Origin of the sequence: Pseudomonas sp. zfem002 (assembly GCF_032621685.1) — a bacterium.
Taxonomy (GTDB): Bacteria; Pseudomonadota; Gammaproteobacteria; order Pseudomonadales; family Pseudomonadaceae; genus Aquipseudomonas; species Aquipseudomonas japonica.
Genome location: NZ_JAVYJH010000012.1, coordinates 1 through 115,343, shown reverse-complemented (window position 1 = coordinate 115,343; position 115,343 = coordinate 1). Strand labels below are relative to the sequence as shown.

Below are 115,343 nucleotides of genomic sequence, written 5' to 3'. Positions count from 1 at the left end.
TCCTGCGCAACCCGATAATCTAGAGCGATCCGCACGGCACGACAACTGACAGAACAGCCAGCTGGCAGGGCACGACTCGCTTCTTAGACTGACTGACATCCCCAGTCGATGGACGTCACCTCATGAGCGATTACCTTCACGACGTCAGGTCGTTCGGTGCCGTCGGCGACGGTCTGGCCAATGACACCCAGGCGTTTCGCAGGACCATCGAGCATGCCACCCTCAACGGCGGCAAGGTCGTGGCCTGCGGGCGCTTCAGGATCAGCGGCTACGTCACCATCACCTGTGACTGTGACTTCTCCCAGGCCACCCTGGTCATCGACGACGCCTGCCTCACCATCGCCCATACCCGCGACTGGCTGGATCAGAACCAGCGCAGGATCACGCTGTTCGACAAAAGCGCGCTGGTCGAACTGCAGTCCAGCCTGCGCGGCGTGCTGGACGACGAGCTGATCGAGGACTTCGAGAACGCCTACGTGCGCATCGACAGCGAGGGGGAAAACGCCATCTATGTCTATCGCTCGCTGGGCAGCAGCACGCAGCGCAAAGGCACGGTTTCCCTGATGAAAAAACATGGGCGCCTGGCCTACGCGCTGAACCACGACTACCGCAATGTCGAGACCGTCACCCTGACCTTGCGCCGCCTGCCGCACAGACGCCTGACCTTCGTCTGCCCGCAGTTCGAGATCCTCAGGCATCCGACCGCAAACTATCTGCTCCAGGTCAGACGCGATCTGGTTTCGGTCATCAACTTCAGCATGACCCACAGCGCGCCCGACACGGATACCCCCACCTACTACGCCATGATCGGTTGCCATGAGTGCTACGACGTCACCTTCGAGCACACTCATACGCCCGGTTACGGCAACCCCAACAACGAACCGGGCGTCGCTGAAAAGGTCCGCTACGACATCATGCTCGGCCATGCCTTGAAGGTGCACTTCGACAATGTCAGTTCCAATACCGGCTGGAGAAGTATCGACGGCAACCACTCCCGCGACATTCGCATCACCAACAGCAACCTGTACGGCGTGCACGGGCATTTCAATCTGGCCGACATCACCATCGAGAACTGCCGGATCTTCAGCGGCGGCATTTCCATCGGTACGGGTGCGCCCGACGCCTGCCTCACGGTGAGGAACTGCGTCTTCACCTCCAAAGGCGGCGGCGCGGTCTCGATGCGCCCCGACTATGGCGAACTGCGCGGGCGGGTGGTGATCGAAAACTGCCAGTTGCTGATGTCCTCGCTGACCGACGAAGGCCGCGTCGCCACCATCCTGAGCCTGGCCGACAGCGCCATCAAGGCGACCGACCAGCCCAATGTCTACGCCCTGCCGACGTCCATCGTGATTCGCGACATCCTGGTGTATTGCAAGGGCGCCTGCTCGATCCTCGCCATCGGTGGCGATGAGTACAACGAACGCCGCCGGCTCAAGGCGCCCCGGGACATCACCATCGAAAACGTCAAGACGATTTCCCGGGACAGGGCAAACCTGCTGTTCGACTATCGCTTCGTGCCCTATGACGCCGAAACGGTCGATCCGACCTCGATCACCCTGAGAAACATCGACAATCTTTCCGGCAAGGTCGTCGTGCAGATGCTGGGCGCGGCCTCCGGCCAGACAACGCACCTGCAGTACCGGCTGCATCTCGAGACGATCAGCAACCTGGCGCTCACCGTGGTGGGCGGTCGTCGCTCGACGCTCGGCGTTCGCGAGTGTTCCTTGCTGCGCCTGGACTGCTATCACGGCGGCCCGGCCTGGTTGAAGGCGCTGTCGGTGAGCGATTGCCGGTTTCACTTCGCGAATGATTTCGATCCGGACGCTACCCTCATCACCTCGAAATACATCCAGAGCATGCGTTTTTCCGGCTGTCTGTTCGATGCCTCGCAATACCGCGCGCAGACCGGCAGGCTGCTGCCCCTCACGTCCTTGACCCATCTGGTCAGCGGCTGCATGAGTATCGACTGCCATGGGGTCAAGAGCCTCGACGAAGGGCGCGGCCTCAAGGAACTGGTGCCCCTGCCAGGCACCGAGAACTGTTTCACCAGCGAGGCCGACGGTACCCTGCGTCCGCTGTCCGCGCCCTGATCAGCGTCGGGTTACCGTTTCATGCAGCGCTGATAACGCTCATCGACCCGCTTGGCGAACCAGGCCGTGGTCAGCTGCCGGGTAATCTTCGGACTCTCCAGGCGGATCCCCGGCAGCACCTCCCGCGGCACGCGCTTGCCAGCCTGCTTGTCCGCCAGGGCGAAGACCTGCTGGTACAGGCGGGTCTCCTCGAACGCCGCCCCCTCGCCCTTCTCCAACTGCTCGCGCAGGGTCGGATTGCGCATGCCGAAGCGCTCGCCCAGCAGCCGCGCGGCTTTCTCGGTACTCCCCGGCAGGATCGAACCATGGGCGATCAGGTCGCCATCCAGTGCCAACTGCGCCCCGGTGACCCGACTCAAGGCGCTCTGGAAGGCCGCGTTGCGACTGGCGTACCAACCGGCATTGAAGTCGGCGAAGCGATACAGCGGCCGCGCATAGTTGGCCGGGTAGCCGAGCAGGTGGGCGATGCCGAAATACATCCCGCCACGCCGGCTGAACACCTCCTGGCGAATGCTGCCGTCATGGGCGTAGGGATAGTCGCGGGCATTGGCCTCGGCGAAGTCGATGCTGACCTGCATCGGCCCGCCGGTACGCACCGGATTGAAACCGCCAAGCAGGGTCTTGCCCAACGGCAACGAGCCGATCAGCTCGCCATACAGCTCGCTCAGTTCACGCTCGCTGCGCACCGCGGCAAGACGCTGGTTCCACGTCTTGCCGTTGCCCGAACGGCTGTCGAGGGCGACATCCACCAGCATTTTGGGAACCAGGGCTTTCGCCGCGCGACGATCGATTTCCTCGCGGGCGATGCGCCCGAGGTTGGGCACTTTCGGATCGGCGCTGAAGGTGGACTCCTGCTCGGTCACCGCCAGCACCGCGCAGATATTGGACTGGCTGGGAGCGAGCTTCTGCGCGGTGAACGCGGCCTGGATATCCCGCGCCCAGCCCGGGCGGTCGGCGACGCTGGCCGGCAGCAAGGCGGCGACCCGGGCCCGCACCTGTGCCTCGGACAACGCCGGCTCCTCGCCGCCGCGCGGGCCGACGCAGCCGGCGAGCAGCGCCAGCAGGCCGAACCCCAACCAGCGGGGCACGCCGCTCAGGGCTGCTCCCCGACCAGGAAGGTCTTGCTGATCTGGCGGAACTTCTCATGGCTGGAGCTGCGCATCAGCTCGAACAGCACCATCTCGCGGGTGACGATCTGCGCGCCGGCGCCCTGCATGCGCTCGAGCCCGGCACTCTTGCTGGCGGCCGTGCGACTGTCGCAGGCATCGGCGACGACAAATACCTGCTTGCCGCTCTCCAACAGCTCCAGCACGGTCTGCAGCACGCAGACATGGGTCTCCATGCCGCAGACGATCACCTGCTCGCGCGCCAGCAGCGACGCCGGCAGGCATTCGCCGGCGACACAGGAAAAGTGCAGTTTCTCCACCACCGTGGCCCCCGGCGCGGCCTCCAGCAGGCTGCCCACGGTAGGCCCGAGGCCCTTGGGGTATTGCTCGGAAATCACCGTCGGCAGGCCCAGCTCGGCGGTGGCGGCGAGCAGCCAGCGGGTCCGCGCCAGGGTACCGGCGGGGTCGCTGACCGCGCCGATGAGTTTCTCCTGGACGTCGATGACCAGCAGCGTGGCCCGGGAAGCGTCGATCAGCATTGCGCAAGTTCCTTGCAGTCGGAAATGCTCCCGACTATGCGGCGCTAGGCGCTCAGACGCAATGGCTGCAGCGCGCCGGCCAGCGCCGCGAGGACGCGCTCCTCCTGCTCGTGGATGAAGAAGTGGCCGCCGGGGAACATCGTCAGGGAGAATTCGCCCTGGCTCTCCTGGCGCCAGGCCAGCAACTGCGCCTCGCTGGCCCGGTCGTCCGCGCCGCCGAACACGTGCAGCGGGCAGCGCAGCGGCGGACGCTGGCGATAGACGTAGCGCCCGCAGAGGAGAAAATCGGCGCGCAGGATCGGCAGCATCAGCGCCATCAGTTCCTCGTTGGCCAGGACTTCCTCGGATGTCCCCTGCAGGTCGCGCAGGTCGCGGATCAGTTCGGCATCGCTCTTCGGCTCGCGCCACTCGGGACCGTCATAGCCTTCACGGCGGCTGGGCGCGGCGGTACCGCAGGCGAACAGCGCCACGGGGGGCGGACAGCCCAGCGCCTGCAGCTCATGCGCCAGCTCGCAGGCGAGCAAGGCGCCCAGGCTGTGGCCGAGGATGGCATACGGGCGATGCGCAGCCAGGCTCTGTTCGCTGGCCAGTTGTCGGGCCAGGGCGGCGAGATCGGTGCTCAGCGGTTCGGCCAGGCGTGCGCCACGGCCCGGCAGCTCCACCGGGCGCACCTCGATCCAGGCCGGCAGCTTGCGCCGCCAGCGGCTGTAGACCATGGCACTGGCGCCGGAATACGGCAGGCACAGCAGCGTCAGTGACGACATCAGGAGGCTGCCGCCGCCATTTTCTGGCGCAGGCTCAGGGGACGCATGTCGGTCCACACCTCGTCGATGTAGGCCAGGCAGTCCTTCTTCAGGCCGCTCTTGCCCACCGCACGCCAGCCCTGGGGAATGGCCTTGTAGTCAGGCCAGATCGAATACTGCTCCTCATGGTTGATCACCACCTGGAACAGGATGTCGTCGCGATCGAAAACGGAAGTCATTGCCGGTCTCCTTCTGAAAAATGGGATTGCCCGTGACGCGGGACAACTGGCTGGATAACGAATCCGCGTCACGGAAAATTAGCCCTTTCGCTCAGGAGAAATGCACCAGGTAGCTCACCGCCAGGTGATCGGACGGCCCGGGGGCCTCCACCACCCCCGGTTGCACCGGTTCGGTGGTGCCGTTGACCAGAGCGTAATCGAGCATGTGCTCGGGCGCCGTGGCCGGGTGGGTATTGCCGCTGGCCGGATAGATGCGCGCCAGGCTTTCCGGCGAGACCCAGTTGCCCCCACCCGTTCCCGGCGGGCGCGGATCGCGGTTGAAGTCACCCAGCACCGCATAAGGCGTGTCGGTGTGCCAACTGATCTCGCGGACCAGCCGCGGTGCGTTGGCGCCGCCGCCGGACAAGGCGTGGACGTTGTACACCGTGACCTCCTGGCGATTCACCGCGCCCTCGCCGCGCCGACGCAGGCGCAGGCCCAGGGCCGGCCGGGCCACCGGCAGCGTACCGGACTCCCACACACCGTCGGCGACCACCCGTACATCGCGTACATCCAGCTGGGCGCTGGAGCGGACCACGATCGCCAGATTCACGCGCAGACGCTGCACGTCGAGAAAATACACCTGGTACGACTCCGGGCGACTGCTGGTGCCGGCGTGCCACAGGTACTGGTCGACCTCCTGGACCATGCCGAACTGATCGGCCACCTGGCTGCGCAGCACCAGCTCGGCGGAACTCGGCGGGGCGCCGGCCTCCTGGATCACCACCACGTCGTGGCGCCGGGCCAGTTGCAGCACATAGGTGCGCCATTTGTTTTCCGCGGTGGCCGCGGTGCCCTGCATGTTCCAGGTGACCAGGCGCAGTTCCAGGCCCACCGAGGCGCTGCGGGCCCGGCCGATCTCGATCAGCGAGGCGCCATCCTGGTGGCGGATGCGGCAGTGATAGTAGTCGCGCAGCCCGCCCTGCAACTGGAGCAACCCCTGCCAGGGCCCGTAGGCGGCGCCGATGATCGACTGCAGGGCGCGCAGCGGGTCGCCGATATCCAGTTCCAGCGGCCCGTTGTCGGCCAGCAGGCCGTTCATGGTCAGCACGTAGTGCATGCGATAGAGCACCAGCAACAGCTCCAGCCCGCGCTCGCGGCGTGGCTGGGCCAGCAGGGCGGCGGTGGCCGGGTCGTTGTACAGGCGACGCAGCAGCGCGCTCATGCGCTGGGCGAAACGGCACTGCTGCGCCTGGTTCGCGCTGCGCATGTACTGGCGGGAAATCACGTACGCCAGGTAGGAGGCCGTGGGCTGCGCGTTGTAGGGCGACGAGGCGAGCAGCTCGAAGATGTCGAGGAGGATGACTTCGGTTTCGTTGATGAATGCATCGTCAGTCAACCTGTCGACCAGGTGGCTGTCGATGTAGCGACGTATCGTGTTGTCGATTGGCATGGGCATGTCCCGTCGGCAAGGGTGGAGTGGTGGCCTGTACGCTTAATCGGGTTTGCCGCGGTAGAGGATGTTGAGCACGCCATCCTGTACCGCGGCGCCGATGCTGTTGGTCGCACCGAGGTGGGTGCTGACGATCGCCGGGCCGAGGACATTGCCGTCGTAGGCATACTGGTGGACGTTGTAGCTGGCACCGGCCTGTTTCGTATCGCCCGCCGCTTCGTTGAAGAACAGCTTGAGCAAGCCGTTGTGCACCACCGCCGCCGGCGGGTCCGGGTAGTCGTTGCCCAGCAGCAGCTGGGCACGGGTCCATTGCCGGATGCCGTCGTACTTGAGCAGGTAGAAGCCACCGGCTGCGTCCTTGTAGATCAGGTGGACCAGCCGCTGGTAGGTGATCGCGGTCGAGTCCAGGCGGGTGGCGATGCTGTAGTTGCCATCACGTTTCACCACCTCGGCGCGGTTCCACTCGTTGAGGTCGAGGGTTGAACGGCACCAGAGGTTCGTTTCGCTGCCGATTGCGTGATAGAAGAGCTGCAGGCGCCCTTCCAGCACCGCCGCCGACGGCGTCCCGGCGAGGTTCAGCGCCAGGGTGCGGGTCAGGACGAACAGCCCCGAGGCCTCGTCCAGGGTCAACAGCAGGGTCGTGCCCAGGGTGCTCGCGTAGATCACGTGCAACTGGTCCCTGAAGACAAAGATGCACGGCTGCGCCCGCGCGGGGGTATCGCTGACCGTGCCGGGTCCGCTCCACAGGCTGGCATTCGACGCCCGGCTGATGAACTTGACCCCGTCCAGGTCGCGCAGCCCATCGATGTAGACACAGTACAGGCGGCCCTTGAAGTGCACGGCGCGACACCCCTCTTCGGTGGTCGCCGCGGTCTTGTAGCTGTGGTCGAAAATGGCGTGGGGGCTCGAGGTGGTCCAGATCTTCTGCATGAGGCAGGCTCCGTCTGTTGGAAGAAGGCTCCACTTCAGCAACTTCGCCGCGCAGCGTCTGTCACCGCCAGGGCCGCCGGGCCATACGACAAGGCCCGTCGCGACAGGACAAAGCGCCGCCTGGCGCCCTTGGCTTTCCAGGGGAGTCGTGGCGCCGCAGGCGCTGTCTACACTGAGCCCACCCCACCTGCGAGCCTTGCCCATGAAACGCCTGGTCCTGCTGTTCTGCACTGCCCTGCTCAGCCTGTCGGCGCTGGCCGCCCCGCGCACGCCCATCCATTTCGGCGAAATCACCTGGGAAAGCGGCAGCTTCACCACCGAAGTGCTGCGCCTGATCGTCGAGCACGGCTACGGCTACCCCACCGATACCCTGCCCGGCAGCACGGTGAGCATGGAGGTGGCCCTGGCGCGCAACGACATCCAGGTGATCGCCGAGGAATGGGCCGGACGCAGCCCGGCCTGGGTCAAGGCCGAGCAGGCCGGCCAGGTGTTCGCCCTCGGCGACACGGTGAAGAACGCCGACGAAGGCTGGTGGGTGCCTGAATTCGTGATCAAGGGCGACGCCGAGCGGGGTATCACGCCGCTGGCCCCGGACCTGCGCAGCGTCGACGACCTCAAGCGCTACGCCGCGCTGTTCGCCGACCCCGAGGCCCCGGGCAAGGGCCGTTTTCTCAACAGCCCCAGCGGCTGGACCTCGGAGACCGTGAACAGCCAGAAGCTCAAGGCCTACGGCCTCGACGGGCTGTACAGCAATTTCCGCAGCGGTTCCGGCGCGGCCCTGGACGCGGAGATCACCTCGGCGATCCGCCGCGGCAAACCGGTGCTGTTCTACTACTGGTCGCCAACGCCGTTGATGGGCCGTTTCAAGCTGGTGCGTTTAGAGGAACCCACCTTCGACCCACAGGCCTGGGCAACCCTGACCGACCCCGCCAACCCGGCGCCCAGAGGCAGCCGCTCGTTACCGGCGAAGCTGTCGATCGGCGTGTCGAAGGCCTTCCGCGAGCAGTACCCGGACCTGGTGGACTTCTTCACCCGGGTCGACCTGCCGATCGACCTGCTCAACGCCGTGCTCGCGCGCATGAGCGAGCAACGCCAGGACCCGGCGCAGACCGCGCGCGCCTTCCTCAAGGACAACCCGCGGATCTGGGGACCCTGGCCGAGCGACGAGGCGCGGCGCAAGGTCGAGGCCTGGCTGGCCGGCCAGTGATCAGCGCCTAAGGCGACGACTCCAGGCGCAGTCCCTGGGCGTGGGTGAGCTCACCGACCAGTGCGGCTTCATCACGCTTGCGCTGCTCGACCAGGGCCTGGATGCGTTCGCTGGTCTGCACCGGCGTGTCGTCCGGATAGCGATCATCCAGACCCAGCACTTCGTCTTCGAAGGCCTCGCGCAGGGCTGTGAAACGCGCGGCATGCACGTCGCGCAGGTAGGCCAGCCAGAAATCCCGCTGCGCCGCGTAGTCCAGCAACGCCTGGCCGCTCTCGCCCTGGCGCACCCACGCCGCAGCGCGATCCAGCTCACCGGGCTGGAGACTGGCGGAACCGGCGTAGAGCATCTGCTCCGGTGCCAGCGGCAGGTCCAGGGTGTTGGCCAGGTTGAGCCGGTAGGCCAGGCGCACCTCCGCCTCATCCCGCGCACCGCTGTCGCGGCGGGCGAGGTTGTCCAGCTCCTGCAGCCGGTACAGGCGGCACATCAGGCGGTACAGCGCCGGCCCGCGCTGCTCGGCAGCCACGGCGCGCAGGGCCTGCTCCGTGAACACGAGGATTTCCATCTGGTTGAACTCCAGGCGGATACCGTCGGGGCAGGTATCGAAATCGCGCAATTGGCGCAGCGGCTCCTCGGCCATGCCATTGAGGATCAGGCGCAGCTCGGCGTCCTGGGCGCTGGCCGTGAGCACCTGCCAGACCCGTTCGAGCAGATCCGGGCGGGTCAGGCCATTGCGGTATTCGGCGGTATGCCGCAGGCGCCCGACCAGCCCCAGCAGATCCTCGGCATCGCCGCTGCTTTCCAGCTGTTGCCAGAGCTGGCGGCGCTGCTCGTTGACGGCGGCGCCCTGCTCCAGCAAGAGATCCACGCTGATCAGGTCCACCACCGAGCCCCCCACCGAACTGCCACCACCGGAGCTGGAGCCGCGCCAGCTGCTGCCGAGCCGGCGCAGATGCTCGGGCAGGTCCAGGTGAAAGGCATAGGGACGCGACAGGCCTTCGGAGAGATGGGCGGAGAACAGGGTTTCCTCGTTCAGGGGATTGCCTTCCAGGGATATTTCCGTGCTGCCACTGGCCGTCTCGGCGTTTTCCAGCAGATGCCCCGGCAGCGTGGTCAGGCGATTGTGGTTGAGGTTCAGCCACTGGATCCGCCCCGGCAGCAAGCCGTCGAGCCAGGCCGGCCAGTGGCTGATCTCCATGCGCTCGAGGCTGAGCAGGTTGAGCGACAGGCGGCTCAAGCGCGAAGCATCGCTGATCTCGCCCAGGCGGTTGCCCGCCAGGTCCAGCGAGGTGAGCCTGGGCATGTCCGCCAGCTCGTCGATGATCCGCTGATCCACCAGCAGGCCGGCATCGGTCAGCGCCAGCTGGCGCAGTTCGGCCAGCCGGCCGAGTGCCGCGGGCAGGCGGTCCAGCGCCGCGTGGGCGATGCTCAACTGCTCCAGGCGGTCGAAGCGCGCGACGAAGGCGTCGAGCTGGGCCAGGTCACCGCCGGGGCGGATCAGTTCCAGGCGACTGATGCGGCTGAAATAGAACCCCGGCAGGCTCGGTGGAAAGTCCTCCAGGCGCAGCTCTTCGAGGACCAGCGAGCGCACCGTGGAGCCATCGAACTGGGTGACCCAGCCCGCCAGCAGCGCATCGCCGAGCGAACGCCGCGGCGCCAGGCGCTCGGCGTTGCCCGCGCGGCTGCTCGCCAGCCAGTCGTCGATGGCATCGGCGAGGGCCTGGCGTTCGCTCATCATGCCTTCGACGATGCTTTCCACCGCCGGCGGAAAATCCATCTCGAAGATGAACCGACGCCCGCCCCAGGCGCTGGCGCGAATGCCGATCAGGGCCTGATGCGAGAACAGATTGCCGCGCAGGGCAAGCGTGGTGCTGTGCGCAGCCTGCGCGGGGTTGACCCGCAGCGCCGCGGGCAGGCCGGTGAGGCGGTTGTCGCGCAGCGACACCCGGCCGATACCCTCGAGGACATCGCTGTCCAGCCACTCAGGCCAATGCTCCAGGCCAAGGCGATCGAGGCCGAGGAAGTCCAGGTCGAGGCTGTCGACCAGGCGCACCGGCAGGTGGCTGAGACGGTTGCCGCTGAGGTCGAGGTGGCGCAGCTCGCCGAGCCGGCACAGCTCGTCCAGGAGCTCCTGCGCCAGCGGCAGGTGCAGATTGATCAAGCGCAGTTCGGCCAGGCGCGGATAGGCCCCGACGACGATGCGCGGCAGGTCGAGCAACGAGTGGCCCTCCATGCCATCGATCTCCAGCGCGGTGACCCGCGGGAAGGCGCGCAGCAGTTGCTGCAGGCGGTCCTCGTAGCGCAGCACCCCCGCGTCGTCGGGCAACAGGGTCGCCGGCGGCACCGTGACGCCGGACAACTCCAGGGCCTGCACACGGGCGCGGAAGAACGCCGGCAGCTGGCTCGGAAACGCCTCCAGCGACACCGCGAACAACCTCAGCGGCACGCCGCTGCGGCCGATTTCCGGGAGCAGGTTGTCGCGCCAGTGCTGCCAGAGCGACAGTTCGATCAACTGGCGGTCGCTGAGTAGCGTCGTGCTGTCGGGCGCAGGCCGCGGCGCCTCGCCCAGCGGCAGCAGGTCGCGCAACTGCTCGCGCTCGTCGAGCAGGGTCTGCAGGCGCGCATCGATCGCCTCGGGGCTCAAGCGCAGCGCACGCAACTGCTGCAGCAGGTCGCGGGGGAACACATCCGGCAGCTCCAGCAGGCGAATCTGGTCGAGCAATGTGTTGTCGCTGACCAGCGGGGCCAGGCGCCCGCGCCCGCTCAGCGGATAGCCGGCCCGGCCATTGGCCAGGCGCATCGGCGAGCGCATGGCCGGCCTGACCGGCTGCATGTGCAGCACCCGGCGCAATTGCCGGCGCTCCAGCGGCGACGCCAGCACCCTGCGCCGCAACGCCGCACCGTCCTGCCCCGGTGCGATACCGAGGGACGCACGCTGCGCCACGGTCAGGGTGCGCAGCACGACATCGAACAGATCGCCGGCGGCCCGTTCCGGCTCCTCCGCGGTGCGATAGCCCTCGACCGTCTTCACCAGCACCCGTTGATGCACCGCCGGCAACGGGCCAATGCTGTCGAGCAACGGACCGTTGGCGCGCAGCGCGCGGATCTCGATGCGGTATTGCTCGGCCCAGCCCGGCAGCGCGGCAAGACTGTGAAGGATCAGCCGGGTGCTGTCGTTGTTACCCAGCGGGCTCAGGTACAGGCCTTCGTAGGCCCGCGCCAGGCGCACGCTCTGCAGGTACAGGCGCGCCTCCTCGGCCAGCCGTGGCGGTACCCGTTGCGTCTTGAGCACGGCCCGCTCCGCCGCGCTGGCGTGGGTCAGCAGTTCCTGCACGATGCGCCGCGGCAACCCGCCGAAATCGCGCAGGATGACCAACTGCTGAGCACTCGGCGGCGCTCCCGGGGTGCGGTAGCGCTCGTTGAACCAGTGCACCTGCTGTTCGTTGCCGAGGACCTCGCCGCTACGCAGCAGGCTGCGATGGATCTGGAAGCGCTCCAGGCAATCGAGGAGCAGGGCCGGCGGACGCTGGCCATCGACCAGGGCCTGGCGCAGCTCGGCTTCATGGCAGCCGCTGATGACCAGCAGTTGCCGGGCCTGGACCTCGTCGAGCCCCTCGGCCAGCAGGCCGAAGCGCTGGAACAGCGCCAGACCCGCCCACTCCCGCGGTCGGTCGAGCTCGTGCAGCCAGACCCCGCCACCGTGGTAGCGCACCGCCGGGCGGTAGGCGTCGAGGCGCCAGGGGTGCTCGAGGTAGGTGCTGCCATCGGCCCGGGCGGCCACCGCGTGACAGCGCCCGTCCAGCATCAGCCAGCGCTTGCCCTGGTAGGTGTAGAGGCCGCGCGCATCCACTGTCGACTCGGCCGGCAGGCTGAGGTCATGGGCGAACGAGGTCAGGTCGCGCGACCACAGGCGCGTCGCGCCGTTGTCCAGGCGCACCGGATGCAGCGCCTCGGGCAGCGCCGGCAAGGCGCCGCCGGGGCGGCCCGGGACAGGTGTGCCAAGCGCGCCGAGGGCGGCCACCAGGGCGAGATTCTCCACCACGTCGAGCAGGTAGACCCAGGCCTGCTCGCGCTCGTCGCGGGTCCAGTCGCCGATGCCTTCGTAGACCTCATGGGCCAGCTGCGCGGTACCGAACACCAGCATCGCCGCGCCCACCACAGGGACCGCGAAGGCCAGCGCATTGAGGGCGACCAGGCCCGCCTGGGCGAAATAGGCGAGCTTCTGCTCCAGGCTCTTGTGGTCCTGCGTCGCCGTCGGCACCGCGAGAAACAGCCCGTCGTCCTTGAGCCCGGCGATTTTCCGCTGCAACAGTGCGGTCATCAGCGGTGTGCCCAGGTTGCCCTCGCGAAACGGCAGGCTGGCCTGGCGGTCGAGCACCTCCTCGTACCAGCCACCGGGATTCCACACCTTGGGGTGAAACGCCTGGCGCAGCTTCTCCAGCAACTGCGCGCGCTCGCGCAGCGGCATGAAGCGCTGGAAGAACGTCAGGTAGTCGGCCTGCAGCAGACGGTCGCGCAGGCGTGCGAGGAAATCCTGGAACGAGGCGTGTTCACGCAGCGGCTCGAGCGGATCGTCAGGGATGTACACCACGATCGGCTCAGGTGCATCGCGCGACGTACGATCGCCGCCGAAGACCACGATGCCGCGCAGCTCGACCCCCCACAGGGTCAGGCAGTCCGCATTGAAGGCGACGTCGGCGACCGTCGCCGCGCGCCCCTTGGCCAGTTGCCCGACCGCCTGGTACAGCACCTCGCCGACCTTGCCCTGCAGGCGTGCCAGGTGCAGCAGCAACAGCAACCCGGACTGTTCGTGACGCTTGAACAGCTGCTGTCTCGCGGCCTGCGCCGGTCCATCGCCCTGGCCGTTCGCGCCCTGCTCGGCGAAGGTCTGGCGGATCCGCTCCTGGTACAGGCGCCCGAGATCAAGCTCGCGGCACAGCGCGGCGAACGCCTCGGGGGCGATGGCCAGGTCGCTGCCCTCCCAGAGGGACTGGCCCGGCGCGACGGTGAAGATGCGCGCCTTGGTCAGCGCCAGATCCATGCCACCCGGCGCGCTTTCCCAGGCCTCGAAATTCTGCAGGGCGACCGTCAGCAACGGCTGGCAGGCCAGGCGAAATGCCTTGAAGTTTTCCACCGCCCAGTCCCGTGACGCGGCAAGAAACGAGTCGTCCGAGTACATGCGCCGTGGGTTGAACAGCCAGGTTTGCCGCAGGTCCAGGTCGAGACCGAAGCGCTCCCGCAGGGCCGCCTCGAGCAACGGCGCGGCGAAGCGCTGCGGGTCGCTCAGGTCGTGCAGCCAGGCCGCGACGCGAACGTCGAGGGCGGCATGTTCGCGATAGTCGTCGTGCAGGTGCGCGACCACCTGCGGCATCTCGCTGATGGCCCGACTCACCCAGGGGATCGCTTCCCGGGCCTGCCCGGCCAGGCCGCGCCGGGCCTGGCTGGTGGTCTGCAGCAGCCAGGACGGAGCCCGGTCGGCTATCGCAGCATACGCCTGCCGATCCCGGCTCGCGCGTTCATCCGGCAGCGCCGGGGGTCCTTCTGGTATCGCCATGTCAATCACCATCCTTGCTGATCGGGCGCTCCAGACTAGCCAGCGGACAGCCGCGCGAACACCGCGAAATTCTTGTCGGCCAGGCCCTTCGGCGATCAGCAATTCTGGCCTATAAATAACACCCTTCCCCGATCCCTCCCGGAGTCACGATGAATCTGCAACGCGCCATTCCCGTCCTGCGCATGTTCAATGTCGAGCAGAGCAAGAACTTCTACCTCGATTTCCTCGGTTTCAGCCTGGAATGGGAGCACCGCTTCGCCACGGACCTGCCGCTGTATGCACAGATCCGCCGCGACGACGTGGTGCTGCACCTGACCGAGCATTACGGCGATGCCACGCCGGGCTCGACGGTGTTCCTGCCGGTGGCGGACATCGCCGCGCTGGAGCGCGAGCTGGCCGACAAGCGCCATGGCTATGCGCGGCCGGCGGCGACGGAGGTGGGCTGGGGATGGCAGATGGAAGTGGCGGACCCGTCCGGCAACCGCCTGCGTTTCTGCCAATTGAGCGATTGAGCGCCGGGACGACTCTGGCCCCGGCGCCCGCCGCGGCTCACGCGGTGTTCATCGCGTACTCGAGGGTGAGGTGTTCGAGCAGGGCCTGCTCATCCTGCTTGAAGGTCTGTTCCAGTGCCGCGATGCGCGTCGACGACTGCTCGGCGCTTTCGTCCGGGTAGGCATCGATGGCATTGAGGACCGCCGCCTCGTAGGTCTGCCTGAGCGACTTGAAGCGCTCGGCGAAGGTCTCGCGCAGGTAGGCGACCCAGAAATCGCATTGCCCGGCGAAGCGCTGCAGTTCCGGCCCGGCCTCCTCCAACTGCAGGCGGGTCATGGCCTGATCCAGCTCACCCGCGGCCAGGTTGGCCGCGCCGCGATACAGCATGCTGCGTGGCGGCGCCGGCAACTGCAACGCTTCGGCCCAGCGCAGGCGATAGGCCAGGCGCACCTCGGCTTCATCGCGGCCATTGCTCTGCTCGCGGGCGATGCGGTCCAGGGTCTGCGCACGAAAGATGCTGCGCATCAGGCGGAACAGGCTGGGACCGCGGTCTTCGTCGCTGACCTCGCGCAAGGCCTGGCGCGTATGGACCTGGAACTCCATCTGGTTGAACTCCAGGCGAATGCCGTCCGGGCAGGTTTCATGGCTGTGCGCTTGCTGCACCGGTTCCTCGGCCATGCCGTTGAGGGTCTGGCGCAGCTCGGTATCCCGCGCGGCCGCGGTGAGCACGGTCCAGACCCGCTCGATCAGTTCGGGACGGGTCACCATCGAGCGGTAGTCGGCACTGAAGCGCAGCTGGTTGACCAGCCCAAGCAGCGATCCGGCATCGCCGCGCGCGGCCAGGCCACTCCAGATCAGCTGGTTGCGCAGGTCCTGGTCGACCCGGCCGGTCTCCCAGGTGGCGTAGGGATCGTTGTCCGACATCGGGTCCTCCTCCACCAGGTCGCTGTCTTCGGAATCGGAGGTATGGATTTCATACTCCATCGCGGCGATGTCCTCGGGCAGGTCGAGGGTGAAGGAATAAGGCCGGTCGAAGTGCTGCGAGGTGTGCGCACGGATCAGGGTTTCCCGGGTCAGCGGATTGTTGCGCAGGGAAATCTCCACCGAGCCGGTCACCGTGCGGCGATTCTCCAGCAACGGTTCCGGCAGCAGGCTGAGCTGGTTGTCATCCAGGCACAGCAGCTCGATCACATCGGGCAACAGCGCGCCGAGCCAGGCCGGCCAGGTGCTGATCTGCATCTGCGCCATGCTGAAGAAGCCGAAGAAACGCTGGCTGAGCATGGAGACGTCAGTGATCGCACCGAGGCGGTTGCCGTCGAGCTGCAGCGAGGACAGCAAGGGCATGCGGCTGAACGCCTCCATCGCTGCCTGGTCGATGGTCATGCCCATGTGCACCAGCGCCAGCTCGCGCAACTGGCTGATCTGCTCGAGGTACACGGGCACCTCCTGCAGGGCCGACTCGCCCCTGATCAGCGACAACTCGCGCAGTTGCGGGAACTGGCGGATGAAGCGCTCCAGGCTCGCCGCGCCGCCCTGGAAACGGGCCAGGTCCAGGCGCTGCACCCGTGCCCCGAAGAACGCCGGCAGATTGCCGGGAAAATCATCCAGCACGATGTTGTTCAGGCTCAACACCGCGGTACTGCCGCCGCGCACCTCCTCGCGCCAGTGGTTCAGCAGCTCGCCGGCGATGCGGTGACGGTAGGTCAGTTGCTCGGGCTCCTGCATGGCCGGCGTCAGGGCCGGATCGACCCACAGCTCCAGGGCCGATTGCAGTTGCACCCGCTCCATGACGCGCTGATGCAGCACGTCCGCGAGCCCCGGGGACAGGTTCAGGTCGAAGCTGAAACGGCCGCGGAAGCGCTCGGCCAGGAGCATGTCGAGCAGCGCCTGGTGGCCGAACTGATTGCCCTGCGCAGCCACCCGCAGCGGCCTGGCCTGGGTGCCGAGCTCGGTGAGGATGCGCAGCGGCACCTCGCTCAACTGGTTGCCCACCAACGACAGCTCGCTGATCCGCGCCAGCGCGATGTTGTCCAGCCATTGCGGCCATTCCTGCAGGTCGAGCCAGTCCAGGCCCAGGTAGTCGAGATGGGCGCCGTGCAGCGTCGCCGCGGGCATGTCGCGCAAACGGCTGCCACGCAGTTCCAGGCGCCGCAGCTGCGGCAAGCTGACCAGCGCGCGCAGGTCCTGGTGCCCGAGCATGCCGTGCAGCTCGCGCAGGCCCACCGCCGCGAGCTGCGGCCAGGCGCGCGCGATCCATTGCGCCAGGCCGCTGCTCCACTCGCCGCCGCGGATATCCAGCGAGACCAGGTTGGGAAACTGCCGGGCCAGGGTCTGCAGACCGGCTTCGCCGATCGTCCGCTGCGCGCCATCGCCCTCGCGCAGGATCGGGTCGTCCAGCAGCACCGCGCGCACCCGCTGGCGCAGGAAATCCGGCAGTTCCAGGGGCAGCTCGGCCAGTTGCACCTGCCACAGGATCAACGGCACCAGGGGCCGCTCGATCTCCGGCAGCAGGGTGTCGCGCCACTGCCCCCACAGCGCGTTGGCGATGCGCTCACGGCTGCGTGAATCGCTCTCCTCCAGGGGTGCGCCGTTGCCTTCGCGGGTCCAGCGTTCGAGGTATCGCTGCAGCTCGTCGCGCTCTTCGAACAGCTGGTTCAGGCGCGCATCGATCGCATCCCGGTCCAGGCCGCTGCGGTGCAGGGCCTGCAGGGCCGTCCCGGCGAAGCCCTGGTCCAGTTCCAGCAGGTCCAGGCGATCCAGCAGGTCTCGCCAGGAACTGGTGGAATCGTCGTCCGACGCCGCCCCTTCCGGCTCGGGCGTGTTGGGTGGCGCACCGTCGCCCGGGGTGATCGGCCTTTCCATCGCGGCGACGTCAGCGGGCAGGTCGAAGATGAACAGGTAGGGACGCCCGGGAAACTGCGACAGATGGGCCTGGATCATCACCTCGCGCGGCAGGGGATTGCCGCGCAGGGAGATCTCCACCGCCCCCGTGCCCAGCGGGCGATTCTCCAGCAGGTGGGCGGGCAGGCCGTCGATCTGGTTGTCATCCAGGCACAGCAGGCCGACGCTGTCGGGCAGCAACGGGTCGATCCACGCCGGCCAACGATCGATCCGCATCTGCGCCAGCCGCAGCGTGCTCAGGTAGCGCAGGTTGAACCGCGAGACATCGCTGATCGCGCCCAGGCGGTTGCCATCCAGGTGCAGCGAGGACAATGCCGGCATCCGCGCGAACACGTTCATCGCCGTCTGGTCGATGCTCAGGTCCATGTGCAGCAGCGCTACATGGCGCAGATAGGCGAACGAAGCGAGGAACCCGGGGACGCCGGTGAGACCGGCGTCCCCATTGGCCAGGGTCAGCTGGCGCACCTGCGGGAACTGCCTGAGCACGCGTTCCAGGGTCCCTGGCCTGGCGCTGAAGCGGCGCAGTTCCAGACGCTGGACACGCGGGGCGAAGAACGGTGGCAGGTTGCCCGGCATGTCCTCCAGCACCAGGTCTTCGAGGACCAGCCCGGCGGTCTGCGTGCCGCGCACCTCCTCGCGCCAGAACTCCAGGTAGACGCTGCACAGCCGCTGTCGATAGGCCTGGTGCTCGGCCGACAGCGACGTCGACGGCTGGACCGGTTCGGCCCAGTCGTGCAACACCGCCTGCAGTTGCGCACGCTCCAGCACACGCTGGTAGAGCGCGTCGGTCATGTGCGCGGAAAGGTCCAGTTCGAAGATGAAGCGGCCCTGGAAACGTTGCGCCAGGGCCATGTCGAGCATCGCCTGCTGATCGAAACGGTTGCCCTGGAGAAAGATCCGCATCGGCCTGATGACCCGTTCGCCGTCGGCAAGGATGGCCGCCGGCACCTCGCGCAGGGCGTTGCCGACCAGCGATACCTCGCCGATCCGGTCCAGCGCCAGGTTGTCCAGCCACTGCGGCCACTCCTCCAGGCCGAGCAGGTCAAGCCCGAGATAGTCCAGGACCATGCCGTTCAACGCCGAGATGGGCATGTCGCCGATCCGGCTGCCGCGCAGCGACAGGCGCCGCAGCCAGGCCAGCGTGGCCAGCGCGCGCAGGTCCTGGTGACTGATCACCTGGGCCAGCTCGCGCAAGCCCAGGGCCGTGAGCCGCGGCCAGGCATGCGCCACCGCCTGCGCCAGGCCCGGCGCCCATGCGCCGCTGCGGATGTCCAGCGAGGTCACCCCGGGGAACTGCCAGGCCAGGGTGCGCAGGCGGTTGCCATCGATGGCCCGCGCATCGTCCTCGCCGTCCTGTTCCCAGACATCGTCCAGCAGTACCTCGCGCACCCGCTCGCGAAAGAACGCCGGCAGCTCCGTCGGCAGGTCCGCCAGCTGCACCTGCCACAGCGTCAGGCGCGGCGTCGGACGGCCCAGCTCGGGCAGCACGCCGTGCCGCCAGACGTCCCACAGCGCCTGGCCGATACGCTCGCGCCCGCGCTGGCGCGCCTGCGCCAGGGCCTGGCCAGCGGAATCCAGGGCCCAGCGATCGAGACAGGTACGCAGTTGCAGCATCTCGTTGAGCAGGCGATCCAGGCGCGTGTTGATCAGCGAACGGTCCATCCCGGCGCGGTACAGCGCCTGCAGGGCATCCTCGGCGTAGAGGTCTTCCAGCTCCAGCAGCCGCAGCTTGTCGAGCAGTTCGTCCTCGGTGAAGAACGGATCGCCGCGCCCGCTGAGGGGATAGCCAATGCGTCCGTGCGCCAGGCGCATGGGCGAGCGGAATCCCGGCTTGAGCGGCTGCATGCCCAGCCATTGACGCAAGCGCTGCTGCGCGGCCAGCGGCTGTTCCTGCAAGGTGGCGCGCAGGGTGGCGGGCGTGTCGAAGCCGAAGGTCGTGCGGGTCTCGGCAGGGATGGCGTCGAACAGGACCTGGCAGAACTCCCGCGGCCTTTGCCCGGCCCAGACGATCCGGGTTTCCTCGCCCTGCCCGCTGCCGATGGCCGCCAGCCGCCGGCCGCCGGCCCCGCCCTGGTACAGCCCGATGCGCAGCTCGCCCGGCCAGTGCGCCAGGGTTTCCAGGCCATGCAGCATCAGGCTGGCGCTGTCGGCACTGGCTTGCGTATCCAGGTAGAGGCCCTCGCAGGCACGGGCGATGCGCAGCTGTTGCTGGTAGACCCGCGCTTCTTCGGCCAGGCGCAGCGGTACGCGCCTGGCGATGGCCATGTCGTCGAGCTCATGCCCCGTGGCGCCGGCGATGATCTCTTCGACCACGCCGTTCGGCAGGCTGGCGAACTGGCCCTGCAACAGTTGCCCCGGCGTCGACAGCGGCGGCTGCAGGTCACGGTAGGCAAGCTCGAAGGCGTTGCCGTCGAGGCGGCCGGCGGCGTCCAGGCGCTCGCCCAGCTCCAGGCGGCGCAGGGTGTCGGTGAGCAGCGCCGGCGGGCGCCGGCTGTCCTTCAGGCTTTGCCGCAGCTGCGCCTCGCTGACGCCACTGATGCGCAGCGCACGCCGGGCCATGTCTGCGCTCACCGTGGCCTCGCGATGCCCCTGGCGGCGGAACAGCTGCAGGCCGTGCCACTGCTCGGGCGTGTCCATTTCGTGCAGCCAGCCGCCATTGCCGTTGTGCCGCAGCTCCGGCTCGTAGGCCCAGGAGCGCTCGGGGTGTTCCAGGCGGTAGCCCTGCTCCGCGCCCATCAAGGTGCGCACCGAGTAGTAGCGTCCCTCCAGCGCCAGCCAGTCGCGCCCCTGCCAGTCGTACAGGCCATTCGCGCCGGGGCTCAGGTCGGTCGGCAGGCGCACGCTGTAGGCGAACGGCGCGAGGTCCGGCTTCCACAGGCGCACGCTGCCGTCGGCCAGGGTCACCGGGCGCATGCTGCGTACCGCCAGCGGCAGGTTGACCTCGAAGCGATGCGCCGCGGCCCCCGCCGCGCCCAGGGCGGCCATGATCGCGAGGTTTTCGCCGACGTCCATGAAGTAGCCCCAGGCCTCTTCCCGCTCGCCTCTGGACAGGCTGTCGAAACCTTCGTAGACCTCGTAGCCGAGCATCGCCGCATTCACCGCCAGCATCGCCTCGCCCAGCCCCGGGACGACGAACGCGGCCACGTTGAGCACGTTGAACGCGGCACCGAGGTAGTAGTTGACCTTGTCCCGCGCCGACTTGTGGTCCTCCTGCGCGGTGGGGACGGCGTGAAACAGGCCGTCGTCCTTGAGCACGGCAATCTTGCGTTGCAGCAGGTAGTCGAACAGCGGCCCGGAAACCGTTTCCCGGCCCAGCCGCAGGATGGCCTCGGGGTCGGGACGTTCCTCGTACCAGCCGCCCGGGTTCCACACTTTCGGATTCAGCGTGCGGTGGATCCGCTGCAACAGGTGGTCGCGCTCCCGGGCCGGGACGAAACGCAGGAAGTACGTGCGCCAGGTCGCGTCGCGCAGACGCTCGCAGAGCGAGCGATTGAACGCCTGGATCGACTCGAACTCCTCGAACGGCTGGCGCGGCTCGTCGGGCATGTACACCAGCAGGCGACCCGCCAGCGCACCACCCGGCTGCAGGCGGAAGAACAGCACGATGCCATTGAGCTGCACCTCCCACAGCTTCAGCGCGGCGCGCTTGAGTTCGCCCTTGGCCGGGCCATTGTTCGCCACCGCCTGCAGTTCGTCGTAGAGGTCCTGGCTGATCCACGACTGCAGCCAGGCCAGGTGCAGGTTGAGACGGAAGGTCGACACCTCGAAGCGCTTGAAGTAGTCCTGGCGCCGCGCCACCGCGACCTGCTCGCTGTTGCCCACCTCCGGCCGCGGGCGGAACAGCGCAGCGATCTGCTGCTGGTACTGGCCGCCGAGGTCCAGTTCGCGGCACAGCGCGGCGAAGCGCTCGGCCGGCAGATCCAGCTCGCGGGCAGGTTCCAGGAGCTGGCCGGTGCTGCTGCTGAAGATCGTCGAGCGGCGGTGCTCGTCGCGCATGCCGCCCTCCTGCGCCTCGAAGGCCTCGAAATTCTGCAAGGCCGCAGCCAGCAGCGACTGGGTGGCGGCTTTCACCACCTGGAACGCCCTGACCACGGGATCGCCGTCGTCGATCAGGGCCTCATCGATACGGGCGCGGGCGGCGTTGAACAGAAAGGTCCGGCGTACATCCAGATCGAGGCCGAAGCGCTCCTTGATGGCGTTGCGCAGCAGCGGCTCGGCGAACGCCTCGACACTCGGCAGCGCCTGCAGGGCGGCCTCGACCGCGCGGGCCAGGACGTGCTGGCGCTGCCCCTCCTCGCGCAAGGCGGCAAGCGCCTCGGGCAGGTTCTGACCGGCCTCGGCCAGCCAGGGCATCGGCCGCGGCACGCTGGCGCGCAGGGCCTGGCGCTGTTGCGGCGTGCTCGCGATCAGCCATTGCGGGACGCGCTGGCTGACCGTGCGGTAGTGAAGATCGCCTGGGGTTGCGCTCGGTTCGGGTGTATCGATAGCGGGTAGATCGGCCATGTGCAGCCCTCTCGTCCTTGAATCGGGCGTTCAGGCTAATGACCGTCGGCGGGGTAGAAAACGGTGAGTCTTTCCCGCGCCATGCCGGACCCGCGACGCCGGGGCACGAGGCCCCGACGCCGGTGGCCGTCAGAACGACGAGAGCATGCGCTCGAGGGTCAGGCTTTCGAGGAGGGTCTGCTCGTCCTGCTTGAACTTGTCTTCCAGCAACCTGATGCGCCACGAGGCTTGCTCGGGGGTCTCATCGGGATGAGCGTCGGTGGCGGCCAGTACCGCCGCCTCGTAGCCATCCTTGAGCGCCTTGAAGCGCTCGGCAAACGCTTCGCGCAGGTAGCCGCTCCAGAAATCGCACTGCGCGGCGAAGGTGAGGAACCCGGACCCGGCTTCCTCCACCTGCAGGCGGGCCAGCGCCAGGTCCAGTTCGCCCGGGGCGAGATCGGCCGTGCTGCGATACAGCATGCTGCGCGGCGGCATCGGCAGTTGCAGTTCCTCGGCCCAGCGCAGGCGATAGGCCAGGCGCACCTCGGCTTCGTCACGACCATTGCTCTGCTCGCGGGCGATGCGGTCCAGGGCCTGCGAGCGGTACAGGCCGCGCATCAGGTGGAACAGGGCTGCCCCGCGATTGTCCTCGGGGATCTCGCGCAAGGCCTGGCGGGTGTAGGCGTGCAGTTCCATCTGGTTGAACTCCAGGCGGATACCGTCCGGACAGGTCTCCTCGTTGGCCAGTTGCTGCAGGGGTTCCTCGGCCATGCCATTGAGGGTGTGGCGCAGTTCGACATCGTCCACGGCCGCCGCCAGCATGTTCCACACCCGCTGTATCAGTTCGCCACGCAGCGTCGGCGAGCGGTAGTCGGCGCTGAAACGCAGGCGGGTCACCAGCCCCAGCAGCGACTCGGCATCGCCCTGCGCGCCCAGGTGGTTCCAGATGGCCTGGTTGCGTTCATCCTGCTGTACATCGCCGGTTTCCCAGGTGGTCAGCGGGTCGTCGTCCGACAGCTCGGGGTGGTTGCCGGCCGAGCCCTCGTCGGTATCCGAGTCGTGGGGTTGGTACTCCATGGCCTCGATATCGTCGGGAAGGTCCATGGCGAAGGTATAGGGCCGATTGAAGTGCTGGGAGGTATGCGCGGCAATCATGGTGTCCCGGGTCAACGGGTTGTTGTGCAGCGAAATCTCCACCGCGCCGTTTTCGCTGCGCCGGTTATCCAGAATGTGCTCCGGCAGGTCGGTCAGGCGGTTGTCCTCCAGCGACAACAGCTCGATACCGTTGGGCAGCAGGGTGTCGAGCCAGGCCGGCCAGGTGGCGATTTCCATCTGCGCCAGCCCGAGAAAACCGAGGAAGCGGCCGTTGAACATCGAGACATCGGTGATCTCGCCGAGGCGATTGCCGTCCAGTTGCAGCGACGACAGCTGCGGCATGCGGCCGAAGGCCTCCATCGCCGCCTGGTCGATGGTCATGCCCATGCGCACCAGCGCCAGCTCGCGCAGGTGGGCGAAGCCGGTGAGGAACTCCGGTACTTGCGTCAGCGCCGGTTGCCCGTTGATCAGCGACAGCTCGCGCAGCTCCGGGAAGCGTCTGAGAAAGCGTTCCAGGGTGTCGGCCGCCGACCCGGCGTTGAACCGGGTCAGGTCGAGACGACGGACCCGCCCGGCGAAGAACGGCGGGAGGATGTTCGGAAAGTCGTTGACCCGCAGATCGTCCAGTGCCAGCAGGGACAGGCCGGTACCGCGCAGGTCTTCCCGCCAGAAGGCCATGAGTGTCCGCGAGATGCGCTGGCGGTATTCGAGCTGCCCCGGCGCCAGCGGTTCCAGCAGTTCCTCCGGCTCGGCCCAGAGCTGCAAGGTCGCCTGCAGACTGGCGCGCTCGGTGATGCGCTGGTTCAACAACGCCTCCAGGGCCGGCGAGAGGTTCAGCCTGAACCTGAAGCGGCGATGGAAGTGCTCGGCCAGCACCAGGTCCAGCAGCGCCTGATGACCCAGCGGGTTGTCCTCCAGATTGATCAGCGTCGGCCTGGCCACGGCGCTGAGGTCGCCGAGGATCACCGGCGGCACCTCGCTCAACTGGTTGCCGGCCAGGGAAATCTCGCCCAGGCGCATCAACGCCGCGTTGTCCAGCCACACCGGCCACTCCTGCAGACCGAGCGCGTCCAGGCCGAGGTAATCGAGGGCAAAACCGTGGAAGGTCACGGCGGGCAGGTCGCGCAGCACGCTGCCGCGCAGCGACAGGCGGCGCAGGCGCGGCAGGCCGAGCAAAGCGCGCAGGTCGTGCTCGCCGAGCATGCCCTGCAGCTCGCGCAAGCCCAGGGTGGTCAGGCGTGGCCAGCCCTCGACAAGCGCCTCGGTGAAGTCGCTCCCCCAGGCACCGCCGCGGATATCCACGGCGGTGAGGTTGGGGAACTGCTGGGCGAAGGCCTGCAACTGGCGCTTGCTCACGATCTGCTGGTAACCCTCGCCTTCTTCCTGGATGACATCGTCGAGCAGGATGTCGCGCACCCGCTCGCGGAAGAACTCCGGCAACTCCGGCATGTCGCGCAGTTGCACCTGCCACAGGATCAGACGCGGCGCCGGCCGGCCGAGCTCCGGCAGCAGACTGCGCCGCCAGTAGTCCCACAGCCCATAGCCGATGCGCTCGCGGCTGCGCTGGCGGTCCGCGCTGAGGTGCTCGCGCGAGGACGCCTGGGTCCAGCGATCGAGGCTCTGGCGCAGCAGTAGCAGTTCGTCGAGCAGGCGGTCGAGGCGCTCGCTGATTGCTGCGCGATCCAGCCCGCGGCGATACAGGGCATGCAGCGCGTCCTCGACATAGACATCGTCCAGCTCCAGCAGACGCAGCTTGTCGAGCAGTTCGTCCTCGGTGAAGTACGGTTTGCCGCGCCCGCTGAGGGGATAGCCGACACGGCCGTCCGCCAGGCGCATGGGCGAACGGAACGCCGGCTTGACCGGTTGCATGCCCAGCCACTGGCGCAGGCGCTGGCGCGGGGCGAGCGGTTGCTGCCGCAGCGTCTCGCGCAACGCCGCGGCGTCGTCGAGTTCCAGGCGTGCCCGGGTCTCGTCCGGTATCGCCTCGAACAGGCGCTGGCAGAACGCGGTCGGGCGCTCCCCGGCCCAGACGATCACCGCTTCCGCCGCCTCGCCGCGGCCGATGCTGGCGAGCCGGGTGCCGTCGGGCGCGCCATCGTACAGGCCGATGCGCAGGTCCGCCGGCCAGCCCGGCAGCTCGCCCAGGCCATGCAGCAGCAGGCGCGCGGTGTCGGGATTGGCCGCGCTCTCCCGGTACAGCCCTTCGCAGGCGCGGGCGATGCGCACCTGCTGCTGGTAGACCCGCGCTTCCTCGGCCAGGCGCAGCGGCACCCGCCCGGCCGAGGTCAGTTCGGCGAGCTCCGCGCCGCTGGCGGCGCCGATGATTTCCTCGATGAGCCCCACGGGCAGGTCGAACTGCCCCTGGAGTACCCGCCCCGGCGCCGAGAGGTTCGGCTGCAGGACCTGGTAGGCCGCATCGAAGGCCTGCGCATCGAAGCCGCCGGAGACCTCCAGGCCCTCGGCCAGGGTCTGGCGGCGCAGGGTATCGGTCAACAGGGCCGGGGGCCGGCGAGCATCCACCAGGCTCTGGCGCAACTGCGCCTCGCTGACGCCACTGATGCGCAGGGCGCGCCGGGCGGTGTCGGCGCTCACCGCGGCCTCGCGATGGCCCTGGCGGCGGAACAGCTCCTCGCCCTGCCAGTGCTGCGGGGTATCCAGCTCGTGCAGCCAGCCGCCGTTGCCGTTGTGGCGCAGCGTTGGCTCGTAGCGCCCCGCCCCCGCCGGATGCTCCAGGCGGTAGCCCTGCGCCTCGCCCAGCAGGCTGCGCACCGAGTAGTAGCGGCCGTCCAGCGCCAGCCAGTCGCGCCCCTCGTAGCGGTAGAGACCGTTCTCGCCCGGACTCAGGTCGGCCGGCAGGCGCACGTCGTAGGCGAAGGGTGCCAGGTCCGGCTTCCACAGGCGCACCTTGCCGTCGCCCAGGGTGACCGGACGCATGCTGCGCACCGCCAGCGGCAGGTTGACCTCGAAACGCTGCGCCGCAGCCCCCGCCACCCCCAGCGCGGCGATCAACGCGAGGTTTTCCCCGACATCCATGAAGTAGCCCCAGGCCGCCTCGCGCTCGCCCTTGGCCAGGCTGTCGAAGCCTTCGTAGACCTCGTAGCCGAGCAGCGCCACATTGACCACCAGCATCACCTGGCCCAGCCCCGGCACGACGAAGGCCGCCACGTTGAGCACGTTGAAGGCGACGCCGAGGAAGTAGTCGATCTTGGCCTCGGCCGACTTGTGGTTCTCCTGCGCCGTGGTCACCGCGTGGAACAGACCGTCGTCCTCGAGCACCGCCATCTTGCGCTGCAGCAGCCGGTTGAACAGCGGTTCGGCAAAGCGCTCCTCAGCGAGCGGCAGCACGGCGTTGCGGTCGGCCTGCTCCTCGTACCAGCCGCCCGGATTCCACACCTGCGGATTCAGGGTGCGGTGGATCCGCGGCAGCAACCGCCCACGCTCGCGGGCCGGCACGAAGCGCAGGAAGTAATTGCGCCACGTCGGGTCGCGCAGGCGCTCGCGCAGCGAGTCCTGCAGCGCCTGCAGCGAGGGGAACGCCTGGAACGGCTGGTGCGGCTCATCCGGCATGTACACCACCAGGCCACGGGCAGCGGCGCCGGGCGGCGCGAAGAACACCACGATGCCGTTGAGCTCGACCTCCCACAGGGTCAGGCTGGCCCGCCCGCCATCGGCCTTGGCCTTGCCGTTGTTCGCCACCACCAGCAGGTCCTCGTACCAGGCCTGGTCGATCCACGAACGCAGGCGGGCCAGGTGCAGGTAGAGGCGAAACGCCGACTGCTCGAACAGCTTGAAATGCGCCTGGCGATTGTCTGCCGCCGCCTGCACGCTCTCTTCGGCCCGCGGCGGCGGCGCGAACACCGCGCGGATCTGGCGCTGGTAGCGCGCGCCGAGGTCGAGCTGGCGGCACAGGGCAGCGAAACGCTCGGGGGCCAGGTCGATGTCCTCGCTGGACTCCAGCGTCCCGCCGCTGTCACTGAGGAAAATCCGCGCCGGGCGGCGGCCGTCCTGCATGCCGCCCGGCTCGGCCTCGAAGGCTTCGAAATTCTGCAGCGCGGACTGCAGCAGCGAGCGGGTCGCCACCTTCACCACCTGGAACGCCCGCGCCGCCGGGTCGCCGCTGCTCAGGTGGCTCTCGGCGAGGCGGGCGCGGGCGGCGTTGAAGAGAAAGGTACGGCGTACATCGAGGTCGAGACCGAAGCTGTCCTTGAGCGCCTGGCGCAGCAGCGGCTCGGCGAACGCCTCGGCGCTCGGCAGCGCTTGCAGGGCCTGGGCCACGGTGTCGGCGTGGCGCTGATGGCGTTCACTCTCCTCGCCCAATGCCGCGACCACCTCGGGCAGCCGGGTGGCGGCCTCGGCCAGCCACGGCAGCGCTCGCGGCGGCGTCGCGCGCAGGGCCTGGCGCTGCTGCGGCGTGGCCTTGAGCAGCCAGCGCGGAACCTTGGCGCTGACCAGTTGGTAGTGGGGATCGCTGGGTGCGGCGGTGGGGTCGGTGGTTTCGAGATCCTGTGTTGCGGCCATGATTGAGCCCTGTCGTCCATGAATGGGGCATTCAGGCTAATGAAGGGATCCTGTTTTAAAAATGGCAAATTTCTTATGGAAAACACGTAAATACGATCAGAACTTCAAACCTGAAGAAGCCATATGTACCACCTGGCGCAGGCAGCGGAGACAAGCTCCGCTGCCTGCTGGCGGTCAGGGACGGGAGAGGGATTGCTCAAGGGTCAGGCGTTCCAGCAACGCCTGTTCGTCGCTGTTGAATTTGTCCTCCAGGGCGGCGATCCGCGTCGCCAACTGCTCGGACGATTCGTCGGGATGCGCATCGGTGGCCCGCAGCACGGCGGCCTGATAGGCGTCCTTGAGCGCCTTGAAACGCTCGGCGAAGACCTCACGCAGATAGGCGGCCCAGAAATCGCATTGCGCGGCGAAACGCAACAGGCCCTGGCCCTGCTCTTCCTGGCGCAACCGCAGCAAGGCCCGGTCCAGCTCACCCGCGGCAATGTTGGCCGAGCCCTGGTACAGCATGCCCCGCGGCGGCATCGGCAATTGCAGCTGCACCGCCCAGCGCAGGCGGTAGGCCAGGCGCACCTCCGCTTCGTCACGGCCATTGGCCGCCTCGCGCGCGATGCGGTCCAGGGTCTGCGCGCGGAACACCCCACGCATCAGGCCGAACAGTACCGGCCCGCGGTTTTCATCGCTGACCTGGCTCAATGCCTGGCGGGTGTGGACCTTGAGTTCCATCTGGTTGAACTCCAGGCGGATGCCATCCGGGCAGGTCTCGTGGCTGTGCAGTTGCTGCAGCGGCTCCTCGGCCATGCCATTGAGGATCTGGCCCAGGTCCTGGTCCCGCTGCACCGCCGACAATACCGTCCAGACCCGCTGCACCAGCTCGGCACGGGTCGCCGCCGAGCGATAGTCGGCGCTGTGGCGCAAGCGCATGACCAGGCCCAGCAGGGACTGGCTGTCGCCGCGCTCCACCAGGGTGTCCCAGAGGTGCTGGTGGCGTTCGTCCTGTTCGCTCTCGCCGGTCTGCCAGGTGCCCATTGGATCCTCGTCCGACAGCTCCTGATCACCCGGCGAGACCGCCCCGGGGTCGGATTCCGAATCCGACGAGTGCGATTCGGTGAGCATCCGGGCGATGTCGTCGGGCAGGTCCATGACGAAGGAATAGGGCCGGTTGTAGTGCTGCGAGGTATGCGCCCGGACCATGGTGTCCCGGGTCAGCGGATTGCCGCGCAGGGTGATCTCGGTCACGCCTTCGGTGTTGCGGTGGTTGTCCAGCAGGTACTCCGGCAGCTCGGTGAGCAGGTTGTCCTCGAGCCCCAGGCGCTCGATGCCGCTGGGCAGCATCTCGTCGAGCCAGGTCGGCCAGGTCGCGATCTGCATCTGCGCAAGGCCGAGATAACCGAGGAAACGCTGGCCGAACATCGACACATCGGTGATCGTGCCCAGGCGATTGCCATCCAGCTGCAACGAGGAAAGCATGGGAATACGCGCCAGGGCGTCCATCGCGGCCTGGTCGATGCTCATGCCCATCCGCACCAGCGACAGTTCGCGCAGGTGGGCACAGCTTTCCAGCCACGCCGGCACGCTGTCCAGCGCCTGCCGGCCCTCCACCAGCGACAGCTCGATCAACTGCGGGAACTGCCCGATGAAACGCTGGAAGGCGGCGGCGTCGCAGGTAAAGCGGGTCAGTTCCAGGCGGCGCACCCGCAGGTAGAAAAACGCCGGCAGGTCCTGCGGAAGATCGCCCAGATCGACATCCTCCAGGATCAGCAGGGTACTGCCGCTCTCGTACACACTGCTGCGCCAGTACTTCAGCAGGACCCTGGCGATACGCTGGCGATAGTCCACCTGATCGAGGCTCAAGGGCGTCGACGAGGTCGCCGGATCGATCCAGCTGCCCATCGCCGCCATCAACTGGCGGCGCTCGCCGACCCGCTCGCCGAGCTCCTGCTCGAGCGCCGGGGTCAGTCCCAGATCGAAGCTGTAGCGCTGCAACAGGCGCTCGGCCAGACGCAGGTTGAGCAGGGCTTCGCGGGAGAAACTGTTGCCATGCAGGGAGATCCGCAGCGGCCTGGTCACCGGCTCGGTATTGTTGAGGATGTCCGCGGGAATTTCGGACAGATGGTTGCCCACCAGCGACAACTCGCCGATGCGTCCCAGGGCCGAGTTGTCCAGCCAGTCTGGCCAGCTCTGCAGGTCGAGCCAGTCCAGGCCCAGGTAGTCGAGGGTCAGGCCGTTCAAGGCCGTGGCGGGCATGTCGCGCACGCGCATGCCGCGCAGGTCGAGCCAGTGCAGGGTCGGCAGCGTGGACAGGGCGTTCAGGTCCTGATGACCGATCATCACATTGAGCTCGCGCAGGCCCAGGGCGCCGAGCCGCGGCCAGAGCCGGGCGACCACCTGCGGCAGGCCCAGGGTCCACTGTCCGCCACGAATGTCCAGCGAGGTGATGTTGGGAAACTGCTCGGCGAAGGCCTGCAACTGGTTTTCGCCGACGACCTGCTCATAGCTCTCGCCCTCCTGCTGGATCACTTCGCTGAGCAGCACCCCGCGCACCCGCGCGCCGAAGAACGACGGCAGGCGCGGCAGGTCCGCCAGTTGCACCTGCCACAGAATCAGGCGCGACGCCGGCAGGCCCAGTTCGGGCAGGATGCTGCGACGCCAGTGCTCCCAGACCGCCAGGCCGATGCGCTCGCGGCTGAGCTGACGCGCCTCGCTCAGGGTCTCCGTGGTCGAGGCCATGACCCAGCGGTCCAGGCAGGCACGCAGCTCGAGCATTTCGCCGAGCAATCCATTCAGCCGCGCGTTGATCGCCGCGCGGTCCAGCCCGCTGCGATACAGGGCCTGCAGGGCGTCCTCGGCATACACCTCCTCGAGTTCCAGCAGGCGCAGCTTGTCGAGCAGTTCGTCCTCGGTGAAGAACGCCTGGCCGTTGCCGCTGAGCGGGTGACCGATACGCCCGTCCGCCAGGCGCATCGGCGAGCGGAACGCCGGCTTGAGCGCTGGCATGCCCAACCACTGGCGCAACTGCTGGCGTGACGGCAGTGCCTGGGCCTGCAGCTTCTCGCGCAGGGCCGCCGCGTCGGCGATACCCAGGGCGTCCCGGGAAACGTTCGGGATCGCCTCGTACAGGGCCTGTAAGAACGCCTGCGGCAAGTCGGTACGCCACAGCACGGCGACGGCCGGTTCCTGCTGCGGGCCGATACTGGCCAGCAAGCGGCCGTCGAGCGTGCCCTCGTACAGCGCCAGGTGCAGCGTTCGCGGCCACTGCGGCAAGCGCTCCAGGCTGTGCAGCAACAGCCGCGCGCTGTCGAGACTGGCCCGCAGGTCGACATGGAGCCCCTCGCAGGCGCGGGCAAGACGGACCTGCTGCTGATAGAGCCGCGCTTCTTCGGCCAGGCGCAGGGGCACCCGGCCGCTGTGGGTCATTTCGGCGATTTCCTGGGCCGTCGCCGCGCCGATGATCTCCTCGAGCACGCCATTGGGCAGTTCGAAGTGCCGCCCCAGCAGCCGCCCTGGCATCGACAGCGGTGGCTGCAGGTCGCGGTAGCGCATGTCGAAGGTCATGGCGTCCGGTGAGCCGAGGCTTTCGGCCAAGCGCAGGCGCTGCAGCGTGTCGCTGAGCAATGCCGGTGGCCGCCGGCAGTCCACCAGGGTCTGGCGCAACTGCGCCTCGCCGATGCCGCTGATACGCATGGCGCGCTCGGCCATCGGCGCGGAGACCTCGGCTTCCACAGGCCCCTGCCGGCGGAACAGTTCGAGGCCGCGCCACTCTGCGGGAGTGTCCAGCTCGTGCAGCCAGCCGCCATTGTCGTTGTGGCGCAGCGTCAGCTCATGGTTGCCGGGGCCCGCGGGATGTTCCAGGCGATAGCCCTGCGCTTCGCCCAGCAGGCTGCGCACCGAGTAGTAACGCCCTTCCAGCTTCAGCCACTGGCGCCCCTGCCAGTCATACAGGCCGTTGGCCCCGGGGCTCAGGTCGGCCGGCAGGCGTACCTCGTAGGCGAAGGGCGCCAGGTCCGGCTTCCACAGGCGCACGCTGCCGTCGGCCAGGGTCAGCGGGCGCATGCTGCGCACTACCAGCGGCAGGTTGCCCTGGAACCTTTGCGCCGCCACTCCGGCCGCGCCCAGGGCGGCGATCAGCGCGAGGTTTTCCCCGACGTCCATGAAATAGTTCCAGGCCTGCTCGCGCTCGCCCTTGGCCAGGCTGTCGAAGCCCTCGTAGACCTCGTAGCCGAGCAGCGCCGCATTCACCGCCAGCATCACCGGCCCGAGGCCCGGCACGACGAAGGCCGCCACGTTGAGCACGTTGAGCCCGACGCCGACGAAGTAATCGATCTTCGCCAGGGTCGACTTGTGGTCCTCGGCCGCCGTGGTAACCGCGTGAAACAGGCCATCGTCCTTGAGTAGCGCCATCTTGCGCCGCAGGAGCAGGTTGAACAGCGGTTCGGAAAACGCCTGCTCGCTCAGGTGCAGCGAGGCATTCGCGTCGAACTGCTCCTCGTACCAGCCGCCCGGGTTCCAGACCCTGGGGTACAGCGCACGGTGGATGCGCTGCAGCAGCGGCTCGCGCTCGCGCGCCGCGACGAAACGCAGGAAGTAGGTGCGCCACGCCTGGTCCTTGAGCTTGTCGCGCAGCCAGGCGTGGAACGCCTGGGTCGAGGTGAATGTCTGAAACGGCTGTTGCGGCTCATCCGGCAGGTACACCACCAGCCGCTGCGCCGCGGCGTCCTCGCGCGGGTCGAGGAACGCGACCATGCCATTGAGCTCGACGTCCCACAGCTTCAGGACGCAGCGCTGCAGATCGCCCCTGGCCTTGCCGTTGTTCGCCACGTCCAGCAAAGCGTCGTACATCGGTCGGTCGATCTGCGCCTGCAGGTAGGCCAGGTGCAGCGCCAGGCGAAACGCCGACTGCTCGAACAGCTTGAACCAGGCCTGGCGATTGGCCGCGGCGGCCTGGACACTTTCATTCGGCCTGGGCTCAGGCTGGAACAGCGCATCGATCAGGCGCTGGTAACGCCCGCCCAGGTCCAGTTGCCGGCACAGGGCGGCGAAGCGCTCGGGGACCAGGTCGAGTGTGCGTTCGGGCGCCAGGGTCTGCCCGCTGTCGCTGGTGAAGATCGACGAGGAGCGCCGTCCGTCACGCAGGCCGCCCTCCTCGGCCTCGAACGTCTCGAAGTTCTGCAGCGCGGCGTGCAGCAGCGAACGGGTGGTGGCCTTGACCACCAGGAAGGCCCTGACCGCCGGATCATTCCCGCCCAGGTGCGACTCGGCGATGCGTGCCCGCGCGGCATTGAACAGAAAGGTGCGGCGCACATCGAGGTCAAGGCCGAAGGTCTGCTTGATGGCATCGCGCAGCAAGGGTTCGGCGAAGGCCTCGACATCCGGCAGTTGCGCGAGGAACGCGGTCATCTGCTGCGCATGGGACTGGTGACGCTGCCAGGTGTCGCTCCAGGCCTGGACCACCTCGGGGTGCGCGGCACGCGCCGCGACCAGCCAGGGCATCGGCCGCGGCACGCTGGCACGCAAGGCCTGGCGCTGCTGCGCCGGGCCGCGGACCAGCCACGGCGGCACCCGCGCGCTGACGGTCTGGTAGTGGATATCCGCGGTGCTGCTCTCTACATCCTGTACATCGGCCATCTGCAGGCCCTCTCGTCCATGAATCGGACAGTCAGGCTAATGGCGCCAACACCTATTAAAAATGGCAAATTACTCATTGAAAAAGCGCAACTTCGATCAGAACTTCAAACCTGAAAAAGCCCTATGTACCACCGTCCGGGAAAAACCCGCGAAAGCCCTGCCAGTCCCCTGCTGCAAATGGACGACGAGATGTTCCGGCGAATCTGCCGACAGGCGTTTCCGATCCGCACTGGATGTATTATCGTGACCCCCTTGCGCGCGATGCGTGGCCTGTACTGAACAGGCATTTGCCAAACCGATCGAGGGTGCCATGAGTAACGAAAGCATTAACTGGGACAAGCTGGGCTTCGACTACATCAAGACCGACAAACGCTACCTGTCCGTGTGGCGCAACGGCGAGTGGGACGCGGGCACCCTGACCGAAGACAACGTCCTGCACATCAGCGAAGGCTCCACCGCCCTGCACTACGGCCAGCAGTGCTTCGAAGGCATGAAGGCCTACCGTTGCAAGGACGGCTCGATCAACCTGTTCCGCCCCGACCAGAACGCCGCGCGCATGGCCCGCAGCTGCGCGCGCCTGCTGATGCCGCAAGTGCCGACCGACGTCTTCATCGAAGCCTGCAAGCAGGTGGTCAAGGCCAACGAGCGTTTCGTCCCGCCCTATGGCAAAGGCTCCCTGTACCTGCGTCCGTTCGTCATCGGCACCGGTGACAACGTCGGCGTGCGTACCGCGCCGGAGTTCATCTTCTCGATCTTCGCCATCCCGGTCGGCTCGTACTTCAAGGGCGGCATGACCCCGCACAACTTCATCATCTCCGACTACGACCGCGCGGCCCCGCAAGGCACCGGCGCAGCCAAGGTCGGCGGCAACTACGCGGCCAGCCTGATGCCGGGCTACGAAGCCAAGAAGGCCGGCTTCGCCGACGCCATCTACCTCGACCCGCTGACCCACAGCAAGATCGAGGAAGTCGGTTCGGCCAACTTCTTCGGCATCACCGCCGACAACGAATTCATCACCCCGAAATCCGCCTCCGTGCTGCCGGGTATCACCCGTCTGTCGCTGATGGAACTGGCCGCCTCGCGCCTGGGCCTGAAAGTGATCGAAGGCGACGTGCGCATCGACGAGATCGGCAAGTTCAAGGAAGCCGGCGCCTGCGGTACCGCCGCGGTGATCACCCCGATCGGCGGCATCCACTACAACGGCAAGCTGCACGTGTTCCACAGCGAAACCGAAGTCGGCCCGGTCACCCAGAAGCTCTACGCCGAACTGACCGGCATCCAGAGCGGTGACGTCGAAGCCCCGGCGGGCTGGATCGTCAAGGTCGCCTGATGTCTCTTTGGGGCTGCTTTGCAGCCCTTCGCAACGGTTCGGCGCCCCGACAAGCTCGCTCCCACAATGTAAAGCGCAATCCTGTGGGAGCGAGCTTGTCGGGACGCCGAACCGTCGCGAAGGGCCGCGAAGCGGCCCCAATGGGTTTACCTCCTCCCAGATGAATTTCCTTTAACCCGGGCCTTGCCTATTCTTTGGCACAATCGAATTTCAATTCGCCGCCCAGGTAAAAGCATGCCCCGCGTACTGACAATCGAAGACGATGCCGTCACCGGCCAGGAAATCGTCGCCGAACTCTCCAGCCATGGTCTCGACGTCGACTGGGTCGACAACGGTCGCGAAGGCCTGGCCCGCGCCATCGCCGGTGGCTACGACCTGATCACCGTCGACCGCATGCTGCCGGAAGTCGACGGCCTGACCATCGTCACCACCCTGCGCAACCTGAAGATCGCCACGCCGATCCTGATGATCAGCGCCCTCTCCGACGTCGACGAACGGGTCCGCGGCCTGCGTGCCGGCGGCGACGACTACCTGACCAAGCCGTTCGCCTCCGACGAGATGGCCGCCCGCGTCGAGGTGCTGCTGCGGCGCAACAGCGTGCCGATGACCCAGACCCGCCTGCAGGTCGCCGACCTCGAGCTGGACCTGATCAGCCATGAGGCGCGGCGCGGCGAGCAGACCCTCAACCTGCTGCCCACCGAGTACAAGCTGCTGGAATTCCTCATGCGCCATGCCGGCCAGGTGATCACCCGGATGATGATCTTCGAGGAGGTCTGGGGTTATCACTTCGACCCGGGGACCAACCTGATCGATGTGCATATCGGTCGCCTGCGCAAGAAGATCGACGCGCCCGGCCAGTCGCCGCTGATTCGCACCGTGCGAGGCTCCGGCTATGCCATTGCCGAACCCGCATAAGGGCTGGAGTTCGTCCACCAGCCGCCTGCTGGCGCTGTACAGCTTTCTCTTCGTGGCCTGGAGCAGCATCCTCATGGGGGTGCTGTACCTCGAGGTGTCCAGCTACCTGAACAAGCTGACCCGGCATTCCCTGCTGCAACGCCAGCACCTGTTCGCCCACATGAGCGGCAAGCAGCTGGACGATGCGCTGATCGCCAGCCAGGCCTTCGAGGAGCGCAGCTTCGACGCCTACGGCCTGTTCGACCGGCAATTCAACCCGCTGGGCGGGCAGATTCGCCAGATGCCCAGCGGCCTGGGCCTCGATGGCCGGATCCACGAGCTGAAACGCTGCCTCGACGCCGACGACCCGCGCCTGCCGGCGGACAGCTGCGACGGCGTGGCGCTGAAGGTGCCGGATGGCCGCTGGCTGGTGCTGGTGCGCGACAACGGCTCGCTGTTCGTGGTCACCCGGATCATCCTCCACGCCCTGCTCTGGGGCCTGTCGCTGACCATCATCCCCGGCATCGCCGGCTGGTACTGGCTCAGACGCCGACCGCTCAAGCGCATCCGCGCGATCCAGGCCACCGCCGAGCAGATCGTCGCCGGCGACCTGACCCGGCGCCTGCCGCTGTCGCCGCGGCGCGACGAACTGGACATGCTCGCCGCCATCGTCAACGCCATGCTCGACCGCATCGAACGGCTGATGCACGAGGTCAAGGGGGTCTGCGACAACATCGCCCACGACCTGCGCACCCCGCTCACACGCCTGCGCGCGCAGCTCTACCGCATCCGCCAGCAGGCCGGCGACGACGCCCCGCAGGCCGAGGCGATGGAACAGGCGATCGCCGAGACCGACACGCTGATGGCGCGCTTTCGCGGGCTGCTGCGGATCAGCGAACTGGAAGACCGCCAGCGTCGGGCCGGCTTCGTCGAGCTGCAACCGCGGGGGATTCTCGAAGAGCTGCACGATTTCTATCTGCCGCTGGCCGAAGATGGCGAGATCACCCTGCGCCTGCAGGTCGACGAGCCGCTGCCGCTGCTGTTCGGCGACCATGAACTGCTGTTCGAGGCACTGGCCAACCTGGTGGGCAACGCGATCAAGTTCACCCCGGCGGACGGCCAGGTGCGCATTGCCGCGGCAGCCGACGAAGATGGCCTGCATATCGCGGTGGAAGACAGTGGGCCGGGGATTCCGGAGGAAGAACGCGAGGCGGTGCTGAAGCGCTTCTATCGCAGTGACGAAGGGCACCGGCATGCGGGGTTCGGGCTGGGGCTGTCGATCGTCGCGGCGATCGTCGATCTGCACGGGTTCGGGCTGGAGGTGGGGCAAAGCGAGCTGGGGGGTGCCCGGCTGGTCGTGCATTGCAGGCCCCCCCTGTAGGAGCTGGCTTGCCTGCGAAAGGACCGCGCAGCGGTCCCCGACCGAGGTGAGGTCCGGGACCGCTACGCGGTCCTTCGCGGTGGTTCGTCACACGACAAGCCACGCTCCTACAACAGAGGCGTGGCAATCAGCGTGTTCAGTCAGCCAGACGCCAGGTGGTCTCGCCCTTCTTGTCTTCCAGCACCACACCCATGGCCGCCAACTGGTCGCGAATGCGGTCGGACTCGGCCCAGTTCTTCTCGGTCCGCGCCTGCAGGCGCGCCTGGATCAGCGCTTCGACCTCGGCCGCATCGACCTTGCCCTCGGCACCGGCACGCAGGAAGTCGTCGGCCTCCAGTTGCAGCACGCCGAGCAACCCGCCCAGCTCACGCAGGCGCGCCGCCAGACCGGCCGCCGCCTGCGCATCGCTGTCGCGCAGACGGTTGATTTCACGCACCAGGTCGAACAGCACGGCGCAGGCTTCCGGGGTGCCGAAGTCGTCGTTCATCGCCGCGGCGAAACGCTCGACGTAGGCCTCGCCACCCTGCGGCACCACCACCGGCAGGCCACGCAGCGCATGGTAGAAACGCTCCAGCGCACCCTTGGACTCGCGCAGGCTGTCCTCGGAGTAGTTGATGGCGCTGCGGTAGTGACTCGACACCAGCAGGTAGCGCACCACCTCCGGGTGGTACTTGTCGAGCACGTCGCGGATGGTGAAGAAGTTGTTCAGCGACTTCGACATCTTCTCGCCGTTGATGCGGATCATCCCGCAGTGCATCCACGAATTGGCGTACTGCTTGCCGGTCGCGGCCTCGCTCTGGGCAATCTCGTTCTCGTGGTGCGGGAACTCCAGGTCGCTGCCGCCACCATGGATGTCGAAGCTCTCGCCCAGGCAGCAGGTGGACATCACCGAGCACTCGATGTGCCAGCCCGGACGACCGGCGCCCCACGGCGATTCCCAGCTCGGCTCGCCCGGCTTGGCGGCCTTCCACAGGACGAAGTCCAGCGGGTCCTGCTTGGACTCGTCGACCTCGATCCGCGCACCGATGCGCAGGTCTTCGATCTTCTTGCGCGACAGCTTGCCGTAGCCGACGAACTTGCCGACCCGGTAGTACACGTCGCCGTTGCCCGGGGCGTAGGCGTAACCCTTGTCGATCAGGGTCTGGATCATCGCGTGCATGCCCGGGATGTGCTCGGTGGCACGCGGCTCCAGGTCCGGCGGGAGGATGTTCAGGCGGCGCTCGTCCTCGTGCATGGCATCGATCATGCGCGCGGTCAGGGCGTCGAACGCCTCGCCGTTTTCATTGGCGCGGTTGATGATCTTGTCGTCGATGTCGGTGATGTTGCGCACGTAGGTCAGGTCGTAGCCGCTGTAACGCAGCCAGCGGGTGACCAGGTCGAAGGCGACCATGCTGCGGCCGTGGCCCAGGTGGCAGAAGTCGTACACGGTCATGCCGCAGACGTACATGCGCACCTTGTTGCCGTCCAGCGGTTTGAACGCTTCCTTGGTCTTGCTCAGGGTGTTGTAGATGGTAAGCACGAAATTTCCTCAGCTGCCCCAGGAATCACGCAGGGACACGGTGCGGTTGAATACCGGTTGGCCTGGACGGGAGTCTTTCAGGTCGGCGCAGAAGTAGCCTTCGCGCTCGAACTGGAAGCGGTCTTCAGGCTGGGCGTTGCCCAGCGACGGCTCGGCACGACAACCACGCAGCACCTGCAGCGAATCCGGGTTGATGTTGTCGAGGAAGGTGCCGCCATCGGCGGTCTTTTCCGGGTTCGCCGCCTTGAACAGACGGTCGTACAGGCGCACTTCGCACTCGACGCTGCCCGCGGCCGGCACCCAGTGGATCACGCCCTTGACCTTGCGGCCTTCCGGGTTCTTGCCCAGGGTGTCCGGGTCGTAGGAGCAGCGCAGCTCGACGATGTTGCCGTCGGCGTCCTTGATCGCCTCGTCGGCGCGGATCACATAGCTGCCGCGCAGGCGCACTTCACCGGCCGGCTCCAGGCGCTTGTAGCCCTTGGGCGGCTCTTCCATGAAGTCGTCGCGGTCGATGTACAGCTCGCGGGCGAACGGCAGGACGCGCACGCCCATGTCTTCCTTCGGATGGCGCGGCAGTTCCAGTTGCTCGACCTGGCCTTCCGGGTAGTTGCTGATCACCACCTTCAGCGGGCGCAGCACGCACATGGCGCGCGGGGCGTTGCGGTCGAGGTCGTCGCGGATGCTGAATTCGAGCATGGACATGTCGACCACGCCGTCGGAACGGTTGGTACCGATCATCTCGCAGAAGTTGCGGATCGATGCCGGGGTGTAGCCGCGGCGGCGGAAGCCGGACAGGGTCGACATGCGCGGGTCGTCCCAGCCTTCGACGTGCTGCTCGTCCACCAGTTGCTTGAGCTTGCGCTTGCTGGTGATGGTGTAGTTCAGGTTCAGCCGGCTGAACTCGTACTGGCGTGGCGTGGCCGGCACCGGCAGCTTGGCGAGGAACCATTCGTACAGCGGACGGTGGCTTTCGAACTCCAGGGTGCAGATGGAGTGGGTGATGCCCTCGATGGCGTCCGACTGGCCGTGGGTGAAGTCGTAGTTCGGGTAGATGCACCACTTGTCACCGGTCTGGTGGTGGTGGGCATGGCGGATGCGGTAGAGGATCGGGTCGCGCAGGTTCATGTTCGGCGACGCCATGTCGATCCTGGCACGCAGGACGCGCTCGCCATCCTTGAACTCGCCGGCCTTCATGCGTGCGAACAGGTCCAGGTTCTCCTCGACGCTGCGCTCGCGGAACGGGCTGTTGCGCCCTGGCTCGGTCAGGCTGCCGCGGTATTCACGGGCCTGCTCCGGGGTCAGGTCGCAGACGTAGGCATTGCCCGACTTGATCAGGTCCACGGCCCAGTCATGCAGCTGATCGAAGTATTCCGAGGCGTAGCGCACCGGGCCGGTCCACTGGAAGCCGAGCCACTTGACGTCTTCCTGGATGGCGTCGATGTACTCCTGGTCTTCCTTGGCCGGGTTGGTGTCATCGAAGCGCAGGTGACAGGCACCGCCGAATTCCTCGGCCAGGCCGAAGTTCACGCAGATCGACTTGGCATGGCCGATGTGCAGGTAACCGTTGGGCTCTGGGGGGAAACGGGTGACGATGCTGCTGTGCTTGCCCGAGTCCAGGTCGGCCTGCACGATCGGGCGCAGGAAGTTGACGGGGACGGCGGGCGCGCCTTTGGCGGCATTGGGAGCGGTGTCAGCAGTGGGCTTGCTCATAGGATCCTTGGAATTCCGGTGTTCGGCCCGGGTAGGCCGCGTCAAACAAAGCGCTTATCATAGCCGAAGCCGTCGCGCCGCCGACAGCACCGCGCCGACAAACCGGCGCTAATATCGGCGGCGCATGGCAAAAAAATCATCGCGATGAACGTATCGCCGACGTCCTGCCGGGCGTCAGGGTCTGTAACGTGCGAGCGCACCCTTCTTTTCCCCTGCCTTGAGAGAGCGAATTCCAGCATGGCCAAAGTCAAACTGAGCACCAACCACGGCGACATCGTCCTGCAACTGGACAGCGTAAAAGCCCCGAAAACCGTGGAAAACTTCGTCCAGTACGTGAAAGAAGGCCACTACGACGGCACCATCTTCCACCGTGTGATCAAGGGCTTCATGATCCAGGGCGGCGGTTTCGACCAGAACATGAAGCAGAAAGGCACCCGCAACAGCATCCAGAACGAAGCCGACAACGGCCTGCCGAACAACAAGTTCTCCATCGCCATGGCGCGCACCCAGGAGCCGCATTCGGCCTCGGCGCAGTTCTTCATCAACGCCAGCGACAACGACTTCCTCAACCACAGCGGCAAGAACATCCAGGGCTGGGGCTATGCGGTGTTCGGCGAAGTGATCGAAGGCAAGGAAGTGGTCCAGGCCATCGAAGGCGTCGCCACCGGCTCGCGCTCCGGCCACCAGGACGTGCCGAAGGACGACGTGGTCATCGAGAAAGCCGAGATCATTGAGTGATCCTGCTGATCTCCGATCTGCATCTGCAAGAAGAACGCCCGGACATCACCCGGGCGTTTCTTGATCTGCTGGCCACCCGCGGTCGTGCCGCGCAGGCCCTGTACATTCTCGGCGACTTCTTCGAAGCCTGGATCGGCGACGACGGCATGACGCCGTTCCAGGCGTCCATCTGCCAGGCCCTGCGCGCGCTGAGCGACAGCGGCACGCAGGTGCTGCTGATGCACGGCAACCGCGACTTCCTCATCGGCAAGGCCTTCTGCAAGGCCGCCGGCTGCACCCTGCTCAAGGACCCGTGCGTGGTCGAGCTGGGCGGCGAGCCGGTGCTGCTGATGCATGGCGACAGCCTGTGCACCCGCGACGTCGCCTACATGAAGCTGCGCCGCACCCTGCGCAACCCGCTGAGCCTGTGGATCCTGCGTCACCTGCCGCTGTCCACGCGGCGCAAGCTGGCGCGCAAGCTGCGCAGCGAGAGCAAGGCGCAGACGCGCATGAAGGCCAACGACATCATCGACGTCACCGCCGAGGAAGTGCCGCGGGTCATGCAGCGCTACGGCGTGCACACCCTGGTCCACGGCCATACCCACCGCCCGGCGATCCACAAGCTGACCCTCGACGATGGCAGAGCCGGCCGGCGTATCGTGCTGGGCGACTGGGACCGTCAGGGCTGGGCCCTGCAGGTGGACGAACAGGGCTTCCAGCTGGCCCCGTTCGATTTCGTCTAGAGTCCCCGCCGCCTGAAGGTTTCCGACGGCAACTCGCCGAAGCGCTGGCGATAGCCCTCGGAAAACCGCCCCAGGTGCATGAATCCGTAATCCATCGCCAGTTCGGTGACGCTGCGCACCGCGCACGTCGGATCGCTCAGGCATTGCTGCAGGCGCTCGAACTTGCGCTGCAGCACGTACTGCTTGGGCGTGGTGCCCAGTTGCCGGTCGAACAGCGCATAGAACGAGCGCAGGCTCATGTTGGCCTGCTCGGCGAGGACCTCGGCCGGCAGCTCCAACTTCAGGTTGCGCTCGATGTAGTCGAGGATCCGCTCCAGGCTGGCGCCGTGCGAACCCAGGCTTTCGCGGCGGATATTGGTGCTCGGCAGGGTCAGCAGCTTGCTCGCCAGGATCTGGCTGTAGTGCCCCTGCACCCGTGGCAGCGGATCACTGGCTTCCGCCTCCTGGCAGACCATGGCCAGCAGGCTGACGAAACCTTCCAGCTCATCCAGCCGGTAATGATTGCGCAGGAAGCGCACGCCACTGCTGGGGCGCTGCCAGCGCTGCTCGTCGCACAGGGTGTCGAGCAGGCGGGTGGGCACCTTGAGGATGAATTTCTCGCAGTCCTGCGAGTAGGTCAGGTCCACCGGTTCGTCCGGGTTGATCAGCAGCAGCTCGCCCGGCAGGAGGTAGCGCTCGCTTTGGCTGCCACGGCGCCACAGGCAGTTGCCGTTGAGCAGGACCTGCAGGTGATAGATGCTCTCCAGCGCCGGCGAGGTGACCCGCACGCTGCCGCCGTAGCTGATGCGGCACAGGTCCAGTTCGGCGAACTTGCGGTGGCTCAGGCTGGCCTGGGGATGAGTGCTGCGCGACAGGCCGATGCAGTGCTGGCCCACGTGCCGGTTGACGTAGTCGGACACGGCGTAGGGGTCGGCACGGTGGAACACGCTACTGCGCTCGCTCAGCAGGCGGCTTTCCATAGGCAAGGCACTCGTTGTCGTTATTGTTCTGGCGCCGCTGCCTGCCGCGCGGGGCGCGGCGGCGACGGTCGTTCACGGTGGTTCGATTCTAGCGCGTGGCCGGTTTTTTCCGTCGGCAGGCGACCATCGGCGAATAGCCTCAACACTAAGCCCCACCCGCGGGTGGGGCAATGTCGGCCGACGAAAGTCGTGCGGATAACGGACAGGCCGACGGCCGCCGCGTGCGATCAGCGCACAGTCTCAGAACAGTTGCCACGTATAGCTCAGGATCAGGCGGTTCTCGTCGATATCGCTTCGATAGTTCGAGCGTGCCATGGCATTGCGTACACGGATGCCCAGGCCCTTCAGCACGCCGCTCTGCACCGCGTAGGTGAGGTCCAGGTCGCGCTCGCGGTCCTTGCCTTCGAAGCCCTGGCCGGTGCTGACGTTGTCGCCGCTGATATAGCGCACCGAGGCGGTCAGGCCGGGAATGCCGAGGGCGACGAAGTTGTAGTCGTAGCGCAGCTGGTACGAGCGTTCGTCGGTGTAGGCGAACTCGTAGGTCGGCACCTCGTTGCCCAGCGGGGTGATATTGGCGAAGACCCGCGGGAACGGGCTGTCGCCATGCATCGCCTGGTACCCGGCGTACAGCGTGTGGCCGCCATGCCGGGCGCTGAACAGGGAGAAGAATGCCTGGTTGTCGATGCGCCCGAGCAAGGCCTCGCCCTCCTCCTTCGCGCTGAACCAGCCGAGGTTGGCGCCCAGCACCCAGGCCCCCAACGGCTGGCTGTGCTTGAGGCCGACGAAGCCCTGGCGGTAGATGTCCTCGAGCTGCCCGTACCACAGGCTGGCGCTGCTCTGGCCGCCATTGAAGGCGTAGTCGCCGCCCAGGTAATCGAAGGCGTCGCTGGTGGCCTGGCGCTGTGGCACATGGCCGAGCATCGCCATCATCTTGCCGTCGCCGGCCTCGTTGCGCAGGTGGGTCGAGCGCAGGTGCCCGGCCTGCACGGTCAGGCCGGCGATCTCGCTGGAGCTCAGGCTGATGCCCTGGTAGCTCGGGGGCAACAGGCGGATATCGCTGAAGCTCAGCACCGGCAGGTTGGGCTGCAGCTCGCCGACGCGCAGTTCGCTCTGCGCCAGGCGCAGCTTCAGGGTCGGCGCCAGGCGGCTGTACTCGCTGGCGGCACGGCCATCGCCGTGCACCGGCAACAGGCCGGTGTTGACCCGATCCGGGCTGCTGTCCAGGCGCACGCCGAGCAGGCCCAGGGCATCCACGCCGACACCGATCGGGCCGGGGGTGTAGCCGGACTTGAAATCGAGGATGAAGCCCTGGGCCCACTCCTCCGCCTTCGATTGCTGGCTGGCGCCGACGATGTCGGAGAAATCGCGGCTGAAGTAGTAGTTGCGGGCGCCGAGGCTGGCCTTGGCATCCTCGAAGAAGCCGTGTTCGGCGGCCAGCAGGGGTTGGCTGAGCAGGCTGATGCCCAGCATGACGCAAGGGGTGTGGTTCATTCCGAAGCTCTCTTGATCTTGTTGTTATGGGTAAGGCGCTGGAATACGGGGCGGGTCGAACGTGGCGAATCTCCTTCAGTTGTCGCGGCGCAGGGCCGCACCGGGTTGGGGTTTGCGCAGGCGCAACAGGCCGTGGGCGACGAGGCCGAACAGCAGGCCCCAGAAGGCTGCCGACAGACCAAGGAAGGACACCCCGGAAGCGCTCACCAGGAAGGTGAACAGGCCGGCATCGCGCTCCGTCGGCTCGGCCAGGCTGCGGCTCAGCGCCTCGCTGATCGCGCCGTACAGGGCCAGGCCGGCCAGGGCGGCGATCAGCGCGGCGGGAAAGGCGGCGAACAGCGCCATCAGGGTCGCGCCGGCGATGCCCAGCAGCAGGTACAGGGCGCTGCCGGACAGTGCGGCGATATAGCGCCGACGCGGGTCTTCGTGGGCTTCGCGCCCGGTGCACAGGCTGGCGGTGACCGCCGCGAGATTCAGGCCATGGCAGCCGAACGGCGCAAGGAGGATGCCGCCGATGGCACTGGCGCTGATCAGCGGGCTGGCCGGGGTGCGGTAGCCGGCGCTGCGCAGCACCGCCATGCCCGGCATGAACTGGCCGGTCAGCGCCACCAGCACCAGCGGCAGGGCCAGGCTGAACAGCGCCGACAGGCTGAACTGCGGGCTGACCAGCTGCGGCGAGGCCAGCGCCACGACCAGTGCTTCGCTGCGAAACTGCCCGCTGGCCACCGTCACCAGCGCGCCCACCAGCAGCACCGCCGCCACCGCGTAGCGTGGCTGCAGCCGGCGCATCGCCACGTAGCTGACGAACATCGCCGCGACCAGCAGCGGCTGCACCGGCAAGGCGCGGAATACCTCGATGCCGAAGCTGAACAGGATGCCGGCCTGCATGCCCGCGGCGATGGCGCCTGGCAGACGGGCAATGAGGCGGTCGAAGGCGCCGCTGAGGCCGATCGCCAGGAGGATCAGGTTGGCCAGCAGATAGGCACCCACCGCCTGCTCCAGGCCCAGTTGCGGCAGTGCGCTGACCAGCAGCGCGGAGCCGGGGATGGACCAGGCGATCACCACCGGGACGCGGTAATGCAGGCTGAGGACCGCGCCCAGCACAGCGCTGCCCAGGGACACCGCCCAGACCCAGGAGGACAGCTGGTCGTGGGACAGACCGGCGGCCTCGGCGGCATGGAAGATGAGCACCAGCGGACCGGCATAGGAAATCATCGTGGCGATCAGGCCGGCGATGACGGCGGACAGGGAGCAGTCCTTGATCAGGGTGGGCATGATGGGTGCTCGCAAGGGGTTGGCCGGCGCCCGGCTCTGGTTGTGGTGTCGCCCCGATCGCGGGCAATGCCCGCTCCCACAAGGTCCGCGTACACCGCAGAAACCTGTGGGGGCCAGCTTACCGGCGATGAGGCCGGCACTGTCGATCAGGCCTCTTGCAACGCCCGCGGCCGTTTGCTGCGCGCTTCGGCATCACCATCCACGGCCTGCTGCAGATGGAAATCGAACACCAGCTCGGCATACCGCCCCGCCACACCGCGCGCACCGTCCTCGCGGAACACCACCTCACCCACCAGCCCGTCGCGGGTGGCATAGGCGAAGTCGTCCCACAGGTACTGGTCCCCGGACAGGTTGATCTGGGTGGTCAGGTGCCGGTGTCCCGGCGCCGAGATGAAGAAGTGCACATGGGCCGGACGCTGGCCATGCCGGCCGAGCAGGTCCAGGCATTCCTGGGTCGGGCCCTGCGGGTCACAGCCATAGCCGGACGGCACGATGCTGCGCGCGCGGTAGCGCCCGTCGCGGTCGGTGACGATGCGCCGACGCAGGTTGTACGCCGACTGGCTCTGGTCGAAGAACGAATAGGTGCCACGGGTATTGGCATGCCACAGGTCCACCGTGGCCCCCGCCAGCGGCCGCCCCTGGGGATCGAACACCCGGCCTTCGAGGAACATCGGCGTGGCGACCTGCTCTTCGCTGCCGTCGTCCATGCGCACCTGGCCCTCGGCCAGTGGCGCGCCGGCCACGTACAGCGGTCCCTCGATGGTCCGCGGGGTACCGCCGCTCAGGCCGGCCTGGAGGTCCTTGGCGTCCTGCAGCAGGTCGAGGAAATGCTCGATGCCCAGTCCCGCCACCAGCAGCCCGGCCTCGCCACGGCCACCGAGGCGGTTGAGGTAATCGACGGCATGCCAGAACTCGTCCTCGCTGATCTCCAGGTCTTCGATCAGGCGCGCGGTGTCCTGCAGGATGCGCTGCACGATGCGCTTCAGGCGCGGGCTGCCTTCGTCGTTGCGAAAGCCTGCGGCTTCTTCGAAGAACGCCTGGAGGGCGGGGGTCTGGGAAATCGTCACGGTCATGATTGCGGTCCTCTTGTGTTTTCTTGAAATGGGGGTAGCGCCCGACACCCGTCAGGACGAGGCAGCCGGCAACACCGCCGCACGCCGGCCGCTGGCCAGGTGCACGGCCATGGCCAGCGCGGCGACGGCGCCAGGGATGGCGAAAGCGAGGAAGTTCAGTTGCAGCGGCAGTTGCATGCCCATCAGCACGCCGCCCAGCAGCGGCCCGACGATGGCGCCGTTGCGGCCGATGCCGGAGGCCCAGCCAAGGCCGGTGGAACGCACCGACAGGCCATACAGCTGGGCCGCGCCGGCATACAGGAGGATCTGCGTGCCAATGGTGGTGGCGCCGGCGATGAAGATCAGCAGGTACAGCACCGGCATCGGGCTGTTGACCCCGAGCAGGCTGATCGACAGCGCCGCGCCGAGGAAGAACGCCACCTTGACCTTGACCAGGTTGTAGCGGTCGCCCAGCCAGCCACCGAGGATGGCCCCGGCCATGCCGCCGAAGTTCAGCGCGAGCAGGAACGACAGGCTCGAACCCAGGCTGTAGCCGGCGTTGGCCATCAGCTTGGGCAGCCAGGAACTGAGGGCATAGACCATCAGCAGGCAGCAGAAGAACGCCAGCCACAGGGCCAGGGTGCGCACCGCCAGGCCGTCGCGGAACAGTTCCAGCACCGAGGTGCCCTTGCCCTTGCGTTCGACGGCCTGGAGCTGGTCATCGGCCTGCACATCGCACTGCGGATCGAGGCGCTTGAGCAGCATCCGCGCCTCTTCCGTGCGGCCCTGGCGCACCAGGAAACCGATGGACTCCGGCAGGTAATGCAGGATCACCGGCAACAGCAGCAACGGCAGCGCGGCGACGAAGAACATCGACTCCCAGCCAAAGCGCGGCAACAGGAAGATGCCGACCCCGGCCGAAAGCATGCCGCCCAGCGAGTAGCCGCTGAACATGATCGCCACCAGGGTGCTGCGCAAACGCTTGGGTGCGTACTCGTTCATCAGTGCCACGGCGTTGGGCATCAGGCCGCCGCAGCCGAGCCCGGCGATGAAGCGGTAGATGCCGAACTCGCCGGGGCTGCTGGCGAAGCCGTTGAGGATGGTCGCCCCGGAGAACAGCGCGAAGCAGATGGCGATGCCTTTCTTGCGCCCGATGCGGTCGGCCAGGCTGCCGAAGGCCAGGGCGCCGAACATCATGCCGAACAGCGCGTAGCTGCCCAGGGCTCCGGCCTGCAGTGGCGTCAGGCCCCATTCCTTCATGATCACCGGCAGCACCACGCCGTAGATGAACAGGTCGTAGCCGTCGAAGATCAGCAGCAGGCCGCACCAGGCCATGACCATCCAGTGGAAGGGAGAAAAGCGTGCGTTATCGATGATCGGGTGGATATCCAGGGTTCGCATGGCATCTGTCTCGGTTGTTTTTGTTGTTCGAGGAAAACCTTGCCGGGGGCGGCGCTCAGCCGAGGTCGCCACCGCCTACCGGCAGGGTCGTGCCGGTGATGTACGACGCCTCGTCGGAGGCCAGGAAAAGGATCGCGCCGACCTGTTCGTCGATGCTGCCGTAGCGGTTCATAAAGCTGCTGGACAGGGTCTGGTCGACGATCTGCTGGTACCAGGCCTGCTCGTCCGCGCTCTGCTCGGCGGCGTTGCGCGGGATGCGCCGCGGTGGCGCCTCGGTGCCGCCGGGGGCGGTGGCGTTGACGCGGATGCCGCGCCCGGCGGTCTCGAAGGCCAGGCACGCGGTGAGCGCGTTGACCCCGCCCTTGGCCGCGCCATAGGGCACGCGGTTGACGCCGCGGGTGGCGATGGACGAGACGTTGACGATGGCGCCGCTGCCGCGTTCGAGCATGTATGGCAGTGCCGCGTGGCAGCACCACAGGGTGGGGAACAGCGAGCGGCGCACCTCGGCCTCGATCTGTGCCACCTCGTAGTGCTCGAAGGGCTTGGCCCAGATGGTGCCGCCGACGTTGTTGACGAGGATGTCGAGCTGGCCGAAGGTCTCTACCGCCGTGGCCATGACCCGGGCGCAGTCGTCGTGCTGTTCGAGGTCGGCGGTGAGGGTCAGCATGCCCTCCCCGGCCAGTTCGTGGACCAGTTCGGAACGGTCCACCGCCACCACCTTCGCGCCCTCGGCCTTGAGCCGCCAGCACACGCCGCGGCCGATGCCCTGGGCGGCACCGGTGACCAGGGCGACCTTGTCTTGGAATCTGTTGTTCATGTTCATCTCCTGAATCTGCTGTGTACCCACCAGCCGCGCGCGCTCCTGTAGGAGCTGGCTTGCCTGCGAAGGCCTGCAAAGCAGGCCCGAATCCTGAGTCCGGGTTTTGCCTGACACACCACACAGGATGGTTTTGGGACCGCTACGCGGTCCTTCGCAGTGGTTCGTCACACGACAAGCCAGCTCCTACAAAAGCCGAGTGCCAAGCCAGCCTGGCGTCAGGCTGCCGCCGCGAACTTCTCGAAGTAGAAATTCACCGGCTCGATCCCCTGCTCACCGAGGTACCGGCTCACCGCCTCGACCATCGGCGGCGGCCCGCACAGGTACACATCGACATCGCCATCGTTCAGGTGGCCCGGCTCGATGTGCTGGGTGACATAGCCCTTCTGCGGGTACTGGCTCTCGGGATTGGCCACGCAGGCGCTGAAGGTGAAGCCGGGAATCCGCGCGGCGAAGTCGTGCAGGCGCTCCAGCTCGACCAGGTCGAAATCGTTGGTGACTCCGTAGATCAGGTGCAGCGGATGCGCGCTGCCCTGCTCGGCGATCTTCTCCAGCATCGCGGTAAACGGCGCCAGCCCGGTGCCCCCGGCCAGCAACAGCAGCGGCCGCTGGATCGGGCGCAGGTAGAAACTGCCCAGCGGCCCGGCCAGGGTCATCGGGTCGCCGGCCTTGGCCAGGCCGGTGAGGAAGCTGCTCATCAGGCCACCCGGCACGTTGCGGATCAGGAAGCTGACCTCGCCGTCGCGCTGCAGCGAACTGAAGGAATAGGCCCGGCTCTGCGCGCTGCCCGGCACCTGCAGATTGACGTACTGCCCCGGCAGGAAGGCCAGGCGATTCAGGGCTTCGCCCTTGATCGACAGGGCGATGGTGCTGGCGGAGAGCTGGCGCACGTCGCTGATGGCCGCCTCGAAACTGGCCTGCTCGGTCTTGCACAGCTGCGACGACGCCGGGATGCGCACCACGCAGTCGCTCTCGGCGCGCATCTGGCAGGTGAGCACGTAGCCACGGGCGATTTCGTCCTCGCTCAGGGCATCCTCGATGAAGTTGTCGCCGAGGTCGTAGCGCCCGGACTCGGCCTGGCACTTGCAGGTACCGCAGGCGCCGTCGCGGCAGTCCAGGGGGATGTTGATGCCCTGGCGATAGGCGGCGTCGGCCACGGTCTCGTGACCTTCGGCGTGGATGAAACGGGTGACCCCGTCCTCGAAATTCAGTGCGATCTGGAAGCTCATGTGGCACCTCGCGGGCGAAGCGCGGCACGGCGCGCCTCAGGGCACACCGGGCGGTCCTCGCCGTGACGTCAGATGTGGTAGATGTCGATGACCTGGCGAACGTAGTCGTTCTTCAGCACCACCTTCTTCGCCAGGATCAGCGGCGTCTCGCCGCGCAGGTCGAGGGTGTAGAAACTGGTGCCGAAATAGCTGTCGGTGGTCTTGTAGCGGAAGCTCAGGGTGTGCCAGTTGAAGCGCACCCGGCACTGCCCGGCGTCCTGCTCGACGATCTCGATGTTGCTGAGGTTGTGCGAGGTGCGGGTGTCCGGCACCGTCGCGCTGGAGCGCTCGGTCTTGATGCGGAAGACCCGGTCTTCCAGACCGCCGCGGTTGCCGTACCAGATCAGCGAGATCTCGCTCTGCGGGTCTTCGGTCAGGCGGTCGTCGTCATCCCACGACGGCATCCAGAAGGTCGCGTCGGCGGCGTACAGCTCCAGCCACTGGTCCCACTGGGCATCGTCCAGGTAGCGCGCTTCGCGGTAGAGGAAGTCGCGCACGGTGTCATGCAGGTTCATTGCACGGCCTCCACGGGAATCAGTCGCTGTTCCTCTTCGAGGGCCTTGAGCAGGGTGTCCTGCCAGTACTTGTGCTGCAGCACGAACAGGCCCTCGTCCTCGGTGCGCACGCCCGACAGCAGCGGTGCCAGCTGGATTTCCCGGGCGGCCGCGTCGGCGCCCTCGATCCAGTGCGCCGCGCCGCGCGACATGTCGTTCCAGCCGGTGCCGGCGCCATAGCCGGTCTGGCAGGAACGGAATTCCTCGAGGTCGTCGGGGGTGGCCATGCCGCTGACGTTGAAGAAGTCCTCGTACTGGCGGATCCGCTGGGCGCGGGCCTCGGCGCTTTCGCCCCTGGGCGCGATGCAGTAGATGGTGATCTCGGTCTTGTTCACCGAGATCGGCCGGGCGATGCGGATCTGCGAGCTGAACTGGTCCATCAGGTAGACGTTGGGGTACAGGCACAGGTTGCGCGAGTTCTCGATCATCCAGTCGGCGCGGGCCTGGCCATGGTCGGCGGCCAGTTGCTCACGACGCTCCCAGGCCGGACGGTCCTGCGGATTGGCCCAGCGCGTCCACAGCAGCAGGTGGCCGTGGTCGAAGGAGTAGAAGCCGCCGCCCTGCTTGGCCCAGGAACCGGCGCTCATGGTCTTGATCTCTTCGCCGGCCTCGCGCTGCTTGCGCTGGTTCTGGGTGGCGGCGTAGTTCCAGTGCACGGAGCTGACGTGGTAGCCGTCGGCGCCGTTTTCCGCGGTGAGTTTCCAGTTGCCTTCATAGATGTAGGAACTGGAGCCGCGCAGCACCTCCAGGCCTTGCGGCGACTGGTCGACGATCATGTCGATGATCTTCGCCGACTCGCCCAGGTGCTCCACCAGCGGCTTGACGTCCGCGTTGAGGCTGCCGAACAGGAAGCCGCGATAGGACTCGAAGCGCGCGACCCTGGTCAGGTCATGGGAGCCGTCGCAGTTGAAGCTGTCGGGATAGCCGGCGTTGCTCGGGTCCTTGACCTTGAGCAGTTTGCCGCTGTTGTTGAAGGTCCAGCCGTGGAACGGGCAGGTATAGCTTGAGCGGTTGCCGCGCTTGTGCCGGCAGAGCATGGCGCCGCGATGGCTGCAGGCATTGAGGAAGGCATTCAGCTCGCCGTCCTTGTTGCGTGCGATGAAGATCGGCTGGCGGCCCATGGTCAGGCTGAGGAAGTCGTTGTTTTCCGGGATCTGGCTCTCGTGGGCCAGGTAGATCCAGTTGCCCTCGAAGATGTGCTTCATCTCCAGGTCGAACAGGCGCGGATCGGTGAACATTTCCCGCTTGCAGCGGTAGACGCCGGATTCCCGGTCGTCCTCGAGCATGGCATTGAGGTAGTCGAATCCCAGGGACATGGCCAGGGCCTCCATTGTTATTGTTCAGGCCAGGTCAGGTTAGGGGTGCGGGGAGCGCGGCAATATCCGGATCGTGCAGAGTGCTATCCAGTTTGTGCAGGCAGCAACGCCCGTCATCGAGCGGTCATACCAAATAGCCAACCACTTACATTTCTTATGGATTAATACCTACAGACAGTATGATTGCGAATGATATCGTATAGCCATTATGTGAACTGGATCACAGATGAACAACACGAACATGGATGCCGGAAACCATTGAAATAGACGGGGCGCAGTCCGAAAAGCCAGACGAGTAGGAATCTTATAGGGAGATATACCGCATGACCGCTCAAGAGCAATTTGTAGGTGGATGGACCCCTTATCACCCACTGACCGCCCAGGACAAGGCAGTCTTCGAAGAAGCCCTTGCCGGGTTCGTGGGTGTGAATTACCAGCCTCTGGAAGTGTCGACCCAGGTGGTCAACGGTACCAACTACCGCTACCTGACCAATGCCAGTCTGCCAGGCGCCAGCCAGGTGGTATGGCGCGCAGTCGTGGAAATCTACGCGCCGATCAATGGCAAGCCGCACATCACCCAGATCCACCGGATCTGAGTGGACCCAACCCACGGGCGCGCAGCCACTGCGCCCCGGGGGTACCCGCGACAACCCCCGCTCAATGCCCCGCCGATGCCGGCCCCGCCTTCGCCGCGAACGGCGGCTTCGCCAGCCACACCAGCAGAATCAATCCGGCAAACACCCAGCCCATCAGGGTGAAGTAGTCCACCGTCGACATCATGTACGCCTGGCTGCCGAGAATCTGCTCCAGCTGCCGGTACGACGCGCCCCCTGCCCCGCCCAGTTGCTGCAACGCCTCGCGCGTCGCCGGCTCGTAGGTACTGATGCTTTCGCTCAGGTAGGCATGGTGCTGGTCGGCGCGACGAATCCAGATCCAGGTGGTCAGCGAGGCCGCGAAGCTGCCGCCCAGGGTCCGCAGGAAGGTCGCCAGGCCCGAGCCGTCGGCGATCTGCTGCGGCGGCAGGTCGGAGAGCAGGATGCTCAGGGTCGGCATGAAGAACAGCGCCACGCCGATGCCCATGAACAGTTGCACCAGGGCCACGTGCTGGAAGTCCACTTCATGGGTGAACTGCGCGCGCATAAAGCAGCTCAGGCCGATCGCCAGGAACGCCAGGCCGGCCAGCAGGCGCAGGTCGAAACGGTGCGCGTACTTGCCGACGAATGGTGACATCAATACCGGCAACAGACCGATCGGCGCCACCGCCAGGCCGGCCCAGGTCGCGGTGTAGCCCATCTGCGTCTGCAACCACTGCGGCAGGATCAGGTTGATGCCGAAGAACCCGGCGTAGCCGCAGACCAGGACGATGGTGCCGATGCGGAAATTGCGGTGGACGAACAGGCGCAGGTTGACCACCGGGTGCTTGTCGGTCAGCTCCCAGATGATGAACACGGCGATGAACACCGCGGAAATCAGGCTGCCGACGATGATGAAGTTCGACTCGAACCAGTCCAGGTCGTTGCCCTTGTCGAGGACGATCTGCAAGGCACCGACCCCGATGACCAGGCTCAGCAGGCCGATGTAGTCCATCGGCTGACGGCTGGTGTGCACCGGCCGCGCGCGCATCTGCTGGCGCACCACAGCGGCGGCGAACAGGCCGATCGGCACGTTGATGAAGAAGATCCACGGCCAGCTGTAGCTGTCGGTGATCCAGCCGCCGAGGATCGGCCCGGCGATCGGCGCCACCACTGTGACCATGGCCAGCAGCGCCAGGGCCATGCCGCGCTTCGCCGGTGGGTAGACGGCGATCAGCAGGGTCTGGGTCATCGGGTACAGCGGCCCGGCGACCACGCCCTGGAGCACGCGGAAGCCCACCAGTTCCGGCATCGACTGCGAGATGCCGCAGAGAAACGAAGCCAGGACGAACAGCAACGTCGCCCAGATGAACAGCTTGACCTCGCCGAAGCGCCGGCTCAGCCAGCCGGTCAGCGGCAGGGCAATGGCGTTGCTCACGGCGAACGAGGTGATCACCCAGGTGCCCTGCTCCGAACTGACCCCGAGGTTGCCGGAAATGGTCGGCAGGGCCACGTTGGCGATGGTGGTGTCGAGCACCTGCATGAAGGTCGCCAGGGACAGACCGACCGTGGTCAGGAGCAGGCTCGGCGGGGTGAACGAGGCCTGGTTGCTCATCGTTGTGCGGTCTTGTCGCTGGCGCTGTTGTCGTGGATCAGGCGGGAGATCAGGGTGTCGGCCTCGACCAGCTGGCGGTCATATACCTGGGTGGCGAAACTCGCCTGCTGCGCCGGCTGCTGGGCCAGCACCGGACCGCTCTGGTCGTGCAGGTCGACGTCCACCGTGGTCGACAGGCCGATGCGCAGCGGGTTGCGGGCCAGTTGTTCGGGGTTGATATGCACCCGCACCGGCACGCGCTGGACGATCTTGATCCAGTTGCCGGTGGCGTTCTGCGCCGGCAGCAGGGCGAAGGCACTGCCGGTACCCGCGCCGAGGCTGTCGATGGTGCCGCTGTACTTCACCTCGTTGCCGTACAGGTCGGTGCTGATCTCCACCGCCTGGCCGATGCGCATGTTGCGCAGTTGGGTTTCCTTGAAGTTGGCGTCGATCCACAACTGGTCCAGCGGGATCACCGCCATGGTCGCGGTGCCTGGTTCCAGGCGCTGGCCCAGTTGCACGGTGCGCTTGGCGACGTAGCCGGTGACCGGTGCCACCAGGGTGGTGCGGGCGTTGCTCAGGTAGGCCTGGCGCAGCTCGGCGGCGGCGGCCTGGACTTCCGGATGCGACGAGACCACGGTGTCGTCGACCAGCGCGGTGGTGGTGTTGAGTTGCTGCCTGGCGTTGGCCAGGGCGCCTTGCGCCGAGGTCAGGTCGTCGCGGGCGTGGGACAGCTCCTCCTGGGAAATCGCCCCGCCGCCGGCGAGGATCTTGCGGCGGTTGTAGTTTTCCTGGGCTTTCTGCAGCTCGGCCTTGCGCGCCTCGACCTGGGCCTTCATGCCGTCGACGTTGCTGTACAGCCCGCGGACCTGGCGCACGGCGCGGGCCAGCTTGGCCTCGGCGGCCTGCAGGCCGACCTCGGCGTCGCTCGGGTCGAAGCGGATCAGTTCCTGCCCGGCCTGCACCAGGTCACCGTCGTCGGCGCCGATGCTGATCACCGTGCCGGTGATCAGCGGGGTGATTTCCACCACGTTGCCGTTGACGTAGGCATCGTCGGTGCTTTCGCTCCAGCGCCCGTAGCGTTCGTGCCAGAACCAGGTGCCGGCGCCGAGGGCCAGCACCACGAGCGCCAGGCCGACCAGCCAGGTCTTGCGCTTGCGCTGATTGTTGACGTCCTGCTCGTTGGCGGCAGTGTCCGAAGAAGTGGCCATGGCGAATACCTTATGGATGACGGGTGGCCGCCAACGTTGCCGCGGCCTGCTGTTGTTGGGGGGCGCTGTTCATTTTTGCCCCACCCGCAGCAGGGTCAGGGCATCGCCGGCGCTGACCAGGACCTTGGTGAGGATGGCGGTGAGGGTCGCCAGTTCCTCGGGGTCGAGGACATCGAGCAGCTCGTTCATCGCCGCCGCGCCGATATGCGGCAGGCGGGCGGCCAGGGTGCGGCCTTCGTCGGTGAGGCCGACACGGACCTGGCGCCGGTCGTCCGGGCAGCGGCTGCGGGCGATCAGGTCTTTCTGCTCGAGGCGGTCGAGCATGCGGGTCATCGAACCACTGTCCACACCGAGGTAGCGGCACAGCTCCGCCGGGGTATCGACGGCGTACTGGGCGACGATGATCAGCACCTTGAACTGCGCGGCGGTGACGCCGAAATCCTCGAGGTGACTGTCGAGAATGCGGTCCTTGACCAGCGAGGCACGGCCCAGAAGCATGCCGATGGTGCAGCTCTGGAAATTTTCCGGGGTGAAATGGGACATCGACGAGAAACCTGCTCAGGCAGCAATGTAAACAAATATGTCTGCCCAGGCATTGATTGTCCAGGCATTTATTAGCTTGCTTTGTATTTTGCCGATAGGAGGGCGTCGATCCGATCAGCCCGGTGCAGGTGGGTGAACGGCTGGCGAAGTTGATCGCGGATGCCCGGCTGGTGGTGTTTCCCGAGGCCGGGCATGACCTGGGGCCGAGACATGCCGAAGGGGGTGGCGGGGTTGCTCGATGAGCATCTTCGTCGGTAGTGGCAGATTGCGGCATTCAGAAATACCTGACAGAAACCGCCTAAAAAACCGTTCTCGCCCTCAAACTTCCCCGACAAAACTTCCCCGTCATCCGACTTTCACGTAGGCAATTTCCCAAGCATACTTTTCCGCCTGATCAACCGTTGCGCTCTTGAAATCCGCTGCCTAACCTTCGCCGGTCGCTGTGATCCGGCGACCGGGTTTGGTAGCCCGATGAATCAAGACGCACGGAATCCCCTCGAACAGCGTGTGCTTTTCAGCATCCGCCGTTTCCTTTCATGGGGGCTGTGCGTGGGGCGCCTTCGGGTGCGCCGGGTTCCTTGATTCCCGGTCTACCAACCTGCGCACAGCCGCCACCCAATCGTTTGGTAGCGACAGGTGACGGTTTCACCAATCAAGGAAACCGCAAATGAAAAAGATCGTTCCAGATCCACCTGTTTCACCACCGACCACCGCGCATACCCACTTCGGATCGTGTAATGGCACGCATCCGCCGCTATTCAGCGTTTGCGCGGGCGCCAGCATGGAAGACGCCTTGGTGCATCTCTCCGCGTCGCTGGCTTCGGCTTATGAAACCAACTTCCAGGTATGTGAATCGGCGAACAGGCCGATGCAGGGAATGGCCTGGGCGACTCAGCATTCGCTGGAGATTTGCCGGGCGTTGGTTGAGTCGTTGTTGAGCACGAGGGAGAGGCAGTAGGAGTTGGGTTAGAGGAGTTGCACGGGGCGGTTCTTTTCTCTGTAAAGGATGAAAAGCCGCCTCACGTCTGGTCTGGAAGTGCTGACGCCTTTCGACCCAAAACTGCCCTTGGCGGAGGGCAGCTAACGGCCAATTGCGGCCTTTCGCAGTCGATGCCTATGGGTCAGACGGCCGTTCGTTTCCCGCGAGAAGGTGGTCGTGCAGTACACCAATGGCGCCTTAGCGCCATTTTGAACGCTATCGCTGAGGCTGAAAATATATTCTCCGCCAAATTAATAGTCTAGTCTTATGTGATCCGAAATTTAGGAGTTTCCTATGGCAACCGAATCAACTGCTCGCATAGCCTTTGCAGCAATCGTTTCCATTGTAGGTGGTTTATTTCTGCCAATGGCGGCTTTTAATAGCTTAAATAGAGCCATTCTGCTTTGGGTGTGCATCTGCGTTGCAATTGGGCTAATTTTAGGGGGTGTACGCGAGCAGAAGCTACGTACTTCGATTGCATCTAGCGCATTGACTGCCGCTATAATTCCGCTCGCAAGCATTGGATTTTACTGGGCTCGGTGGCTCGCAACCTGGTTGAAAGATCCAGAAAACCCAGATGTTTTACTACCTCTTTTTTCAGGTATGGTTGGCCCAACCGACTCGCTCGTCTTAATGGGGCTTGGCTTAATAGCCGCAACAGCGTTCATCGCTTCTTCAATTTCCATATTTCTCGCCAGCCTTGCTACAGATCCTCTTACCAGTTTTTTTCAAAAAATGTTCAGTTTCGGCCCGGAAGGGTTTAATCGAATTAATCAAATGCTCATTGCTGTTGTAACCGTAATCGGATCAATTGTAGTTTTGTTCTCAGCTCTTGGCGCAGCCTGAGCCTACGTTGCGGGAATACCTAACCAGCATCAGTAGGAATGTTAAGTCCTGTAAGAAAAACAATTCCATAAATATCTTTCCGCAGGTCAATGTGACCACGGCGGTGAAAAATTTCGTGATTTTTTGATAGCATGCACCCAAGCTGCTGACGCTCGCCACCGGCCGCTATTGGTCGTGAGCGGTCACTCGCGAACGGCTGAAAACAACCCAGAGTGGCCGTTTGCTGCTGGCGACCTTACTCCCGAGCGGGTTCTAAACCCCGCTGGGAGTTGTAACGTTTAGGAAGACTTGGCAGTCTCCAACGCTCTTGTCCAAAGCAGATGAACCCCGTCAATCAACTCCTTGGCAATCGCCGCCTGAATTGCGGGACTGCGTAACCCTTCTAGGTCCTGTCGCGTGGGGGAACGGAGATCAAGATTGTGGGTTGGATAGCGCCAAAATAGTTCATCAGCTTTGCCTGCGCTGTTTGGTACATCTTTACTGAGGTCCAATAATGCCTTGCGATCTGATTCTCGTTCGTGCTCATCAGTGCAATAGCCGTAGTAAAGGCGATGATCCACTTGTATGTAGGCATACCCAGGAAATCCGGCAAGTGGGAAGTACAAGCCGTAAAACCGATTGTTCTTTGACTTTGTGTAATAGTTACGAATACTATCGCGATCAGCTGTATCTTCGGCTGCGGGCATCTCTGGATATACTTCCTGCCGGTAAGCCCGCATGCGCTCCCACAGATCTTCCTGCAGATCTACCAGCACCTCTTTGTAAGCCTGTTCAATGTCCGACACCAAAAACAAGTTGTCGTCTTCTCGCAGCCGCTTTTTCAGCTCTTCCATGTATTTTCCTCCTTGGTCTGTAGATGTAAGTTTTTGCAGCAACTCGATGTACTGGAATACACCCTCCCGCAAGCCTGCATCGCGGGCAACGATGGGCACACAAAGTTCCAGCCACCGTATAATGTCGGTCTCGTAACTGATAAGGGAAACCTGCACATCCTTTTTGCTGTGTTCCGCTGGCTCCGAACCGTCCAGCGTCAGATAAAGGTTCGTGATCTGTTGGTAACCTTCTTTCTTTACCAACTGATCATAGCGATAGAGTTGTTCGTAGGCATCTTGGGCATAGATTTTGTTTTCAACGATAATCGCTTGCCCTTTGGTGTTTCTGATGAAGATATCAATGCTTTTGTATTCTGTCTGGACGGTGGTGGTCTCGACCTCAAAGTCATTGATTTTCATCACATCCAAAAAGACCTGGAGCAACCGGCTACCGCAAGCATGGGAGCCGTTGGGGTCTAATAGGAAAGCCAAAAAGCGGGAGTGCAGATAAACTTCATCGCTCTCAGTTCGCAGCACCGAAAATAGGTTGAAGCCGGGCTCCTGATGGTGGGTGGCACGCAAGAGTGCGGCATGATGGAACAGGTCACTCATCGTTTGATTCCTTTTAACCATGAAGGCGCAAGGATAATGCTATTTTTACATCTCTGTGCCAACTGCGTTACGTTTCAACCTGCAAACTAAAGGGCGAATACCATCCTTTACTGTTGATCAGCCCCTCCAACTGACCAATGAACTCAATCACAATCCTCGCTGTCCCCCAGTGACTAAAGTTGTGACTCCGGCGATGCTTAGATATCAATCTTAAGTGCACGATTCGAATCGTCATTAATTCTGGTAGCACATTCGAGCGATCGCTTCTGGCTGATAGCTGCACTTGGTGAAGGGCGGCTATGGGTCGATAGCTGCCCTTGGCAACTCACCGCCTTCACCCCGTCGCAGCGTCCCGAGCAAACACATTTGCCTCAACTACCCTATTCCAGCGAGCACGAAGCTAAGAACGAGGTCAGGGAATGACAGTTGGTCGTAACAATGATCTTGCCTACTCCATCCTGCTGATCAGCCCTGTGCTCCTTTACGCAAACATGGGTGCCGACCCGCTGTACACAGGTATCTGGTACCTCCTGGGTATGCCTGTGGCGATGCTCCTGCCGGGCTTGATCCTGCGAGCCCCCGCGTTGTTTCTCACTGGAACGACAGCAGCGGCGATAGCGAGTCTGCTGATCTACGCAAAAATCATGTTCAGCCTGGCTCGCCCGGATGGGTTGCTTGTACTTGGGCACCTGTTTTCCACTCCCGACATGTTGGTGGGGACAGGAATGTCAGCCTGGCTATTGAGATACCGCGTCAAAGCAAGTTTGCCATGGCTCGTCGCGGGCATTGGTTTTCTGGGGGCCGCCCTGGGATTTATGATCGCCCAGATGATCGTGTGCAGCACCCTTATGTATTGCGGTGTGCTATCGATTGGGATGTAAAGGTGATCGTAGAAGGTTGGATCAAGCACCACCCTCATCCGAACGAGAAGTGCTTTGTCACAAGCGCCGAAGCCGAGCCACAGCTCGTTAAACCGCCTGATCACGCACCAGGCCATCCAGCAAGGTCGTCAAGGCATCCTGAATCGCATGGTCGCCGACCTTCGCCGGCACCAACCGGCTATCGATCGAAAGCAGGGTCAACCCATGGAGGTGGGCCCAGCTGGCGGTTGCCTGTCCCAAGGCGGAACGGGCACGGATAGTACCTTCCTCCTGACCTCGTTCCAGTACCTCGATCACCAGGCAGAACGGCGCCTGGGCTCGAGGATCGACATGGATCTGCGCGGGATCTCCCGCCTGTGTCGAGAACATCAACCGGTACAGATCCGGATTTTCCTCGCCAAACGCCAGGTAGGCATAGGCCATTGCCTGCAAGCGCTCCGGTGCCGACATCGCGGGCTCCATCGAGTCCTGCATCGCCTGGTGCAATCGCTCGAAGCCCAGTAGCGCCAACTCGTTGAGCAGCGCCCCCTTGTCCGGAAAGTGCCGATACGGCGCCGAGTGACTCACTTCGGCTCGCCGGGCTATTTCGCGCAGGGTGAATTGCCAGCCCTGCTGTTCTTTCAGGGTCGCCAAAGCGGTGTCGATGATGGTGCGACGCAAATCGCCATGGTGGTAGGGCTTTGCTTCGCAAGGTTCATCGGTTGACATACGGCTGCTCCCCTCATGTTGACAGTGAACACATTGTCTTCCTATGATCGGCGCAAATCAAGTTTACAGTGTCTACATTGCAATGACCCTGAGAGGTGCAAGATGACCATCGCCGCAACATCCATCCCCGCTATCGACCCCGCACTGACGCTGGAACAGCAGCGCCGCGCGTTTCTCAATGACGGGCCGCCCGGCATCGAGCTGCGCAAAGCCAACCTGATCAAGTTGCGTGCAACGCTGCTTGCCCACCGCCGCGCTGTGGAGGAAGCGATCAGCGCCGATTTCGGCAACCGCTCAAGGCATGAGACAGACATCATGGAACTGCTTGGCGTGGTCCAGTCCATCGATTACCTGGTGCGGCACCTGCGCCGCTTCATGAAGTCCGAGCGGCGTCACGTCGCGGCGTTTCACCGTGCCGGCCGCGCCTATGTGGAGTACCAGCCCAAAGGGGTGATCGGGGTCATGGCACCGTGGAACTACCCGATAGCCTTGACCTTCATCCCCTTGGCCACCGCGCTGGCGGCTGGCAATCGGGTGATGATCAAACCCTCCGAACTGACGCCGCGCACCAGTGCGCTGATTCAGCGCATGCTGGCGGACAGTTTCAGCGTCGATGAGGTGGCGGTGGTACTCGGCGGCCCCGAGACCGGCGCACACTTCAGCGCGCTGCCCTTCGACCACCTGTTGTTCACCGGCAGTACACAGGTTGGCCGAATGGTGATGCGGGCGGCCAGCGACAATCTGGTGCCCCTGACCCTTGAACTGGGCGGCAAAAGCCCTGTGGTGGTGGCCCCGGGGCATGCCGTGCGCAGCACCCTCGACAGCATCGTCTTCGGCAAACTGGCCAACGCCGGCCAGACCTGCGTGGCACCGGACTACGCCCTGGTCCATGAGGATGACCTGGGGGAATTCATCTCCCAGTATCGTGCGGCTGTCGCCCGTGGCTATCCGCAAGGCCCGACCAGCCCGGACTACACCTCCATCGTCAGTGACAGGCATTACACGCGCTTGCAGTCACTGGTCGAAGACGCCCGCACCAGGGGCGCCAGGGTGATCGAGGCCGGCGTGACGCCGGAGCGCGCGGCAGAGCGACCGCGGACACTGGCTCCGACACTGATCGTGGGGGCTGATGACAATGCACTGGTCATGCGCGAAGAAATCTTCGGGCCTTTGCTGCCCGTGCGCACCTACCGCTGCCTCGACGAAGCGATCGGCTACATCAATGCCAGGCCACGTCCGCTGGCGCTCTACTACTTCGGCACTGTGGGCGCCGACAGCGAAGCGCTGCTCAAGTGCACAACCTCCGGCAACGTCGGCATCAACAACACCCTGATGCACGTCGCTGTGGACGACCTGCCGTTCGGCGGCGTGGGTCCCAGTGGCATGGGGGCCTACCACGGTATCGAGGGTTTTCGCGCGATGAGCCATGCCAAGGGTGTGTTCGTGCAAGGTCGCTGGAACCTGCCAAGGCTGCTGCGGGCACCTTTCGGGAAGCTGGCCGATCTTGCCCTCGCCTTCACCCTGCGGTCCCGGCGCTGACAGCACGTCCTGCTGCTGAAAAAGCGGATCATTGGCACCTTGACATTAAAGTTAAGTTTAAGGTTAGGGTGCATGGGCAAGATCCACTTGGTTCGGCGCCAGGCGAGCTGCCTGGTCGCATTCATCAATGCGTGATGCAATTCACCGGAGAGACTGAAACGTGAAACTCGGAACCGTCGTCGCAGTGGCAGGTGCACTCCTGGCGCTCATTGCCAACTCCACCCTGGCGGACACCAGCGGCATCCCCAGGCATGGCGAAACCACGATGATAGATATCGCAGGCCAGCCGGTACCCGTCGTCAAAGGCGGGTTGTACGACCGTTACCGCTCCAACCCTCCCCTGTCGGTGATCCAGGCCGAAGCGCCAGGCGTGGACCTGAGCTGGTTCAAAGGCCTGGAAAAAACCAAGGTCGACATGGGCTTCGAGTCGTACTCGCCCAACTTCTACTACAAGAACAGCCGGGTTACAGCCGTTTACACGGCCGACCTCGAGCGCCTGCGCGCGTTGATGCCCGCTGAAGTACTCGAACACGTGCAACCCCTGCAGGTATGGCCAGGCCGCGGCCTGATCGCGTTCACGGCCTACACCTACGACTATTGCGACAACGACAGCTACAACGAGATTGCCCTGTCGATCATCACCAACAAACCGGGTAAATCCAATCTCGGGCCATTCAGCTTGATCGGACAATCCATGTCCAAGGACTTCTGGGGCTACGTGCTCAAATTGCCGGTGAATACCGAGCTTGCCCGGGTCCGGGGCGTGGTGGGCTACAACCTGCCGAAGTGGCTGACGCCGATCAACCGCAAAGAGGACGCCACGAGCGTGTCCTATGACATCGTCGACGCCCAGACTGGCAATACCGATGTGATCTTCAAAGCCAAGAAACTTGACGACGTATCCAGTGAAGTCGGCCTGGTGACCAACAGCTTTACCAACCTCGACCATGCCGGCCAGCCGAGCTATGGCTACGCGACGTCTCGGCAGACTCGCCATGGGTCGAGCATGAGCGCTGACTCGGCGAACCTGGTGCTCGGCGACGGCAGCCTGTCGACCTATATCCGCTCCTTGAAGCTGGGCAAGATGGTGAAGTACGAGTACGTGCCTGAATTCCAGAGCGCCCTCTATGCTCCGAAGCCGCTGGCAGCATTGCATAGCGGTGACTGAACGCTCCATCGGCGCCGGCCCCTGAGCCGGCGCTCCACGTCGCATCGGGCGTTGGCCTTGTTCACTTGGCAGGTGAAGCGCCGCCCTTGTTCAAGGCGATATCTTCGCGCAGACGGTCAAGCACACGCTGGGTGTTATCCACGCACGGCATGCCGTCTGGCTTGCTTTCAATGCCGTCGATCACCATCAACAACTGCTCCTTGTTGCGAGCCAGGCGCTGCTGCAGCACCTCGATTTCCTCGACCTTGCGCTTCAACCCGAAGATCAGTTCGTCATGCCGCCACCCTTGCGAACTCACCGGCAACAGGTGCCGGATTTCGTCCAGGGTAAAGCCTGCCAGCTGGGCGCTGGTGATCATCTCCAGGATCCAGACTGCATCGTCTGAATAGTCGCGGTAGCCATTGGCCTTGCGCTCGACTGATTGAATCAGTCCGCTTGCCTCGTAGAAACGGATGCGCGAAGGGGCAAGGCCCGTGATTTTCGCCAGTTCTCCAATCCTCATAACCACACCTTCACGGACGTTAGACCTTAAAGCTCACTTTAACCCCATGGACACCACAGAGCCAACCACGGCTCTCAAATCGCAGGCCTGATCAGGCCCAACCAATCATCCTGCGCCTACGCTGATCCTGGGATAGGTACAGCAAGGGCTTGACCTTAAAGTTCACTTTAATCCTAAGGTAAGTGCCTGGGCTACGGCAGCCACAGCGTCGCGCCCGACACACGTAAACGGGCAACCTTCTACCGAGATTTCCAGGAGACCCAATGCAAACCGTTCTAGGAGCAACTGGCCAGATAGCCATAGAGTTGGCACGGGAACTGAACCGGGCATTTACCGAGGACATCAGGCTGGTCAGCCGCAATCCGCGCAAAGTCAGCGACTCTGACACACTGGTTGCGGCTGACCTGCTCGACGCCAGCCAGGCCGCCAGGGCTGTAAAAGGCAGCAGCATCGTTTATTTCACAGCCGGCCTTCCGCCCGATACCCAGCTCTGGGAAACGCAGTTCCCCGTGATGCTGCAAAACGCGCTTGATGCGGCTCGCGCCTCTGAAGCCCGCTTCGTCTATTTCGACAACACCTACATGTATCCGCAGGATGATCGCCTGCTGACCGAGAACACGCCCTTCGAGCCGGTCGGTCGCAAAGGGCAGGTTCGTGCGCGAATGGCATCGATGGTGCTGCAGGAGATGGCGCGCGGTGACATTCCTGTCGTCATCGGGCGAGCTCCGGAGTTCTATGGGCCAGGCAAGACGCAGAGCATCACCAATACCCTGGTCATCGACAACCTGAAGGCTGGCAAGACACCCCGCGTCCCGGTGCGGGACGATACTCGGCGAACACTCATCTGGACGCCGGATGCAAGCCGGGCACTGGCAGCCCTGGGGAACACGCCGGACGCATTCGGGCAAACCTGGCATCTTCCTTGTGACGATGAGCGGCTGACCTACAAGCAATTTGTCACGCTGGCTTCGCAGATCGCTGGCAAGGACGCGACTTACAAAATCCTGGGTAAATTGACCCTGACAGCTGCAGGCCTGATATCCAGGCAGGTGCGTGAGCTGCGGGAACTGCTGCCACGGTACGCGCACGACAACCTGTTCGACTCCTCGAAGTACAAGCAGCGTTTTCCCGAATTCAAAGTCACGACCTACCGTCAAGGCCTCACTCAAATCCTGAATCCGTCTGGTAGCCGCTGAGACGAACCTGAACCGCCACATTGAGCCAGGCCGTTTGGCCGATGTGTGGTGCCAGGGCGGCTTTCCCCGCTGATCTATCCTCAATCTGGCCTTTGGGGCTTGACCTTAAAGCCAACTTCAACCTTACAGTGATCAACGGATGGATACGTTGATCGCCCAAGGAAGGCTCCCTGACGATTCACACCGGACTCTCACAATTGATCGTCCGCTGGGCAGGCTCAGGGGCATGAGAGGAAAAAGCTGAACACTGCACCAAGAGGCTCTGGCAAGCAGCATGAGTGCTGCTCATCGAACTCCACCGAACGCAGGAGACGCAAACATGGGATACGTCACGACACAGGACGGCGTTGAAATCTTCTACAAGGACTGGGGCCCCAAGGACGCCCAGGTAATCCACTTCCATCATGGTTGGCCGCTCAGCGCTGATGACTGGGACGCGCAGATGCTGTTTTTCCTCGCCAACGGCTTCAGGGTCGTTGCCCACGATCGACGGGGTCATGGACGCTCGAGCCAGGTCTGGGACGGTCACGACATGGACCATTACGCCGACGATGTGGCGGCGGTGGTCAATCATCTCGGTACCCAGGGCGCCATTCATGTCGGGCACTCCACCGGCGGTGGTGAAGTGGTGCACTACATTGCCCGCCATGGTGAAGACCGCGTCCTCAAGGCGGCCATCATCAGTGCGGTACCCCCACTGATGGTGAAAACCGAGAGCAATCCGGGTGGCTTGCCGAAGCAGGTTTTCGACGATCTCCAGGCTCAGCTCAAGGCCAATCGCGCGCAGTTCTACCATGACGTCCCGGCAGGACCGTTCTATGGCTACAACCGTCCAGGCGCCAAGCCCTCGGAAGGCGTCATCCGGAACTGGTGGCGCCAGGGCATGATGGGCTGTGCCCAGGCTCATTACGACGGCATCGTCGCCTTCTCGCAAACGGACTTCACCGAAGACCTGAAGAAGATCACCCTGCCAGTACTGGTCATGCATGGTGACGACGATCAGATCGTTCCATACGAGGCTTCGGGCGTGCTTTCGGCAAAGCTGCTGCGCAACAGCACGCTGAAGATCTACCCAGGGTATCCCCACGGGATGCCAACCACTGAAGCCGATACGATCAACGCTGACCTCCTGGCCTTTATTCGAGGCTGATCAGGCCTGGGAGCCAGGTCGTTATCCTGGCTCCTTCCTGGCCGTTCCGACCCGTTCCTCAGCGCTTCAGGCAGGTATCGATATTCCACCCATACAACCACTGCACCGCATCATGGAACTGCTCCTGCGAACGCCCTTCCCATAGCTGGTTTCGCACTATCCGCTCGACGCCCTTGGCGTGGTACAGCCGCCCCATTTCCCGCGCCGACCACAACACCCGCGCGGTGCGCGGAATACGGATCGACTCGTACAGGCGAAACGCCGCCTGCAGGTCATGCTCGCAGGCTTTCACCGCCTGCCCCAGTACCACCGCATCCTCCAGCGCCATGCATGCGCCCTGGGCCAGGTACTGGGTCATCGGGTGCGCGGCGTCGCCCAGCAAGGTTGCCCGGCCTTCGCCCCACTGCTCCACCGGGTCGCGGTCAGCGGTGGCCCAGCGGCGCCAGGAGGTCGGCCGGTCGAGCATTTGCCGTGGCCGCTCGTGGATGCCCTCGAAGTACGACAGCACCTCTTCCTTGCTGCCATCGCTCACCCCCCACTGCTCCTCGTTGCGGCTGTGGAAGGTCACCACCAGGTTGTACTGCTGGCCGCCACGCAACGGGTAATGCACCAGATGGCAGCGCGGGCCGGCCCAGAGCATCGGGGCATTGACGCGCAAGTCCTCGGGCATGTTCTGCACATCGACCACCGCGCGGTACACCACGTGCCCGGTCACCCGCGCCGGGTCGCCGATCATGCGCTCGCGAATCACCGACTTGACGCCGTCGCAGCCAATCACTGCATCGGCCTGGTAGCGGTTGCCTTTGCTGTCGGTCAGGGTCACGCCGTGATCGTCCATTTCCAGGCCGGCGATATGGGTAGAGGTCTGGAAGCGGATCAGCGGGTTCTGTTGCACCGCCTCGAGGATCGACAAGTGGATGTCGGCGCGGTGGATCACCCCGTAAGGGTTGCCGAAACGCTCGCGGAAGCGCTCGCCCACTTCGATGCGCCCGACTTCATGGGCATCGATGGCGTCCATCATGATCAGGTGGTCGGTGAACACCGAGCGATTGCGCGCCGCATCGCCGGCGCCCAGGGCATCCAGCGCGGCATAGGCATTGGGACCGAGCTGGATACCGGCACCGATTTCAGCGATGTGGTCGGCCTGCTCCAGCAGCAGCACCTGGATACCCTGGGCGGTCAGGGCCTGGGCGGCGGCAAGGCCACCGATACCACCGCCGACAATGATGATTTTCTGTTGTTTGCCAGTCATGGTTGGGGTCTCCGTACAGGCTGCGGTTCTTATTGGATGAAATCGGCCTGGCGGCCGGGGGCGGCGCGCTGGAAGGCCGGCTGGGCCTGGCAGTGGTCGTACACCGCCATCACCCGTGGGTACGCCTGCAGGTCACAGCCCATGCGCTCGGCGTTGGCCACCTGCGGCACCAGGCAGCAGTCGGCCAGGGTCGGCTGCGTGCCGAAGCAGTACGGGCCATCGCCATGGCGTTGCAGCAGGACTTCGAGCGCGGCCAGGCCTTCGGCCGCCCAGTGCGCATACCAACGGTCTTTTTCCTCGGCCCCGACTTCCAGCACGCGCTGCAGGTAGCCGAGCACGCGCAGGTTGTTCAGCGGGTGAATATCGCAGGCGATCAGTAGCGCGACTTCCAGCACCCGTGCGCGCAGCAAGGGTTCGCTGGGCAGCAGCGGTACCTGGGGATAGTGCGCGTCGAGGTAATCGATGATCGCCAGCGACTGGGTCAGGCTGACGCCATCGTCGTCTACCAGCACCGGTACGCCGCCGAGGGGGCTGAGTTCACGGTGCTGCGCCTGGCGTTGTTCACCGGCGCGCAGGTTGACGCCGTGGTAGTCCACCTCCAGGCCTTTGAGCGCCAGGGCAATGCGCACCCGGTACGAGGTGGAACTGTTGAAAAAACTGTAGAGCTGCATGGCAAGGGTCCTGCTCGATCAAAGCGTGGTGTGGGGGTTGGCGCGCAGCGCGATGGCCGGCCGCGCACCCTTGAAGAAGATCGCCGCGGCGGCCAGCACGGCGGGCAGCATGAGCACGCCGAACAGCACCTCGAAGGACAGCCCGGCGTCCATCAGCAGCGCGCCGCCGAAGGTGCCGCAGACTGAGCCGATGCGCCCTACCCCATGCGCCCAGCTCACCCCGGTGGCGCGGCTGCTGGTGGGGTAGAAGGCGGCAGCCAGTGCATTGGCGCCGACCTGCGAACCACTGATGCAGAAGCCCATGCCGGCCACGCTCAGGCCCAGCAGCACGTAGTCGCCATGACTCTGGCCGATGGCGAAAAGGCAGCCGGCGCCGCCGAGCAAGGCCAGCACCAGCACCTGGTGCGGCTCGAAGCGGTCCATGGCCGCGCCCAGGCACACGGCGCCCAAGGTGCCGCCGATCTGGAACAGCGCGCTGATCAGCGCCGCCTGGCTCAGGCTCAGGCCGGTGTCACGCACCAGCAGCGGCAGCCAGTTGGTCATGCCGTAGATGATCAGCAGGCTCATGAAGAACGCCAGCCACAGCGCCAGGGTGCCGCGGCGCAACGGCGCGGCGAGAATCTGCCGCACCGGCGAATGGCCTTCGACCACGTCGTCGATGAGCACGCCCTGGCACTCCGCCGGCAGTGCCCCGATACGCCGCAGGATGGCGAGCGCCCTGGCGTCGCCCGGCTCGCGCCGCGCCAGAAAGCGCACCGACTCGGGCAGCGCCAGCAGCAGTACCGGCAGCAATGCCAGGGGCAGCACGCCGCCAAGGGCCAGCACACTGCGCCAACCGAACACCGGCAACAGCTGGGCGGCGACCAGCCCGCCCAACGCCGAGCCCAGGGTGAAGCCGCAGAACATACCGGTGACCATCAGCGAGCGGCGCCGTTGCGGGCAGTACTCGGCGGTCAGGGTAATGGCGTTTGGCATTGCCCCGCCCAGGCCCAGGCCGGTGAGCAGGCGCAACAGCGCCAGGCTGTGCAGGTCCTGGGCGAACGCCGCGGCCAGGCTGAAGACACCGAAGCAGGCCACCGACCACAGCAGCACGCGCTTGCGGCCGAAACGGTCGGCCAGCGGCCCGGCCATGAACGCCCCCAGCATCAGACCGACCAGCGCGGCGCCAAGCACCGGGCCAAGGTCGGCGGCACCGATCTGCCAGTGCTCACGCAGCGCCGGGGCAATGAAGCCGATGGCGGCAGTGTCCAGGCCATCGATGGCCGTGACCAGAAAACACAGCAACAGGATGCGCCACTGGAAGCGGCTGACCGGTTGGCTGTCGATAAAGGCTTGTACATCCACGGTGTTGTTCTTGTCGGTGGAAGACATGAGCGAAACCTCCGGGCCGGCGCCGGGCGCGGCCACGTGTAGAGCCGGGAGGAAGGGCCGACTGCGCCGGCCCGGGGCAATCAGATGACGCGGACGTGGATTTCGCCCAGGCCATCGACGCCGCCCACCATCAGCTCGCCGGCCACCACCGGGCCGACGCCTTCGGGAGTGCCGGTCATGATCAGGTCACCGGGCTGCAGTTCGAAAAAGCGCGACAGATAGGCGATGGTTTCCGGTACCGACCAGATCAGCTTGTCGATGTCACTGCGCTGGCGGTCCGCGCCTTCGACCTGCAGCCAGATGCCGGCCTGTGCCGGGTGGCCGACCTGGCTGGCCGGGTGCAACGGTGCAATGGGCGCGGAGGCGTCAAAGGCCTTGCCGATTTCCCACGGGCGGCCCATTTCGCGCATCTGCATCTGCAGGTCACGGCGAGTCATGTCCAGGCCCACGGCGTAACCGAACACGTGCTGGCTGGCCTGATCCAGCGCAATGTCGCGCCCGCCTTTGCCAATGGCCGCGACCAGTTCGATCTCGTAGTGGTAGTTGCTGGTTTGCGTCGGGTACGGCAGCTCCAGGGTCTGGCCGTCGGCCACTGGCACCACGGCATCGGCTGGCTTGCAGAAGAAGAAAGGCGGTTCACGATCGGGGTCGAAGCCCATTTCGCGGGCGTGGGCGGCGTAGTTGCGGCCCACGCAGTACACGCGGCGGACCGGGAAGCGCTGGTCGCTTCCGGCAATCGGCAGGCTGGTGGTGGCGGCAGGTTCGAACAGGTAAGTCATGGCAGGGGTTCCTTGGTTCAATGGTGTTCGCGGGCTTCGCGCAGCAGCCCGAGGGCCTCCTGCACAGGCCGGTCGGAATAGCTGAACAGCACGCACTCGTCGTCGGCCTGCAGGCTCAAGGCCGCCCAGCTCGGCACCACGAAGGTGTCCCTGGGCTCGAAGTGGAAGGTCTGCCCGCCGATGATGGCGCGACCACGGCCCTCGACCACCGAGTACACGGTGGCATCGGTGCAGCGGGCCGTCTGGCCGACGAAGCCGCGCGGCAGCAGCTGCATGCAGGTGCCGATGGTGGGCATGGCCCAGCCGCCGGTGGCCGGGTTGACGTAGCGCAGTTTCACCCCGTCCCAGGCATCCACTTCACCCTGGCGCTCAAGGGTGGCCAGGGCTTCGCGGGTGCGGGCGTAGGGGTAGCTGAAGATCGGCGAGGTGGCGCCTTGCACCTCATGACGCAGCGGCAGCATGTTGGCGCCGTAGCGGGCCAGGCTGTTGCCCTCGGGTCGGCTGACGGGCTGTACTGCTTCGGGATAGTTCTCGGCAAAGCCGGCGCCATAGAAACGCACGGTGGGAATGTCCAGGCCATCGAGCCAGATCACCGGTTCGCCGCCTTCGGCTTCGCTCGGGTTGCCGTGGTCGTGCCAGGTCCAGGACGGGGTGATGATGAAGTCCCCGGGGTGCATGGTGGTGCGCTCGCCATCCACTGCGGTGTAGGCGCCCTTGCCTTCGACCACGAAACGCAGTGCCGACTGGCTGTGGCGGTGGCTGGGGGCAATCTCGCCCGGCAGGATCAGCTGCAGGCCGGCATACAGGCTGGGGGTGATCGAGGCCTGGCCGCGAATACCCGGGTTCTCCAGCACCAGTACCCGGCGCACGGCTTCTTCGGCGCTGATCAGCTGGCCGGCTTCCATCAGGTACGGACGCACTTCGCTGAAGCGCCACAGGGCCGGCACGCAGGGGGTGGTGGGCTGCGCCGGCACCAGGTTGTGCAGTTGCTCCCACAGCGGGAACAGTGCCTGGCTATCGATGCGTTGATAGAAGTCGGCACGGGCCGTGCCGATGTTGTCGTTGTTATTCATCGCTTCACCTGTGGTGGGCTGTGAAGGGGCGGATGGCGGTGGCAGCGCCCCGTTGTGGAGCCGATTAAACGCCCCCTTCCCATACAAAAAAAATGATATTTTCATATGCAGCCATATGAAAAATATGATGGGAGATAGACCATGCACTGGACCCGCCGCCTGCGCCCGCGCCACCTGCAACTGCTGGTGACGCTGGCCGAAACCGGCAACCTCAGCGACACCGCCCGGCAGGCCTATACCACTCAGCCGGGTCTGTCGAAGTTCCTCAAGGAGCTGGAGGAAGATGCCGGTGCGCTGTTGTTCGAGCGCCATGCCCGCGGCCTGCGACCAACCGCCGAGGGCACCCTGCTGGTCAACCATGCGCGGCGCATCCTCAGCGAAATGGAACGGGCGCAGAGCAACCTCGATGCCCTGCGCGAAGGCAACACGCCCAACGTCGCCATCGGCACCTCGCCCGCCTCGGCGCCGAGCCTGGTACCCGACGCCATCCTGTACTTTCTGCAAAAGCACCCGAAGGCGCAGATATCCCTGCAGGAAAGCACCATGGATGTGCTGCTCAAGCGCCTGCAGCTGGGCCAGCTGGATGTGGTGGTCGGGCGCATCGACAACTACCAGCCAAGCCAGGCCCTGCACAGCGAGATGCTGTTCCGCGAACCGATGCAGGTGGTGGCCCGCCCCGACCATCCACTGGCCCAGCGCACAGGGCTGGGCTGGGATGACCTGTATCAGTACGACTGGCTGCTGTGGCCACCGGCCACGCCGATCCGCAACCGGCTGGACACCGCCCTGACCAATGCCGGGCGCAAGCCGCTGCCGTGCCGCATCGAATCGTCATCACTGATGGCCAACCTGTGGTTGATGCAGAACAGCGACATGCTGTCGGTGGCGTCGGGGCGAGTGGCCGAGCATTTCCATGGGCGCGGTTTGCTGCGGCGGCTGGATTTCGAACTGGAGGCGGAAGGGTCGATCGGCATGTGCTGGCGGGATGAGCCACTCATCGAAGGGGCGGTGCTGGATCTGCTCGAGAGCCTGCGTGAGGCCGCCCGCTCACCCATTCGCAAACCCTGATCCGCGGCGTGAGCGGGCCGCTGACGGCCCGCTTCAGGCGTCAGATGAAGTGTGTCGACACCCGGCCGACGCCACTGATCTGCGCCGTGAAACTGTCTCCACGGTTGACCGGGACCATCGGACCGAGCGCGCCGCTGAGGACGATATCGCCCGCCTTGAGAGGCGTCCCCGCCCTGGCCATGACCCGGGCAAGCCAGACGACCGCATTGAGCGGGTGACCCAGGCACTCTGCCCCCGAGCCGGTGGATACCGTTTCGCCGTTGCGTGTCAGGCTCATCCTGCCGTCGAGCAGATCCAGGTTGCCAAGCTGTCGGACCGGGCCACCCAGCACGAAGCAGCCGCAGGAAGCGTTGTCCGCCACGGTATCGGTAAAGCGGATATTCCAGTGTTCGATACGACTGTCGACGACTTCCAGCGCCGGTATGACCCAGCGGATGGCCTCGAATACATCGCCGTGCGTGGTATCGGCATGCGGAAGGTCACGCCCCAGTTGAAAGGCAATCTCAGCCTCGATCTTGGGCTGGATGAAACGTGCGAGGTCCAGGGGCTCGTTGTCGCCGTAACACATATCGGCGAACAGCGTACCGAAGTCGGGGCGATCGACACCCAGTTGGCGCTGGACAGCGGGGTTGGTCAGGCCGATCTTGCGGCCGATGATACGCCGCCCGGCGGCAACGCCCTTTTCAACGTTGATTTGTTGAATGCGGTAGGCGGCCTCACTGTCTCCGTCGCTCAGTCGACTACGAATCGGCGCGATTGGCCGACCGCTTTCCTGAGCCTGCATAAGGCTGTTGGCCAGGTCATTCAGGTCTGTCACGTTCTTGTACCTTGTGGTTTTCGAGGGGCCTGCAAACACATCCCGGGCGCAGCAGGCTGATGGCGACTTTTTTCAAAGTCGGCAACGCACCGGGGCTTGTTCAGAGGTCCCCTTCTTGCAAATGGAAGTTGTTTTAAACCTGTTGCTGATGCCGGCTGATGTCAGGGGCGTGCTCAAGGCACCCGGCATCGGCGACGGTCAGAACAGCCAGGCGATACCGACCATCGGACCGGTGAGCGTCATGTCCGGCTCAGCATCCAGGTCCTGTTCGAAACGCCGGTAGGACACCATGGCGCCCAGATGTGGCGTGAGCATGGTTTTCAGGCCGACGCGAACTTCCCTGGCGCTGCTGTGCTTCAACTCGAAGACACCGAGATCGCCGAAGACAACCAGCGGGAACTTATCGGCAAGCAAGGTCACCAGGTAATCGCCGCCGACGTGAACACCCACGCCGAAGTCGCTGCCATCGGCAGGCAGGTTTTGAAACTTCAACTTCTGGCTGAAGCGCTCGACACCGACGAAAGCCTGCCCCCGCTGAAAGCGCTTGCGTGCCCCAACCCCCAGGCGCAGTTCTTCGGCCTCCACGCGCTCTTTGACGCCAGGCGCAAGTTTCAGGTCGAAGCGGGGTTCCTCGTACTGGAAATAAGCGTACAGCCAGTCCTTGCCCAACTCTCCGACCAGGCCACGCGCATGGCCTTCGCCATCGGGTGCGGCCCCTGCATTGTTCACATTCGCATCCGTGTAATAGGCACCTAGCATGCCGGTTAGCGGCGCTTGTTCTGCAGCGGCTGCCTGCCCGAAAAGTCCTGCCAGCAAGAAAACAGAAAGAAATTTTGTCATTGTTATGCCTTTCTTTATTTAGGTTGAGGGTGCAGTGCTTTATTTCCGGGCCAGCAGATCCAGTGTCACGTCGACGATCATGTCTTCCTGACCGCCGACCATGCGCCGCTTGCCAAGCTCGACGAGGATGTCGAGTGTCTTGAGGCCGTATTTGGCCGCCGCCACTTCGGCGTGGCGCAGGAAGCTCGAATAGACCCCGGCATAACCCAGCGCCAGCGTTTCGCGGTCGACCCGCACCGGCCGATCCTGCAGCGGGCGGACCAGATCGTCAGCCGCGTCCAGCAAGCGATACAGGTCCGTGCCGTGGTTCCAGCCCATGCGCTCGGCAGCGGCAATAAACACTTCCAGCGGCGCATTGCCGGCACCGGCGCCCATGCCCGCGAGGCTCGCATCGACGCGATCGCAGCCCTCTTCCACCGCCACGATGGAGTTGGCCACGCCCAGGCTCAGGTTGTGGTGGGCGTGCATGCCGGTCTGCGTATGCGGGTCAAGCACCGCCTTGAAGGCACGCATGCGCTCACGGATGTCGGTCATGTTCATCGCGCCGCCGGAGTCGGCCATGTAGATGCACTGCGCGCCGTAGCGCTCCATCAGCTTGCCCTGGGCCGCCAACTGCTCGGCCGGGATCATGTGGCTCATCATCAGGAAGCCCACCGTGTCCATACCCAGTTCGCGGGCATATTCGATGTGCTGTCTGGAGACGTCGGCCTCGGTGCAGTGCGTGGCCACCCGTACCGAGCGGGCACCGGCGTCGTAGGCCTGCTTGAGGTCGTGGACGGTGCCGATGCCGGGTATCAGCAATACGCTGATACGCGCATGTTCGATGACGTCGGCAGCGGCTTCGATCCATTGCAGATCGCTGTGGGCGCCAAAGCCGTAGTTGAAGCTGGAACCCTGCAGGCCGTCACCGTGGGTCACTTCGATGGCATCCACTCGCGCCTTGTCCAGCGCGCGGGCGATGTCCTGCACGTTCTGGATCGAGTACTGGTGGCGAATCGCGTGGCTGCCGTCACGCAGGGTGACATCGGAAATGTAGAGCTTCTTGCCGGGATCAAAGGTCATGATCGGTTCCCCTGCCGTTGATCATCGACAGTGCCATGCGCTCGGCGGTGGCCAGCGCTGCCGAGGTCATGATGTCGAGGTTGCCGGCATAGGCCGGGAGGTAATGGGCGGCACCTTCGACTTCGAGGAACACCGAGGTCTTCAGGCCCGAGAATTGGCCGTGCCCGGGGATGTTCAGCGGTGCGTTGTCCGGGATCACGTCGAACTGCACCTTCTGCTTCAAGCGATAGCCCGGCACGTAGGCCTGCACCGCAGCGGCCATTGCTTCGATGGACGCTTCGACCTTTGCCTGATCGACCGCTTCGGACAGCACGAACACGGTGTCGCGCATCATCAGCGGCGGCTCGGCCGGATTCATGATGATGATCGCCTTGCCTCTGGCCGCCCCGCCGATCACTTCGATGGCCCTGGAGGTGGTTTCGGTGAACTCGTCGATATTGGCCCGGGTGCCCGGGCCCGCCGATCGACTGGCGATCGACGCGATGATTTCGGCGTAATGCACCTTGGCCACGCGGGATACGGCGGCGACCATCGGGATGGTCGCCTGGCCACCGCAGGTCACCATGTTGACGTTCAGCTGATTCAGGTTCTGCTCCAGATTGACCACCGGCACGCAGTACGGGCCGATGGCGGCCGGGGTCAGGTCGATCAGGCGGATGCCCGGTTTGATCGAACGCAGAAAAGCATCGTTGCGGACATGGGCGCCGGCGCTGGTGGCATCGAAGACGAAATCGATGTCGGCAAATTCCGCCATGCGGGTCAGGCCTTCCACGCCGTCGTGGGTCGTGGCCACGCCCATGCGTGCGGCCCTCGCCAGACCATCGGAGGCCGGGTCGATCCCGACCATCACCGCCATGTGAAGGTGCTGCGAATTGCGCATGACCTTGATCATCAGGTCGGTGCCGATGTTGCCGGACCCGACGATGGCCACGTTGAGTTTTCTATTCATCGTTTATCTCTCTTGATCGAGAAACGCTTGCCTGGGGCGCGTACGAGTGCGATACCCCGGTGTTTTCCGGGGCCTCGCCGTCACGCGCGTCAGTGCCCCTTGATGAAGGTGGTCACCAGATCGTTGAATTCCTCTGCGTGCTCGATCATTGCCCAGTGCCCGCAGCGATTGAGCAGGACCAGACGGGAATCGGGCACATGGGCGGTGAGCAGCAGCGAGGTTTCGTAGGACACCACACGGTCGTCACGACCGTGGATGAACAGCGAGGGAACCTTGATGTCACGCAGTTTGCCCAGGTCTACCCACTTGGGCAGAGGCGCGCCCTTGGGCAGCCCTTCGACGTAGTTCCTGAGGTGTTCCGGGCGTGCGAGGGCGGCATCGGAGCGCGCTTTGCACAGTTGCGGCGTGGCGAAGCGGGCCTTGTCGAAGCACATGATCTCGACCAGCGATTTCATGTTTTCCGGGCTGGGCTCGCGGTAGGCATCGATCAGCACCTTGAGTCCTTCCGAGGGACCGTCGCCCGCCCCGAACAGCGTCGGAAGCTTGCCCACTGGAGGCCCCATGGTGACCAAATGGCTGATGCGCTCCGGATGCTCGGTGGCCAGCCGCAGCGAGGTCTGGCCGCCCATGGAGTTGCCGACGAAGGCCGCTTTTTCGATACCGAGGGCATCCATGAACTGAATGGCGGCACTGACATGGTCGAGCTGATCGACCGTCGCCGCATCCGACTCGCCCCAACCGGGCATGTCGACGGCGTAGACGTGGAAATGCTCGGCCAGCGCAGCGATATTGGCCGAGAAGTTGCTCCAGCCGGTGGCTCCAGGGCCGCTGCCATGCAGCAGGATGACCGGGTGCCCTGCTCCCAGTTCGTAGTAGCGCAGGTTCCAGTCCCGGGTGCGAATGCTGCGTGCGAGATCTTGCTGGGTGAACGAGGTGGACATGATGGCAATCCTTATGGTTTGAGAGGCGTGGCGGCGCTCAACAGCGCGGAAACGACTTCCGGCGGTCGGTGGCCCCAGCTGTGCAGCCTGTCGAGGGTTTTCACCTCCCAGGTGGCATCGTCGACCCGCAGGCCGCCCCACCCGTATTCGAGGCTGAACCCCGAGGGCGTGAGCACGTAGAAGCTGAGCATCTGGTCGTTGGGATGCTGGCCCAGGGTCATTTCGATCGGTTGACGGGCATCCAGGCAGCGATCGTAGGCAGTACCGACATCGCAGTAGTCGCTGACCTCGACCATGATGTGGTGGATGTTCTTCGCCAGCGGTATCTCACCCAGGGCCAGGCTGTGATGACGCTCATTGCAGCGCATGAAGATCAGGTCGGCGAAGATGCCGGGCGCCACCTCTTCGATGATGATGTCGCTGGTCCTGAAGCCCAGCAGCTGCTCGTAGAACGCCAGGTAGGTTGCGCGGGAAACACCATGAGCCGCGAGCACTTCGTGACCGGCGCCGCCGGCGCCGGTCACGAACCGGCCCTTGAGACGGGTAGACGCGAAGGGGGTGTCGGCATCCGCGAAGCCGGTGACCAACTCCACCCGGTTGCCCATCGGGTCTCGGGTATGGAACAAGCGCTTTACCTTGCGCCGCCTCAGCAGCGCCGGGTCGCCTTGCGTCACATCGAATCCGGCGTCGCGCAACTGCGCCACCAGTTGATCGAGCGCAGCATCGCTTGCCACTTCGAATCCACTGGCCACCAGGTCTTCGGCAGCGCCAGCCTGGATCATCCAGCGATAGGCCTTGTGGTCCATGCGCAATGCGAGGCTGTCGTCAGCACGCTCGGCGAGCTGCATGCCGAGCAACTCCGTCGCGAAATGTTCCCATGCGTCGAGGTCGCCGGCTTCGAAGACCACGTAGGCCAGTTCTTTGATATGCGCCATGTCAGGGGGCCTTGAGAGTGTTGTTATGTTCAGGCGATCTCGGGCACAGCAAGGCCGTGCGCGTCGTCGGCAGCGACGAATTTGTCCGGGCGAACGGCAATCACCTTGGCGCCGTAACGGGCCATCCAGGGCAGGATCACCTGATCCAGGTCCACCAGCTCATGGGGAGCCTGGGTGTACTGGTCTTTCGAGCGGATCGGAATGTAGCGAGCGCCCAGGGCATCCCAGCCGCGCTTTTCATCGGCGCTCAGTACGCTGAGGGGATCCACATCCGCGCCGAGCAGGACAAAACCTGGAGGAATCAGGCAGTCCGCTCGGGCAACGCGACCGACGTTGTCACCCATGACCGGCTGCGGCAGCATGCGGCCAATGATGCTGGTGCTGCCGCGCTCGCCGCGCAGCCAGCCCGCCTCCAGCACCGGCGGTGCAACCAGTGGCGATTCATGCAGCGCGACCTGGCCTTCGGGTACCCGGTTGATGGCCTGGATTTCTTCCGGCGAGGCTTCCTGCTTGATGACTCGACCCAGGGCGACGGCCAGGTTGGTGAAGAACGTCACATTGGGGCGGCGCTCGGTTTCATAGGTATCCAGCCACGCTTCAGGCAGATCGCCCTTGATGACCGCGGCCATCTTCCAGCCGAGGTTATGCCCATCGCGCATGCCACTTTGCATGCCGGCGCCCGCCCATGGCGGCATCAGGTGGGCAGCATCGCCGGCCAGGAAAATCCGGCCACGGCGCCAGGTTTCAGCCATCCGGACATGGTGCTTGTAGAAGGCGTGCTGATGGATCTCCACATCCGCCTCTGTAACATTCAAGGCCTGCAGCAAGGGCCACACTTCTTTCGCGGTGGGGTAATCGGCGGGGGTTTCACCGGCACGAAGCGGGATCTCCCAGCGGTGATTGCCAGCCGACAGGGCGATGTCCACCACGGGGCGGTCCCGGTCTGACCAGAACGTGAGAAAGTCCCGATCCGGCCACCAGCGTTTCACCCGGCAGTCGATCACCACCCAGGTCACGTCATTGGTATCCCCATCGAGCTGGATATCCAGCAGGCCGCGGCAAACGCTGGAACCGCCATCGGCGGCAATGGCGTAGCGGGCGCGTGTAGTCTTTTCCTCACCGGTCTCGACATGACGGCTGGTAATGGTGACGCCATCGGCGTCCTGGTCGATGCCAACCACCTCGAAGCCAAAGTTGACCTGCAATTGCTGAGCGTATTCATCGGCACAGCGGCGCAGCTCTGCTTCCATGACGGGCTGATAGATGTTGTAGAAGCGCGGCTTGGTGTTTCGGGTCCCCAGGGTGCTGGGCGGATGCATGATCCGCATGATTTCCTCGCCGGCATAGGTTTGCCAGCGCAAGCCCCGCTGGGCTTCGATGACGCTTTCGATGCGATCGTCGATCCCCAGCTCCTGGAAAATACGCATGGTCCAGTCGTTGACCGTTACCGCCCGGGCGCGGGGGTAGATCGATTGTTCGCGCTCGAAAGCGACTACGTTCACACCATGCCTGGCAAGTGTGAGGGCACTGACAATACCGGTGGGACCGTAGCCGATGATGGCTACATCGGTGTCGTACCGGGTGGAAGCGTCTTGTTGAAGCATGTCATCACTCCGTCGGCGGCTTTGCTTTGTTTTTGTACCGATCGTTCGGTATATAAATACTAGACATGATTTTTCCGGGATTGCAACACCCGGCAGACGGGCGTGCCGATGCAACACGGCAGCTGTCCAATCGCGCGCGGAAAGGTAAAATTCGGAGTGATCACCACAAATTCCCGACCAGATCGGGAACGCTGCTGTCGATGGAGGGGCTGGCGAGTCGCCCCGGTCTTTAAAATTTTCTTTGGCGATACGCTATCGCCAGGTGGAGGCATGTCGACCAATGAGGTCAGAGAAGATCGTTCGTACGAATAACCGCCGAGGACAACGCTCACGCGAGGAAATCCTGGATGTCGCCTCTCGACTCATGGCGCAACAGGGCTATGCAGCTACTTCCCTTTCGACGCTAAGCAGTGAGACAGGGCTTCCCAAGAGCGCTATCTACCATCATTTCGAATCCAAGGCAGGACTGCTTTCCGCCGTCATGCTGCACAATGCCGAGCGCTTCTTCGCTGCGCTGGCCGAGGCCTATGCTCATCCGCCAGGCAGTGGCACAGCGCATGAACGACTGAGCTGGCATCTGAAGCGCACCGGTGAAGTCTTCATGGCTCACCCGGATTTCCTTCGCCTGCATCTGATTCTGATCATGAGCGCCGAAGCGAAGGAGGCCGAAGTCGATGCGCTGATTGCCCAGGTGCGCCTGGAGGGTCGCGCCCACATGCACAGCATGATTTCCTCATCCTTCGCCGCGTACGGCGAGGAGGTCGCTCAGGTCATCGCCGACAAGCTCACGTACTTTGCCATTGCCGGTTTCGATGGCGCCTTCGTGGCCATGCAGGCAGACCCGCAGCGTCATCTTGCAGCGCAAATGCCGCAGCTCGCGCAAGCCATGGTTGTCTTGGGCGAGATCTATGCCGCCGAACTTCGTGGAGAGGCCTGAACATCTTCCGTCCTGATGCCCTGTTGAAAGGCTGGCTCGGCACGAATAGTTGATGCTCGCGACGGCTGCGGGGCACCTTGTTGAGTGAATCACCCGTAGTTCAACATCGACTGCGTTGTGCCATCTGCACTTTTCGCTTGGCCGCGGACGGTCAACGGTTCTGATCAATCGCTACAAATTCACGACGAGTGTCATGACCCATGAGAGTTATTCGCAGCAAGGAATTCACCGCCACTCGCGCCTGGGGCGCGGACGACATAGCCAACATGGACGGCACCACCGTTCGACTGCACTGGACCGACCAGCCGTACAAATGGCATGTCAATGATGGCGAGGAGGTATTCGCCGTCCTCGACGGCATCGTCGATATGCACTATCGCGAGTCCGGCATTGAACACCTGGTGACATTGACGGTTGGCGACGTGTTTTTCGCGGGAGTTGGCTGCGAGCACGTCGCACATCCTCGCGGAGAAGCGCGGATTCTGGTCATCGAACGTGAGGGCAGCGTTTAGGTTGCCTGGATGGCCTGAATAACGGTCATTTCCAGGCAACCAGACGCTGACACTGCTCAGAACACGAGTGATTCCCTGCCTCGATCATTCTTCAGGGCCGCAATATGGACATACCGCCTCGCTTCATCATTCATGAGTCATCGCACTGGGTGTTGAACCAGCGCATTGACAGTGCGTTGCCTGGCTATCTGATACTCAGCGCAAAGCAGATGACCAACTCGTTGGCCGCGCTGTCGGAGCAAGCGCTCGCAGAGTTGGGCCTGCTACAGGCAAGAACCCAACAGGCCATCGAAACGCACCTGCATCCACACCGTCTGTACATCAGCCGTTTTGGTCATGATGCCGGGCACTCCATCCATTTCCACTTCATCCCGATCTACCCCTGGATCGAGACCCTGTTCTGGCAAGACGACAGATACAGGTCGCTCCAGGCTTTTGGCTCGATCGACAATAGCGTGCCTCAAACGGACGGTGCAGAACTGACCCTCTTTGTATGGCGAGAGTTTTGCGAGCGGCCTGATCCACCGGCGGTACAGGGCCCCTCCATCAACCAGACCATTGACTTGATGCGCACGGTGTTTGCGAGCTCAGCGTCTCGCTGAACATCCACAGCACAGTGCGGCTGCCTGGCTCGAAAACAGCCCCTCGGCCCAGGCCGCCCCATCAATCCCCCTGATGATCACTATCGAACCGCCCGTCTGTCGGCCGCCCAACCCCGACTCCTATAATCGCCCCCCGTTTTTCCCATCCCCTCGCCTGCTCCAGGCGCCCTCCTTGGAACCCAAGACCATGCCAAGCCCCAGCCAGGCTTCTCGAAGCCTCGACGACCCGAACCAACGCAGCCTCACCCAACAATGGCTCGCCATCCTCTCCGTAGCCATCGGCGCCTTCGCCCTGGTCACCAGTGAATTCCTCCCGGTCGGCGTGCTCAACGATGTCGCCGCCGATCTCGGTATCAGCGCCGGCCAGGCCGGCCTGATGGTCACCCTGCCCGGCATCATGGCCGCCCTCGCCGCGCCGCTGCTCTCGGTGGGCATCGGTGCCCTCGACCGGCGCTACCTGCTGGTCGGCCTGACCCTGATCATGATCATCGCCAACGCCGTGGTGGCCTTCGCCAGCGACTTCAGCCTGCTGCTGTTCGGCCGCGTGCTGCTGGGCATCAGCATCGGCGGCTTCTGGGCGACGGCGATTGCCCTCAGCGGACGCCTGGCGCCCAAGGGCGTCGGCGTGGCGCAGGCCACGTCGATCATCATGGTCGGGGTGACCCTCGCCACCGTGCTCGGCGTACCCGTCGGCACCTGGCTGAGCGGCCTGATGGGCTGGCGCATGACCTTCCTCGCCACCGCACTGGTGGGCGTGCCGGTGCTGCTGGCGCAGATCTTCCTGCTGCCACGGCTCAACCCGGAAAAGGCCATTCGCGTCAGCGACCTGCCGGCGCTGTTCGTCAATCCGCAAGCGCGGATCGGCCTGATCGCGGTGTTGCTGATCGGCCTGGCGCACTTCGCCGCGTATACCTATGTCGCACCGTTCTTCAAGGAAAGGGCCGGCTTCGACGGTCCGACCATCGGTTCGTTGCTGCTGCTCTACGGCATGGCCGGGGTCGCCGGGAACATCTTCGCCGGCTTCGCCGCCAACCGCAGCGTGCGCCACACCCTGCTGCTGGTGGCGCTGCTGATCGGCATCAGCACCTTCCTGTTCCCCTACTTCGCCACCAGCCTGACCGGCGCGGCGCTGCTGATCGCACTGTGGGGCTTCGCCTTCGGGGCGTTCCCGGCCTGCGCCAGCATCTGGATGTTCGTGGTGGCGCCCAAGGATGTCGAACGCGGCATGCCGCTGTTCGTCGCAATGTTCCAGGTGATCATCGCGCTGGGCTCGTTCTTCGGCGGGCGCATCGTCGACCAGCTCGGCAGCCCGGTGCTGATGAGCCTGGCCACGGCCCTGGTGGGCTGCGGCTTCGTGACGGTGCTGCTACTGGGGCGCAAGGTCAGCAACCGGTTGGCCGTGCAACCCTGCTGAGCCCTGATCCAGCCTGGCGCGAAGCGATCTTCGCGCCAGGCTGGATCAGGCCGGAACGCCGCTGTGGAAGCGCAATTCCTCGTCCGCGGAAAGAATCAGTTCGACCTCGACTTCGCGCACCTTGTCCACGGTGCGCTGGACATCCTCGGCATCGCCGTACTGCAGGGCCAGCTTCAGGTAGCCCTGGTAGTGCCGCGCCTCGCTCTTGAGCAGGCCGTGGTAGAACTTGCCCAGTTCCTCGTCCAGGTGCGGCACCAGCGCGGCGAAACGCTCGCAGCTGCGTGCCTCGATGAAGGCGCCGATCACCAGGGTGTCGACCAGCTTGGCCGGTTCATGGGCGCGGGCCACGCGGCGCAGGCCCGAGGCGTAGCGACCGGCGGACACCGGCCGCAGCGGGATCCTGCGACGCTTCATCAGGCGCAGCACCTGCTCGTGATGGACCAGTTCCTCGCGGGCCAGACGCGACATCATGTTGATCAGGTCGATGTGCGTGTTGTACTTGGCGATCAGGCTCAGGGCGGTGCTGGCAGCCTTGAACTCGCAGTTCTTGTGGTCGATCAGCAGGGTTTCCTGGTCGGCCAGCGCCGCGTGCACCCAGGCATCGGGGGTACGGCAACCGAGGAAGGCATCGATTTCGGGGATGAGTTGCATGGATTCACGAACGGCATGAGGCGACAGGGGCGGCGATTATACCGGCGTCGGCGGCGATCACCAGTGACTATGCTTTGATATGCATCAAGCCACATCGCCCGGACCGCCGACTATAGTCAGGCATTGCTCGCCATTTCCCCAAGGGAGTTCACGCTCATGCAAGCCGTCCGCAGCATTCTGGTGGTCCTCGATCCCGACCACGCCCACAGCCGCGCCCTGACCCGGGCCAAACTCATCGCCGGCGCCACCGGCGCGCGCCTGCACCTGCTGATGTGCGACCGCAAGCACGACCACAGCGCCCTGCTCAGCCTGCTGACCAGCCAGTTGCACGACGATGGCTACGACAACGTCACCTTCGAGCAGGCCTGGCACGACACCCTGCACGAGTCGATCATCGATGTGCAGCAGGCCGAGGGCTGCGACCTGGTGATCAAGGAACACCGTCCGGACAATCCGCTGAAGAAGGCCCTGCTCACCCCTTCCGACTGGAAGCTGCTGCGCCTGTGCCCGGCCGCGGTGCTGATGGTCAAGACCGAGCGGCCGTGGGCCGGCGGGGTGATCCTCGCCGCGGTGGACGTCGGCAACCATGACCAGGACCACCGCGTCCTGCACGGCGACATCATCGACCACGGCTACGCCATCGCCGGCCTGGCCAAGGGCGACCTGCACGTGATCAGTGCCCATCCGTCGCCGATGCTCTCGGCAGCGGATCCGGTGTACCAGTTGAAGGAAACCATCGAGCAGCGCTATCGCGAGGAGTGCGCGGCGTTCCAGGCCGAGTTCGATATCAGCGACGAGCGCCTGCATGTCGCCGAAGGGCCGGCGGATGTGCTGATCCCCTACACCGCCAGCAAGCTGGACGCCGTGGTGACGGTGATCGGCACCGTGGCGCGCAGCGGGATCACCGGGGCGCTGATCGGCAATACCGCGGAGGTGGTGCTGGATTCGCTGGAAAGCGACGTGCTGGTGCTGAAGACCGCGGCGGTGGCGTCGCAGTTGAACGAGCTGGCGCAAGGCTGAACGCTCGCGCTGGCCGGGCAGTCCCGGCCAGCGCGAGTGGCGGATCAGCGACGCGCGGCAATCGCGCTCGCGCCATGGGCAATGCTGTCAGCGTTCCGCATCGCGACCTGGGTCCGCAGCAACGGCCGGGTTTCGAACTCGTTGCGTGCCTGCCGGGGGGTCATGAACTGGAATTTCTGCTGGTGGGTGTAGGTCATGAGGGTGTCGTCCACCTGCTGCACCGCAAAGCCGTCAAGCTCGGCAATCTCATTGAACAGGCCCGCGGTATCCGTAATGTCGCTGGTCGCCAGCACACCCCGGTTGACGATCTTGTCCGAGTCGTGCCGTGGATCGTCCTCCGCCAAATAGAAGAAATCCCGCGTTCCTGGCCCCTTCACATTGACCTTCGATATGTCGCGCAGATGGGAGAACTCGTGGATGAGCGTCACGGCCCGGTCCTGCAGTGACGTCCCACTGTCGAAGAAGGCGGTATCGACCAGCACCTTGCCGTCCGCATCGTCGCTGTTGACCGCGGCATATTGCTCCGGATCGGGCGACAGGATGCGCTGGAATTTCTCGTAGCCAGGGGTGGGTGAGCGGTAGATCACCATCAGGTGCGCGATCCTGTCCCAGGTGAGTACCACGTTCCAGGTCTGCATGCCGTGGGCGGGGCCGAACCAGGTCCGCATTTCATCGGCGGGCAGCGGCTCCGGCTGGGTTGCCTTGAGCATGATGCCGCTGGCCTCGTCCAGTGCTTCGAGCACCTGGTGTCGCTCCTGGGAGGGAAAGCGGGTCAGACCGGTGGTCAGGATGGCGTAGGGGGGCGTGGCGGGTCGCTTGCCAGTGGCGTGCGGCGAGCGCTGCATCAGGCCGTCGCTGTCGAAGAAACTCACCGGGTTGTTGCCGACCATGACGTACGCATTGAGTCCGTCCGCGGTGCCCGCCGGATCCGCGCTCGACCAGCGCCCGACCCAAGGCTGGTAATAACGCTGGCCGAAATAGTAGAGGCCGCTGGCATCGCGTTCCTTGCCCGAATAGCGCAGCGTCTTGTAATCCGCCTCCACGGCGTTGCGCGCCGTCCAGATCGCCGTGCCGCCGTACGGGTAATACTCCTCGCGACTGATGATGGCACCCTGGCCATCCAGCTCCAGCCCGCAACTGCCGGTCAGCGTGGTGTAGCTGTAGCGCAGCAGGTCGTTGTCGATGTCCTGCGGCTTGCCTTCTGTCCAGTGCAGGACGCGGGCCGCGTCCACCCGAATGACCTGCAGCTGCTCGCCCGGCACATCGCCGCTGCTGGAGCTGCGCAGTTCCAGGCCGGGCAGATAGAGCACCCGCTGCGTGCGGTTGGCGTGCCGGGTGAATTTCAGCACCCGCTGGCTATCGGCGTCGTAGCGATAGTGCTCGTGATCCGTCGTGCGGCCTTCCTGCGTGGCCAACACGACGCTGCGCAGCTGCGCCCGGGGCGTCCACTGCAGCGCCTGGCCCGGCTGCAGGCTGCGCTGGCCGCCAGCGGCCGAGAACAGCGCATCCACTTCCTCTGGCGTGGCGGCGAGGCTGCTGAGCACGGCGCGGCAACTGCGTTCGCTGACGGTGATATCGACGGTGTGACCGCTGGCCGCAGCAGGTGCGCTGTGACGGATCTGCGTGAGGTTGGCGCCGCTGTCGTAGTGGTAGCTGCGGGTATAGCGGGTATAGGTCGCGTCATCCAGCGCAACCGGGCCCGAAACCTGACGCCCATCCTGACAGCGAACACTGGCCATTTCCCGGCCCGTGGCCTGAATCAGGCGATAGAGGCTGTCATAGCGGTAGGTGCTCTCCGGTAGCACCTCCTGGTTGCGCCAGAAACGCCGGCTTTCGGCCAGGTTGTCGATGCGCGTGACGTTGCCGACCGGATCGTACTCGTAGCGCAGATCCTGCAACAGCGCGGCGCCCAGCGGATGTCCGGCGGGACGCTCGACGCGGATCGCGGTCAGACGCCGGGTCTGCGCCTCATATGCCTGGCTGACCTGCACGCCATTGCCATGAACCTCGTGCAACAGGCCGCCAACGGCATCGTAGGTGCGGGCATCGGCGATCGTTCGTTCGGCGCCATCCTTCAGGGTCAGCCAGCGGCCCTTGACCTGGCCGGCCACGTCATAGGCAATGCGCTGGCAATGACCAGCCGCATCCGTCGAAGTGAGCGGCGCACCGCTGGCATCGGTGCGGCTCAGACTCGTATGGGATGGGCTGTCCGGGCGCGGAAAGGCCTCCGGGTCCTGCCAGTCGACCTCGGTCTCGACATCATCGGCGGCATCGAGCAGGAAGCGGGTCAGCGACAGCGGCACGCCAGTGAGTGCCACCTGGTCGGTCACCCGCAGGCCCGCCGGATCGTAGTGCCTGACACAACGCCCGGCGAGATTCAGCGCCTGCTCCGCGGGGGTGGCGCCAGCGTAGACAAAGCACTCGGTGATTCGCGCATCCTGACCAACGGCCTGCTCGCTCAGGCGCAGCGGGCGCCCCGGCAATTGCGCGTCCTCGTAGACCCAGCAGCGGGTGACGATCTCGGCCTGGTCCTCGCTGTCATCGGCGAGCAGGCGAATATGATCGAAACGCACCGCCGGCCGACGGGCGGCATCGTTGAGGACCAGGGCGACACCGGCATCGGCGCTGCGGGTACACAGTACCTGGCCGGCCAGGTCGGTGTGCTGGCGCAGGTTGCACAGGCCCGACTCGTGCAGCCGCGGATCGGCGCTTTGCACCAGAAAGCCGCGGGCGTCCCATCGATGCCGGGTGATCAGGCTGCTGGCCTGGAGATCGTCGGGATGACGCAGGTAGGCGACTTCGCGCACCACCAGGCCACGCCCATCGAAGGCCTGGATATCCGGCGTATGGCGGTGCACGGCGGCCGCGGCAGTGTTCATCGTCAGTCTCCCTGAAGCTGAAACCACTGCTGATCTGTTTCGCCAATGACCGAATCGTTTCCTTGAGCATAAGAGAGCACCGGGAAAACGCCGTGGCGCCGGACGAGCTGCGACCTAGCCCAAGGCGTCCTTGAGAAAGCCCGGGGCGATATAGCGCTGGTAATGGGCTTCGGAGAGCAGGAAGAACTCGGTGTCGATGGCATCGCGCAACTGCGGCAGCTCCCAGTCGCGGAACTCCGGCAACAGCACCAGCCCGTAGGCTTCCAGCTCGCGAATCACCCGCGCGCCGCGGGCGATCAGTTGATAGGCCCAGCAGTATTCCGACTGGTGGGCCACGTAGCGGATCTTGCGCTGCTCCAGTTGCTGGCGCAGGCGCTCGACGTCGAACACCTCCAGCTTGGCCGTCATCACCTGCACCAGCAGTAGCTCCAGACGCAGCCAGACGGCGCGTTTCTCGTCGTCGTTGTAGCCGTTCCAGTGGATCACTTCGTGGTGGAAACGCTTGCAGCCGCGGCACACCGTGTCCCCGTAAACCGTGGAACAGAGGCCGACGCAAGGCGTCTTGATGGACTGATTGGACATGAAGAATCGACAGCGTGGCAGCGAGACAAGCGGCCATGTTAGCCCTTTGTCTACCCAGGGTCACTCGTTAAAGTCTTCATCGTCGCCTTACCTTTATCTGGAAATTGCCGTAGAATCACACCGCCTTTTTAGGCACCAATGTCCGTTAGAAGCTGTTTTCAAAGCGTCACGAGCACAGTTCATCCGGTAGAACGGCGTTGGTTCGGAAGATTCATCCCTGAATGTTCCGAACCAGCCCTCATCAGCCTCCGTTCTACAGGCGTAAAACTTTGAAAGCAGCTTCTGTAAGGATTTCCTGCAACTCTGGCTACGCGGCCCAAAAAGCCGTATTTGCGCATGAGTGCGGATTTTCTGGATGAGCGTCCCGGACACCCATTTGGGACCACTGATGAGGGTAAAAACTGTGCTTGAAGCCTACCGCAAACATATCGAAGAGCGCGCAGCACTGGGTATCGTTCCCCAGCCGCTCAACGCCGAACAAACCGCAGGCCTGGTCGAGCTGCTGAAAAACCCGCCGGCCGGCGAAGAAGCCTTCCTCGTTGAACTGATCACCGACCGCGTTCCGCCAGGCGTTGACGAAGCCGCCTACGTCAAGGCCGCCTTCCTCTCCGCCATCGCCAAAAACGAAGCCAAATCCCCCCTGATCGACCGCAAGCGTGCCACCGAACTGCTGGGCACCATGCAGGGCGGCTACAACATCGCCACCCTGGTCGAGCTGCTGGATGACGCCGAACTGGGCGCCGTCGCGGCTGAACAGCTGAAAGGCACCCTGCTGATGTTCGATGCGTTCCACGACGTGGCCGAGAAAGCCAAGTCGGGCAACGCCCACGCCAAAGCCGTCCTGGACTCCTGGGCCGCCGGCGAGTGGTTCACCTCGCGTCCGGCCATCGCCGAGAAATACACCCTGACCGTGTTCAAGGTGCCTGGCGAAACCAACACCGACGACCTGTCCCCTGCCCCGGACGCCTGGTCGCGCCCTGACATCCCGCTGCACGCCCTGGCCATGCTGAAGATGGCCCGTGACGGCATCGAGCCTTCGCAGCCTGGTTCGGTCGGCCCGCTGGCGCAGATCGAAGCGGTCAAGGCCAAGGGCTTCCCGGTCGCCTACGTCGGTGACGTGGTCGGTACCGGTTCCTCGCGCAAATCCGCAACCAACTCCGTGCTGTGGTTCTTCGGCGACGACATCCCGTACGTGCCGAACAAGCGCGGCGGTGGTTTCTGCTTCGGCACCAAGATCGCCCCGATCTTCTACAACACCATGGAAGACGCCGGCGCCCTGCCGATCGAATTCGACTGCACCAACCTGGCCATGGGCGACGTCATCGACGTCTACCCGTTCAAGGGTGAAGTCCGTCGTCACGGCAGCGACGAACTGGTCACCAGCTTCGAGCTGAAGACCGAAGTACTGCTCGACGAAGTCCGCGCTGGCGGCCGTATCCCGCTGATCGTCGGCCGTGGCCTGACCGAGAAGGCGCGTGCCGAACTGGGCCTGGGCGCTTCCGACCTGTTCAAGAAGCCAGAGCAGCCAGCCGACACCGGCAAGGGCTACACCCTGGCGCAGAAGATGGTCGGCAAGGCCTGCGGCGTGACCGGCGTACGTCCGGGCACCTACTGCGAGCCGAAGATGACCACCGTCGGTTCCCAGGACACCACTGGCCCGATGACCCGCGACGAGCTGAAGGACCTGGCTTGCCTGGGCTTCTCCGCCGACCTGGTCATGCAGTCGTTCTGCCACACCGCTGCCTATCCGAAGCCGATCGACGTCAACACCCACCACACCCTGCCGGATTTCATCCGCACCCGTGGCGGTGTATCCCTGCGTCCAGGCGACGGCATCATCCACAGCTGGCTGAACCGCATGCTGATGCCTGACACCGTCGGCACCGGTGGCGACTCGCACACCCGCTTCCCGATCGGCATCTCGTTCCCGGCCGGTTCCGGCCTGGTGGCCTTCGCTGCCGCCACCGGCGTCATGCCGCTGGACATGCCGGAGTCGATCCTGGTTCGCTTCAAGGGCAAGCTGCAGCCTGGCATCACCCTGCGCGACCTGGTTCACGCCATCCCTTACTACGCGATCCAGAAAGGCCTGCTGACCGTCGAGAAGAAAGGCAAGATCAACGCCTTCTCCGGCCGCATCCTGGAGATCGAAGGCCTGAACGACCTGACCGTCGAGCAAGCGTTCGAACTGTCCGACGCCTCGGCCGAGCGTTCCGCCGCCGGTTGCACCATCAAGCTGCCGGAAAAGGCCATCGCCGAGTACCTGCAGTCCAACATCACCCTGCTGCGCTGGATGATCGGTGAAGGCTACGGCGACGCCCGTACCCTGGAGCGCCGTGCACAGGCGATGGAAGCCTGGCTGGCCAACCCCGAGCTGCTGTCCGCCGATGCCGACGCCGAATACGCCGAGATCATCGAAATCGACCTGGCCGACGTCAAGGAGCCTGTGCTCTGCGCGCCGAACGACCCGGACGACGCCCGTCTGCTCTCGACCGTACAGGGCGAGAAGATCGACGAAGTGTTCATCGGTTCGTGCATGACCAACATCGGTCACTTCCGCGCTGCCGGCAAGCTGCTGGAGAAGGTCAAGGGTGGCATTCCGACCCGTCTGTGGCTGGCTCCGCCAACCAAGATGGACGCCCACCAGCTGACCGAGGAAGGCTACTACGGCATCTACGGCAAGGCTGGCGCGCGCATGGAAATGCCAGGCTGCTCGCTGTGCATGGGTAACCAGGCACGTGTGCAGACCGGTTCGACCGTGGTCTCCACGTCGACCCGTAACTTCCCGAACCGTCTGGGCGACGCCACCAACGTGTACCTGGCTTCGGCCGAGCTGGCCGCGGTCGCTTCGATCCTCGGCAAGCTGCCGACCATCGAGGAGTACATGGAGTACGCGAAGAACATCGACAGCATGGCTGCCGACGTCTACCGCTACCTGAGCTTCGACCAGATCGCCGAGTTCCGCGAAGCGGCTGAGAACGCCAAGATCCCGGCCGTTCAGGTTTAAGCTGTAACTGCGTTGAAAGAGCCCCGCCTTATGGCGGGGCTTTTTTATGCGCGGTGGTTGCGGGCAAGCCACGCTCCTACGAGGTATCGCAGGTATTTCGTAGGAGCGTGGCTTGCCCGCGAAGGCCTGCAAAGCAGGCCCAGAAACAAAAAAGCGGTGTCCGCCTCACGACGAACACCGCTTCTCCAGCAGAAGAAAGTGCCTTAGAACGAGTCTCCCGGCACCCTCACCCAGCCTTCCATCAACACCCGCGCACTGCGGCTCATGATGGCCTTGGTCACCGTCCACTCGCCGTTCACCTGCTGCGCCTGGGCACCCACGCGCAGGGTTCCGGAAGGATGACCGAAACGCACGGCCTCGCGCTCGCCACCACCCGCCGCCAGGTTCACCAGCGTGCCCGGAATCGCCGCGGCGGTGCCGATGGCCACGGCCGCGGTGCCCATCATCGCGTGGTGCAGCTTGCCCATGGACAACGCACGCACCAGCAGGTCGACATCCCCCGCCGCAACCTGCTTGCCACTGGACGCCAGGTAGTCCGTCGGCGGTGCGACGAACGCCACTTTCGGCGTGTGCTGACGCCCCGCCGCTTCGTCCACATGCTTGATCAGGCCCATGCGCACGGCGCCGTGAGCACGGATGGTCTCGAACCGTGCCAGCGCCTCGGCATCGCCGTTGATCGCTTCCTGCAGCTCGGTGCCGGTGTAACCGATGGCCTGGGCATTGACGAAGATGGTCGGGATGCCGGCGTTGATCAGGGTCACGTCAAGCGTCCCGACACCCGGTACCTCCAGGCGATCCACCAGGTTGCCGGTGGGGAACATCGAACCGCCGTCGCCGTCTTCGTCGGCCGCCGGATCGAGGAATTCCAGTTGCACCTCGGCCGCCGGGAAGGTCACGCCGTCCAGTTCGAAATCGCCGGTTTCCTGGACTTCACCGTTGGTGATCGGTACGTGGGCGATGATGGTCTTGCCGATATTGGCCTGCCAGATGCGCACGGTGGCGATGCCGTTGTCGGGGATGCGACTGGCCTCGACCAGGCCCGCGCTGACGGCGAAGGAACCCACCGCCGCCGACAGGTTGCCGCAGTTGCCGCTCCAGTCGACGAAGGCCTTGTCGATGGAGACCTGGCCGAACAGGTAGTCGACGTCATGGTCCGGCTTGATGCTGCGCGACAGGATCACCGTCTTGCTGGTGCTGGAGGTGGCCCCGCCCATGCCGTCGATCTGCTTGCCGTAGGGATCGGGGCTGCCGATCACCCGCAGCAGCAGGGCGTCGCGAGCGGCACCCGGCAGCTGCGCGGCGTCGGGCAGGTCCTGGAGATTGAAAAACACACCCTTGCTGGTGCCGCCGCGGATGTAGGTGGCGGGGATCTTGATTTGCGGTACTTGGGGCATGGATAGGTCCTGTCAGTTGAATAGGTGAAACCCCAATCGCTGGCAACGCCAGCTCCCATAGAGATCGCGTCGATCACATTTCCTGTGACCGGCAGAAAACCCTGTGGGAGCTGGCATTACCAGCGATGAGGCCCGAACAGACAACATCCCTGCTCGGGCCTCGCCGATATCAGGCAGTCCCTTCCAGGAAGTCCTGGGCAAAGCGCTGCAGCACCCCGCCCGCCTCGTAGATCGACACCTCTTCGGCGGTATCCAGGCGGCAGGTCACCGGCACCTCGACGCGCTCGCCGTTGCGACGGGTCACCACCAGGGTCAGGGTCGCCCGCGGTGTGCGCTCGCCGACCACGTCGTACAGCTCGCTGCCGTCCAGTTCCAGGGTCTTGCGGTCGGTCCCCGGCTTGAACTCCAGCGGCAGCACGCCCATGCCCACCAGGTTGGTGCGGTGGATGCGCTCGAAGCCTTCGGCAACGATCGCCTCGACCCCCGCCAGGCGCACGCCCTTGGCCGCCCAGTCACGGGACGAGCCCTGGCCGTAATCGGCGCCGGCGACGATGATCAGCGGCTGCTTGCGCTCCATATAGGTCTCGATGGCTTCCCACATGCGGGTGACCTGGCCTTCCGGCTCGATCCGCGCCAGCGAGCCCTGCTTGACCTTGCCGTTCTCCTGGACCATTTCGTTGAACAGTTTCGGGTTGGCGAAGGTGGCGCGCTGGGCGGTCAGGTGGTCGCCGCGGTGGGTCGCGTAGGAGTTGAAGTCCTCTTCCGGCAGGCCCATTTTCGCCAGGTATTCGCCGGCCGCACTGTCCATCATGATGGCGTTGGATGGCGACAGGTGATCGGTGGTGATGTTGTCCGGCAGCACCGCCAGCGGACGCATGCCCTTGAGCGTGCGCTCGCCGGCCAGGGCGCCTTCCCAGTACGGCGGACGGCGGATATAGGTGCTCATCGGACGCCAGTCGTACAGCGGCGCGACTTTCGGGCCCTTGTCTTCCTCGATGGCGAACATCGGGATGTACACCTGGCGGAACTGCTCCGGCTTCACCGAAGCACGCACCACGGCGTCGATTTCCTCGTCGCTCGGCCAGATGTCCTTGAGGCGGATTTCCTTGCCGTCGACCACACCCAGCACATCCTTCTCGATATCGAAGCGGATGGTCCCGGCGATGGCGTAGGCCACCACCAACGGCGGCGAGGCGAGGAAGGCCTGCTTGGCGTACGGGTGGATGCGGCCGTCGAAGTTGCGGTTACCCGAAAGCACGGCGGTGGCGTACAGGTCGCGGTCGATGATTTCCTGCTGGATCTTCGGATCCAGCGCACCGGACATGCCGTTGCAGGTGGTGCAGGCGAAAGCCACCACGCCGAAGCCCAGTTGCTCCAGGTCGTCGGTCAGGCCGGCTTCGTCGAGGTACAGGGCGACGGTCTTCGAGCCTGGTGCCAGCGACGACTTGACCCACGGCTTGCGGGTCAGGCCGAGCTTGTTGGCGTTGCGCGCCAGCAGGCCGGCGGCGATGACGTTGCGCGGGTTGCTGGTGTTGGTGCAGCTGGTGATGGCGGCGATGATCACCGCGCCGTCCGGCATCTGCCCGGGGACTTCCTCCCAGGCGCCGGCGATGCCCTTGGCCGCCAGGTCGCTGGTGGCCACACGGGCGTGCGGGTTGGACGGACCGGCCATGTTGCGCACGACGCTGGACAGGTCGAAGCTCAGCACGCGCTCGTAGACCGCGTTGGCCAGGCTGTCGGCCCACAGGCCCGCTTCTTTGGCGTAGGTTTCCACCAGCTTGACCTGCTGCTCTTCGCGGCCGGTCAGCTTGAGGTAGTCGATGGTCTGCTGGTCGATGGCAAACATCGCCGCGGTGGCGCCGTATTCCGGGGCCATGTTGGAGATGGTCGCACGGTCGCCGAGGGTCAGGGCGCGGGCGCCCTCGCCATGGAACTCCAGGTAGGCGCCGACCACCTTCTGCTTGCGCAGGAACTCGGTCAGGGCCAGCACCACGTCGGTGGCGGTGATGCCGGGCTGCGGCTTGCCGGTCAGCTCGACGCCGACGATTTCCGGCAGGCGCATCCACGAGGCGCGACCGAGCATGACGTTCTCGGCTTCCAGGCCACCGACACCGATGGCGATCACGCCCAGGGCATCGACATGGGGGGTGTGGCTGTCGGTGCCGACGCAGGTGTCGGGATAGGCCACGCCGCGCTCGGCGTGGATCACCGGGGACATCTTCTCCAGGTTGATCTGGTGCATGATGCCGTTGCCCGGCTGGATCACGTCGACGTTCTTGAACGCCTTCTTGGTCCAGTTGATGAAGTGGAAACGGTCTTCGTTGCGGCGATCCTCGATCGCGCGGTTCTTCTCGAACGCCTGTGGATCGAAGCCGCCGCATTCCACCGCCAGCGAGTGGTCGACGATCAGCTGGACCGGCACCACCGGGTTGACCTGGGCCGGGTCGCCGCCCTTGTCGGCGATGGCGTCGCGCAGGCCGGCGAGGTCGACCAGCGCGGTCTGGCCGAGGATGTCATGGCACACCACGCGGGCCGGGAACCAGGGGAAGTCGAGGTCGCGCTTGCGCTCGATCAACTGGCTCAGGGAGGCATTCAGGGTCGCCGGGGCGCAGCGGCGCACCAGGTTTTCCGCGAGGACGCGGGAGGTATAGGGCAGGCGGTCGTAGGCGCCCGGCTCGATCGCATCGACCGCCGCGCGGGCGTCGAAATAGTCCAGGCCGGTGCCTGGCAGGGACTTGCGGAATTCGGTGTTCATGGTCAGGTCGGCTCGGTCACGGATTCGGTGAAAAGGCTGCGCTTCTCTTTTTCTGTTGCACCGCGGTCCTTGTGGGAGCTGGCGTTGCCAGCGATGGGGTATCAGCAGCAACGAGGGTGTCCCGTCTGGCCTCATCGCTGGCAACGCCAGCTCCCACAAGGTTACGCGGTGTTCCTTCGATCAGCGCTGTTCGATCGGCACGTACGCGCGCTGTTCGACGCCGGTGTACTCGGCACTCGGACGGATGATGCGGTTGTTGGCGCGCTGCTCGAAGACGTGCGCCGCCCAGCCGGTCAGGCGCGAGCAGACGAAGATCGGGGTGAACAGCTTGGTCGGGATGCCCATGAAGTGGTACGCCGAGGCATGGTAGAAGTCGGCGTTGGGGAACAGCTTCTTCTGCTCCCACATGGTCTTGTCGATAGCTTCCGAGACCGGGTACAGCACGGTGTCGCCCACTTCGTCGGCAAGCTTCTTCGACCAGCCCTTGATCACCTCGTTGCGCGGATCGGACTCTTTGTAGATCGCGTGGCCGAAGCCCATGATCTTGTCCTTGCGCTCAAGCATCTTGAGCAGTTCGGCCACGGCTTCCTGCGGGTTCTGGAAGCGCTCGATCAGCTCCATCGCCGCCTCGTTGGCACCGCCGTGCAGCGGGCCGCGCAGCGAACCGATGGCCGCGGTGACGCAGGAGTACAGGTCGGACAGGGTCGAAGCGCAGACCCGCGCGGTGAAGGTCGAAGCGTTGAACTCGTGCTCGGCGTAGAGGATCAGCGAGACGTTCATCACCTTGACGTGCAGCTCGCTCGGTTTCTTGCCGTGCAGCAGGTGCAGGAAGTGACCGCCGATGGTGTCTTCGTCACTGGTGCAGTCGATGCGCACGCCCTCGTGGCTGAAGCGGTACCAGTAGCACATCACCGCCGGGAACAGCGCCAGCAGACGGTCGGTCTTGTCACGCTGCTGGTCGAAGTTCAGTTCCTGCTCCAGGGTGCCAAGCACCGAGCAGCCGGTACGCATGACGTCCATCGGATGAGCGTCGGCGGGAATGCGCTCGAGCACTTCCTTCAGCGCCTGCGGCAGGTCGCGCAGGGTTTTCAGGCGGGCCTGGTATTCGGCCAGTTGCGCCTTGTTCGGCAGTTCTCCATAGAGCAGCAGGTAGGCGACTTCCTCGAACAGGGCGTTGGCGGCCAGGTCGCGCACGTCGTAGCCGCGGTAGGTCAGGCCGGCACCGGCCTGACCGACGGTCGACAGTGCGGTCTGCCCGGCCACCTGGCCACGCAGGCCGGCACCGCTGAGTACTTTTGCTTCGGCCATGGGATATCTCCTCTCTTGAATTTGTTATGCAAGCTTCTGGCTAATCGTTATCCGCTACAGAGACGCTGCGCTCAGCCTTTCTTCTGGGCGAACAGGGCGTCGAGGCTCTGCTCGAAGGCGTGGTAGTTGATGGCGTCGTACAGCTCCATGCGGGTCTGCATGGTGTCGATCACGTTCTTCTGCGTACCGTCGCGGCGCAGCGCGGCGTAGACGTTCTCGGCGGCCTTGTTCATGGCGCGGAACGCCGACAGCGGGTACAGCGCCAGGGAGACGTCGGCCGAAGCCAGTTCCTCGGTGGTGTACAGCGGAGTCGAGCCGAACTCGGTGATGTTGGCCAGGATCGGTGCGCGCACGCGGTCGGCGAAGGTCTTGTACATCGACAGTTCGGTGATGGCTTCCGGGAAGATCATGTCGGCGCCGGCCTCGATGCAGGCGGCAGCGCGGTCCAGGGCGGCTTCCAGACCTTCGACCGCCAGGGCGTCGGTGCGCGCCATGATCACGAAGCTGTCGTCGGTACGGGCATCGACGGCGGCCTTGATGCGGTCGACCATTTCCTGCTGCGAGACGATTTCCTTGTTCGGACGGTGGCCGCAGCGCTTGGCGCCGACCTGGTCCTCGATATGGATGGCGGCGGCGCCAAACTTGATCATCGACTTCACGGTGCGGGCGACGTTGAACGCCGAGGCGCCGAAGCCGGTGTCGACATCCACCAGCAGCGGCAGGTCGCAGACGTCGGTGATGCGGCGCACGTCGGTGAGCACGTCATCCAGGCCGGTGATGCCCAGGTCCGGCAGACCCAGGGAGCCGGCGGCGACACCGCCACCGGAGAGGTAGATGGCCTTGAACCCGGCGCGCTTGGCCAGCAGGGCGTGGTTGGCATTGATCGCACCGACGACCTGCAGTGGGTGCTCGGCGGCTACCGCGTCGCGAAAGCGCTGGCCGGGACTGCTTTTCTGACTCATGACTCACCTCGTGGGCTAGTGGCGTCCAGGTAATGACGCTCGATATTGCGTTTGGAAGCGCCGATGTGACGGCGCATCAGGAGTTCCGCCAGCTCGCCGTCACGGTCGGCGATGGCATCGAGAATCCGGTGGTGTTCGGCGAAGGCCTGGCGCGGCCGGTTGGGCGTCGCCGAGAACTGGATGCGGTACATGCGCACCAGCTGGTACAGCTCGCCGCAGAGCATCTTGACCAGGGTCTTGTTGCCGCTGCCCTGGATGATCCGGTAGTGGAAGTCGTAGTCGCCTTCCTGCTGGTAGTAGCCGACCCCGGCCTGGAACGCGGCGTCGCGCTCGTGGGTGTCGAGCACCCGGCGCAGTTCGTCGATCTCCGCTACGCTCATGCGTTCGGCGGCCAGGCGACAGGCCATGCCTTCGAGGGATTCGCGGATTTCGTAGAGTTCGATCAGCTCGGCATGGCTCAGGGATACCACCCGCGCCCCGACATGCGGTACGCGCACCAGCAGGCGCTGGCCTTCCAGACGATGGATGGCCTCGCGCAGCGGGCCGCGGCTGATGCCGTAGGTGCGCGCCAGTTCAGGTTCGGAAATCTTGCTGCCGGGGGCGATCTCGCCCTTGACGATGGCCGCCTGGATGCGCCGGAAGACGTTTTCGGAGAGGGTCTCCGATTCGTCCTGGACGATTCCGGGCGCTTGCACTGTGTCCAGCATGATTGTCGACACCTTTGAAAATCAATGCGACAAAACTAGCCAAATCACCCGCCTTAGTCAAAGACAAAATGAATATTGTCGACAATCGTCTAAGAGCGAACTTCAGGGGTCACGGCGTTGTCAGAGTGGCGCGGCTGGCGTTGCACTATCACCGTGATAGAATGCCGCCGCCTCATTTTTTGTGGCATGGATAGTGTGTCTGTCATTCATTTGTGCCAGACGAACGAGGAGCTAGCGCAGAAACTGCCGGTGGCCTTGCCCGTACACCCCACAGCATTGCGCCAGGATCTATGAGACTTTCGCCACTTCTATTGTTGCTCAGCCTCTGTTTGTCGCCCCTCATGGCCCAGGCGACGGGCAAGACCGTCTATGGCCTGAACGAATACGCCCGGCTCGGCGACATCGACCTGGAAGTCGCCGCCAAACTCGACACCGGGGCCAAGACCGCCTCCCTCAGCGCCCGCGACATCAAGCGTTTCAAGCGCAACGGCGAGTCCTGGGTGCGTTTCTACCTGGCGATCGACGCCGCCCATTCCCATCCGATCGAACGCCCGCTGGCCCGCGTCAGCAAGATCAAGCGCCGCGCCGGCGACTACGACCCGGACGAAGGCAAGGCCTATACCGCCCGTCCGGTGATCGCCCTGAACATATGCATGGGCAATGCCCTGCGCGAAATCGAAGTCAACCTCACCGACCGCAGCGCCTTCCAGTATCCGCTGCTGATCGGTTCCGAGGCCCTCAAGCACTTCGACGCCCTGGTCGACCCAAGCCTTAAATACGCTGCCGGCAAACCTGCCTGCGCCACTGACGCTCACACCGCAGAGTAACTCCGATGCGCTCTCTTACCCTTCATCTGAAAGTCCTGATCACCGTGCTGGTGCTATTGGGCGTGCTGATCACGGCCTATCAGATCTTCTTCCTCGGCATCCCGGTGACCGAAGACGAAACCGACGACCTGTGGAACATCGACGCCAAGGTCGAGTTCGTCGCCAGCCCGAAAGACCCGGTGAAAGTGCAGATGTACGTGCCGCCGCTGAGCCATGACTACGTCAGCCTCAACGAGAGCTTCATCTCCAACAACTACGGGGTCAGCGTCAACCGCGTCGACGGCAACCGCAAGGTGACCTGGTCGGCACGTCGCGCCAGCGGCAACCAGACCCTCTACTACCGCCTGGTCCTGACCAAGCGCTACAGCAGCGAGAAGCCCAAGATCAAGGGCCCGACCTTCCGCGACAGCCTGCCGGTGGAAGGCCCGGAAAAGATCGCCGCCGAAGCCCTGATGGCGCCGATCCGCCAGCACTCGGCGGACGTCGAGACCTTCGTCAGCGAGACCATCAAGCGTGTCAACAATCTCAACGACGACAACGTCAAGCTGCTCCTGGCCGGCGACACCTCGGTGCAGAAGAAGGCCAAGGTCATCGACCTGCTGCTGTCCATCGCCCACGTGCCGCTGGAGCGCGTGCAGACCATCCGCCTGGTCGCCGACCAGCCGCAGACCCCGGAACTCTGGCTGCGCAGCTTCAACGGCAACGAATGGCTGTACTTCAACCCGGACACCGGCGAACAGGGCCTGCCCAGTGACCGCCTGCTGTGGTGGACCGGTGACGACAACCTGATCACCGTCGACGGCGGCAAGAAGGTCAACGTCAGCTTCAGCCTGAACAACAGCGAGATGAACGCCATCCGCCTGGCCAAGCTGACCGACGAGAACACCGACGCCGACTTCCTCGAATACTCCCTCTACGGCCTGCCGCTGCAGACCCAGCAGACCTTCATGATCATGGTGATGATCCCGATCGGCGTGCTGGTGATCCTGATCCTGCGCAACCTGGTCGGCCTGCAGACCCTCGGCACCTTCACCCCGGTGCTGATCGCCCTGGCCTTCCGCGAGACCCAGCTGGGCTTCGGCATCGTCCTGTTCACCGTGATCACCGCCCTCGGCCTGTCGCTGCGCTCGTACCTGGAGCACCTCAAGCTGCAGATGCTGCCGCGCCTGTCGGTGGTGCTGACCTTCGTCGTGGTGCTGATCGCCGCGATCAGCCTGTTCAGCCACAAGCTGGGGCTGGAGCGCGGCCTGTCGGTGGCGCTGTTCCCGATGGTGATCCTGACCATGACCATCGAGCGCCTGTCCATCACCTGGGAAGAGCGCGGCGGCGGCCATGCCATGAAAGTCGCCATCGGCACCCTGTTCGCCGCCTCCCTGGCGCATCTGCTGATGAGCGTGCCGGAGCTGGTGTACTTCGTCTTCACCTTCCCGGCGGTGCTGCTGATCCTGGTGGGCTTCATGCTGGCGATGGGTCGCTACCGCGGCTACCGCCTGACGGAGCTGGTTCGTTTCAAGGCTTTCGTGAAGGCTGACGCCTGATGTTCGGACTCTGGAAAACCTGGAAGGCCCTGGAAGCCCGGGGCATCATGGGTATCAATCGGCGCAACGCGGACTACGTCCTGAAGTACAACAAGCGCCACCTGTACCCGATCGTCGACGACAAGATCATCACCAAGGAACGGGCGATCCGGGCCGGCATCCATGTGCCGGAGATGTACGGGATCATCTCCACCGAGAAGGAGATCGAAAAACTCGACGAGATCATCGGCGGTCGCAGCGACTTCGTCATCAAGCCGGCCCAGGGCGCCGGCGGTGACGGCATCATGGTCATCGCCGACCGCTTCGAGGACCGCTACCGCACGGTCTCGGGCAAGATCATCAGCCACGAGGAGATCGAGCACCAGATCTCCAGCATCCTCACCGGCCTGTACTCCCTGGGCGGTCACCGCGACCGCGCGCTGATCGAGTACCGAGTGACCCCGGACCAGATCTTCAAAAGCATCAGCTACGAAGGCGTGCCGGACATCCGCATCATCGTGCTGATGGGCTACCCGGTGATGGCCATGCTGCGTCTGCCGACCCGCCAGTCCGGCGGCAAGGCCAACCTGCACCAGGGCGCCATCGGCGTCGGTGTCGACCTGGCCACCGGCGTGACCCTGCGCGGCACCTGGCTGAACAACATCATCAGCAAGCACCCGGACACCACCAACGCGGTGGACGGTGTGCAACTGCCGAACTGGGACGGCTTCATGAAGCTCGCCGCCGGCTGCTACGAGCTGTGCGGCCTGGGCTACATCGGCGTGGACATGGTCCTGGACCAGGACAAGGGCCCGCTGATCCTCGAACTCAACGCCCGCCCCGGCCTGAACATCCAGATCGCCAACGACTGCGGCCTGACCCAGCGCACCCATGCCATCGAGGCGCACCTGGAAGCGCTGGCCAAGGATGGCAAACAGGAAACCCCGGAGGAGCGCGTGCGCTTCGCCCAGCAACTGTTCGGTCACGTCCCCTCGCGCCAGTAACCTCGACGCCCCGCCGCGCAGGCGCGCGGGGCGCTGGTTTACCCCTAGGAGCAATCGTTTCGGGGGTCTACAATGCCTGCCCCGCCTAGCGACCCGTCCAGACGAATGCCGACCTGCACCGTTGTTCCCCTGCCCTACCTGCCCGACCCGGCCGCCTATTTCGCCCGCGTGCGCCATGCCCCCGGCGCCGTGCTGCTCGACAGCGCCCGTCCCGGCGCCGAGCGCGGACGCTTCGACCTGCTCAGCGCCTGGCCGCTGCGCAGTCTGGTGGCGCAACCCGGCGAAAGCGGCACGGCCTTTCTGCAGCGCCTGCGGGACGGCCTGGGCGAATTGGGCGAAGCGCAATTGCCCGCCGGGCTGGAGCTGCCTTTCGCGGGCGGCCTCATCGGTTACCTGAGCTACGACTTCGGTCGGCGCCTGGAGCAGTTGCCGCACATCGCCCGCGATGATCTCGGCCTGGCCGATGCCACCCTCGGCCTGTATGCCTGGGCGCTGATCAGCGATCACCAGCTGGGCACCAGCCAGTTGCTGTTGCATCCCGCGCTGCCGTCAGACGAACGCCAGCGCCTGAGCGAACTGTTCAGCCAGCCGGCGCCGCGCGATGCCGGCGCCGGCTTCCACCTCGACGCGCCGATGCGCGGCGACCTCAGTCCCGACGACTATCGCCAGGCCTTCGAAAGGGTCCAGCAGTACATCCAGGCCGGCGACTGCTACCAGATCAACCTGACCCAGCGCTTCCGCGCGCCGTGCCAGGGCGATCCCTGGAATGCTTACCAGGCCCTGCGCGCAGCCTGCCCGACGCCGTTCTCGGGGTTCCAGGTGCTGGACGATGGCAGCGCCCTGCTCAGCCTGTCGCCGGAGCGTTTCATCCGGGTCAGCGCCGGCCAGGTGGAAACCCGCCCGATCAAGGGCACCCGGCCGCGCAGCGCCGATCCGATCGAGGATCGGGCCAATGGCGAGGAACTGCTGGCCAGCACCAAGGACCGCGCCGAGAACCTGATGATCGTCGACCTGCTGCGCAACGACCTCGGCCGGACCTGCGAGATCGGCTCGGTACGGGTGCCGGAGCTGTTCAGCCTGGAGAGTTATCCCAACGTGCACCACATGGTCAGCAGCGTCACCGGCCGCCTGGCGCCGGGCAAGGATGCGCTGGACCTGATCGCCGGCAGCTTCCCCGGCGGCTCGATCACCGGCGCGCCGAAGATCCGCGCGATGCAGATCATCGACGAGCTGGAACCGAGCCGGCGCGCGCTGTATTGCGGATCGTTGCTGTATGTGGACGTGCGCGGCGAGATGGACAGTTCGATCGCCATTCGCAGTTTGCTGGTCAAGGATGGCCAGGTGTGTTGCTGGGGCGGCGGCGCGGTGGTGGCGGACTCGGAGTGGGAAGCGGAGTACCAGGAGTCGATCACCAAGGTGAAGGTGTTGCTGGAGACCTTGCAGGGTCTGTAAGAACCCTATCGCGGGCAACGCCCGCTCCCACAGGATTCGCGGCGCATGCAATCCCTGTGGGAGCGGGCGTTGCCCGCGATGAGGCCCTCGAAGGCGCTAGAGACTCAACGTCCGGTTGGAAGCCTTGATGAACTCCCGCTTCAACGCCTCGAAATCATGCACCGCCGGGAACTGCGGGAACTCGCGGATCACGTTGTCCGGCGCGTGGAACAGGATCCCCGCATCCGCCTCGCCAAGCATGGTGGTGTCGTTGTACGAGTCGCCTGCGGCGATCACCCGGTAGTACAGGCTCTTGAAGGCCAGTACCGACTGCCGCTTGGGATCCTTCTGACGCAACTGGTAGCTGACCACGCGATCGGTCTCGTCGGTGATCAGGCGATGGCACAGCAGGGTCGGGAAGCCCAGCTGACGCATCAGCGGCTGGGAGAATTCGTAGAAGGTGTCGGACAGGATCACCACCTGGAAGCGCTCGCGCAGCCAGTCGACGAACTCCACCGCGCCGTCCAGCGGCTTGAGGGTGGCGATCACCGCCTGGATGTCAGACAGCTTCAGACCGTGCTCATCGAGGATACGCAGACGCTGCTTCATCAGTACGTCGTAGTCCGGAATATCACGGGTGGTGGCCCGCAGCGATTCGATTCCGGTTTTTTCCGCGAAGGCGATCCAGATTTCCGGGACCAGTACGCCTTCCAGATCGAGACAGGCAATTTCCACAGCACACTCCTCGAACAACGCCAAAAATGGAAGGCGCACTCTAAGCGCAGTGATGCGACCCGTCTACCCGGCATTTTTTGGTAACATCTGCCTTATTACGAGCGCCAAGCGCCATTCAATGACCGGAAGCCGCCTGATGAGCCAACCCTTCGACGTCGCCGCCCTGGCCGCGACCTACGCCAACAAATCCCCCCAGGACATCCTCAAGCTCGCCTTCGAGCATTTCGGTGACGACCTGTGGATTTCCTTCAGCGGCGCCGAGGACGTGGTGCTGGTGGACATGGCCTGGAAGCTGAACAAGAACGTCAAGGTCTTCAGCCTCGACACCGGGCGCCTGCACCCGGAGACCTACCGCTTCATCGACCAGGTCCGCGAGCACTACAAGCTGCCGATCGAGATCCTCTCGCCGGATCGCGACAAGCTCGACCCGTTCGTCAAGGAAAAGGGCCTGTTCAGTTTCTACAAGGACGGCCACGGCGAATGCTGTGGCGTGCGCAAGATCGAACCGCTGCGGCGCAAGCTGGCCACGGTCACCGCCTGGGCCACCGGCCAGCGCCGCGACCAGAGCCCGGGCACCCGCAGCCAGGTGGCGGCCCTGGAAATCGACAGCGCCTTCTCCACGCCGGAGCGCACCCTGTACAAGTTCAACCCGCTGGCGCAGATGAGCAGCGAGGAGGTCTGGGGCTACATCCGCATGCTCGAGCTGCCCTACAACAGCCTGCACGAACGCGGCTTCATCAGCATCGGCTGCGAACCCTGCACCCGTCCGGTGCTGCCGAACCAGCACGAGCGCGAAGGTCGCTGGTGGTGGGAAGAGTCGACCCAGAAGGAATGCGGGCTGCATGCCGGCAACCTGATCAGCAAGGGCTGATCGACAGAAACGAAAAAACCGGCCGCGGCCGGTTTTTTTGTGGGTGGAAACAACCTGCCTCAGTGCACCGGCAGCTCGACGCCCTCGAACAGCTCTTCCAGTTCCTGCTTGTTGTGGCACTGGATCGCCTTGGCCATCACTTCGCGGGTCAGGTGCGGAGCGAACTTCTCGATGAAGTCGCACATGAAGCCACGCAGGAAGGTGCCGCGACGGAAACCGATCTTGGTGATGCTGGACTCGAACAGCTCGCTGGCATCGAGGACCACCAGGTCGCTGTCCAGCTTCGGATCCACCGCCATCTTGGCGACGATGCCGACACCGAGGCCCAGGCGTACGTAGGTCTTGATCACGTCGGCGTCAGCGGCGGTGAACACCACTTTCGGCGTCAGGCCGCGATGGCTGAAGGCCTCGTCCAGCTTGGAACGGCCGGTGAAACCGAAGACGTAGGTCACGATCGGGTATTCGGCGAGGACTTCCAGGGTCAGCTTCGGCAGCTTGGTCAGCGGATGGCCCTGGGGCACCACCACGCAACGGTTCCAGCGATAGCACGGCATCATCACCAGGTCGCCGAACAGCTCCAGCGCTTCGGTGGCGATGGCGAAATCGACGGTGCCGTCGGCGGCCATCTCGGCGATCTGCATCGGCGAACCCTGGTGCATGTGCAGGGCCACTTCCGGGTATTGCTTGATGAACGAACTGATCACCGGCGGCAGCGCATAGCGCGCCTGGGTGTGAGTGGTGGCGATGGACAGGGTGCCCTTCTTCTCGTTGGAGAATTCCTGGGCGATCTGCTTGATGCTCTCGACCTTGCGCAGGATTTCCCCGGCGGTGTTGATGATCCGCTCCCCTGCCGGGGTGACGCGGGTCAGGTGCTTGCCGCTGCGGGCGAACACTTCCACGCCCAGCTCGTCTTCCAACAGGCGAATCTGCTTGCTGATCCCCGGCTGGGAGGTGTACAGGCTTTGCGCTGTCGCGGAGACGTTGAGGTCGTGGTGCGCCACTTCCCAGATGTAGCGCAGTTGTTGAAGCTTCATAGGTATCCCTCAGATGCTGGGCGTCACCGGCAACAGCGACGAGTTATAACTATATTAGTGGTCAGGAGAATAAATCTAGAACAATTTCACCAGTTTTCTTACACGCGCAGCGGAAAGATCCGTCATTCCTTGCGCCGCCCCAGGTGCTGGGCGAGCGGCACCATGTACACCGGTACCGGCGACAGTTGCAGAATGCGCACCGCGGTACGGCCGATCGGGATCTCCACCCCCGCGCCGTGGCTGTGACTGCCGACGATGAGCAGATCGACGTTGAGGCGCTGGGCCTGCTGCAGGATCACCTCGGCCGGATCGCCCTGGCGTACCCGCACCGCGCGGATCAGCGCCAGGTCATCCTGGTCGCCGAGCTCATCGCGAAAATTTTCCAGGACCCGCTGCTCTATATTGGCCATGACCGTATTCACCCCCTGGCTGTGCAACTGGTCCAGGGTCTGCTCGTCCAGGTAACTCTGCAGCAGCGATTCGGCGAATTGCCCCATGGGTTCCACGGCGTGGATCACGTAGAGCTCGGCATTGAAAGAGCGCGCCATGGCCAGCGCGTGTTGCATGACATAGGGCGCGTAAACACCGAGGTCCGTGGCGTACAGCATCGAACGGATCATTTGACCTCCTCGACTGCCAGAGCGGCAGGGCAAGCTTCAGCTTAGCAGCGCCAATCCACCGCGCAGGCCCCGTCCGGCGGGGCTCAGACCGGGTCCTGGCGATTGCTGATGCCGTGCGGCACATGGCCCGTGGCGACCACCTTGCCGGCGCGCTCGCAGTGTCCGGTCTGGTCGTCGAAGAACACGTCGGCGGCGAAGGCCTCGAGGAATGCCGACTTGTCCAGACCGCCGAGGAACAGCGACTCGTCGAGACGGATATCCCACTCGCGCAAGGTACGGATCACCCGCTCGTGGGCTGGTGCCGAACGCGCGGTGACCAGCGCGGTGCGGATCGGACAGGCCCCCGTGGGGAACTCGCTCTGCAATTGGTTCAGGGCGGCGAGGAAGGGTTTGAACGGCCCGCCGCGCAAGGCCTGGCGCGCCGACTGCCGCTCGTTGGCCTGGAATGCCTCCAGCCCGCTCAGCTGGTAGACGCGCTCGGACTCGTCGGAGAACAGCACGGCGTCGCCGTCGAAGGCCATGCGCAGTTCCTCGGTGGCTTCCCGCCGCGCCCCGCCGGAGAGGATGGTGGCCGCGGCGAAGCCGGCATCCAGGGCGCTGCGCACGTCGTCGGCGTCGGTGGAGAGGAACAGGTGGCAGCCGAACGCCGCCAGGTAGGGATAGGGACTGCGCCCGCCGACGAACGCCGCGCGGGAGATGCCCAGGCCGTAGTGCTCGATGGAATTGAACACGCGCAGGCCGGTATCGGCACTGTTGCGCGAGACCAGCACCACCTCGACCCGCGGCTGACCGAGCAGGGCATTGAGCCCCAGCAGTTTTTCCACCAGGAGAAAGGCATCGCCCGGCGCAAGGTGTTCGTCTTCGTGCTCGATCTGGTACTGGCGATAGGCCTCGACGCCCTCGCGCAGGAACAGCCGGTGGCTCTCGCTCAGATCGAACAGCGCCCGCGAGGAGATCGCCACTACCAGTTTGTCGCCCAGGCCTTTGCTCATGTCCTGCCCTCATTTTGGGGCTGCTTCGCAGCCCTTCGCGGGCAAGCCACGCTCGCGCAATCCTCGTAGGAGCGCGGCTCGCCCGCGAAGGGCCGACAAGCGGCCCCCGACCCAAAAATCCAGCGCACGATTATGCACCCAGCCACTTTAGTCGCAAAAACCCGCGTGCAAAGGCCCAAACCGCCCTGCTATCAGGCGTTTGCCCATTGTCGAACAAAGGGATTACGCGCTAAGGTTCCGCTCCCCGCTGAGCTCAATCATGCTGCTCCGCCGCACGGGGATCGCTGGCGGCCGGCATCCGTGACCTGACGAGTAACACGATGGCTGATTTACCGATCGACGACCTTAACGTTGCCTCCAACGAGACACTGATCACGCCCGATCAGCTCAAGAAGGAGATTCCACTCAGCGCCACCGCGCTTCAGACCGTGACCGCGGGCCGTGAAGTGGTGCGCAATATCCTCGACGGCAAGGATCATCGCCTGTTCGTCGTGGTCGGCCCCTGCTCCATCCATGACGTCAAGGCCGCCCACGAATATGCCGAGCGCCTCAAGGTGCTCGCCGCGGAAGTGTCCGACACCCTGTACCTGGTGATGCGCGTCTACTTCGAGAAGCCGCGCACCACGGTCGGCTGGAAAGGCCTGATCAACGACCCGTACCTGGATGACTCGTTCAAGATCCAGGACGGCCTGCACATCGGTCGCCAACTGCTCCTGGACCTGGCGGAAATGGGCCTGCCCACCGCCACCGAAGCCCTCGACCCGATCTCCCCGCAGTACCTGCAGGACCTGATCAGCTGGTCGGCCATCGGCGCCCGTACCACCGAATCCCAGACCCACCGTGAAATGGCCTCCGGCCTGTCCTCCGCGGTCGGCTTCAAGAACGGCACCGATGGCGGCCTGACCGTGGCCATCAACGCCCTGCAATCGGTCTCCAGCCCGCACCGTTTCCTCGGCATCAACCAGGAAGGCGGCGTGTCCATCGTCACCACCAAGGGCAACGCCTACGGTCACGTGGTCCTGCGCGGCGGCAACGGCAAGCCGAACTACGATTCGGTCAGCGTCGCCCTGTGCGAGCAGGCGCTGAACAAGGCCAAGATCACGCCGAACATCATGGTCGACTGCAGCCACGCCAACTCCAACAAGGACCCGGCCCTGCAGCCGCTGGTGATGGAGAACGTCGCCAACCAGATCCTCGAAGGCAACCAGTCGATCATCGGCCTGATGGTGGAAAGCCACCTCAACTGGGGTTGCCAGGCGATTCCGAAGGACCTCGACCAGCTGCAATACGGCGTGTCCATCACCGATGCCTGCATCGACTGGGAAACCACGGCCAACACCCTGCGCAACATGCGCACCAAGCTCAAGGATGTATTGCCGAAACGCCGCGGCTGATCGGCGCAAACGAAAACGCCGGGCAATGCCCGGCGTTTTCGTGTCTGGGAGGTCAGCGGCGATCGGTGGCGCTGCGTCCTGGAGATTCAGACCTTGGAAGAATGCTTCTGGTGACGCTCCATGTAGCGTTCGACATAGGAGCATGAAGGAATCACGGTGTAGCCGCGTTCTTCGGCATAGGCCAGTGCCCGCTCGGTGAGCGCCGCGGCGATGCCGCGACCGCGCAGGGCATTCGGCACGAAGGTGCGATAGATATCCAGGGTCTGTTTCCCCAGGTCCATGTAGGTCAGGTACGCACGATGACCGTCCACATTGGTCTCGAATTGATGACCAGCCTGGTCATGGTGGATGGACAACGCCTCGCTCATCACTACTCCTCGCGGGTCTTGTAACAAAACCCTACCTTAACCGATGTTTGTCCGGCGAAGGAACCTCTACGCCACCCCGTGCCCCGTTGGACAGCGAGAAAAGCCCGCTCGTTCTCTGGGCAACCGAGCACGTTACAAATAGTAGGCGCCCCCTGCGCAGATGCTCAAGGCACCGGTCGCAAAAAATTCCGGCGTCCGGGGACCGCTCGACACTGCGTCAGGCAACGTCACGGCGGGTAACCCGGATCTTCCGTTTGTTATGACGCAACATGACACTAAAAGTCACCATTAGTTCAACAAAAAGTACTTTTACAAGAATGCGTTACACCGCCAATGGCAGCTAATGCACGGTTTTCGGACGTTTTTGCTGTCAAGCGGGGTGGAAAGGCAATTTTTTTCCAATTCTTGCGCTCAGTCAGTTTACTTACTACAAGTAATGGGTACTATGTACGCCGGCCAGTTTCTCTTTGTTGAGAGATGGCTATTTAATAGAAAGTCCTTGAAGGGGAACACGATGAACAACGTTCTGAAATTCTCTGCTCTGGCTCTGGCCGCAGTTCTGGCTACCGGTTGCAGCAGCGTATCCAAAGAAACCGAAGCTCGTCTGACTGCTACCGAAGACGCAGCAGCTCGTGCACAAGCTCGTGCTGACGAAGCGTATCGCAAAGCCGACGACGCTCTGGCTGCCGCTCAGAAAGCTCAGCAGACCGCTGACGAAGCTAACGAGCGCGCTCTGCGCATGCTGGAAAAAGCCAGCCGCAAGTAATAATCCCCCGGGATTGTTATTTGAAGCCGACCCACTTGTGGGTCGGCTTTTTTATTGCCTGCTAGAACCTCGGCCAACTAACCGAACGTTGCCCTGGATATCCGTTCGGCTATCCGACGCGGCAAAAAAAGGGACCGCATCGCGATCCCTGTGCTTCATCCAGCGAACAACTACTGCTGATACGGACTGCTCGAAACCATCGGCGCATCGCCACCCGGTGCGAGCGGCACAGCGATTTCCACCGGCATGCCATCTTCCGCGGCCACTACATCGCGAACCATGTCCCAGTTCATCTGCACGTTGTTGGACAGGTCTTCACGCTTGAGCAGGGCGTTGATCACCGCGGTGTGCTTGTCCACCACCGAAGGATCGCCCTTGTCGTCCAGCGGGGTATGCGCTTCCAGGTAAACCTTGCCGGCGCTGACGCCGAACTTGTATGGCTCGTTGATGATCCGCACCGGCGTACCGACCGGCGCCATCTTCGCCAGTTCCAGCACATTGTTGTTGAACATGCGGAAGCAGCCGTGGCTGGTACGCATGCCGATGCCGAACTTCTTGTTCGAACCATGGATCAGGTAACCCGGCACGCCCAGGGTGAACTTGAACGGTCCCAGCGGGTTGTCCGGACCGGCCGGCACCACGTTCGGCAGCGGGTCGCCGTCGGCGGCGTGCTCGGCCTTGATCGAGGCCGGCGGAGTCCAGGTCGGATTCGGCGTCTTGGCCGTCACCCGGGTCTGCGCGATCGGCGAGCCCCAGCCTTCACGGCCGATGCCCAGCGGGTAGGTGTGCACCACGTTCTCGCCTTTCGGGAAGTAGTACATGCGGTACTCGGCGAGGTTGATGACGATACCTTCGCGCGGGCCCGGCGGCAGGATGAAGCGGGTCGGCAGGACGATCTCGGTGCCGGCGCCCGGCAGCCATGGATCGACACCCGGGTTGGCGGCGACCATCTCCAGATAACCGAGGTCACCGGCGGTACCGATGTCGGCGAAGGTGTCCTCGTACTTGGCCTTGATCACCTGGACCTGACCGATGATGTCTTCGCCTGGCGGCGGCAGGGGAAACTCCAGCGCGGCAACAGGGCCGGCGGCGATCAGGGCAGCGGCCAGGGACAGGCAGCGGGTGACGGCGGGAAAGCGCGGCAACATCCGGGAAATCCTTCGCAAATTCGGGGTGAAGGCGACAATTGTACACCGCTGTAGGAATTTTCGGCATACAGGCCTGCCGGGCGGCCCGACAGACTCAGAGTTCAGGCCAGACTGGCCTTGTGCCTTTACGCTGGGCATCGAGAATTGCCCGGCACAGCGAGCACAGCCGCCGGTCGCGGTACACCGTATTGGGCACGCTCGACCAGCGCGGCTGTGCCGGAAGCAGCGTGCCGCACAGGGTGCGATCCGCCGAGCCGCCCAGTTCGAGCTGACGGGCGACCAGATGCACGCGGATCTCCTGGCAGGCGAACAGGTCAAGCTGTTCGTCGGGCTCGATCAATTGATAGGCAAACAGGGACCAGGCGGGACGCGGCATCGGGGGCTCCAAATCGGGGGCGCAACATTAGCCGAAAGCCGGTCACTATAAAAGCATCAAAGCAGCGGTTTGATGGCCGGCCAGGCATTTTCCAGCAACTGCGCCTGGGCCCCTTGCGCGGGATGGATACCGTCGGCCTGCATCAGTTCGGGATGGCCACCCACGCCTTCGAGGAAGAACGGCACCAGGGGAACGTTCTTCTGCGTGGCGAGATCGGAATAGACCTGGGCGAACGCCTTGGTATAGCGCGCACCGTAGTTGGGCGGCAGTTGCATGCCCAGCAGCAACACCCTGGCCCCGGCTTCCCGGGACTTGTCGATCATCGAGGCAAGATTTTGTTGCAATTGCGCAGGCAACTGCCCGCGCAGCCCGTCATTGCCGCCGAGCTCCAGCACCACCAGGCTCGGCTTGTGCTCGGAAAGCAGCGCGGGCAGCCGCGCCTGACCGCCCGCGCTGGTGTCGCCGCTGACCGAGGCGTTCACCACCTTGTCGTTGAAACCCTCGTCCCTGAGCCGTTTTTCCAGGAGGGCGACCCAACCCTGGCGGGTATCCAGGCCAAAAGCGGCGCTGATACTATCGCCGACGATCAACACAGTACCCGCCGCTGCGTTCTGCGCCATGCACAGCAAGGCCAGGCCAGCACTCAATAACCACACTCGCATCGGATTCTCCATGGGCCCCAGCATTCTCATTGCGCGGAACCTTAGCAAAGTGGTCCCCAGCGCGGAAGGCAGCCTCACCATCCTCCACCCGCTGTCCCTCGACCTGAGCGAAGGCGACAGCCTGGCCATCGTCGGCGCCTCGGGCTCCGGCAAGTCCACCCTCCTCGGCCTGCTCGCCGGCCTCGACCAGCCCAGTGCCGGCTCGGTGACCCTGGCCGGCCACGACCTCGCGCCGCTCGACGAAGACCAGCGCGCCAGGGTACGCGCCGAGCACGTCGGCTTCGTCTTCCAGTCGTTCCAGTTGCTCGACAGTCTCAACGCCCTGGAAAACGTCATGCTGCCGCTGGAGCTGGACGGCCGCCGCGATGCCCGCGAACACGCGCGCACCCTGCTGGAGCGGGTCGGCCTCGGCCAGCGCCTGAGCCATTCGCCGCGCCAGTTGTCCGGTGGCGAGCAGCAGCGAGTGGCCATCGCCCGCGCCTTCGCCGCCGAACCGGCGGTGCTGTTCGCCGACGAGCCCACCGGCAACCTCGACAGCCACACCGGCGAGCGCATCAGCGACCTGCTGTTCGAGCTGAACAAGGAACGCGGCACCACCCTGGTCCTGGTGACCCACGACGAACGCCTGGCGCGCCGTTGCCGCCGGCAGATCCGCCTGGACGCGGGTCATATGGTCAGCCCGATGGAGCCCTAGATGGCACACCTGTCCCTGCTTCGCCTGTTCACCCTCGCCCTGCGCCAACTACTGCGCGACGCCCGCGCCGGCGAGCTGCGCGTGCTGTTCTTCGGCCTGCTGGTCGCGGTGGCGGCGAGCACCGCCATCGGCTACTTCGGCGCCCGCCTGAACGGCGCCATGCTCCTGCGCGCCACCGAATTCCTCGGCGCCGACCTGGTCCTGCAGGGCAGCTCGCCGGCCAGCGCCGAACAGGTTCAACGGGGCAAGGACCTCGGCCTGGCCCACGCGCAGGTGGTCGAGTTCTCCAGCGTGATCGCCACCGACAACGGCATCCAGCTGTCCAGCGTCAAGGCCGCCAACCCGGCCTACCCGCTGCGCGGCGAACTGCGCAGCGCCAGCGAGCCGTTCGGCGCCGAAACCCGCGGTGGTGGTCCCGCGCCCGGCGAAGCCTGGGTCGAGTCGCGCCTGCTGGCGGCACTGGACCTGAAGATCGGCGACAGCATCGACGTCGGCCTGAAGACCCTGCGCCTGGCCCGGGTACTGACCTACGAGCCCGACCGCGCCGGCAATTTCTACAGCCTGACCCCGCGCGTGATGATCAACCTCGCCGACCTCGAGGCCACCGGCGTGGTCCAGCCCGGCAGCCGGGTGACCTACCGCGAACTGTGGCGCGGCGACAACCTGGTCCTCGCCGACTACCGCCAGTTCCTCGATAAAAGCCTCGCGCCGAACCAGCGCATCCGCGATGCCCGCGACGGCAACCAGCAGATCGGCGGCGCCCTGGGCAAGGCCGAGCGCTACCTGAACATGGCCAGCCTGGTCGCGGTGCTGCTCGCTGGCGTGGCGGTGGCCCTGTCCGCGAGCCGTTTCGCCGCGCGCCGTTTCGATGCCAGCGCGCTGTTGCGCTGCCTGGGACTGTCGCGGCGCCAGGCCCTGACCCTGTTCTGCCTGCAACTGGCGATCCTCGGCAGCCTCGCCGCGCTGGCCGGCGCCCTGCTCGGCTGGCTCGCGCAACTGGGCTTGTTCGCCCTGCTCGACGGCCTGCTGCCAGCGGAAATCCCCGACGGCGGCGTGGCCCCGGCATTGGCCGGGATTGCCACCGGCCTGGTGGCCCTGGCCGGCTTTGCCCTGCCGCCACTGGCCGCGCTTGGTCGGGTACCGCCGCTGCGGGTGCTGCGCCGCGACCTGCTGCCAGTGCCCGCCAGCAGTTGGCTGGTATATGGCGCGGCGATCTTCGCCCTTGGCCTGATCATGTGGCGCCTGAGCCTCGACCTGCTGCTGACCTTCGCCCTGCTCGGCGGCGGCCTGGTCGCCGCCCTGCTGCTTGGCGGCCTGCTGCTGGCGGGGCTGCGCAGCCTGCGCCGGATGCTCGCCGGCGCACCCCTGCCCTGGCGCCTCGGTCTCGGCCAGCTGTTGCGTCACCCACTGGCCGCCGCCGGGCAATCCCTGGCCTTCGGCCTGATCCTCCTGGCCATGGGCCTGATCACCCTGCTGCGCATCGAGTTGCTGGACACCTGGCACAACCAGTTGCCGGCGGATGCGCCGAACTATTTCGCGCTGAACATCCTCGCGGACGACAAGGCCAGCTTCAGCAAGCAACTGGACAGTTTCTCCAGCCACGCCGCGCCGCTGTACCCGGTGGTGCCCGGACGCCTCACGCAGATCAACGGCGAGGTGGTGCAGCAGATGGTCACCAAGGACTCCGCCGGCGACCGCGCGGTACAGCGCGACCTCAGCCTGACCTGGGCCGCCGAGTTGCCAGAAGGCAATGCCCTCAGCGCCGGCCAGTGGTGGCAGGGGCAGCCGGCGAGCGACGAGATTCCCGGCGTCTCGGTCGAAGCGCAACTGGCGGACAGCCTCAAGCTCAAGGTCGGTGACCACCTGACCTTCGTCATTGCCGGCGAGCAGCGCGAGGCCGTGGTCAGCAGCCTGCGCACGGTCAACTGGGACAGCTTCCAGCCGAACTTCTACATGATCTTCCAACCCGGCACCCTGCAGGGGCTGCCCGCCACCTACCTGACCAGCTTCTATCTGGCGCCGGGCAACGACCCGCAGATCGTCGCGCTGTCACGGGCCTTCCCGGCGGCGACCATCCTCCAGGTCGATGCCTTGCTGGAGCAGCTGCGCAGCATCCTCGCCCAGGTCACCCTGGCGGTGCAGTACATGCTGCTGTTCGTCCTCGCCGCCGGTCTGGCGGTGCTGTTCGCCGGCCTGCAGGCGACCCTCGACGAGCGCATCCGCCAGGGCGCCCTGCTGCGCGCCCTCGGCGCCGGACGGGCCTTGCTGGTCAAGGCGCGGCGCATCGAGTTCGGCCTGCTCGGCGCGGCCAGTGGCGTACTCGCCGCCATCGGTTGCGAGCTGATCACCTGGGTGCTCTACCGCTATGCCTTCGACCTCGACTGGCGCCCGCATCCATGGCTGCTTCTGCTGCCGCTGGCCGGGGCGCTGCTGGTGGGTGGCGCCGGCGTGCTCGGCACCCGCCGCGCGCTCAATGCCAGCCCGCTGACAGTGCTGCGCGAAGGTTGAGCACGCGCTACTCTTTCGCCCCTGACGTAACGCCCGCCCAGGAGAAGGCATTGGCTACCAACATCATTACCCGCGAGGGCCACGAGGCACTGAAGGCGGAACTCGATCACCTGTGGCGGGTTTACCGCCCGGAGATCACCCAGAAAGTCGCCTGGGCCGCCTCCCTCGGCGACCGCAGTGAAAACGCCGACTACCAGTACAACAAGAAACTCCTGCGCGAGATCGATCGCCGCGTGCGCTACCTGCGCAAGCGTCTGGAAGACGTGAAGGTGGTGGACTACGGGCCGGAGCAGGAAGGCCGGGTGTTCTTCGGCGCCTGGGTGGAGATCGAGAACGAGGACGGCGAGGTGATGAAGTTTCGCATCGTCGGCTATGACGAGATCTACGGGCGCAACGACTATATCTCGGTGGACTCGCCCATGGCCCGGGCGCTGCTGAAGAAGGAGAAGGATGACGAGGTGGTGGTGCAGACGCCGGGGGGCGAGGCGACCTGGTATGTGAACAGCATCAGTTATCCGCATTGACGTACGGCGAATAACCCTTGTAGGAGCTGGCTTGTCCGCGAAAGGACCGCGAAGCGGTCCCAGATCTCACCGCTATCGGGGACCGCTTCGCGGTCCTTT

At 64.9% G+C, this 115,343-nt stretch carries 88 protein-coding genes; 33 read left to right on the top strand and 55 right to left on the bottom strand.

Annotation, left to right across the window (positions count from 1 at the left end; genetic code table 11):
• Positions 1 to 122: 122 nt before the first annotated feature.
• A complete protein-coding gene (locus tag RTI28_RS15450; RefSeq protein WP_316921245.1) occupies positions 123 to 2,090 on the top strand; it encodes a hypothetical protein in 1,968 nt (655 codons plus the stop codon).
• A gap of 11 nt (positions 2,091 to 2,101) precedes the next feature.
• Here RTI28_RS15450 and RTI28_RS15445 read toward each other — a convergent pair whose 3' ends face one another.
• The 6 genes from RTI28_RS15445 to RTI28_RS15420 all read right to left on the bottom strand — a co-directional run bounded on the left by RTI28_RS15445 (position 2,102) and on the right by RTI28_RS15420 (position 7,079).
• Positions 2,102 to 3,178: a DUF1615 domain-containing protein gene (locus tag RTI28_RS15445; RefSeq protein ID WP_316921244.1), complete on the bottom strand. Its 1,077-nt coding sequence runs from the start codon at positions 3,176 to 3,178 to the stop codon at positions 2,102 to 2,104.
• Positions 3,179 to 3,183: 5 nt separating this feature from the next.
• The gene (locus RTI28_RS15440) at positions 3,184 to 3,735 is read right to left on the bottom strand and encodes a hydrolase (RefSeq protein WP_316921243.1); all 552 of its coding nucleotides are present in this window, start codon (positions 3,733 to 3,735) and stop codon (positions 3,184 to 3,186) included.
• 44 nt (positions 3,736 to 3,779) lie between these two features.
• Complete coding sequence (locus RTI28_RS15435) at positions 3,780 to 4,499, bottom strand: thioesterase II family protein (RefSeq protein WP_316921242.1); 720 nt, start codon at positions 4,497 to 4,499, stop codon at positions 3,780 to 3,782.
• A complete protein-coding gene (locus tag RTI28_RS15430; RefSeq protein WP_316921241.1) occupies positions 4,499 to 4,717 on the bottom strand; it encodes an MbtH family protein in 219 nt (72 codons plus the stop codon). Before RTI28_RS15430 ends, RTI28_RS15435 begins: the two co-directional genes overlap by 1 nt.
• Before the next feature lie 91 nt (positions 4,718 to 4,808).
• A complete protein-coding gene (locus tag RTI28_RS15425; protein WP_316921240.1) occupies positions 4,809 to 6,149 on the bottom strand; it encodes an endonuclease/exonuclease/phosphatase family protein in 1,341 nt (446 codons plus the stop codon).
• Positions 6,150 to 6,191: 42 nt separating this feature from the next.
• Positions 6,192 to 7,079: a hypothetical protein gene (locus tag RTI28_RS15420; RefSeq protein WP_316921239.1), complete on the bottom strand. Its 888-nt coding sequence runs from the start codon at positions 7,077 to 7,079 to the stop codon at positions 6,192 to 6,194.
• Between the two features lie 202 nt (positions 7,080 to 7,281).
• Here RTI28_RS15420 and RTI28_RS15415 point away from each other — a divergent pair, with 202 nt between their 5' ends.
• Positions 7,282 to 8,286 carry an ABC transporter substrate-binding protein gene (locus RTI28_RS15415; RefSeq protein WP_316921238.1) on the top strand — a complete coding sequence of 335 codons (1,005 nt, stop codon included), beginning with the start codon at positions 7,282 to 7,284 and terminating at the stop codon, positions 8,284 to 8,286.
• A 7-nt stretch (positions 8,287 to 8,293) separates the two neighbouring features.
• On the opposite strand, the gene RTI28_RS15410 is transcribed toward RTI28_RS15415, so the two are convergent.
• Positions 8,294 to 13,837 (bottom strand): NEL-type E3 ubiquitin ligase domain-containing protein, encoded by a 5,544-nt coding sequence (locus RTI28_RS15410; protein WP_316921237.1) that lies wholly within the window; start codon positions 13,835 to 13,837, stop codon positions 8,294 to 8,296.
• Positions 13,838 to 13,986: 149 nt separating this feature from the next.
• Between RTI28_RS15410 and RTI28_RS15405 the strand changes: the two genes are divergently transcribed.
• Complete coding sequence (locus RTI28_RS15405; protein ID WP_316921236.1) at positions 13,987 to 14,349, top strand: glyoxalase superfamily protein; 363 nt, start codon at positions 13,987 to 13,989, stop codon at positions 14,347 to 14,349.
• A 37-nt stretch (positions 14,350 to 14,386) separates the two neighbouring features.
• Here the strand turns inward: RTI28_RS15405 and RTI28_RS15400 are convergent, their stop codons facing one another.
• The 3 genes from RTI28_RS15400 to RTI28_RS15390 form a co-directional block, all read right to left on the bottom strand.
• Complete coding sequence (locus tag RTI28_RS15400) at positions 14,387 to 21,733, bottom strand: NEL-type E3 ubiquitin ligase domain-containing protein (RefSeq protein WP_316921235.1); 7,347 nt, start codon at positions 21,731 to 21,733, stop codon at positions 14,387 to 14,389.
• A gap of 129 nt (positions 21,734 to 21,862) precedes the next feature.
• Positions 21,863 to 27,325, bottom strand: coding sequence for an NEL-type E3 ubiquitin ligase domain-containing protein (locus tag RTI28_RS15395; protein ID WP_316921234.1), 5,463 nt, complete (start codon positions 27,323 to 27,325; stop codon positions 21,863 to 21,865).
• A gap of 174 nt (positions 27,326 to 27,499) precedes the next feature.
• Complete coding sequence (locus tag RTI28_RS15390; RefSeq protein WP_316921233.1) at positions 27,500 to 32,944, bottom strand: dermonecrotic toxin domain-containing protein; 5,445 nt, start codon at positions 32,942 to 32,944, stop codon at positions 27,500 to 27,502.
• 310 nt (positions 32,945 to 33,254) lie between these two features.
• On the opposite strand from RTI28_RS15390, the gene RTI28_RS15385 reads away from it, so the two are divergent.
• From RTI28_RS15385 to RTI28_RS15375, 3 genes are all read left to right on the top strand, one after another.
• Positions 33,255 to 34,274 carry a branched-chain amino acid aminotransferase gene (locus RTI28_RS15385; protein WP_316921232.1) on the top strand — a complete coding sequence of 340 codons (1,020 nt, stop codon included), beginning with the start codon at positions 33,255 to 33,257 and terminating at the stop codon, positions 34,272 to 34,274.
• 234 nt (positions 34,275 to 34,508) lie between these two features.
• The gene (locus RTI28_RS15380) at positions 34,509 to 35,189 is read left to right on the top strand and encodes a response regulator transcription factor (RefSeq protein ID WP_316921231.1); all 681 of its coding nucleotides are present in this window, start codon (positions 34,509 to 34,511) and stop codon (positions 35,187 to 35,189) included.
• Positions 35,167 to 36,549 (top strand): HAMP domain-containing sensor histidine kinase, encoded by a 1,383-nt coding sequence (locus tag RTI28_RS15375; protein WP_316921230.1) that lies wholly within the window; start codon positions 35,167 to 35,169, stop codon positions 36,547 to 36,549. The genes RTI28_RS15380 and RTI28_RS15375 overlap by 23 nt, the downstream gene beginning before the upstream one ends.
• Before the next feature lie 136 nt (positions 36,550 to 36,685).
• On the opposite strand, the gene cysS is transcribed toward RTI28_RS15375, so the two are convergent.
• The gene (gene cysS, locus RTI28_RS15370; RefSeq protein ID WP_316921229.1) at positions 36,686 to 38,068 is read right to left on the bottom strand and encodes a cysteine--tRNA ligase; all 1,383 of its coding nucleotides are present in this window, start codon (positions 38,066 to 38,068) and stop codon (positions 36,686 to 36,688) included.
• 9 nt (positions 38,069 to 38,077) lie between these two features.
• The gene (locus tag RTI28_RS15365) at positions 38,078 to 39,778 is read right to left on the bottom strand and encodes a glutamine--tRNA ligase/YqeY domain fusion protein (protein ID WP_316921228.1); all 1,701 of its coding nucleotides are present in this window, start codon (positions 39,776 to 39,778) and stop codon (positions 38,078 to 38,080) included.
• A gap of 237 nt (positions 39,779 to 40,015) precedes the next feature.
• Here RTI28_RS15365 and RTI28_RS15360 point away from each other — a divergent pair, with 237 nt between their 5' ends.
• Together RTI28_RS15360 and lpxH are read left to right on the top strand one after the other, a co-directional pair.
• Positions 40,016 to 40,516: a peptidylprolyl isomerase gene (locus RTI28_RS15360; protein WP_316921227.1), complete on the top strand. Its 501-nt coding sequence runs from the start codon at positions 40,016 to 40,018 to the stop codon at positions 40,514 to 40,516.
• Positions 40,513 to 41,238 carry a UDP-2,3-diacylglucosamine diphosphatase gene (gene lpxH / locus RTI28_RS15355; RefSeq protein ID WP_316921226.1) on the top strand — a complete coding sequence of 242 codons (726 nt, stop codon included), beginning with the start codon at positions 40,513 to 40,515 and terminating at the stop codon, positions 41,236 to 41,238. Before RTI28_RS15360 ends, lpxH begins: the two co-directional genes overlap by 4 nt.
• On the opposite strand, the gene RTI28_RS15350 is transcribed toward lpxH, so the two are convergent.
• The 9 genes from RTI28_RS15350 to benA form a co-directional block, all read right to left on the bottom strand.
• A complete protein-coding gene (locus RTI28_RS15350; RefSeq protein WP_316921225.1) occupies positions 41,235 to 42,197 on the bottom strand; it encodes an AraC family transcriptional regulator in 963 nt (320 codons plus the stop codon). The two genes, lpxH and RTI28_RS15350, sit on opposite strands and share 4 nt — an antisense overlap.
• A gap of 240 nt (positions 42,198 to 42,437) precedes the next feature.
• Positions 42,438 to 43,688 (bottom strand): OprD family porin, encoded by a 1,251-nt coding sequence (locus RTI28_RS15345; RefSeq protein WP_316921224.1) that lies wholly within the window; start codon positions 43,686 to 43,688, stop codon positions 42,438 to 42,440.
• A gap of 75 nt (positions 43,689 to 43,763) precedes the next feature.
• Complete coding sequence (locus RTI28_RS15340) at positions 43,764 to 44,963, bottom strand: benzoate/H(+) symporter BenE family transporter (protein WP_316921223.1); 1,200 nt, start codon at positions 44,961 to 44,963, stop codon at positions 43,764 to 43,766.
• A 146-nt stretch (positions 44,964 to 45,109) separates the two neighbouring features.
• The gene (gene catA / locus RTI28_RS15335) at positions 45,110 to 46,036 is read right to left on the bottom strand and encodes a catechol 1,2-dioxygenase (protein ID WP_316921222.1); all 927 of its coding nucleotides are present in this window, start codon (positions 46,034 to 46,036) and stop codon (positions 45,110 to 45,112) included.
• Between the two features lie 51 nt (positions 46,037 to 46,087).
• A complete protein-coding gene (locus tag RTI28_RS15330) occupies positions 46,088 to 47,416 on the bottom strand; it encodes an aromatic acid/H+ symport family MFS transporter (protein WP_316921221.1) in 1,329 nt (442 codons plus the stop codon).
• A 55-nt stretch (positions 47,417 to 47,471) separates the two neighbouring features.
• The gene (locus RTI28_RS15325; protein WP_316921220.1) at positions 47,472 to 48,233 is read right to left on the bottom strand and encodes a 1,6-dihydroxycyclohexa-2,4-diene-1-carboxylate dehydrogenase; all 762 of its coding nucleotides are present in this window, start codon (positions 48,231 to 48,233) and stop codon (positions 47,472 to 47,474) included.
• 218 nt (positions 48,234 to 48,451) lie between these two features.
• Positions 48,452 to 49,462, bottom strand: a complete 1,011-nt coding sequence (benC, locus tag RTI28_RS15320) for a benzoate 1,2-dioxygenase electron transfer component BenC (RefSeq protein WP_316921219.1) — start codon at positions 49,460 to 49,462, stop codon at positions 48,452 to 48,454.
• Positions 49,463 to 49,530: 68 nt separating this feature from the next.
• Positions 49,531 to 50,016, bottom strand: a complete 486-nt coding sequence (gene benB, locus RTI28_RS15315) for a benzoate 1,2-dioxygenase small subunit (RefSeq protein WP_316921218.1) — start codon at positions 50,014 to 50,016, stop codon at positions 49,531 to 49,533.
• Complete coding sequence (gene benA / locus RTI28_RS15310) at positions 50,013 to 51,371, bottom strand: benzoate 1,2-dioxygenase large subunit (protein WP_316921217.1); 1,359 nt, start codon at positions 51,369 to 51,371, stop codon at positions 50,013 to 50,015. Before benA ends, benB begins: the two co-directional genes overlap by 4 nt.
• A 323-nt stretch (positions 51,372 to 51,694) precedes the next feature.
• Here benA and RTI28_RS15305 point away from each other — a divergent pair, with 323 nt between their 5' ends.
• Entirely contained in the window at positions 51,695 to 51,967 is a 273-nt protein-coding gene (locus tag RTI28_RS15305) for a hypothetical protein (protein ID WP_316921216.1), read from the top strand.
• 61 nt (positions 51,968 to 52,028) lie between these two features.
• Here the strand turns inward: RTI28_RS15305 and RTI28_RS15300 are convergent, their stop codons facing one another.
• From RTI28_RS15300 to RTI28_RS15290, 3 genes are all read right to left on the bottom strand, one after another.
• On the bottom strand, positions 52,029 to 53,558 hold the full coding sequence (locus tag RTI28_RS15300) for a DHA2 family efflux MFS transporter permease subunit (RefSeq protein ID WP_316921215.1): 1,530 nt from the start codon (positions 53,556 to 53,558) through the stop codon (positions 52,029 to 52,031).
• Positions 53,555 to 54,748, bottom strand: a complete 1,194-nt coding sequence (locus tag RTI28_RS15295; RefSeq protein WP_316921214.1) for an HlyD family efflux transporter periplasmic adaptor subunit — start codon at positions 54,746 to 54,748, stop codon at positions 53,555 to 53,557. Before RTI28_RS15295 ends, RTI28_RS15300 begins: the two co-directional genes overlap by 4 nt.
• A gap of 69 nt (positions 54,749 to 54,817) precedes the next feature.
• Positions 54,818 to 55,291, bottom strand: a complete 474-nt coding sequence (locus RTI28_RS15290) for a MarR family transcriptional regulator (protein WP_316921213.1) — start codon at positions 55,289 to 55,291, stop codon at positions 54,818 to 54,820.
• Positions 55,292 to 55,958: 667 nt separating this feature from the next.
• Between RTI28_RS15290 and RTI28_RS15285 the strand changes: the two genes are divergently transcribed.
• A complete protein-coding gene (locus tag RTI28_RS15285; RefSeq protein WP_316921212.1) occupies positions 55,959 to 56,249 on the top strand; it encodes a hypothetical protein in 291 nt (96 codons plus the stop codon).
• A gap of 315 nt (positions 56,250 to 56,564) precedes the next feature.
• Positions 56,565 to 57,116 (top strand): hypothetical protein, encoded by a 552-nt coding sequence (locus tag RTI28_RS15280; RefSeq protein WP_316921211.1) that lies wholly within the window; start codon positions 56,565 to 56,567, stop codon positions 57,114 to 57,116.
• Positions 57,117 to 57,394: 278 nt separating this feature from the next.
• Here RTI28_RS15280 and RTI28_RS15275 read toward each other — a convergent pair whose 3' ends face one another.
• Positions 57,395 to 58,540 carry a PD-(D/E)XK nuclease family protein gene (locus RTI28_RS15275; protein ID WP_316921210.1) on the bottom strand — a complete coding sequence of 382 codons (1,146 nt, stop codon included), beginning with the start codon at positions 58,538 to 58,540 and terminating at the stop codon, positions 57,395 to 57,397.
• 419 nt (positions 58,541 to 58,959) lie between these two features.
• On the opposite strand from RTI28_RS15275, the gene RTI28_RS15270 reads away from it, so the two are divergent.
• Entirely contained in the window at positions 58,960 to 59,421 is a 462-nt protein-coding gene (locus tag RTI28_RS15270) for a hypothetical protein (RefSeq protein ID WP_316921209.1), read from the top strand.
• An 87-nt stretch (positions 59,422 to 59,508) separates the two neighbouring features.
• On the opposite strand, the gene RTI28_RS15265 is transcribed toward RTI28_RS15270, so the two are convergent.
• Positions 59,509 to 60,129 (bottom strand): TetR/AcrR family transcriptional regulator, encoded by a 621-nt coding sequence (locus RTI28_RS15265; protein ID WP_316921208.1) that lies wholly within the window; start codon positions 60,127 to 60,129, stop codon positions 59,509 to 59,511.
• Between the two features lie 102 nt (positions 60,130 to 60,231).
• Here RTI28_RS15265 and RTI28_RS15260 point away from each other — a divergent pair, with 102 nt between their 5' ends.
• Both RTI28_RS15260 and RTI28_RS15255 read left to right on the top strand, forming a co-directional pair.
• Positions 60,232 to 61,668, top strand: coding sequence for a coniferyl aldehyde dehydrogenase (locus RTI28_RS15260; RefSeq protein WP_316921207.1), 1,437 nt, complete (start codon positions 60,232 to 60,234; stop codon positions 61,666 to 61,668).
• A 265-nt stretch (positions 61,669 to 61,933) separates the two neighbouring features.
• Positions 61,934 to 62,836 (top strand): acetoacetate decarboxylase (ADC), encoded by a 903-nt coding sequence (locus tag RTI28_RS15255; protein WP_316921350.1) that lies wholly within the window; start codon positions 61,934 to 61,936, stop codon positions 62,834 to 62,836.
• Positions 62,837 to 62,897: 61 nt separating this feature from the next.
• Here the strand turns inward: RTI28_RS15255 and RTI28_RS15250 are convergent, their stop codons facing one another.
• The gene (locus tag RTI28_RS15250; RefSeq protein WP_316921206.1) at positions 62,898 to 63,338 is read right to left on the bottom strand and encodes a MerR family transcriptional regulator; all 441 of its coding nucleotides are present in this window, start codon (positions 63,336 to 63,338) and stop codon (positions 62,898 to 62,900) included.
• A 263-nt stretch (positions 63,339 to 63,601) separates the two neighbouring features.
• Between RTI28_RS15250 and RTI28_RS15245 the strand changes: the two genes are divergently transcribed.
• On the top strand, positions 63,602 to 64,534 hold the full coding sequence (locus RTI28_RS15245) for an NAD-dependent epimerase/dehydratase family protein (protein WP_316921205.1): 933 nt from the start codon (positions 63,602 to 63,604) through the stop codon (positions 64,532 to 64,534).
• Positions 64,535 to 64,853: 319 nt separating this feature from the next.
• Positions 64,854 to 65,684, top strand: a complete 831-nt coding sequence (locus RTI28_RS15240) for an alpha/beta hydrolase (protein WP_316921204.1) — start codon at positions 64,854 to 64,856, stop codon at positions 65,682 to 65,684.
• A 58-nt stretch (positions 65,685 to 65,742) separates the two neighbouring features.
• Here the strand turns inward: RTI28_RS15240 and RTI28_RS15235 are convergent, their stop codons facing one another.
• The 5 genes from RTI28_RS15235 to gtdA form a co-directional block, all read right to left on the bottom strand.
• The gene (locus RTI28_RS15235) at positions 65,743 to 66,936 is read right to left on the bottom strand and encodes a 3-hydroxybenzoate 6-monooxygenase (RefSeq protein WP_316921203.1); all 1,194 of its coding nucleotides are present in this window, start codon (positions 66,934 to 66,936) and stop codon (positions 65,743 to 65,745) included.
• Between the two features lie 29 nt (positions 66,937 to 66,965).
• Positions 66,966 to 67,607 (bottom strand): maleylacetoacetate isomerase, encoded by a 642-nt coding sequence (maiA, locus tag RTI28_RS15230; RefSeq protein WP_316921202.1) that lies wholly within the window; start codon positions 67,605 to 67,607, stop codon positions 66,966 to 66,968.
• 18 nt (positions 67,608 to 67,625) lie between these two features.
• Positions 67,626 to 68,978 (bottom strand): aromatic acid/H+ symport family MFS transporter, encoded by a 1,353-nt coding sequence (locus tag RTI28_RS15225; protein WP_316921201.1) that lies wholly within the window; start codon positions 68,976 to 68,978, stop codon positions 67,626 to 67,628.
• Between the two features lie 80 nt (positions 68,979 to 69,058).
• Entirely contained in the window at positions 69,059 to 69,757 is a 699-nt protein-coding gene (locus tag RTI28_RS15220; protein WP_316921200.1) for a fumarylacetoacetate hydrolase family protein, read from the bottom strand.
• Positions 69,758 to 69,774: 17 nt separating this feature from the next.
• Positions 69,775 to 70,830, bottom strand: a complete 1,056-nt coding sequence (gene gtdA, locus RTI28_RS15215; protein ID WP_316921199.1) for a gentisate 1,2-dioxygenase — start codon at positions 70,828 to 70,830, stop codon at positions 69,775 to 69,777.
• A 141-nt stretch (positions 70,831 to 70,971) separates the two neighbouring features.
• Between gtdA and RTI28_RS15210 the strand changes: the two genes are divergently transcribed.
• On the top strand, positions 70,972 to 71,898 hold the full coding sequence (locus tag RTI28_RS15210; protein ID WP_316921198.1) for a LysR substrate-binding domain-containing protein: 927 nt from the start codon (positions 70,972 to 70,974) through the stop codon (positions 71,896 to 71,898).
• Positions 71,899 to 71,938: 40 nt separating this feature from the next.
• Here the strand turns inward: RTI28_RS15210 and mhpD are convergent, their stop codons facing one another.
• From mhpD to RTI28_RS15175, 7 genes are all read right to left on the bottom strand, one after another.
• Positions 71,939 to 72,715, bottom strand: coding sequence for a 2-keto-4-pentenoate hydratase (mhpD, locus tag RTI28_RS15205; RefSeq protein ID WP_316921197.1), 777 nt, complete (start codon positions 72,713 to 72,715; stop codon positions 71,939 to 71,941).
• Between the two features lie 198 nt (positions 72,716 to 72,913).
• Positions 72,914 to 73,555, bottom strand: coding sequence for a hypothetical protein (locus tag RTI28_RS15200; protein ID WP_316921196.1), 642 nt, complete (start codon positions 73,553 to 73,555; stop codon positions 72,914 to 72,916).
• 39 nt (positions 73,556 to 73,594) lie between these two features.
• Positions 73,595 to 74,617, bottom strand: a complete 1,023-nt coding sequence (gene dmpG / locus RTI28_RS15195) for a 4-hydroxy-2-oxovalerate aldolase (protein WP_316921195.1) — start codon at positions 74,615 to 74,617, stop codon at positions 73,595 to 73,597.
• Complete coding sequence (locus RTI28_RS15190) at positions 74,607 to 75,566, bottom strand: acetaldehyde dehydrogenase (acetylating) (RefSeq protein WP_316921194.1); 960 nt, start codon at positions 75,564 to 75,566, stop codon at positions 74,607 to 74,609. The genes dmpG and RTI28_RS15190 overlap by 11 nt, the downstream gene beginning before the upstream one ends.
• An 89-nt stretch (positions 75,567 to 75,655) precedes the next feature.
• Positions 75,656 to 76,507: an alpha/beta hydrolase gene (locus RTI28_RS15185; protein WP_316921193.1), complete on the bottom strand. Its 852-nt coding sequence runs from the start codon at positions 76,505 to 76,507 to the stop codon at positions 75,656 to 75,658.
• Between the two features lie 11 nt (positions 76,508 to 76,518).
• The gene (locus tag RTI28_RS15180; protein WP_316921192.1) at positions 76,519 to 77,442 is read right to left on the bottom strand and encodes a VOC family protein; all 924 of its coding nucleotides are present in this window, start codon (positions 77,440 to 77,442) and stop codon (positions 76,519 to 76,521) included.
• Positions 77,443 to 77,471: 29 nt separating this feature from the next.
• Positions 77,472 to 79,046 carry an FAD-dependent monooxygenase gene (locus RTI28_RS15175; RefSeq protein WP_316921191.1) on the bottom strand — a complete coding sequence of 525 codons (1,575 nt, stop codon included), beginning with the start codon at positions 79,044 to 79,046 and terminating at the stop codon, positions 77,472 to 77,474.
• A gap of 280 nt (positions 79,047 to 79,326) precedes the next feature.
• Here RTI28_RS15175 and RTI28_RS15170 point away from each other — a divergent pair, with 280 nt between their 5' ends.
• The 4 genes from RTI28_RS15170 (at position 79,327) to RTI28_RS15155 (ending at position 82,511) form a co-directional block, all read left to right on the top strand.
• Positions 79,327 to 79,983 (top strand): helix-turn-helix domain-containing protein, encoded by a 657-nt coding sequence (locus tag RTI28_RS15170; protein ID WP_316921190.1) that lies wholly within the window; start codon positions 79,327 to 79,329, stop codon positions 79,981 to 79,983.
• 200 nt (positions 79,984 to 80,183) lie between these two features.
• Positions 80,184 to 80,495, top strand: coding sequence for a cupin (locus tag RTI28_RS15165; RefSeq protein WP_316921189.1), 312 nt, complete (start codon positions 80,184 to 80,186; stop codon positions 80,493 to 80,495).
• A gap of 104 nt (positions 80,496 to 80,599) precedes the next feature.
• Positions 80,600 to 81,097 carry an HIT family protein gene (locus RTI28_RS15160; protein WP_316921188.1) on the top strand — a complete coding sequence of 166 codons (498 nt, stop codon included), beginning with the start codon at positions 80,600 to 80,602 and terminating at the stop codon, positions 81,095 to 81,097.
• 187 nt (positions 81,098 to 81,284) lie between these two features.
• Positions 81,285 to 82,511, top strand: a complete 1,227-nt coding sequence (locus RTI28_RS15155) for an MFS transporter (protein WP_316921187.1) — start codon at positions 81,285 to 81,287, stop codon at positions 82,509 to 82,511.
• 45 nt (positions 82,512 to 82,556) lie between these two features.
• Here RTI28_RS15155 and RTI28_RS15150 read toward each other — a convergent pair whose 3' ends face one another.
• A complete protein-coding gene (locus RTI28_RS15150; RefSeq protein WP_316921186.1) occupies positions 82,557 to 83,162 on the bottom strand; it encodes a tRNA-(ms[2]io[6]A)-hydroxylase in 606 nt (201 codons plus the stop codon).
• A gap of 156 nt (positions 83,163 to 83,318) precedes the next feature.
• Here RTI28_RS15150 and RTI28_RS15145 point away from each other — a divergent pair, with 156 nt between their 5' ends.
• On the top strand, positions 83,319 to 84,182 hold the full coding sequence (locus RTI28_RS15145; protein WP_316921185.1) for a universal stress protein: 864 nt from the start codon (positions 83,319 to 83,321) through the stop codon (positions 84,180 to 84,182).
• Positions 84,183 to 84,226: 44 nt separating this feature from the next.
• Here RTI28_RS15145 and RTI28_RS15140 read toward each other — a convergent pair whose 3' ends face one another.
• Together RTI28_RS15140 and RTI28_RS15135 are read right to left on the bottom strand one after the other, a co-directional pair.
• The gene (locus RTI28_RS15140) at positions 84,227 to 87,061 is read right to left on the bottom strand and encodes an RHS repeat-associated core domain-containing protein (protein ID WP_316921184.1); all 2,835 of its coding nucleotides are present in this window, start codon (positions 87,059 to 87,061) and stop codon (positions 84,227 to 84,229) included.
• A gap of 114 nt (positions 87,062 to 87,175) precedes the next feature.
• Entirely contained in the window at positions 87,176 to 87,643 is a 468-nt protein-coding gene (locus tag RTI28_RS15135; RefSeq protein ID WP_316921183.1) for a DUF1289 domain-containing protein, read from the bottom strand.
• 403 nt (positions 87,644 to 88,046) lie between these two features.
• Between RTI28_RS15135 and acnB the strand changes: the two genes are divergently transcribed.
• Positions 88,047 to 90,647 carry a bifunctional aconitate hydratase 2/2-methylisocitrate dehydratase gene (gene acnB / locus RTI28_RS15130; RefSeq protein ID WP_316921349.1) on the top strand — a complete coding sequence of 867 codons (2,601 nt, stop codon included), beginning with the start codon at positions 88,047 to 88,049 and terminating at the stop codon, positions 90,645 to 90,647.
• A gap of 203 nt (positions 90,648 to 90,850) precedes the next feature.
• On the opposite strand, the gene prpF is transcribed toward acnB, so the two are convergent.
• From prpF to RTI28_RS15105, 5 genes are all read right to left on the bottom strand, one after another.
• The gene (prpF, locus tag RTI28_RS15125) at positions 90,851 to 92,041 is read right to left on the bottom strand and encodes a 2-methylaconitate cis-trans isomerase PrpF (RefSeq protein ID WP_316921182.1); all 1,191 of its coding nucleotides are present in this window, start codon (positions 92,039 to 92,041) and stop codon (positions 90,851 to 90,853) included.
• Between the two features lie 169 nt (positions 92,042 to 92,210).
• Entirely contained in the window at positions 92,211 to 94,796 is a 2,586-nt protein-coding gene (gene acnD / locus RTI28_RS15120) for a Fe/S-dependent 2-methylisocitrate dehydratase AcnD (protein WP_316921181.1), read from the bottom strand.
• Positions 94,797 to 94,976: 180 nt separating this feature from the next.
• Positions 94,977 to 96,104 carry a 2-methylcitrate synthase gene (prpC, locus tag RTI28_RS15115; RefSeq protein WP_316921180.1) on the bottom strand — a complete coding sequence of 376 codons (1,128 nt, stop codon included), beginning with the start codon at positions 96,102 to 96,104 and terminating at the stop codon, positions 94,977 to 94,979.
• A 71-nt stretch (positions 96,105 to 96,175) separates the two neighbouring features.
• Positions 96,176 to 97,066 (bottom strand): methylisocitrate lyase, encoded by an 891-nt coding sequence (gene prpB, locus RTI28_RS15110; protein WP_316921179.1) that lies wholly within the window; start codon positions 97,064 to 97,066, stop codon positions 96,176 to 96,178.
• Positions 97,063 to 97,773 (bottom strand): GntR family transcriptional regulator, encoded by a 711-nt coding sequence (locus tag RTI28_RS15105; protein ID WP_316921178.1) that lies wholly within the window; start codon positions 97,771 to 97,773, stop codon positions 97,063 to 97,065. The genes prpB and RTI28_RS15105 overlap by 4 nt, the downstream gene beginning before the upstream one ends.
• A gap of 290 nt (positions 97,774 to 98,063) precedes the next feature.
• Here RTI28_RS15105 and RTI28_RS15100 point away from each other — a divergent pair, with 290 nt between their 5' ends.
• From RTI28_RS15100 to pabB, 4 genes are all read left to right on the top strand, one after another.
• Positions 98,064 to 98,600: an ATP-dependent zinc protease gene (locus tag RTI28_RS15100; RefSeq protein WP_316921177.1), complete on the top strand. Its 537-nt coding sequence runs from the start codon at positions 98,064 to 98,066 to the stop codon at positions 98,598 to 98,600.
• Between the two features lie 5 nt (positions 98,601 to 98,605).
• A complete protein-coding gene (locus RTI28_RS15095) occupies positions 98,606 to 100,138 on the top strand; it encodes an inactive transglutaminase family protein (protein ID WP_316921176.1) in 1,533 nt (510 codons plus the stop codon).
• Positions 100,138 to 101,121, top strand: a complete 984-nt coding sequence (locus RTI28_RS15090) for an alpha-L-glutamate ligase-like protein (RefSeq protein ID WP_316921175.1) — start codon at positions 100,138 to 100,140, stop codon at positions 101,119 to 101,121. The genes RTI28_RS15095 and RTI28_RS15090 overlap by 1 nt, the downstream gene beginning before the upstream one ends.
• A gap of 105 nt (positions 101,122 to 101,226) precedes the next feature.
• Positions 101,227 to 102,573, top strand: a complete 1,347-nt coding sequence (gene pabB, locus RTI28_RS15085) for an aminodeoxychorismate synthase component I (protein WP_316921348.1) — start codon at positions 101,227 to 101,229, stop codon at positions 102,571 to 102,573.
• Between the two features lie 96 nt (positions 102,574 to 102,669).
• Here pabB and thrH read toward each other — a convergent pair whose 3' ends face one another.
• On the bottom strand, positions 102,670 to 103,287 hold the full coding sequence (thrH, locus tag RTI28_RS15080) for a bifunctional phosphoserine phosphatase/homoserine phosphotransferase ThrH (RefSeq protein WP_042125360.1): 618 nt from the start codon (positions 103,285 to 103,287) through the stop codon (positions 102,670 to 102,672).
• 136 nt (positions 103,288 to 103,423) lie between these two features.
• Between thrH and RTI28_RS15075 the strand changes: the two genes are divergently transcribed.
• Entirely contained in the window at positions 103,424 to 104,158 is a 735-nt protein-coding gene (locus RTI28_RS15075; RefSeq protein WP_316921174.1) for a phosphoadenylyl-sulfate reductase, read from the top strand.
• Positions 104,159 to 104,217: 59 nt separating this feature from the next.
• On the opposite strand, the gene cysB is transcribed toward RTI28_RS15075, so the two are convergent.
• From cysB to RTI28_RS15060, 3 genes are all read right to left on the bottom strand, one after another.
• Positions 104,218 to 105,192, bottom strand: a complete 975-nt coding sequence (gene cysB / locus RTI28_RS15070) for an HTH-type transcriptional regulator CysB (RefSeq protein WP_009394496.1) — start codon at positions 105,190 to 105,192, stop codon at positions 104,218 to 104,220.
• Between the two features lie 122 nt (positions 105,193 to 105,314).
• Entirely contained in the window at positions 105,315 to 105,812 is a 498-nt protein-coding gene (locus tag RTI28_RS15065) for a universal stress protein (RefSeq protein WP_042125364.1), read from the bottom strand.
• 83 nt (positions 105,813 to 105,895) lie between these two features.
• On the bottom strand, positions 105,896 to 106,804 hold the full coding sequence (locus RTI28_RS15060) for a 5'-nucleotidase (protein ID WP_316921173.1): 909 nt from the start codon (positions 106,802 to 106,804) through the stop codon (positions 105,896 to 105,898).
• Between the two features lie 320 nt (positions 106,805 to 107,124).
• On the opposite strand from RTI28_RS15060, the gene RTI28_RS15055 reads away from it, so the two are divergent.
• Positions 107,125 to 108,198: a 3-deoxy-7-phosphoheptulonate synthase gene (locus RTI28_RS15055; RefSeq protein WP_042125368.1), complete on the top strand. Its 1,074-nt coding sequence runs from the start codon at positions 107,125 to 107,127 to the stop codon at positions 108,196 to 108,198.
• Between the two features lie 86 nt (positions 108,199 to 108,284).
• On the opposite strand, the gene RTI28_RS15050 is transcribed toward RTI28_RS15055, so the two are convergent.
• Positions 108,285 to 108,566, bottom strand: coding sequence for a GNAT family N-acetyltransferase (locus RTI28_RS15050; protein WP_042125370.1), 282 nt, complete (start codon positions 108,564 to 108,566; stop codon positions 108,285 to 108,287).
• Positions 108,567 to 109,080: 514 nt separating this feature from the next.
• Between RTI28_RS15050 and oprI the strand changes: the two genes are divergently transcribed.
• Complete coding sequence (gene oprI, locus RTI28_RS15045) at positions 109,081 to 109,332, top strand: outer membrane lipoprotei OprI (RefSeq protein WP_037058464.1); 252 nt, start codon at positions 109,081 to 109,083, stop codon at positions 109,330 to 109,332.
• 170 nt (positions 109,333 to 109,502) lie between these two features.
• Here oprI and RTI28_RS15040 read toward each other — a convergent pair whose 3' ends face one another.
• The 3 genes from RTI28_RS15040 to RTI28_RS15030 all read right to left on the bottom strand — a co-directional run bounded on the left by RTI28_RS15040 (position 109,503) and on the right by RTI28_RS15030 (position 111,518).
• Positions 109,503 to 110,480, bottom strand: coding sequence for a L,D-transpeptidase family protein (locus RTI28_RS15040; protein WP_316921172.1), 978 nt, complete (start codon positions 110,478 to 110,480; stop codon positions 109,503 to 109,505).
• Positions 110,481 to 110,574: 94 nt separating this feature from the next.
• Positions 110,575 to 110,856: a hypothetical protein gene (locus RTI28_RS15035; RefSeq protein ID WP_316921171.1), complete on the bottom strand. Its 282-nt coding sequence runs from the start codon at positions 110,854 to 110,856 to the stop codon at positions 110,575 to 110,577.
• A gap of 56 nt (positions 110,857 to 110,912) precedes the next feature.
• Positions 110,913 to 111,518 (bottom strand): arylesterase, encoded by a 606-nt coding sequence (locus RTI28_RS15030; protein ID WP_316921170.1) that lies wholly within the window; start codon positions 111,516 to 111,518, stop codon positions 110,913 to 110,915.
• Between the two features lie 10 nt (positions 111,519 to 111,528).
• On the opposite strand from RTI28_RS15030, the gene RTI28_RS15025 reads away from it, so the two are divergent.
• The 3 genes from RTI28_RS15025 to greB are packed head-to-tail and all read left to right on the top strand — an operon-like array spanning position 111,529 to position 115,244.
• Positions 111,529 to 112,212 (top strand): ABC transporter ATP-binding protein, encoded by a 684-nt coding sequence (locus tag RTI28_RS15025; RefSeq protein ID WP_316921169.1) that lies wholly within the window; start codon positions 111,529 to 111,531, stop codon positions 112,210 to 112,212.
• Positions 112,213 to 114,720 (top strand): ABC transporter permease, encoded by a 2,508-nt coding sequence (locus tag RTI28_RS15020; protein WP_316921168.1) that lies wholly within the window; start codon positions 112,213 to 112,215, stop codon positions 114,718 to 114,720.
• 50 nt (positions 114,721 to 114,770) lie between these two features.
• Complete coding sequence (gene greB, locus RTI28_RS15015) at positions 114,771 to 115,244, top strand: transcription elongation factor GreB (protein ID WP_042125380.1); 474 nt, start codon at positions 114,771 to 114,773, stop codon at positions 115,242 to 115,244.
• The last annotated feature ends 99 nt before the right edge of the window (positions 115,245 to 115,343 follow it).

Coding starts and splice junctions, on each gene's coding strand:
- RTI28_RS15450 (WP_316921245.1), top strand. CDS start 123: ATGAGCGATTACCTTCACGACGTCAGGTCGTTCGGTGCCGTCGGCGAC.
- RTI28_RS15440 (WP_316921243.1), bottom strand. CDS start 3,735: ATGCTGATCGACGCTTCCCGGGCCACGCTGCTGGTCATCGACGTCCAG.
- RTI28_RS15435 (WP_316921242.1), bottom strand. CDS start 4,499: ATGTCGTCACTGACGCTGCTGTGCCTGCCGTATTCCGGCGCCAGTGCC.
- RTI28_RS15430 (WP_316921241.1), bottom strand. CDS start 4,717: ATGACTTCCGTTTTCGATCGCGACGACATCCTGTTCCAGGTGGTGATC.
- RTI28_RS15425 (WP_316921240.1), bottom strand. CDS start 6,149: ATGCCAATCGACAACACGATACGTCGCTACATCGACAGCCACCTGGTC.
- RTI28_RS15420 (WP_316921239.1), bottom strand. CDS start 7,079: ATGCAGAAGATCTGGACCACCTCGAGCCCCCACGCCATTTTCGACCAC.
- RTI28_RS15415 (WP_316921238.1), top strand. CDS start 7,282: ATGAAACGCCTGGTCCTGCTGTTCTGCACTGCCCTGCTCAGCCTGTCG.
- RTI28_RS15410 (WP_316921237.1), bottom strand. CDS start 13,837: ATGGCGATACCAGAAGGACCCCCGGCGCTGCCGGATGAACGCGCGAGC.
- RTI28_RS15405 (WP_316921236.1), top strand. CDS start 13,987: ATGAATCTGCAACGCGCCATTCCCGTCCTGCGCATGTTCAATGTCGAG.
- RTI28_RS15400 (WP_316921235.1), bottom strand. CDS start 21,733: ATGGCCGATCTACCCGCTATCGATACACCCGAACCGAGCGCAACCCCA.
- RTI28_RS15395 (WP_316921234.1), bottom strand. CDS start 27,325: ATGGCCGCAACACAGGATCTCGAAACCACCGACCCCACCGCCGCACCC.
- RTI28_RS15390 (WP_316921233.1), bottom strand. CDS start 32,944: ATGGCCGATGTACAGGATGTAGAGAGCAGCACCGCGGATATCCACTAC.
- RTI28_RS15385 (WP_316921232.1), top strand. CDS start 33,255: ATGAGTAACGAAAGCATTAACTGGGACAAGCTGGGCTTCGACTACATC.
- RTI28_RS15380 (WP_316921231.1), top strand. CDS start 34,509: ATGCCCCGCGTACTGACAATCGAAGACGATGCCGTCACCGGCCAGGAA.
- RTI28_RS15375 (WP_316921230.1), top strand. CDS start 35,167: ATGCCATTGCCGAACCCGCATAAGGGCTGGAGTTCGTCCACCAGCCGC.
- RTI28_RS15365 (WP_316921228.1), bottom strand. CDS start 39,778: ATGAGCAAGCCCACTGCTGACACCGCTCCCAATGCCGCCAAAGGCGCG.
- RTI28_RS15360 (WP_316921227.1), top strand. CDS start 40,016: ATGGCCAAAGTCAAACTGAGCACCAACCACGGCGACATCGTCCTGCAA.
- RTI28_RS15350 (WP_316921225.1), bottom strand. CDS start 42,197: ATGGAAAGCCGCCTGCTGAGCGAGCGCAGTAGCGTGTTCCACCGTGCC.
- RTI28_RS15345 (WP_316921224.1), bottom strand. CDS start 43,688: ATGAACCACACCCCTTGCGTCATGCTGGGCATCAGCCTGCTCAGCCAA.
- RTI28_RS15340 (WP_316921223.1), bottom strand. CDS start 44,963: ATGCCCACCCTGATCAAGGACTGCTCCCTGTCCGCCGTCATCGCCGGC.
- catA (WP_316921222.1), bottom strand. CDS start 46,036: ATGACCGTGACGATTTCCCAGACCCCCGCCCTCCAGGCGTTCTTCGAA.
- RTI28_RS15330 (WP_316921221.1), bottom strand. CDS start 47,416: ATGCGAACCCTGGATATCCACCCGATCATCGATAACGCACGCTTTTCT.
- RTI28_RS15325 (WP_316921220.1), bottom strand. CDS start 48,233: ATGAACAACAGATTCCAAGACAAGGTCGCCCTGGTCACCGGTGCCGCC.
- benC (WP_316921219.1), bottom strand. CDS start 49,462: ATGAGCTTCCAGATCGCACTGAATTTCGAGGACGGGGTCACCCGTTTC.
- benB (WP_316921218.1), bottom strand. CDS start 50,016: ATGAACCTGCATGACACCGTGCGCGACTTCCTCTACCGCGAAGCGCGC.
- benA (WP_316921217.1), bottom strand. CDS start 51,371: ATGTCCCTGGGATTCGACTACCTCAATGCCATGCTCGAGGACGACCGG.
- RTI28_RS15305 (WP_316921216.1), top strand. CDS start 51,695: ATGACCGCTCAAGAGCAATTTGTAGGTGGATGGACCCCTTATCACCCA.
- RTI28_RS15300 (WP_316921215.1), bottom strand. CDS start 53,558: ATGAGCAACCAGGCCTCGTTCACCCCGCCGAGCCTGCTCCTGACCACG.
- RTI28_RS15295 (WP_316921214.1), bottom strand. CDS start 54,748: ATGGCCACTTCTTCGGACACTGCCGCCAACGAGCAGGACGTCAACAAT.
- RTI28_RS15290 (WP_316921213.1), bottom strand. CDS start 55,291: ATGTCCCATTTCACCCCGGAAAATTTCCAGAGCTGCACCATCGGCATG.
- RTI28_RS15285 (WP_316921212.1), top strand. CDS start 55,959: ATGAAAAAGATCGTTCCAGATCCACCTGTTTCACCACCGACCACCGCG.
- RTI28_RS15280 (WP_316921211.1), top strand. CDS start 56,565: ATGGCAACCGAATCAACTGCTCGCATAGCCTTTGCAGCAATCGTTTCC.
- RTI28_RS15275 (WP_316921210.1), bottom strand. CDS start 58,540: ATGAGTGACCTGTTCCATCATGCCGCACTCTTGCGTGCCACCCACCAT.
- RTI28_RS15270 (WP_316921209.1), top strand. CDS start 58,960: ATGACAGTTGGTCGTAACAATGATCTTGCCTACTCCATCCTGCTGATC.
- RTI28_RS15265 (WP_316921208.1), bottom strand. CDS start 60,129: ATGTCAACCGATGAACCTTGCGAAGCAAAGCCCTACCACCATGGCGAT.
- RTI28_RS15260 (WP_316921207.1), top strand. CDS start 60,232: ATGACCATCGCCGCAACATCCATCCCCGCTATCGACCCCGCACTGACG.
- RTI28_RS15255 (WP_316921350.1), top strand. CDS start 61,934: ATGATAGATATCGCAGGCCAGCCGGTACCCGTCGTCAAAGGCGGGTTG.
- RTI28_RS15250 (WP_316921206.1), bottom strand. CDS start 63,338: ATGAGGATTGGAGAACTGGCGAAAATCACGGGCCTTGCCCCTTCGCGC.
- RTI28_RS15245 (WP_316921205.1), top strand. CDS start 63,602: ATGCAAACCGTTCTAGGAGCAACTGGCCAGATAGCCATAGAGTTGGCA.
- RTI28_RS15240 (WP_316921204.1), top strand. CDS start 64,854: ATGGGATACGTCACGACACAGGACGGCGTTGAAATCTTCTACAAGGAC.
- RTI28_RS15235 (WP_316921203.1), bottom strand. CDS start 66,936: ATGACTGGCAAACAACAGAAAATCATCATTGTCGGCGGTGGTATCGGT.
- maiA (WP_316921202.1), bottom strand. CDS start 67,607: ATGCAGCTCTACAGTTTTTTCAACAGTTCCACCTCGTACCGGGTGCGC.
- RTI28_RS15225 (WP_316921201.1), bottom strand. CDS start 68,978: ATGTCTTCCACCGACAAGAACAACACCGTGGATGTACAAGCCTTTATC.
- RTI28_RS15220 (WP_316921200.1), bottom strand. CDS start 69,757: ATGACTTACCTGTTCGAACCTGCCGCCACCACCAGCCTGCCGATTGCC.
- gtdA (WP_316921199.1), bottom strand. CDS start 70,830: ATGAATAACAACGACAACATCGGCACGGCCCGTGCCGACTTCTATCAA.
- RTI28_RS15210 (WP_316921198.1), top strand. CDS start 70,972: ATGCACTGGACCCGCCGCCTGCGCCCGCGCCACCTGCAACTGCTGGTG.
- RTI28_RS15200 (WP_316921196.1), bottom strand. CDS start 73,555: ATGACAAAATTTCTTTCTGTTTTCTTGCTGGCAGGACTTTTCGGGCAG.
- dmpG (WP_316921195.1), bottom strand. CDS start 74,617: ATGACCTTTGATCCCGGCAAGAAGCTCTACATTTCCGATGTCACCCTG.
- RTI28_RS15190 (WP_316921194.1), bottom strand. CDS start 75,566: ATGAATAGAAAACTCAACGTGGCCATCGTCGGGTCCGGCAACATCGGC.
- RTI28_RS15185 (WP_316921193.1), bottom strand. CDS start 76,507: ATGTCCACCTCGTTCACCCAGCAAGATCTCGCACGCAGCATTCGCACC.
- RTI28_RS15180 (WP_316921192.1), bottom strand. CDS start 77,442: ATGGCGCATATCAAAGAACTGGCCTACGTGGTCTTCGAAGCCGGCGAC.
- RTI28_RS15175 (WP_316921191.1), bottom strand. CDS start 79,046: ATGCTTCAACAAGACGCTTCCACCCGGTACGACACCGATGTAGCCATC.
- RTI28_RS15170 (WP_316921190.1), top strand. CDS start 79,327: ATGAGGTCAGAGAAGATCGTTCGTACGAATAACCGCCGAGGACAACGC.
- RTI28_RS15165 (WP_316921189.1), top strand. CDS start 80,184: ATGAGAGTTATTCGCAGCAAGGAATTCACCGCCACTCGCGCCTGGGGC.
- RTI28_RS15160 (WP_316921188.1), top strand. CDS start 80,600: ATGGACATACCGCCTCGCTTCATCATTCATGAGTCATCGCACTGGGTG.
- RTI28_RS15155 (WP_316921187.1), top strand. CDS start 81,285: ATGCCAAGCCCCAGCCAGGCTTCTCGAAGCCTCGACGACCCGAACCAA.
- RTI28_RS15150 (WP_316921186.1), bottom strand. CDS start 83,162: ATGCAACTCATCCCCGAAATCGATGCCTTCCTCGGTTGCCGTACCCCC.
- RTI28_RS15145 (WP_316921185.1), top strand. CDS start 83,319: ATGCAAGCCGTCCGCAGCATTCTGGTGGTCCTCGATCCCGACCACGCC.
- RTI28_RS15140 (WP_316921184.1), bottom strand. CDS start 87,061: ATGAACACTGCCGCGGCCGCCGTGCACCGCCATACGCCGGATATCCAG.
- RTI28_RS15135 (WP_316921183.1), bottom strand. CDS start 87,643: ATGTCCAATCAGTCCATCAAGACGCCTTGCGTCGGCCTCTGTTCCACG.
- prpF (WP_316921182.1), bottom strand. CDS start 92,041: ATGCCCCAAGTACCGCAAATCAAGATCCCCGCCACCTACATCCGCGGC.
- acnD (WP_316921181.1), bottom strand. CDS start 94,796: ATGAACACCGAATTCCGCAAGTCCCTGCCAGGCACCGGCCTGGACTAT.
- prpC (WP_316921180.1), bottom strand. CDS start 96,104: ATGGCCGAAGCAAAAGTACTCAGCGGTGCCGGCCTGCGTGGCCAGGTG.
- prpB (WP_316921179.1), bottom strand. CDS start 97,066: ATGAGTCAGAAAAGCAGTCCCGGCCAGCGCTTTCGCGACGCGGTAGCC.
- RTI28_RS15105 (WP_316921178.1), bottom strand. CDS start 97,773: ATGCTGGACACAGTGCAAGCGCCCGGAATCGTCCAGGACGAATCGGAG.
- RTI28_RS15100 (WP_316921177.1), top strand. CDS start 98,064: ATGAGACTTTCGCCACTTCTATTGTTGCTCAGCCTCTGTTTGTCGCCC.
- RTI28_RS15095 (WP_316921176.1), top strand. CDS start 98,606: ATGCGCTCTCTTACCCTTCATCTGAAAGTCCTGATCACCGTGCTGGTG.
- RTI28_RS15090 (WP_316921175.1), top strand. CDS start 100,138: ATGTTCGGACTCTGGAAAACCTGGAAGGCCCTGGAAGCCCGGGGCATC.
- pabB (WP_316921348.1), top strand. CDS start 101,227: ATGCCGACCTGCACCGTTGTTCCCCTGCCCTACCTGCCCGACCCGGCC.
- RTI28_RS15075 (WP_316921174.1), top strand. CDS start 103,424: ATGAGCCAACCCTTCGACGTCGCCGCCCTGGCCGCGACCTACGCCAAC.
- cysB (WP_009394496.1), bottom strand. CDS start 105,192: ATGAAGCTTCAACAACTGCGCTACATCTGGGAAGTGGCGCACCACGAC.
- RTI28_RS15065 (WP_042125364.1), bottom strand. CDS start 105,812: ATGATCCGTTCGATGCTGTACGCCACGGACCTCGGTGTTTACGCGCCC.
- RTI28_RS15060 (WP_316921173.1), bottom strand. CDS start 106,804: ATGAGCAAAGGCCTGGGCGACAAACTGGTAGTGGCGATCTCCTCGCGG.
- RTI28_RS15055 (WP_042125368.1), top strand. CDS start 107,125: ATGGCTGATTTACCGATCGACGACCTTAACGTTGCCTCCAACGAGACA.
- RTI28_RS15050 (WP_042125370.1), bottom strand. CDS start 108,566: ATGAGCGAGGCGTTGTCCATCCACCATGACCAGGCTGGTCATCAATTC.
- oprI (WP_037058464.1), top strand. CDS start 109,081: ATGAACAACGTTCTGAAATTCTCTGCTCTGGCTCTGGCCGCAGTTCTG.
- RTI28_RS15040 (WP_316921172.1), bottom strand. CDS start 110,480: ATGTTGCCGCGCTTTCCCGCCGTCACCCGCTGCCTGTCCCTGGCCGCT.
- RTI28_RS15035 (WP_316921171.1), bottom strand. CDS start 110,856: ATGCCGCGTCCCGCCTGGTCCCTGTTTGCCTATCAATTGATCGAGCCC.
- RTI28_RS15030 (WP_316921170.1), bottom strand. CDS start 111,518: ATGCGAGTGTGGTTATTGAGTGCTGGCCTGGCCTTGCTGTGCATGGCG.
- RTI28_RS15025 (WP_316921169.1), top strand. CDS start 111,529: ATGGGCCCCAGCATTCTCATTGCGCGGAACCTTAGCAAAGTGGTCCCC.
- RTI28_RS15020 (WP_316921168.1), top strand. CDS start 112,213: ATGGCACACCTGTCCCTGCTTCGCCTGTTCACCCTCGCCCTGCGCCAA.